Source organism: Bacillus benzoevorans (assembly GCF_014207535.1).
GTDB classification, from domain to species: domain Bacteria; phylum Bacillota; class Bacilli; order Bacillales; family Cytobacillaceae; genus Bacillus_BD; species Bacillus_BD benzoevorans.
The window spans coordinates 115,344-216,830 of record NZ_JACHGK010000007.1 but is presented as its reverse complement, the minus strand read 5'-3'; the positions used below and the strand labels follow the sequence as shown (position 1 = coordinate 216,830).

87 protein-coding genes, 21 tRNA genes, 2 rRNA genes, 4 pseudogenes, 1 riboswitch and 2 other annotated features (1 of these 117 cut by a window edge) are annotated in these 101,487 nt (G+C 40.5%); of the genes and pseudogenes, 81 read left to right on the top strand and 33 right to left on the bottom strand.

Annotation, left to right across the window (positions count from 1 at the left end):
- The 29 genes and pseudogenes from HNR53_RS12000 to HNR53_RS11860 form a co-directional block, all read left to right on the top strand.
- Nucleotides 1–97 (top strand): 23S ribosomal RNA (locus tag HNR53_RS12000); the annotation flags it as partial.
- 119 nt (nt 98–216) lie between these two features.
- Nucleotides 217–332 (top strand): 5S ribosomal RNA (rrf, locus tag HNR53_RS11995).
- Between the two features lie 8 nt (nt 333–340).
- Nucleotides 341–416: transfer RNA gene (locus tag HNR53_RS11990), tRNA-Val, on the top strand.
- 1 nt (nt 417) lies between these two features.
- Nucleotides 418–490 (top strand) — tRNA-Thr (locus HNR53_RS11985).
- A gap of 155 nt (nt 491–645) precedes the next feature.
- Nucleotides 646–721, top strand: a tRNA-Lys gene (locus HNR53_RS11980).
- 3 nt (nt 722–724) lie between these two features.
- Nucleotides 725–809, top strand: a tRNA-Leu gene (locus HNR53_RS11975).
- 274 nt (nt 810–1,083) lie between these two features.
- A tRNA-Gly gene (locus tag HNR53_RS11970) sits at nt 1,084–1,155 on the top strand.
- Nucleotides 1,156–1,165: 10 nt separating this feature from the next.
- Nucleotides 1,166–1,254, top strand: a tRNA-Leu gene (locus tag HNR53_RS11965).
- 12 nt (nt 1,255–1,266) lie between these two features.
- Nucleotides 1,267–1,343: transfer RNA gene (locus HNR53_RS11960), tRNA-Arg, on the top strand.
- A 6-nt stretch (nt 1,344–1,349) separates the two neighbouring features.
- A tRNA-Pro gene (locus tag HNR53_RS11955) sits at nt 1,350–1,426 on the top strand.
- Between the two features lie 18 nt (nt 1,427–1,444).
- Nucleotides 1,445–1,520: transfer RNA gene (locus HNR53_RS11950), tRNA-Ala, on the top strand.
- An 18-nt stretch (nt 1,521–1,538) separates the two neighbouring features.
- Nucleotides 1,539–1,612 (top strand) — tRNA-Met (locus HNR53_RS11945).
- A gap of 9 nt (nt 1,613–1,621) precedes the next feature.
- Nucleotides 1,622–1,698: transfer RNA gene (locus tag HNR53_RS11940), tRNA-Ile, on the top strand.
- 11 nt (nt 1,699–1,709) lie between these two features.
- Nucleotides 1,710–1,802 (top strand) — tRNA-Ser (locus tag HNR53_RS11935).
- Nucleotides 1,803–1,830: 28 nt separating this feature from the next.
- Nucleotides 1,831–1,904: transfer RNA gene (locus HNR53_RS11930), tRNA-Met, on the top strand.
- Between the two features lie 3 nt (nt 1,905–1,907).
- Nucleotides 1,908–1,984, top strand: a tRNA-Asp gene (locus HNR53_RS11925).
- A 136-nt stretch (nt 1,985–2,120) separates the two neighbouring features.
- Nucleotides 2,121–2,193, top strand: a tRNA-Phe gene (locus HNR53_RS11920).
- Between the two features lie 12 nt (nt 2,194–2,205).
- Nucleotides 2,206–2,281 (top strand) — tRNA-His (locus tag HNR53_RS11915).
- A 6-nt stretch (nt 2,282–2,287) separates the two neighbouring features.
- Nucleotides 2,288–2,361: transfer RNA gene (locus HNR53_RS11910), tRNA-Gly, on the top strand.
- 5 nt (nt 2,362–2,366) lie between these two features.
- Nucleotides 2,367–2,443, top strand: a tRNA-Ile gene (locus tag HNR53_RS11905).
- 134 nt (nt 2,444–2,577) lie between these two features.
- Nucleotides 2,578–2,652 (top strand) — tRNA-Asn (locus HNR53_RS11900).
- Between the two features lie 2 nt (nt 2,653–2,654).
- A tRNA-Ser gene (locus tag HNR53_RS11895) sits at nt 2,655–2,745 on the top strand.
- 3 nt (nt 2,746–2,748) lie between these two features.
- A tRNA-Glu gene (locus HNR53_RS11890) sits at nt 2,749–2,820 on the top strand.
- Between the two features lie 183 nt (nt 2,821–3,003).
- Nucleotides 3,004–3,501 carry a DUF4825 domain-containing protein gene (locus tag HNR53_RS11885; protein ID WP_184526192.1) on the top strand — a complete coding sequence of 166 codons (498 nt, stop codon included), beginning with the start codon at nt 3,004–3,006 and terminating at the stop codon, nt 3,499–3,501.
- Nucleotides 3,502–3,863: 362 nt separating this feature from the next.
- Nucleotides 3,864–5,798, top strand: a pseudogene (gene glgB / locus HNR53_RS11880) (1,4-alpha-glucan branching enzyme); the annotation flags it as partial.
- Nucleotides 5,749–6,888 carry a glucose-1-phosphate adenylyltransferase gene (locus tag HNR53_RS11875; protein WP_221452308.1) on the top strand — a complete coding sequence of 380 codons (1,140 nt, stop codon included), beginning with the start codon at nt 5,749–5,751 and terminating at the stop codon, nt 6,886–6,888. The pseudogene glgB and the gene HNR53_RS11875, both read left to right, overlap by 50 nt.
- Nucleotides 6,889–6,926: 38 nt before the next feature.
- Nucleotides 6,927–7,973: a GlgC family sugar phosphate nucleotidyltransferase gene (locus HNR53_RS11870; RefSeq protein WP_184526185.1), complete on the top strand. Its 1,047-nt coding sequence runs from the start codon at nt 6,927–6,929 to the stop codon at nt 7,971–7,973.
- Nucleotides 7,948–9,402, top strand: coding sequence for a glycogen synthase GlgA (gene glgA / locus HNR53_RS11865; protein WP_184526183.1), 1,455 nt, complete (start codon nt 7,948–7,950; stop codon nt 9,400–9,402). Before HNR53_RS11870 ends, glgA begins: the two co-directional genes overlap by 26 nt.
- Nucleotides 9,389–11,779: a glycogen/starch/alpha-glucan phosphorylase gene (locus HNR53_RS11860; protein WP_184526181.1), complete on the top strand. Its 2,391-nt coding sequence runs from the start codon at nt 9,389–9,391 to the stop codon at nt 11,777–11,779. The genes glgA and HNR53_RS11860 overlap by 14 nt, the downstream gene beginning before the upstream one ends.
- A gap of 69 nt (nt 11,780–11,848) precedes the next feature.
- On the opposite strand, the gene HNR53_RS11855 is transcribed toward HNR53_RS11860, so the two are convergent.
- Complete coding sequence (locus HNR53_RS11855) at nt 11,849–12,733, bottom strand: TraR/DksA C4-type zinc finger protein (RefSeq protein WP_246439546.1); 885 nt, start codon at nt 12,731–12,733, stop codon at nt 11,849–11,851.
- Nucleotides 12,734–12,790: 57 nt separating this feature from the next.
- Complete coding sequence (locus HNR53_RS11850) at nt 12,791–13,729, bottom strand: 1,4-dihydroxy-2-naphthoate polyprenyltransferase (protein WP_184526179.1); 939 nt, start codon at nt 13,727–13,729, stop codon at nt 12,791–12,793.
- A 265-nt stretch (nt 13,730–13,994) separates the two neighbouring features.
- Between HNR53_RS11850 and HNR53_RS11845 the strand changes: the two genes are divergently transcribed.
- The 5 genes from HNR53_RS11845 (at nt 13,995) to HNR53_RS11825 (ending at nt 20,431) form a co-directional block, all read left to right on the top strand.
- Complete coding sequence (locus HNR53_RS11845) at nt 13,995–15,401, top strand: isochorismate synthase (RefSeq protein ID WP_246439545.1); 1,407 nt, start codon at nt 13,995–13,997, stop codon at nt 15,399–15,401.
- Entirely contained in the window at nt 15,398–17,146 is a 1,749-nt protein-coding gene (menD, locus tag HNR53_RS11840; RefSeq protein ID WP_184526177.1) for a 2-succinyl-5-enolpyruvyl-6-hydroxy-3-cyclohexene-1-carboxylic-acid synthase, read from the top strand. Before HNR53_RS11845 ends, menD begins: the two co-directional genes overlap by 4 nt.
- Nucleotides 17,128–17,961, top strand: a complete 834-nt coding sequence (gene menH, locus HNR53_RS11835) for a 2-succinyl-6-hydroxy-2,4-cyclohexadiene-1-carboxylate synthase (RefSeq protein ID WP_377802080.1) — start codon at nt 17,128–17,130, stop codon at nt 17,959–17,961. Before menD ends, menH begins: the two co-directional genes overlap by 19 nt.
- Before the next feature lie 94 nt (nt 17,962–18,055).
- The gene (gene menB, locus HNR53_RS11830; RefSeq protein ID WP_184526175.1) at nt 18,056–18,874 is read left to right on the top strand and encodes a 1,4-dihydroxy-2-naphthoyl-CoA synthase; all 819 of its coding nucleotides are present in this window, start codon (nt 18,056–18,058) and stop codon (nt 18,872–18,874) included.
- A gap of 84 nt (nt 18,875–18,958) precedes the next feature.
- On the top strand, nt 18,959–20,431 hold the full coding sequence (locus tag HNR53_RS11825) for an o-succinylbenzoate--CoA ligase (protein ID WP_246439551.1): 1,473 nt from the start codon (nt 18,959–18,961) through the stop codon (nt 20,429–20,431).
- A gap of 78 nt (nt 20,432–20,509) precedes the next feature.
- Here HNR53_RS11825 and HNR53_RS11820 read toward each other — a convergent pair whose 3' ends face one another.
- On the bottom strand, nt 20,510–21,532 hold the full coding sequence (locus tag HNR53_RS11820) for a metal ABC transporter solute-binding protein, Zn/Mn family (protein WP_184526171.1): 1,023 nt from the start codon (nt 21,530–21,532) through the stop codon (nt 20,510–20,512).
- Nucleotides 21,533–21,742: 210 nt separating this feature from the next.
- Here HNR53_RS11820 and HNR53_RS11815 point away from each other — a divergent pair, with 210 nt between their 5' ends.
- On the top strand, nt 21,743–22,306 hold the full coding sequence (locus HNR53_RS11815; protein WP_184526168.1) for a beta-class carbonic anhydrase: 564 nt from the start codon (nt 21,743–21,745) through the stop codon (nt 22,304–22,306).
- Nucleotides 22,307–22,338: 32 nt separating this feature from the next.
- On the opposite strand, the gene yidD is transcribed toward HNR53_RS11815, so the two are convergent.
- Nucleotides 22,339–22,587 (bottom strand): membrane protein insertion efficiency factor YidD, encoded by a 249-nt coding sequence (gene yidD, locus HNR53_RS11810; protein ID WP_184526166.1) that lies wholly within the window; start codon nt 22,585–22,587, stop codon nt 22,339–22,341.
- Between the two features lie 247 nt (nt 22,588–22,834).
- Here yidD and HNR53_RS11805 point away from each other — a divergent pair, with 247 nt between their 5' ends.
- On the top strand, nt 22,835–23,305 hold the full coding sequence (locus HNR53_RS11805; RefSeq protein ID WP_184526164.1) for an S-ribosylhomocysteine lyase: 471 nt from the start codon (nt 22,835–22,837) through the stop codon (nt 23,303–23,305).
- A 109-nt stretch (nt 23,306–23,414) separates the two neighbouring features.
- Here HNR53_RS11805 and cls read toward each other — a convergent pair whose 3' ends face one another.
- From cls to HNR53_RS11790, 3 genes are all read right to left on the bottom strand, one after another.
- Nucleotides 23,415–24,863, bottom strand: a complete 1,449-nt coding sequence (gene cls, locus HNR53_RS11800; RefSeq protein ID WP_184526222.1) for a cardiolipin synthase — start codon at nt 24,861–24,863, stop codon at nt 23,415–23,417.
- A gap of 18 nt (nt 24,864–24,881) precedes the next feature.
- The gene (ytzI, locus tag HNR53_RS11795; protein WP_184526162.1) at nt 24,882–25,061 is read right to left on the bottom strand and encodes a YtzI protein; all 180 of its coding nucleotides are present in this window, start codon (nt 25,059–25,061) and stop codon (nt 24,882–24,884) included.
- Nucleotides 25,062–25,270: 209 nt separating this feature from the next.
- A complete protein-coding gene (locus HNR53_RS11790) occupies nt 25,271–25,528 on the bottom strand; it encodes a DUF6154 family protein (protein WP_184526160.1) in 258 nt (85 codons plus the stop codon).
- Between the two features lie 164 nt (nt 25,529–25,692).
- Between HNR53_RS11790 and HNR53_RS11785 the strand changes: the two genes are divergently transcribed.
- Together HNR53_RS11785 and ytkD are read left to right on the top strand one after the other, a co-directional pair.
- Nucleotides 25,693–26,028 (top strand): hydrolase, encoded by a 336-nt coding sequence (locus tag HNR53_RS11785; RefSeq protein ID WP_184526157.1) that lies wholly within the window; start codon nt 25,693–25,695, stop codon nt 26,026–26,028.
- A gap of 59 nt (nt 26,029–26,087) precedes the next feature.
- Complete coding sequence (gene ytkD, locus HNR53_RS11780; protein WP_184526155.1) at nt 26,088–26,576, top strand: RNA deprotection pyrophosphohydrolase; 489 nt, start codon at nt 26,088–26,090, stop codon at nt 26,574–26,576.
- A 2-nt stretch (nt 26,577–26,578) separates the two neighbouring features.
- Here the strand turns inward: ytkD and HNR53_RS11775 are convergent, their stop codons facing one another.
- From HNR53_RS11775 to HNR53_RS11765, 3 genes and pseudogenes are all read right to left on the bottom strand, one after another.
- Nucleotides 26,579–27,394 (bottom strand): ABC transporter permease, encoded by an 816-nt coding sequence (locus HNR53_RS11775; protein WP_184526153.1) that lies wholly within the window; start codon nt 27,392–27,394, stop codon nt 26,579–26,581.
- Nucleotides 27,372–28,154 carry an ABC transporter ATP-binding protein gene (locus tag HNR53_RS11770; RefSeq protein WP_184526151.1) on the bottom strand — a complete coding sequence of 261 codons (783 nt, stop codon included), beginning with the start codon at nt 28,152–28,154 and terminating at the stop codon, nt 27,372–27,374. The genes HNR53_RS11775 and HNR53_RS11770 overlap by 23 nt, the downstream gene beginning before the upstream one ends.
- 97 nt (nt 28,155–28,251) lie before the next feature.
- A pseudogene (locus HNR53_RS11765) lies at nt 28,252–28,713 on the bottom strand (ABC transporter substrate-binding protein); the annotation flags it as partial.
- 167 nt (nt 28,714–28,880) lie between these two features.
- Between HNR53_RS11765 and HNR53_RS11760 the strand changes: the two are divergent.
- The 5 genes from HNR53_RS11760 (at nt 28,881) to HNR53_RS11745 (ending at nt 33,647) form a co-directional block, all read left to right on the top strand.
- Nucleotides 28,881–30,149 carry a phospholipase D-like domain-containing protein gene (locus HNR53_RS11760; RefSeq protein WP_184526149.1) on the top strand — a complete coding sequence of 423 codons (1,269 nt, stop codon included), beginning with the start codon at nt 28,881–28,883 and terminating at the stop codon, nt 30,147–30,149.
- On the top strand, nt 30,142–30,264 hold the full coding sequence (locus HNR53_RS23420) for a hypothetical protein (RefSeq protein WP_281391831.1): 123 nt from the start codon (nt 30,142–30,144) through the stop codon (nt 30,262–30,264). Before HNR53_RS11760 ends, HNR53_RS23420 begins: the two co-directional genes overlap by 8 nt.
- 50 nt (nt 30,265–30,314) lie before the next feature.
- Nucleotides 30,315–31,586 carry a DNA cytosine methyltransferase gene (locus tag HNR53_RS11755; RefSeq protein ID WP_246439544.1) on the top strand — a complete coding sequence of 424 codons (1,272 nt, stop codon included), beginning with the start codon at nt 30,315–30,317 and terminating at the stop codon, nt 31,584–31,586.
- 187 nt (nt 31,587–31,773) lie between these two features.
- Nucleotides 31,774–31,977 carry a hypothetical protein gene (locus HNR53_RS11750; protein WP_184526147.1) on the top strand — a complete coding sequence of 68 codons (204 nt, stop codon included), beginning with the start codon at nt 31,774–31,776 and terminating at the stop codon, nt 31,975–31,977.
- Between the two features lie 62 nt (nt 31,978–32,039).
- A complete protein-coding gene (locus HNR53_RS11745) occupies nt 32,040–33,647 on the top strand; it encodes a recombinase family protein (RefSeq protein ID WP_246439543.1) in 1,608 nt (535 codons plus the stop codon).
- Nucleotides 33,648–33,746: 99 nt separating this feature from the next.
- Here the strand turns inward: HNR53_RS11745 and HNR53_RS11740 are convergent.
- Nucleotides 33,747–34,310: pseudogene (locus HNR53_RS11740) on the bottom strand (ABC transporter substrate-binding protein); the annotation flags it as partial.
- Nucleotides 34,311–34,647: 337 nt separating this feature from the next.
- Here HNR53_RS11740 and HNR53_RS11735 point away from each other — a divergent pair.
- From HNR53_RS11735 to HNR53_RS11715, 5 genes are all read left to right on the top strand, one after another.
- The gene (locus HNR53_RS11735) at nt 34,648–35,778 is read left to right on the top strand and encodes a PTS transporter subunit EIIC (protein WP_246439541.1); all 1,131 of its coding nucleotides are present in this window, start codon (nt 34,648–34,650) and stop codon (nt 35,776–35,778) included.
- Between the two features lie 212 nt (nt 35,779–35,990).
- A complete protein-coding gene (locus HNR53_RS11730; RefSeq protein WP_343065319.1) occupies nt 35,991–37,064 on the top strand; it encodes a CAP domain-containing protein in 1,074 nt (357 codons plus the stop codon).
- 155 nt (nt 37,065–37,219) lie between these two features.
- Nucleotides 37,220–37,963 carry a type I methionyl aminopeptidase gene (map, locus tag HNR53_RS11725; RefSeq protein WP_184526145.1) on the top strand — a complete coding sequence of 248 codons (744 nt, stop codon included), beginning with the start codon at nt 37,220–37,222 and terminating at the stop codon, nt 37,961–37,963.
- A 146-nt stretch (nt 37,964–38,109) separates the two neighbouring features.
- Nucleotides 38,110–38,892 carry an alpha/beta hydrolase family protein gene (locus HNR53_RS11720; protein WP_184526143.1) on the top strand — a complete coding sequence of 261 codons (783 nt, stop codon included), beginning with the start codon at nt 38,110–38,112 and terminating at the stop codon, nt 38,890–38,892.
- 49 nt (nt 38,893–38,941) lie between these two features.
- A complete protein-coding gene (locus HNR53_RS11715; RefSeq protein ID WP_184526140.1) occupies nt 38,942–39,184 on the top strand; it encodes a DUF2584 domain-containing protein in 243 nt (80 codons plus the stop codon).
- A gap of 48 nt (nt 39,185–39,232) precedes the next feature.
- Here HNR53_RS11715 and HNR53_RS11710 read toward each other — a convergent pair whose 3' ends face one another.
- Nucleotides 39,233–39,550, bottom strand: a complete 318-nt coding sequence (locus HNR53_RS11710) for a BC1872 family protein (RefSeq protein WP_184526138.1) — start codon at nt 39,548–39,550, stop codon at nt 39,233–39,235.
- A 148-nt stretch (nt 39,551–39,698) separates the two neighbouring features.
- On the opposite strand from HNR53_RS11710, the gene HNR53_RS11705 reads away from it, so the two are divergent.
- On the top strand, nt 39,699–40,190 hold the full coding sequence (locus tag HNR53_RS11705) for a GNAT family N-acetyltransferase (RefSeq protein ID WP_184526136.1): 492 nt from the start codon (nt 39,699–39,701) through the stop codon (nt 40,188–40,190).
- Between the two features lie 65 nt (nt 40,191–40,255).
- On the opposite strand, the gene HNR53_RS11700 is transcribed toward HNR53_RS11705, so the two are convergent.
- Nucleotides 40,256–41,032 (bottom strand): class I SAM-dependent methyltransferase, encoded by a 777-nt coding sequence (locus HNR53_RS11700; protein ID WP_184526135.1) that lies wholly within the window; start codon nt 41,030–41,032, stop codon nt 40,256–40,258.
- A 137-nt stretch (nt 41,033–41,169) separates the two neighbouring features.
- On the opposite strand from HNR53_RS11700, the gene HNR53_RS11695 reads away from it, so the two are divergent.
- Complete coding sequence (locus tag HNR53_RS11695; RefSeq protein WP_184526133.1) at nt 41,170–42,057, top strand: LysR family transcriptional regulator; 888 nt, start codon at nt 41,170–41,172, stop codon at nt 42,055–42,057.
- Nucleotides 42,058–42,216: 159 nt separating this feature from the next.
- Here the strand turns inward: HNR53_RS11695 and pckA are convergent, their stop codons facing one another.
- On the bottom strand, nt 42,217–43,803 hold the full coding sequence (pckA, locus tag HNR53_RS11690) for a phosphoenolpyruvate carboxykinase (ATP) (RefSeq protein ID WP_184526132.1): 1,587 nt from the start codon (nt 43,801–43,803) through the stop codon (nt 42,217–42,219).
- Between the two features lie 228 nt (nt 43,804–44,031).
- Nucleotides 44,032–44,243, top strand: a riboswitch (SAM riboswitch).
- 338 nt (nt 44,244–44,581) lie between these two features.
- Between pckA and metK the strand changes: the two genes are divergently transcribed.
- Together metK and asnB are read left to right on the top strand one after the other, a co-directional pair.
- Entirely contained in the window at nt 44,582–45,787 is a 1,206-nt protein-coding gene (metK, locus tag HNR53_RS11685) for a methionine adenosyltransferase (RefSeq protein ID WP_246439539.1), read from the top strand.
- A 473-nt stretch (nt 45,788–46,260) separates the two neighbouring features.
- Nucleotides 46,261–48,165 (top strand): asparagine synthase (glutamine-hydrolyzing), encoded by a 1,905-nt coding sequence (gene asnB, locus HNR53_RS11680; RefSeq protein WP_184526130.1) that lies wholly within the window; start codon nt 46,261–46,263, stop codon nt 48,163–48,165.
- On the opposite strand, the gene HNR53_RS11675 is transcribed toward asnB, so the two are convergent.
- Both HNR53_RS11675 and HNR53_RS11670 read right to left on the bottom strand, forming a co-directional pair.
- Entirely contained in the window at nt 48,132–49,037 is a 906-nt protein-coding gene (locus HNR53_RS11675; protein ID WP_184526129.1) for a C39 family peptidase, read from the bottom strand. The two genes, asnB and HNR53_RS11675, sit on opposite strands and share 34 nt — an antisense overlap.
- 95 nt (nt 49,038–49,132) lie before the next feature.
- Entirely contained in the window at nt 49,133–49,657 is a 525-nt protein-coding gene (locus HNR53_RS11670) for a gamma carbonic anhydrase (RefSeq protein WP_184526128.1), read from the bottom strand.
- A gap of 144 nt (nt 49,658–49,801) precedes the next feature.
- Between HNR53_RS11670 and HNR53_RS11665 the strand changes: the two genes are divergently transcribed.
- Together HNR53_RS11665 and HNR53_RS11660 are read left to right on the top strand one after the other, a co-directional pair.
- The gene (locus HNR53_RS11665) at nt 49,802–50,605 is read left to right on the top strand and encodes an alpha/beta hydrolase (RefSeq protein WP_184526127.1); all 804 of its coding nucleotides are present in this window, start codon (nt 49,802–49,804) and stop codon (nt 50,603–50,605) included.
- Nucleotides 50,606–50,618: 13 nt separating this feature from the next.
- On the top strand, nt 50,619–51,698 hold the full coding sequence (locus HNR53_RS11660; RefSeq protein WP_184526126.1) for a tetraprenyl-beta-curcumene synthase family protein: 1,080 nt from the start codon (nt 50,619–50,621) through the stop codon (nt 51,696–51,698).
- Nucleotides 51,699–51,749: 51 nt separating this feature from the next.
- On the opposite strand, the gene mnmM is transcribed toward HNR53_RS11660, so the two are convergent.
- Together mnmM and mnmL are read right to left on the bottom strand one after the other, a co-directional pair.
- Nucleotides 51,750–52,334, bottom strand: coding sequence for a tRNA 5-(aminomethyl)-2-thiouridylate-methyltransferase MnmM (gene mnmM, locus HNR53_RS11655; protein WP_184526125.1), 585 nt, complete (start codon nt 52,332–52,334; stop codon nt 51,750–51,752).
- Complete coding sequence (gene mnmL, locus HNR53_RS11650) at nt 52,331–53,299, bottom strand: tRNA modification radical SAM protein MnmL/YtqA (RefSeq protein ID WP_184526124.1); 969 nt, start codon at nt 53,297–53,299, stop codon at nt 52,331–52,333. The genes mnmM and mnmL overlap by 4 nt, the downstream gene beginning before the upstream one ends.
- A 165-nt stretch (nt 53,300–53,464) precedes the next feature.
- Between mnmL and HNR53_RS11645 the strand changes: the two genes are divergently transcribed.
- From HNR53_RS11645 to leuS, 5 genes are all read left to right on the top strand, one after another.
- A complete protein-coding gene (locus HNR53_RS11645; RefSeq protein ID WP_184526123.1) occupies nt 53,465–53,728 on the top strand; it encodes a DUF2524 family protein in 264 nt (87 codons plus the stop codon).
- Nucleotides 53,729–53,739: 11 nt separating this feature from the next.
- The gene (locus HNR53_RS11640; protein WP_184526211.1) at nt 53,740–53,904 is read left to right on the top strand and encodes a glycogen biosynthesis protein GlgD; all 165 of its coding nucleotides are present in this window, start codon (nt 53,740–53,742) and stop codon (nt 53,902–53,904) included.
- Nucleotides 53,905–54,053: 149 nt separating this feature from the next.
- Entirely contained in the window at nt 54,054–54,410 is a 357-nt protein-coding gene (locus HNR53_RS11635; RefSeq protein ID WP_377802081.1) for a DUF485 domain-containing protein, read from the top strand.
- Complete coding sequence (locus HNR53_RS11630) at nt 54,407–55,933, top strand: solute symporter family protein (protein WP_184526121.1); 1,527 nt, start codon at nt 54,407–54,409, stop codon at nt 55,931–55,933. The genes HNR53_RS11635 and HNR53_RS11630 overlap by 4 nt, the downstream gene beginning before the upstream one ends.
- 115 nt (nt 55,934–56,048) lie before the next feature.
- Nucleotides 56,049–56,275, top strand: a binding site (T-box leader).
- Between the two features lie 93 nt (nt 56,276–56,368).
- On the top strand, nt 56,369–58,786 hold the full coding sequence (leuS, locus tag HNR53_RS11625) for a leucine--tRNA ligase (RefSeq protein WP_184526120.1): 2,418 nt from the start codon (nt 56,369–56,371) through the stop codon (nt 58,784–58,786).
- A gap of 134 nt (nt 58,787–58,920) precedes the next feature.
- Here the strand turns inward: leuS and HNR53_RS11620 are convergent, their stop codons facing one another.
- The 5 genes and pseudogenes from HNR53_RS11620 to HNR53_RS11600 all read right to left on the bottom strand — a co-directional run bounded on the left by HNR53_RS11620 (nt 58,921) and on the right by HNR53_RS11600 (nt 63,604).
- Nucleotides 58,921–59,634, bottom strand: coding sequence for an ABC transporter ATP-binding protein (locus HNR53_RS11620; protein WP_184526119.1), 714 nt, complete (start codon nt 59,632–59,634; stop codon nt 58,921–58,923).
- Nucleotides 59,634–60,413 (bottom strand): ABC transporter ATP-binding protein, encoded by a 780-nt coding sequence (locus HNR53_RS11615; protein WP_184526118.1) that lies wholly within the window; start codon nt 60,411–60,413, stop codon nt 59,634–59,636. The genes HNR53_RS11620 and HNR53_RS11615 overlap by 1 nt, the downstream gene beginning before the upstream one ends.
- Nucleotides 60,388–61,361 (bottom strand): annotated as a pseudogene (locus HNR53_RS11610) (branched-chain amino acid ABC transporter permease). The gene HNR53_RS11615 and the pseudogene HNR53_RS11610 overlap by 26 nt, the downstream one beginning before the upstream one ends.
- Nucleotides 61,362–61,371: 10 nt before the next feature.
- Nucleotides 61,372–62,250: a branched-chain amino acid ABC transporter permease gene (locus tag HNR53_RS11605; protein ID WP_184526117.1), complete on the bottom strand. Its 879-nt coding sequence runs from the start codon at nt 62,248–62,250 to the stop codon at nt 61,372–61,374.
- 166 nt (nt 62,251–62,416) lie between these two features.
- Nucleotides 62,417–63,604, bottom strand: coding sequence for an ABC transporter substrate-binding protein (locus HNR53_RS11600; RefSeq protein ID WP_184526116.1), 1,188 nt, complete (start codon nt 63,602–63,604; stop codon nt 62,417–62,419).
- A 289-nt stretch (nt 63,605–63,893) separates the two neighbouring features.
- Here HNR53_RS11600 and HNR53_RS11595 point away from each other — a divergent pair, with 289 nt between their 5' ends.
- Nucleotides 63,894–64,079, top strand: coding sequence for a sporulation protein Cse60 (locus HNR53_RS11595; protein ID WP_184526115.1), 186 nt, complete (start codon nt 63,894–63,896; stop codon nt 64,077–64,079).
- Nucleotides 64,080–64,124: 45 nt separating this feature from the next.
- On the opposite strand, the gene HNR53_RS11590 is transcribed toward HNR53_RS11595, so the two are convergent.
- A complete protein-coding gene (locus tag HNR53_RS11590) occupies nt 64,125–65,390 on the bottom strand; it encodes a BaiN/RdsA family NAD(P)/FAD-dependent oxidoreductase (RefSeq protein ID WP_184526114.1) in 1,266 nt (421 codons plus the stop codon).
- Nucleotides 65,391–65,590: 200 nt separating this feature from the next.
- Between HNR53_RS11590 and HNR53_RS11585 the strand changes: the two genes are divergently transcribed.
- A complete protein-coding gene (locus HNR53_RS11585) occupies nt 65,591–67,207 on the top strand; it encodes a putative polysaccharide biosynthesis protein (RefSeq protein WP_184526112.1) in 1,617 nt (538 codons plus the stop codon).
- Between the two features lie 80 nt (nt 67,208–67,287).
- Here the strand turns inward: HNR53_RS11585 and HNR53_RS11580 are convergent, their stop codons facing one another.
- A complete protein-coding gene (locus HNR53_RS11580) occupies nt 67,288–67,527 on the bottom strand; it encodes a hypothetical protein (RefSeq protein ID WP_221452306.1) in 240 nt (79 codons plus the stop codon).
- A gap of 206 nt (nt 67,528–67,733) precedes the next feature.
- Between HNR53_RS11580 and HNR53_RS11575 the strand changes: the two genes are divergently transcribed.
- Nucleotides 67,734–68,447 carry a pseudouridine synthase gene (locus tag HNR53_RS11575; RefSeq protein ID WP_184526110.1) on the top strand — a complete coding sequence of 238 codons (714 nt, stop codon included), beginning with the start codon at nt 67,734–67,736 and terminating at the stop codon, nt 68,445–68,447.
- 71 nt (nt 68,448–68,518) lie between these two features.
- On the opposite strand, the gene HNR53_RS11570 is transcribed toward HNR53_RS11575, so the two are convergent.
- The gene (locus tag HNR53_RS11570; RefSeq protein WP_184526108.1) at nt 68,519–68,740 is read right to left on the bottom strand and encodes a DeoR family transcriptional regulator; all 222 of its coding nucleotides are present in this window, start codon (nt 68,738–68,740) and stop codon (nt 68,519–68,521) included.
- Between the two features lie 483 nt (nt 68,741–69,223).
- On the opposite strand from HNR53_RS11570, the gene pepV reads away from it, so the two are divergent.
- From pepV to HNR53_RS11545, 5 genes are all read left to right on the top strand, one after another.
- A complete protein-coding gene (gene pepV / locus HNR53_RS11565; protein WP_184526106.1) occupies nt 69,224–70,657 on the top strand; it encodes a dipeptidase PepV in 1,434 nt (477 codons plus the stop codon).
- A gap of 84 nt (nt 70,658–70,741) precedes the next feature.
- Complete coding sequence (gene thpR / locus HNR53_RS11560; protein ID WP_184526104.1) at nt 70,742–71,305, top strand: RNA 2',3'-cyclic phosphodiesterase; 564 nt, start codon at nt 70,742–70,744, stop codon at nt 71,303–71,305.
- Nucleotides 71,306–71,370: 65 nt separating this feature from the next.
- Nucleotides 71,371–72,354, top strand: coding sequence for an NERD domain-containing protein (locus tag HNR53_RS11555; RefSeq protein ID WP_184526101.1), 984 nt, complete (start codon nt 71,371–71,373; stop codon nt 72,352–72,354).
- 107 nt (nt 72,355–72,461) lie between these two features.
- A complete protein-coding gene (gene pulA, locus HNR53_RS11550) occupies nt 72,462–74,636 on the top strand; it encodes a type I pullulanase (protein WP_184526205.1) in 2,175 nt (724 codons plus the stop codon).
- Between the two features lie 110 nt (nt 74,637–74,746).
- Nucleotides 74,747–75,526, top strand: coding sequence for a phosphotransferase family protein (locus HNR53_RS11545; protein WP_184526099.1), 780 nt, complete (start codon nt 74,747–74,749; stop codon nt 75,524–75,526).
- On the opposite strand, the gene HNR53_RS11540 is transcribed toward HNR53_RS11545, so the two are convergent.
- The gene (locus tag HNR53_RS11540) at nt 75,521–75,799 is read right to left on the bottom strand and encodes a YtzH-like family protein (RefSeq protein WP_184526097.1); all 279 of its coding nucleotides are present in this window, start codon (nt 75,797–75,799) and stop codon (nt 75,521–75,523) included. The genes HNR53_RS11545 and HNR53_RS11540 overlap by 6 nt on opposite strands.
- Before the next feature lie 172 nt (nt 75,800–75,971).
- Here HNR53_RS11540 and trmB point away from each other — a divergent pair, with 172 nt between their 5' ends.
- Nucleotides 75,972–76,613 carry a tRNA (guanosine(46)-N7)-methyltransferase TrmB gene (trmB, locus tag HNR53_RS11535; RefSeq protein WP_184526095.1) on the top strand — a complete coding sequence of 214 codons (642 nt, stop codon included), beginning with the start codon at nt 75,972–75,974 and terminating at the stop codon, nt 76,611–76,613.
- A gap of 111 nt (nt 76,614–76,724) precedes the next feature.
- Nucleotides 76,725–77,561: a YtnP family quorum-quenching lactonase gene (locus HNR53_RS11530; protein ID WP_184526093.1), complete on the top strand. Its 837-nt coding sequence runs from the start codon at nt 76,725–76,727 to the stop codon at nt 77,559–77,561.
- Between the two features lie 24 nt (nt 77,562–77,585).
- Here the strand turns inward: HNR53_RS11530 and HNR53_RS11525 are convergent, their stop codons facing one another.
- The gene (locus tag HNR53_RS11525; protein ID WP_184526091.1) at nt 77,586–77,900 is read right to left on the bottom strand and encodes a PepSY domain-containing protein; all 315 of its coding nucleotides are present in this window, start codon (nt 77,898–77,900) and stop codon (nt 77,586–77,588) included.
- Nucleotides 77,901–78,096: 196 nt separating this feature from the next.
- Here HNR53_RS11525 and HNR53_RS11520 point away from each other — a divergent pair, with 196 nt between their 5' ends.
- From HNR53_RS11520 to ytxJ, 7 genes are all read left to right on the top strand, one after another.
- A complete protein-coding gene (locus HNR53_RS11520) occupies nt 78,097–79,170 on the top strand; it encodes a M42 family metallopeptidase (protein WP_184526089.1) in 1,074 nt (357 codons plus the stop codon).
- 36 nt (nt 79,171–79,206) lie between these two features.
- A complete protein-coding gene (locus HNR53_RS11515; protein WP_184526086.1) occupies nt 79,207–80,001 on the top strand; it encodes a DUF1444 domain-containing protein in 795 nt (264 codons plus the stop codon).
- Between the two features lie 171 nt (nt 80,002–80,172).
- Nucleotides 80,173–82,995: a DNA translocase FtsK gene (locus tag HNR53_RS11510; RefSeq protein ID WP_246439549.1), complete on the top strand. Its 2,823-nt coding sequence runs from the start codon at nt 80,173–80,175 to the stop codon at nt 82,993–82,995.
- Nucleotides 82,996–83,324: 329 nt separating this feature from the next.
- Nucleotides 83,325–84,632 (top strand): UDP-N-acetylmuramate--L-alanine ligase, encoded by a 1,308-nt coding sequence (gene murC, locus HNR53_RS11505; protein ID WP_184526082.1) that lies wholly within the window; start codon nt 83,325–83,327, stop codon nt 84,630–84,632.
- A 239-nt stretch (nt 84,633–84,871) separates the two neighbouring features.
- Entirely contained in the window at nt 84,872–85,348 is a 477-nt protein-coding gene (locus HNR53_RS11500; RefSeq protein ID WP_184526080.1) for a DUF948 domain-containing protein, read from the top strand.
- A gap of 21 nt (nt 85,349–85,369) precedes the next feature.
- Nucleotides 85,370–85,840 carry a YtxH domain-containing protein gene (locus HNR53_RS11495; RefSeq protein WP_184526078.1) on the top strand — a complete coding sequence of 157 codons (471 nt, stop codon included), beginning with the start codon at nt 85,370–85,372 and terminating at the stop codon, nt 85,838–85,840.
- 30 nt (nt 85,841–85,870) lie between these two features.
- Nucleotides 85,871–86,200, top strand: coding sequence for a bacillithiol system redox-active protein YtxJ (ytxJ, locus tag HNR53_RS11490; protein ID WP_184526076.1), 330 nt, complete (start codon nt 85,871–85,873; stop codon nt 86,198–86,200).
- A 54-nt stretch (nt 86,201–86,254) separates the two neighbouring features.
- On the opposite strand, the gene HNR53_RS11485 is transcribed toward ytxJ, so the two are convergent.
- Nucleotides 86,255–88,408: a cell division protein FtsA gene (locus tag HNR53_RS11485; RefSeq protein WP_184526074.1), complete on the bottom strand. Its 2,154-nt coding sequence runs from the start codon at nt 88,406–88,408 to the stop codon at nt 86,255–86,257.
- Between the two features lie 208 nt (nt 88,409–88,616).
- On the opposite strand from HNR53_RS11485, the gene HNR53_RS11480 reads away from it, so the two are divergent.
- Both HNR53_RS11480 and ccpA read left to right on the top strand, forming a co-directional pair.
- Nucleotides 88,617–89,693: a bifunctional 3-deoxy-7-phosphoheptulonate synthase/chorismate mutase gene (locus HNR53_RS11480; protein ID WP_184526072.1), complete on the top strand. Its 1,077-nt coding sequence runs from the start codon at nt 88,617–88,619 to the stop codon at nt 89,691–89,693.
- Between the two features lie 293 nt (nt 89,694–89,986).
- The gene (gene ccpA, locus HNR53_RS11475) at nt 89,987–90,994 is read left to right on the top strand and encodes a catabolite control protein A (protein ID WP_184526070.1); all 1,008 of its coding nucleotides are present in this window, start codon (nt 89,987–89,989) and stop codon (nt 90,992–90,994) included.
- Nucleotides 90,995–91,060: 66 nt separating this feature from the next.
- On the opposite strand, the gene HNR53_RS11470 is transcribed toward ccpA, so the two are convergent.
- From HNR53_RS11470 to HNR53_RS11460, 3 genes are read right to left on the bottom strand one after another with little or no spacing between them, the layout of a single operon-like run.
- The gene (locus HNR53_RS11470; RefSeq protein WP_184526068.1) at nt 91,061–92,242 is read right to left on the bottom strand and encodes an acetoin utilization protein AcuC; all 1,182 of its coding nucleotides are present in this window, start codon (nt 92,240–92,242) and stop codon (nt 91,061–91,063) included.
- Nucleotides 92,239–92,889 carry an acetoin utilization AcuB family protein gene (locus tag HNR53_RS11465; RefSeq protein WP_184526066.1) on the bottom strand — a complete coding sequence of 217 codons (651 nt, stop codon included), beginning with the start codon at nt 92,887–92,889 and terminating at the stop codon, nt 92,239–92,241. Before HNR53_RS11465 ends, HNR53_RS11470 begins: the two co-directional genes overlap by 4 nt.
- Before the next feature lie 56 nt (nt 92,890–92,945).
- Nucleotides 92,946–93,578 carry a GNAT family N-acetyltransferase gene (locus tag HNR53_RS11460; protein ID WP_184526064.1) on the bottom strand — a complete coding sequence of 211 codons (633 nt, stop codon included), beginning with the start codon at nt 93,576–93,578 and terminating at the stop codon, nt 92,946–92,948.
- A 387-nt stretch (nt 93,579–93,965) separates the two neighbouring features.
- Here HNR53_RS11460 and acsA point away from each other — a divergent pair, with 387 nt between their 5' ends.
- Nucleotides 93,966–95,684 carry an acetate--CoA ligase gene (gene acsA, locus HNR53_RS11455; protein WP_184526062.1) on the top strand — a complete coding sequence of 573 codons (1,719 nt, stop codon included), beginning with the start codon at nt 93,966–93,968 and terminating at the stop codon, nt 95,682–95,684.
- 102 nt (nt 95,685–95,786) lie between these two features.
- Here the strand turns inward: acsA and HNR53_RS11450 are convergent, their stop codons facing one another.
- Nucleotides 95,787–98,708 (bottom strand): transglycosylase domain-containing protein, encoded by a 2,922-nt coding sequence (locus tag HNR53_RS11450; RefSeq protein ID WP_184526060.1) that lies wholly within the window; start codon nt 98,706–98,708, stop codon nt 95,787–95,789.
- A gap of 144 nt (nt 98,709–98,852) precedes the next feature.
- Nucleotides 98,853–99,072, top strand: a binding site (T-box leader).
- A 43-nt stretch (nt 99,073–99,115) separates the two neighbouring features.
- On the opposite strand from HNR53_RS11450, the gene tyrS reads away from it, so the two are divergent.
- Complete coding sequence (tyrS, locus tag HNR53_RS11445) at nt 99,116–100,375, top strand: tyrosine--tRNA ligase (RefSeq protein WP_184526058.1); 1,260 nt, start codon at nt 99,116–99,118, stop codon at nt 100,373–100,375.
- A 214-nt stretch (nt 100,376–100,589) separates the two neighbouring features.
- Nucleotides 100,590–101,487, top strand: the 5' portion of a protein-coding gene (locus HNR53_RS11440) for a PucR family transcriptional regulator (RefSeq protein ID WP_184526056.1). It continues 725 nt past the right edge of the window; only the first 898 of its 1,623 coding nucleotides appear in the window; it begins with the start codon at nt 100,590–100,592; its stop codon lies beyond the right edge, outside the window.

Genomic DNA, 101,487 nt, shown 5'->3' with positions numbered 1-101,487 from the left:
GTAAGAACCCTGAAAGATGATCAGGTTGATAGGTCTGGGGTGGACGCGTGGTGACACGTGGAGCTGACAGATACTAATCGTTCGAGGACTTAACCAAAATTAGGCATTATCGTGTTATTCACTTCTTCCTATTATCTAGTTTTGAGAGAATAATTTTGAAAAATTCTCTTGAAAAAATTATAAAAGATATTATAATAATATATGTCTTTATAATAATTTGGTGGCGATAGCGAGAAGGTCACACCCGTTCCCATCCCGAACACGGAAGTTAAGCTTCTCAGCGCCGATGGTAGTTGGGGCTTTGTCCCTGTGAGAGTAGGACGCCGCCAAGTTGTTAAATGGAGGATTAGCTCAGCTGGGAGAGCATCTGCCTTACAAGCAGAGGGTCGGCGGTTCGAGCCCGTCATCCTCCACCATGCCGGCCTAGCTCAATTGGTAGAGCAACTGACTTGTAATCAGTAGGTTGGGGGTTCAAGTCCTCTGGCCGGCACCTTTTATTTTCATACTAAATATGTATGAGTCATTAGCTCAGTTGGTAGAGCAGATTGCAGCGTCCTGAAGAGGATGCAATCTGTTCGCAAAAACATAAAGTTTTTGCGAACATCTGACTGACTGCTATCTAGTTGTAGGGTACTTACTTAGTATGAGTCATTAGCTCAGTTGGTAGAGCATCTGACTTTTAATCAGAGGGTCGCAGGTTCGAATCCTGCATGACTCACCATTTGCGGGTGTGGCGGAATTGGCAGACGCACTAGACTTAGGATCTAGCGCCGCAAGGCGTGGGGGTTCGACTCCCTTCACCCGCACCATTTTAATACGCGGAAGTAGTTCAGTGAATCGCATGTCTCGAAGAGACGCGATTTGCGATAAAAGCCATGAAGGCTTTTAAAGCATCAGAAGCTAAATTTTCACTCTGTACTTTATTCAAGGAACAATAATTAATTACCTACGCGGGAGTAGTTCAGTGAATCGCATGTCTCGAAGAGACGCGATTTGCGATAAAAGCCATGAAGGCTTTTAAAGCACCAAGAAGCTAAATTTTCACTCTGTACTTTATTCAAAGAACAATAATTAATTACCTACGCGGAAGTAGTTCAGTGGTAGAACATCACCTTGCCAAGGTGAGGGTCGCGGGTTCGAACCCCGTCTTCCGCTCTACTGAATTGCCGGGGTGGCGGAACTGGCAGACGCACAGGACTTAAAATCCTGCGGTAGGTGACTACCGTACCGGTTCGATTCCGGTCCTCGGCACCATTAAATTTATTTGCGCCCTTAGCTCAGCTGGATAGAGCGTTTGACTACGAATCAAAAGGTCGGGAGTTCGAATCTCTCAGGGCGCACCATTAATACGGGAAATAGCTCAGCTTGGTAGAGCACTTGGTTTGGGACCAAGGGGTCGCAGGTTCGAATCCTGTTTTCCCGACCATTTTCATTATATTGTTTTGGGGGCTTAGCTCAGCTGGGAGAGCGCCTGCTTTGCACGCAGGAGGTCAGCGGTTCGATCCCGCTAGTCTCCACCAAATTATTATTTTGAATACGGCGGCGTAGCTCAGCTGGCTAGAGCGTTCGGTTCATACCCGAAAGGTCGGGGGTTCGATCCCCTCTGCCGCCATTTTATACTGGACCTTTAGCTCAGTTGGTTAGAGCAGACGGCTCATAACCGTCCGGTCGTAGGTTCGAGTCCTACAAGGTCCACCATCTATTTTTGCGGAGGTATACCCAAGTTCGGCTGAAGGGATCGGTCTTGAAAACCGACAGGCGGGTCAAACCGCGCGGGGGTTCGAATCCCTCTACCTCCTCCATTTAATTTTCTATTATCCTTTTTACTATCGCGGGGTGGAGCAGTCCGGTAGCTCGTCGGGCTCATAACCCGAAGGTCGCAGGTTCAAATCCTGCCCCCGCAATATGGTCCGGTAGTTCAGCTGGTTAGAATGCCTGCCTGTCACGCAGGAGGTCGCGGGTTCGAGTCCCGTCCGGACCGCCATTTTTAAAAATAGTATAATACGGCTCAGTAGCTCAGTCAGCCGCAGCGTCCTGAAGAGGATGCGGCTTGCAACAAAAACCTCCGGTTTTTGAAGCACAACGATCTCAAGCTGCTTGTAGGGTTCTTAATTTAATACGGCTCAGTAGCTCAGTCGGTAGAGCAATGGACTGAAAATCCATGTGTCGGCGGTTCGATTCCGTCCTGAGCCATCTGTTAATATGGCGGCTGTGGTGAAGTGGTTAACACATCGGATTGTGGTTCCGACATTCGTGGGTTCGATCCCCATCAGCCGCCCCATGATTTGCGGGTGTAGTTTAGTGGTAAAACCACAGCCTTCCAAGCTGTTGTCGAGGGTTCGATTCCCTTCACCCGCTCCATATATGGGCCTATAGCTCAGCTGGTTAGAGCGCACGCCTGATAAGCGTGAGGTCGATGGTTCGAGTCCATTTAGGCCCACCATATTTTCCGCAGTAGCTCAGTGAGCCGAATCGTCCTGAAGAGGATGCGGCTTGCTTTAAAAGCCAAAGGCTTTTAAAGCACAAATCACTATTCTATTTTGTGCACTATCTATATCGATAGAAATTATTCTATTTTCCGCAGTAGCTCAGTGGTAGAGCATTCGGCTGTTAACCGAACGGTCGTAGGTTCGAATCCTACCTGCGGAGCCAATGGAGAAGTACTCAAGTGGCTGAAGAGGCGCCCCTGCTAAGGGTGTAGGTCGGGTAACTGGCGCGAGGGTTCAAATCCCTCCTTCTCCGCCATCTGGCCCCTTGGTCAAGCGGTTAAGACACCGCCCTTTCACGGCGGTAACACGGGTTCGAATCCCGTAGGGGTCATCTATTAATAAGCAGAAAAAGGGTATGAAACTATTAACGGTTTCATACCCTTTTTCTATTCTCTAACTTCCTTGAATGTCACAGAAACTCCATAAATCCCTTCTTATCAATACTTATTAACTAGGTAAATACAGAATCGATTATGATAAAATGAGAGGATAAGCAGGGGGAGGGAACCATAATATGAGAGGGAAAGCAGTCTATTTTTGTTTCACTATATTTTTGCTGCTCATTATAGCAGCAGGGTGCAGTAATAACAATGATTCGAGTAAGGATGTTTTTCGATATAAAGATTCTGTTGTGGGTGATAATAGTGCAGTAGGAGCTATTATTACACAGTTGCCATTTAATGAATATTATCAGGAATTTGCGCTTGAAACAAAGGAAGAACCTTATGGTATCGTATTGAAATATGATACTGAGGCAGAATCTCCTGCACTGAATGATGAGAATATGAAAGAATTAGCTCTATGCAACTCAGCCTATTTATTCTCGTTGGTGAAAAATGTGGAATGGGTTCAATATGATTTTGGAAAACAAAAACTTAGAGTGGACAAAAAGGAATTGCAAGAATGGTATGGTGAAGAATTAAGCAGTATGACAAACGAAACAGACCTGAAAAAATTATTACAAGAGCGCTTGTCAGATAAAAACCAAATCACCCAGTATTTTGAAAAATAATATATGAGTAATAGCTCCAAAGAACTTTAATATGGCAGTATTTCCGGGAACTCTCAATTGGAAATCTGTTATATTAAAGGTCTTTTTTTATTCTTTTAATATAATAAAAATATTTAGCTAATCATTGTGAAGGAATGTCGATCTCACTTTTAAAAGTATGAAAGATAGTGTGGATTTGATGAGCAATATTTGTCTATTTTCTTGCTGCGATTGAATCTGAGATGCGAAAATTGTAAGAACATTTACATTGCGGTCGTTAAATTTAACGTCATCTTAACAAGGATATTTTAAAATAAAACAGAATAATATATAAGATAAGCAAATTTGCGTGAAAACTATTTTAGTATAGGAGGGGGAGAAGCTTGGTTATTTCTGACGCTCTGCCATCTGACTACCAGTTACATCTCTTTCACGAAGGGAATTTGTTTGAAAGTCATGAATTACTGGGGGCACATATTATTACACTGGAGCAAAAACAGTATACGAAGTTTTCTGTCTGGGCTCCGCACGCTTTGGAAGTCAGAGTAGTCGGTGACTTTAATGGATGGAAAGGTGAAGGATATTCTTTACATAAAGTGAATGATGAAGGCATATGGATGATTACAATAGGGCAAAACCTTGAAGGAGAGCTGTACAAGTATGAAATCATGACAACTGACGGTGAAAGAATCTTAAAGTCAGACCCGTATGCCTTTTATTCGGAATTGCGCCCCCATACGGCTTCGATTGTCTATTCGCTGGATGGCTTCCAATGGGAAGACAAAAGCTGGCACAATCGAAAATTAAAACGCAATATCCTCCTTGACCCCATTGCAATTTACGAAATGCACCTAGGTTCCTGGAAGAAAAAAGATGACGGCGGTCTTTTAACTTACCGGGAGTTGGCCGATGAATTAATTCCCTATGTAATGGAACTGGGCTTTACCCATATCGAGTTACTTCCAATCGTTGAACATCCTCTCGATATTTCATGGGGATATCAGGGAACAGGTTATTTTTCACCAACAAGCCGGTATGGAACGCCGCACGATCTGATGTATTTTATTAATGAATGTCATAAAAATGGGTTAGGCGTCATTCTCGACTGGGTGCCGGGACATTTTTGCAAGGATGCACATGGATTGTACAGATTTGACGGTAGTTATCTTTATGAATATCCATATGCAAATGATCGAGAAAATCCTGTTTGGGGAACAGCAAACTTTCATTTAGGGAAAACGGAAGTACAAAGTTTTTTAATCTCCAGTGCCTTATTTTGGCTGCAATATTATCATATAGATGGCTTTAGGCTGGATGCAGTCGCCAATTTAATTTATTGGCCCAATCAGGAAGGTAAAATTGAAAACCGGGATGGAATTGAATTTTTGAAAAAGTTGAACCATGTACTCTTCTCCTATGACCGGACGATATTAATGATGGCTGAAGATTCTACAGATTGGCCCCAAGTAACGGCACCGGTTGATTGCGGCGGATTAGGATTTAACTATAAATGGAATATGGGCTGGATGAATGACGTTTTGACCTATATGGAAACTCCCCCTTACTCCAGGTCTAATGTTCATGAGAAAATGACATTCTCCCTGCTTTATGCCTTCAATGAAAATTTTATTCTACCTTTTTCACATGATGAGGTTGTTCATGGAAAAAAATCCCTCCTCGATAAGATGCCGGGAGATTATTGGCAGAAATTTGCCCAACTGCGACTGCTGCTTGGATATATGATCGGACATCCTGGTAAAAAACTATTATTTATGGGATTTGAGCTTGGACATTTTTCAGAATGGAAGGATAAGGAACAATTAGATTGGAATTTACTTGACTATGATATGCATCGAAAAATAAATGAATACGTTAAGGAATTATTAAAAATCTATAAAAAATCTAAACCTTTATTTGAACTAGACCACGATGTTCACGGGTTTGAATGGATTGATGTAGACAATAAACAGCAATCTATTTTCTCCTTTATGAGAAAAGGCAAAAGTGGTGATCTGCTCGTTTTTGTATGTAATTTTACACCAACGGTTTACCATGACTACATGGTCGGCGTTCCTCAGGACGGCTCCTATCGTGAAATCCTAAATAGTGACGCTGGGAGTTTTGGCGGTTCAGGAGTTCTCAATAAAAAGGTCCTTCATACAACAGATATCGGCTTTCATGGAAAACCATATTCGATTACAATGTCCATTCCCCCATTTGGGGTTTCAATATTGAGACCAGTAAAACACCGGAAGGAGAGAAAAGGTGATGGTAAAGAAAAAGTGCGTAGCCATGCTGTTGGCAGGAGGAAAAGGAAGTAGATTATATGCATTAACGGAGGATTTGGCGAAACCAGCAGTTCCATTTGGAGGGAAATATCGGATTATTGATTTTCCTTTAAGTAATTGTACAAATTCCGGTATTGATACTGTAGGGGTGTTAACACAATATCAACCGCTTGTCTTAAACTCCTATATCGGAATTGGAAGCGCCTGGGACCTCGATATCATGGATGGAGGAGTGACAGTACTTCCGCCTTATAGTGCTTCAACTGAGGTAAAATGGTATACCGGTACGGCCAGCGCCATCTATCAAAATATTAATTATTTAGAACAATATCATCCGGAACATGTCCTGATTCTCTCCGGTGATCATATATACAAAATGAACTATGAGGAAATGCTGGAGTTCCATATGGAAAAAGGGGCAGATACGACCATTTCTGTCATTGAGGTACCATGGGATGAAGCAAGCCGTTTCGGGATTATGAATGCCGATAAAGAACTAGCCATTACTGAATTTGAAGAAAAACCGCAGGAGCCAAAAAGTAATCTTGCCTCGATGGGGATATATATTTTCACATGGGAAGTCCTGAAAGAATATTTACTGCGTGACGCGTCTAATGAAAAATCCAGCCATGATTTTGGAAAAGACATTATCCCCAAATTAATAGAAGAAAATAAAAGGCTGTTTGCCTATCCCTTTAAAGGTTATTGGAAGGATGTAGGAACGGTAAAAAGCCTTTGGGAAGCGAATATGGATCTGCTTGATGAAAATTGTGAGCTTGATTTGTTTGACCATAGCTGGAGAATATATTCCGTCAACCCTCATCTCAAACCGCAATACATCTCTCCCGACGCGGAGGTAAGTGATTCTTTAGTAAATGAAGGCTGCACAGTCGAGGGAAATGTGAATAAATCCGTATTGTTTCAAGGTGTTAGAGTGAAAAAGGGCGCAGTGATCAAAGAATCTGTCATTATGCCTGATGCTGTTGTTGGTGAAAATGTATTCATTGAAAAGGCGATTGTCCCTTCACACATGTATATTCCAGATAATACTGTCATTAAATGTAATCCAGATAAAGAAGATGTTATTTTAGTAACAAAAGAAATGCTGCTAAGCCGTTAAAAGTCATTGTTAATTTAATCTATCAAGGAGGAATTCTGATGAGCAAAAAATTATTAGGTGTGATAGATGCAACGATAAAATACGATGATTTAGACGGCTTGACTGCTCATCGGTCGTTAGTAGCCATCCCCATTGCCGGTCGTTATAGAATGATAGATTTTGTTTTATCATCTATGGTGAATTCCGGAATTCAGAGTATGGCTTTATTTACGACCTATCCATACAGTTCTTTACTGGACCATTTAGAGTCAGGTAAAAATTGGAATTTAAGTAGGAAGAGAGACGGACTTTTCTTTTTCCCATCACCGCATTTGGATGTACCAAGAGCAGGAATCGGATCATTCACTCATTTTGCCGCCAATATGGATTACTTTAAAAGAGCTTCGCAGGAATATAGTCTTATCGCCAATTGTTATACCATTATGAATATGGATTTTCGGCCGGCACTTGAAAAACATATGGAAAAGGGCTGCGATATAACGGAAATTTATCACAATGGGCGTCCATTGGATATGTATCTTGTGAAAACCAGCCTTCTCATTGATTTAGTAGAAACTAGATCTGAAACCGGATATACATGCATGAAGGATGTTGTGAACGGTAATCATTCATTTACACGATGCATCTATGAATATCCCAATCACGCATTTGTCATCAATTCGGTTGAATCGTATTATGCTGTGAGCATGGAATTATTAAAGCATTCTGTTCGCAGAGATTTATTTTTAATCACTCAGCCTATCTATACGAAGGTAAAAGATGAACCTCCTACACGGTATAGAAAAGGAGCCGTTGTAAACAACGCGCTGATTGCCAATGGCTGCATCCTTGAAGGAACCGTTGAAAACAGCATTATTTCCAGGGCAGTGAAAATTGGCAAAGGATCAGTGGTGAAAAATAGCGTCATCATGCAGAAATGTCAGATCGGAGAGAATTGTGTCATTGATTCAGCGATCCTTGATAAAGATGTTAGAATAGAGCCAGGGACAGTGTTAATCGGTTCTGAAAAACACCCATTTGTTGTTCCAAAGGGTACAGTACAAGGAGCGTTGATGAATTGTGAAAGTATTATTCGCTGTAAGTGAATGTGTACCATTTATAAAATCGGGGGGACTTGCAGATGTTGCAGGCTCCCTTCCGAAAGAAATAAAACGACTGGGAACTGACGTGCGGGTCATAATGCCTAAATATGGAACCATTTCTGATACTTATAAACAAGGGATGAAGAAAATTTCGGAGTTTACAGTTCAGGTTGGATGGCGGAATCAATATTGCGCAATAGAAGAGTATACGCTGGATCATGTGACTTTCTATTTTGTTGATAATGAGCAATATTTCAGCCGCGGCAGAATGTATGGATATGATGATGATGGAGAGAGATTTGCCTATTTTAGTCAAGCCGTATTAGAAAGCTTACCCCGCTTATCTTTTTACCCGGATGTGATTCATTGTCACGATTGGCATACGGGAATGATTCCGTTCCTGTTAACCAGAAAATATTCCTGGAGAAAGGAATATGCTTCGATAAAAACGGTATTCACGATTCATAATTTGCAGTTTCAAGGAATTATGCCCAGGGAAGCGCTGCATGACCTATTTTCTCTAGAGGATAAATATTTCAATATAGAGGAGCTTGAATTTTACGGTAACATTAATTTTATGAAAGGGGCCTTGGTGGCCGCAGATAAAATTACGACCGTTAGTCCTACATATATGAATGAAATCCAAACGGATTACTTTGGCGAGAGGCTGAATGGGGTGTTAAACAAAAGGAAAGCTGATTTGAGTGGAATTGTAAATGGAATTGATGGTGAAATCTACAACCCGGAAAATAATGAATGTTTAGTACAGAATTTTCGCGTTTCGGATGCGGAACATCTTAAACTCAAAAATAAGCGTTTCATACAGGAAAAATTTGCCTTGCCGAAAACGGATGCTCCTTTAATGACCATGATTACACGATTAACGAAGCAAAAAGGATTGGAATTAGTCCGTGGAGTATTTCATGAACTGATGCATGAGGATATCCAACTGATTGTCCTTGGCACGGGGGATCCGGAATTTGAGGATTTTTTCCGCAGCATGGAACACCAATACGGAGGTAAGTTTAAAGCCTATATCGGATTTGACGAAAGTCTTGCCCACCAGCTTTATGCCGGCGCTGACTTGTTTTTAATGCCGTCTAAGTTTGAACCATGCGGTCTCGGTCAGTTAATTGCTCTCGCCTACGGTGCGATTCCGATTGTCAGGGAAACAGGAGGATTAAATGATACGGTACTTTCCTATAATGAAGTGACAGATGAAGGCAATGGGTTCAGCTTTACGAATTTTAATGCCCATGACATGCTGGCTACCATAAGAAGGGCCTTATTTTTCTATAAACAGAAAGATGTTTGGAGTACATTAATCAAACGCGCTATGCTGATGAATAATAGCTGGTCACAATCCGCATACAAGTATCATCAGCTATATTCGGAGCTTCAATTAAGGAGTGATGCACATGTTCTCAAATAAAGAGGAATTTAAGAAGCACTTCTTACAGAAGCTTGAAATGATGTGTGGAAAAAGCTTCGCTGAAAGTACAAAGGAGGACCAGTTTGATACGCTTGGACATATGATTCGTGAATATGTGAGCACAAACTGGATTAAAACAAACGAGAGATATCGTTCAGAAGACCAAAGACAGGTTTATTATCTTTCGATTGAATTTCTTCTTGGCAGATTATTGCTTCATAATTTAATCAATCTTGGGATTGATCAGGTTGTAGAGGAAGGGTTATGCGAGCTGGGGATTGATTTGGATTGCATGACTGAAGTCGAAACAGATGCGGGGCTTGGCAATGGAGGACTGGGTCGATTGGCAGCCTGTTTTCTTGATTCATTGGCTTCGCTGGGGCTTCCGGGACACGGCTGCGGCATCCGCTACAAGCACGGGTTATTTGAACAAAAAATTGTGGAAGGCTATCAGGTAGAACTGCCTGAGCTTTGGTTAAGACATGGCCAGGTTTGGGAAGTAAGAAAGGCAGACTTTGCAGTAGAAGTTCCGTTTTGGGGGCATGTTCAAGCTGCTTCAGATCACGAGCGGCTAAGCTTTCATCATATGGACGCGGAAACGATAACAGCTGTGCCTTATGATGTGCCAATGGTAGGCTATCATAATGATACAGTCAATACATTGAGACTGTGGAATGCAGAACCTTCTCTCTTTCCGATTCATAAAGATATATTAAAATATAAACGAGAAACAGAAATTGTATCAGAATTTTTATATCCGGACGATACCCATGATGAAGGAAAAATCCTTCGTTTAAAACAGCAGTATTTCTTAGTCTGTGCCAGTATTAATTCGATTGTGAAAAGATATCACGTGAAACACAAGGACCTGCGGAATTTGCACCGGCATGTTTGTATTCATATTAATGATACACATCCCGTGTTAGCGATACCGGAGCTGATGCGCGTCTTAATGGATTTAGGCGGTTTAGGCTGGGATGAAGCGTGGGAAATCACGACCCAGACGATTTCCTATACGAATCACACGACATTGTCAGAAGCATTGGAGAAATGGCCGATTCGCATTTTTCAGCCGCTGCTGCCAAGAATCTATATGATTGTAACGGAGATCAATGAACGCTTTTGTCATCTACTGTGGGAGCGCTATCCCGGTGATTGGAACAGAATTGAACGCATGGCCATTATTGCCCATGATCAGGTGAAAATGGCTCATCTGGCATTAGTCGGCAGTTTCAGTGTCAATGGAGTGGCAGCATTGCATACGGAAATATTGAAGCATCGTGAAATGAAGGATTTTTATGAAGTATTTCCGCAGAAGTTTAACAATAAAACCAATGGAATTACCCATAGAAGATGGCTGTTAAAGTCCAATCCTGAACTTACCAGTCTCATTACTGAAGTAATCGGGGATTCCTGGGTGAATAAACCTGAAAAGCTTAAGGAACTGTTGAAATTTCACAATGATGCAGCCTTTCTCACTCAATTGCAACGGATTAAACAGGAAAATAAGCAGCATCTGGCGCAGATCATCAAGGACCAATCCGGCATGATCGTTGATCCTTCTAGTATTTTTGATGTGCAGGTAAAACGGCTGCATGCCTACAAAAGGCAGCTGCTGAATGTATTTCATATTATGCATATCTATAACCGCTTGAAAGAAGATCCGCACTATTTATTTTATCCTCGTACCTTTATTTTTGGCGCAAAAGCTTCACCGGGCTATTATTATGCGAAGAAAATCATAAAGTTGATCAACTCGGTTGCAGACAAGGTGAATGATGATCCCGATGTTCGTGATAAATTGAAGGTGGTTTTCCTGGAAAACTACCGGGTTTCTCTCGCGGAAAGAATCTTCCCTGCAGCGGACATCAGTGAACAAATATCAACTGCCAGCAAGGAAGCTTCGGGCACTGGAAACATGAAATTTATGATGAACGGTGCGTTGACAGTCGGGACATTAGATGGCGCCAATATTGAAATTCGCGATTTGGTAGGGGATGATAATATATTTATTTTCGGCTTAAATGCTGACGAAGTGCTGAATTATAAAGGTTATCATTCCATCGAGTATTTTCACTATGATAAAAGAATCAGGAGAATTGTGGAGCAGTTAACAAATGGATTCTTTTCGGGCGTTGACGATGAATTTGAAGCCATCTATGATTCATTGCTAATTGAAAATGATCAGTATTTTGTTCTTCGTGATTTTGACTCCTATGTTCAAACACAAATCGCTGTCGGACAAACATATGAGGATCGGAATAAATGGCTGAAAATGAGCTTAACCAATATAGCCCATTCAGGATACTTTTCCAGCGATCGGACAATAAATGAATATGCAAGGGATATTTGGAAAATAAAAGGTGCCGCCCACTAAAAAAGGATGTCCTCATAAAGCGAGGTACAAATCGCTTTATGGGGGCATCCTTTTGCTAAAGAAATCGTGCTATTTAAAGGGGAAGTGTTCCCAAGTATTTTTTTCGGATTCATCTCCGCCTTCATCCACATATCCGTCAGTCTCATGGTAATGGACATCGCCCCATAGGGTTTCCAGTCCCTCATCATCCAGTGCCGCTTCATACTGCTCATGCTTTTTCGAATGGAAAATCTGTATTTCCTTACCCGTAATATCGGTGGCAATAAAGGTTTCAATGTCTTCGGTAAAGCCTTCATCATCATGACCGACGTTATACAGGCTGTTAATGTCTTCGTAATCTCCTCTTAAATCAGAAGGGGACTCAGAAGTACCATAACGGGCCACTTCCTGGAAACTGTCTTCGTTATCGATCACCTCACGAAACTGATGGTGCTGGAAATGGTTTCCGTGGGCAAATTCAAGTACATCCTCTTCCACTGGCCGATCAGTTGGGCGCTCCTGATCCGGACTGTGTTTAACGCAGAACAGCGTAGAGGGAATAACCTCAAGACGTTCATATGGGATCTCTTCACCGCAGGTCTGACATTTCCCGTATGTTCCATTTTTCATTGCCTCTAGTGCGGCATTTACTTTATTCAACTGGGAATCAGTATGTTCCTCAAGAGCGAAATCCTTTTCCCTTTCATACAGTTCTGTTCCCATATCTGCAGGGTGATTATCATATAGCGATAGCTCACCGACTGTGTTCCGGTGCGACCTGCCTTCAAGGCTCCCTTGTTTATTTCCTTCAAGCTGATGGTCCATCTCTTTTTGATCATCTAATAACATTTGTTTTAAAGTACTACGTTGTTGGCTTGTCAGCATGTTTATCTCCATTCCCATCTGCATCAAAATTGTTTGCTTATCCTTAGTATGAACGATTACTTTTAAAACATTACGAAACCTCATTGCCATAATAACCCCCTAAAAAGAAAAAAGCCCCTGCTGTATCAGCAGAAGCTTTTTCGTAACTTATAGTAAATATCCGATAAAAATGCCGAGAGACAATAATACACCGAAAATCGTATTTGTTTGTGAAGCAGCCTTCATTGCTGGCATCATTTGCGGCGGTGTCGAATTCTTGAAAAATTCTTTAATGGCTCTAACAGGTTTTGGAATACTAAGAACGATTAGGATGATCCATGGTGAAATAATGCCTAAGCCAATGAGCGTAAACGCCCATAGATAGGAAATAACAAACATCACAGCCATAAAGATAACGGCATTTCTTTTGCCAAAAAGAACGGCAAGTGTTTTACGCCCATGCGCTTTATCCCCTTCTAAATCGCGGATATTATTGGCGAGATTAATCAATCCAACCAAAATCATGATTGGTGTTGCAATGAGAATGCTGTCAATTGAAACAGTCTCCGTTTGGATGAAAAAGGATATTAAGACGATGAACATTCCCATTAACAAGCCGGATGCCAGTTCACCAAACGGCGTATAGGAAAGCGGCATTGGACCGCCTGTGTATAAATAGCCCATGGCCATACAGAATAAACCAACTGCTGCAATCCACCAACTGCTGTATATACAGATATAAACACCAAACAAAAGCGAAACCGCATAAAGACTAAGTGCTGCTTTCATAATCGTTTTCGGCTTAACGCCATCACGGACAATTCCGCCGCCAATCCCTACCGATTCTTCATTGTCCAGTCCCCTTTTGAAGTCATAATATTCATTGAATAAATTTGTCGCAATTTGAATAAAAAGACTGGCAATCAGCATGGTAATAAAAAGTCCAAAATGAATCTCTGTCTCAGTCATCGCAATGACGGTTCCCAAAGTAACCGGAACAAATGCAGCGGTTAAAGTATGCGGACGTGTTAAACGCCACCAGACCTTCCAGCTTTTATCTTTCTTTTTGAAAGCTGGAGAGGTCTTGGCATGAATTTGTGATTGCATAGCAAAAAATCCCCCATATTTTTTCTATATAAGTAGTTAGGTTAAGTACATGTCTGACAAATAAAGTTTAGACAATGTTCATTATTTCTTTACAGATTTAGTTTAGGAAAAGATGAAGAGGGTGTCAATGTGTTTTTGATGGGAAACTGGATTCATACCATTTCTAATAATAAGGAAAAGAAACGGATAATGGCAAAGAGATAGCTGTTATGTTATGATAGTAAAGATTACTTCATTGTAGAGCGATTTGTTTGGAGGGGTTTTTTTGGTTACCATTCAACAGACGGAACTAAAAGATGGAATTCACAGGGCGATTGAGATGGCAAAAAAAGAATCTGCCTCCATTTTAGTTAGTGAGATCCATAACATTGGTTTCATCGATCCTTTCTTGTTTTTTATACATGGAAAAGATAAATATGCCGGGGAACGATTTTTTTGGAAAGAATCAGCAGGCGATAAATATATGGTTGGGCTCGGAGCAGCCAAACAAATTAAATCAGAGCAGGAAACTGGTCGCTTTTTTCATGTTGAGAAAGAATGGAAACAATTCTTAGAAAAAGCGATCATTTTTGATCATTATCATAAATCTGGTACCGGTCCTGTTGCTTTTGGCGGTTTTTCTTTTGATCCGCTAAAAAAGAAAACAAAGCTTTGGGCTAAATTTGCCAACTCTCTTTTTCATTTACCAAAGTTTATGTTAAGTGTGATGGAAGGAGAGGCCTATTTAACAACAAATATTGTTTGTACTGCACAAGATGATCTGTCCATTTATGATAAATTGGAGCAGGAGAGACAAGACTTAATTAAAGCAGTAAAACAGCATTTTGCACTCAAGCCATTCGATCTTAGTGAAAAGATTGAAATAAAGCCGGAAGAATGGAAACAAGCCGTTACGCAGGTTGTAAAAGATATTAAAAACGGTCCCCAGAAAAAAGTGGTATTAGCAAGAGAATTACGGCTGATATTTAATGCGGAAGTCCAGGTTGAAAGTGTCCTGCAAAATTTGTTAACAGAGCAAAGCGACAGCTATGTTTTCGCTTTTGAAGCAAATGGGGACTGCTTTATCGGTGCTTCTCCGGAACGGTTAGTTAAAAAAGAAAATGATCGGGTTTATTCTACTTGTTTAGCAGGTTCGATTGCCAGAGGAACAAATAGACGAGAGGATGAACAGCTGGGCAGACAGCTGTTAAATGATGCTAAAAACCTGGGTGAGCATCAATATGTTGTAGATATGATCAAGGAAGCGATGGAGGATACTTGTTCTGAAGTGAGCATTCCAAACCAGCCAAGCCTTTTAAAGCTAAGGCATATTCAGCATTTATTCACTCCTGTAAAAGGAAAGGCCAGCCCGGGAACATCACTCCTGATGATGGCCCAAAGGCTGCATCCGACTCCTGCGTTAGGAGGGCTGCCTAAAGTAGCTGCCTTGCTGAAAATCAGGGAAGTAGAGGATTTGGATCGGGGCCTATATGGCGGACCGATCGGCTGGTTTGACTATCAAGGTAACGGTGAGTTTGCAGTAGCGATTCGTTCCGGATTGATTCAAGAAAATGAAGCATCTATTTTTGCCGGCTGCGGAGTGGTCGGAAATTCTGAAGCAGAATTAGAATATCAGGAAACGAAGATTAAGTTCAAACCGATGTTATCAGCACTTGGGGGAATAAAGTCATGAGTCATCAGCTAGCATTAACTACTTATATTGCCGCCTTTGTATCCGAGCTTGTTTCTTCTGGAGTAGAGGATGTTGTCATAAGTCCAGGTTCTCGTTCGACACCGATTGCGATGGTGATGGCAGAACACCCGGGGCTTCGAATTCATATTCATGTCGATGAAAGGTCGGCTGCATTTTTTGCCCTGGGAATTGCGAAGGCTGCGCAAAAACCAACTGTATTGTTATGTACATCCGGTACAGCGGCTGCAAATTATTATCCAGCGATTACAGAGGCTAAAATCTCACGCGTGCCTTTAGTGGTATTAACAGCAGACCGTCCGCATGAATTAAGAGATGTCGGTGCACCGCAAACAATCGATCAAATCCATCTGTATGGTCAACATGTAAAATGGTTTGTCGAAATGGCTCCTCCGGAACATTCAGAGGAATTAATCCGTTATGCGCGCACGGTTTGTGCGAGGGCCGTTGCGACAGCGGCACAAGTGCCGGCAGGACCTGTGCATATAAACTTTCCTTTGCGTGAACCGTTAATCCCTGTATTGGAAAATGATCAAGTTTTTATTCAGGCAGAACGGACATCAGGTTATGTAAAAATCAATCTTCCGACTATTTCATTAAAAGAAGCTGAATTTAATCATTATGCGGAACTGATACAGACGGCACAAAAAGGAATTATTGTTTGCGGACAGATTGAGGATGGGGATTTTTCCTCGGCAGTAACAGCCTTTGCTGAAAAACTACAATTTCCAATTTTAGCCGATCCTTTATCGCAGCTGCGCAGCGGAGAGCATAGCGGGAAATGGATTATTGATACGTATGATGCTTTTTTACGTTTTGATGAGATCAAACAAAGACTAAAACCTGATTTGATTATTCGCTTTGGTTCTATGCCCGTATCTAAAGCGTTGTCATTTTTCTTAAAAGAAAATCGTTCGGCACAGCAGATTGTCGTGGATGGCGGCGTAGGCTGGCGTGATCCGTCGATGCTGTCAACGGAAATGGTCTATTGTCAGGAGACGATTTTTTGCCAGGAAACAGGCAGGAGACTTTCTGTAACGTCTGTTTCCCAGTATGCTAAAGAATGGCAGCAATTGAATGCTCACACGAAGCAGGCGCTGGCGGCAATTAACGAGACAAAGGAATTAAGTGAAGGGAAGCTCTTTTATCAGCTGGCAGAACTGCTCCCGGAGGATGCGGCCTTATTTGTCGGAAACAGTATGCCAATCCGCGATCTGGATTCTTTCTTCCACTATAATCAAAAACGGATTAAGGTGATGGGAAACAGAGGGGCCAACGGGATTGACGGAACGATTTCCACTGCCCTTGGAGCAGCAGTCATTTCCCAGCCGCTGTATTTAATTGTCGGCGATTTGACCTTTTTCCATGATCTGAATGGTTTGATTGCCGCTAAAATGCAGCAGTTAAATATCACGATTCTTTTAATTAATAATAATGGCGGGGGCATTTTTTCTTTTCTGCCACAATCCAATCATCCAAAGCATTTTGAACTGTTGTTTGGAACACCACTAGATTTGGACTTTAGTCAAGCGGTACAGATGTATGGCGGTGAATTCACTTCAATCACTGATTGGGAGCATTTTAGAACTGCTGTCATGCAGGATAGGGAGAAAAAAGGCTTGAGGGTTTTACAGATTGTGACAGACCGCAACGAAAATGTAAAAGAACATCGTGAATTGTGGAATGTTGTTTCCCAGGAAATAAACGAATGGAAGAATTTAGACTGATGCATTGTGAAATTAATGGTCTAAATTATTATATAGAAGAAAGAGGGAGTGGATTTCCACTTATCCTCCTGCATGGATTTACCGGTGATTGTAGTACATGGGAGCCTTTTTATCAGGAATGGAGCGGGCACAGCCGGCTGATCGCGATCGATATTATCGGTCATGGAAAATCGGATTCTCCCGAACAAATTGAACGTTATGATATGCTATCGGTCACGAACGATATAAAGAAAATTCTTGAACAGCAGCTGCATATTGAAAAAGCAGATCTATTAGGTTATTCAATGGGTGGACGTCTGGCCTTGAGTTTCGCAATCCTGTTTCCGCAAATGGTGCGTAAATTGATTCTTGAAAGCTCTTCTCCAGGGTTAGAATCTGAAACGGAGAGAGAAAATAGAAGAAAGCAGGACGAGAAACTGGGTCTATTTATTTTAGAGCAGGGCATGGAAAAGTTTGTTGATTACTGGGAGAATATCTCCCTCTTTGCCACGCAAAAAAAACTTCCGTCACCAAAGCAGGAAAGAGTACGGAAACAGCGTCTGAAGAATTCAGATATTGGACTGCACAATAGCTTAACGGGTATGGGGACAGGGGCACAGCCATCATGGTGGCAGCAATTACATAAAATTGAAGCAGAAACACTGCTTGTGACCGGCAGTCTGGATGAAAAATTTTGCTTAATCGCCAAGAAAATGATGAAGAAAATCAAACAATGCAAGTGGCTGGAGGTTGACGGCAGCGGTCATGCAATTCATGTGGAAAATCCGGATAAATTTGGTACAATAATGAAGAGGTTTTTGTCGAACTCGAATTAAGAGCAACAGAGGGGCAAAAAGTGGACATTCTATTGAAATTGGTGCTGTTCAATTTGATTAGGATGTTGTCATTTTAATAAAGGAGGAATTTTAAATGGCAGTAGAATGGGTTGCGGGACGTCAATATGAAGACATCCTGTATGAAACTTATAATGGAATCGCGAAGATTACCATTAATCGTCCAGAAGTGCGAAATGCGTTTCGTCCGAAAACAGTGATGGAATTAATTGACGCATTTGCTTATGCACGCGATGACGAAAACGTAGGTGTGATTGTTTTAACTGGTGCAGGAGATATGGCCTTTTGTTCAGGCGGCGACCAAAAAGTACGCGGTCATGGCGGCTATGTGGGAGAAGACCAAATTCCGCGTTTAAATGTCCTTGATTTGCAGCGCTTAATTCGTGTGATTCCGAAACCAGTTATTGCGATGGTGAAGGGATTTGCCATTGGCGGAGGGCATGTTTTACATATCGTATGTGATTTAACCATTGCAGCGGACAATGCGATCTTTGGCCAGACAGGACCAAAAGTGGGCAGCTTTGACGGAGGGTACGGTGCCGGCTATTTAGCAAGAATGGTTGGCCATAAAAAGGCCCGCGAAATTTGGTACTTATGCCGCCAGTATAATGCCCAGGAAGCATTGGATATGGGACTTGTTAATACAGTGGTTCCGCTTGATAAAATCGAAGAAGAGACGATTCAATGGTGTGAAGAGATCTTAGCCAAAAGTCCGATGGCCTTACGTTTCTTAAAAGCAGCATTTAATGCGGATACAGATGGCTTAGCTGGTATCCAGCAATTAGCCGGAGATGCAACACTGCTTTATTACACATCTGATGAAGCAAAAGAAGGCCGCGATGCCTTTAAAGAAAAACGTCAGCCAAATTTCGGACAGTTCCCAAGATTTCCTTAATGATTGAATGTGAAAAACTTGCAGCTTGGTGGATAACCATCAGGCTGTTTTTCTATGGAGAAGGTGAGAAGATTGAAACAAGCAATGCCAAATTGGCTGAAAAAACGTGCATTTTTAACACCGAATCGTCCGGCTGTTTCCTTTGAAGGAAGGACGATAACCTTTGCGGAATTGTATCAGAGTGTCTTCAATATGGCCGGAAAATTAGCCGCCAGCGGTTTAAAAAGAAAGCAATTTGCGGGGGTACTGCTGCGTAATCATCCGGATTCTGCCGTCATGTTACTAGCGTTACAGCTGCTGGGAGTCCGGGCGGTTATCTTAAATAACCGCTTAAGTGCTGAAGAACTCATCTGGCAGTTGGAGGACTCGCAAGCTGCTTTTCTCATTAGTGAAGAGCTATTTGCGGAAAAGCGAGAAAGAATAGGCCGCATGCTGCCGGAATTGCCTCAATTAACGAAAGAAAGACTGTCCGAAGTGAATTTTGTTGAGCCGGATGAATGCACCGAAATCGATATGGATGAAATCTGTACGATTATGTATACTTCCGGTACAACCGGTCATCCAAAAGGAGTCATCCAAACCTACGGGAATCATTGGTGGAGTGCAACAGGTTCCGTCTTGAATCTTGGTCTGCATGAGAATGACTGCTGGCTTTGTACCGTTCCCCTTTTTCATATCAGCGGCTATTCTATTTTAATGAAGTCAATCATATATGGCATGAAAATGGTCCTCCATGAAAAATTTGATCCTGGAAAAACAGTACAGGACATAGAATCCGAACATGTCACGATTATGTCAGTTGTTAGTACAACTTTGACACGTATTTTGGAACACCTGCAGGGAGATAAACTTCCCGACTATTTCCGCTGCATGCTGCTCGGCGGGGGACCAGCATCACTGCCGCTGCTCGAGGAATGTGTCGCGAAAGATATTCCTGTTTATCAAACATACGGGATGACCGAAACTTCGTCGCAAATCGTGACATTGGCTCCGGAAGACAGCATTAGAAAACTGGGTTCAGCAGGGAAAACACTTTTTCCGTCCCAGCTTAAAGTAATTGCCGAAGGAAATAGAGAGGCTGCTGTGCATGAAGCCGGTGAAATCGTTGTTAAGGGTCCGAATGTAACAACGGGATATTTGAACAGGGAAGAGACTTCCAAGCAGGATATTCGTGACGGGTGGCTGCATACGGGGGATATCGGTTATGTGGACGAAGAGGGTTTTTTATTTGTTCTCGATAGAAGGTCTGATCTCATCATTTCCGGCGGTGAAAATATTTATCCGGCTGAAATTGAAGGGGTGCTCACTTCCCATCCATCGATTATGGATGCAGGCATTATCGGACGCAAAGATGAAAAATGGGGGGAAGTCCCCGCTGCTTTTATTGTGCAAAAAAGCCCTGTTACGGAAAGTGAACTGCTGGAGTATTGCTCGCAGAGACTGGCGAAATATAAAATTCCAAAGTATTTTTATTTTATTGATGAAATCCCAAGAAATGCATCCAAGAAAATATTGCGCAGGGAATTAAGAACATGGTTCAGCAGTAAAAATAAATAAATGAAGCAAAAGCAAAAAAAATCAGAGCTTCTCGGGGAAGGGAAGCTCTGATTTTTTCATAAAAGCCGTGAAATCTCATTATTTCAGTAAGGCTTTTTTCAAGACGTCGATATTATGCTGCATTAAAGTATAATAATCTTCGTTGTTTTTCAGGTCTTTAGCTGTTAAGGTGGATAAATTATGCAGGGTCAATGCATCGGCACCGATTTCCTTTTGCACGGTTTCAGTCAGCTTTGAACTGACATTTTGCTCAAAAAAGATGTATTTTAAATGATGCGCTTTTGCCGTATCAATAACACCAGCTAAATCCTTTTGTGATGGCTCGCTTGATGTAGACAGACCGGCGATACTGATTTGTTCAATTCCGTACCGTTTTTCCCAATAGCCGAATGCCGCGTGCGAGACGAGAATCTTTTTATCTTTCGCGTTTTTGCCAATGTCGGCAAACTTGTCATCAATTTGCGCAAGCTTAAGTGATAATGTATTGTAATTTTTAATAAATTGCTCTTCTTTTTCCGGCATTTGTTTAATTAATTCATCTTTAATCATTTCAGCCATTTGCATGGAATAAACCGGGTCGAGCCATACATGTGGGTCAATGTCTCCATGTGCATGAACGTGTTCCTCATCAGCAGACTTGCCAGTTTCATCATGGGCAAGTTCTTCTTCTGTATGTCCTTTCGTTTCATCAGCAGCATGTTCTGATCCAACTGCTTTATTTTCCTTTGCGTTCTCCTCAAATTGAATAGCGTCACCTGCTGCAAGGAAAGTGACCTTTTCATTTTTTAATGATTCTTTCGTCTTTTCCACAAAGCCTTCAAGACCAAGACCTACATAAATAAATAGATCGGCATCAGCCAGTTTCATCATATCCTGTTGAGTCGGTTCAAAGGTATGTTCATCTGCTCCCGGTGGATAAATCGTTTCCACTTTTACAGCATCCCCGCCAATTTGCTGCGTGAAAAATTGCAGCGGATAAACAGTTGTATAGACGGTGAGCTTGCCCCCTGTTTTTGTTTCTTGAGTTTTCTTTTCTCCACAGCCGCTTAAAAATAAGCTGACAGACAGAAGAAGGCTCAAGAATAGTAGTAGCTTCTTCATTTTTTTCCCCTCTCATCCCATAAAACAAATTCATTCCGATTTAATATATAAAAGAAGCAATGATTACTACTTTTTAAAATAATTCGTAATCATTCCGATTTTCTAATCTTACAAAAAAAATAAAAAAAAATCAAGGTAAAAATGTGTCATATTTTGTCTTAATTCTGTATGCTAATACTTAGATGAATTTACATGAAAGGTGCTCAAAATATGAAAGCATTAGGAGAAATACTTACATTCAATGAAAAATTCGTTGCTGAAAAAAAATATGAGGAATTTTCAACCAGCAAACTCCCTAATAAAAGAATGGTCATCTTAACCTGTATGGATACCCGGCTTTTGGAATTGCTTCCACGTGCCATGAATGTTAGAAACGGTGATATTAAGCTGATAAAAAATGGCGGTGCCGTGATTAACCATCCCTTCGGAAGTGTAATGAGAAGTATTTTAGTCGCCGTATACCAGCTTCATGCAGATGAAGTCCTTGTCATCGGTCATTATGACTGCGGCATGGGCGGTTTAAAGGCTGATGAAATGATTGAAAATATGAAGGAACGCGGTGTAAAGGAAGAAACACTCGAAACCATTGAGTATTCCGGCATTGATGTGAAAAAGTGGCTGAGAGGATTTAGCAAGGTAGAGGATAGTGTTGCCAATAGTGTGAAGATCATTAAAAATCATCCGTTATTACCGGAAAATGTTCCTGTACACGGTTTATTGATCAATCCGGAAACGGGTAAATTAGACTTGGTGATTAATGGGTATGAAGAATAGAAGAGACGCTGTACAGGTATGTACAGCTTTCTCTATTTGTGCGGCTTTGACCTTAGACCTTCCCATGTATTCGGAACAGGGTCAACCCCGCCTGGATGAAAGGGGTGGCATTTGAGGATTCTTTTAATGGTGAGCCACCCGCCTTTTAATGCCCCAAACCGTTTAACAGATTCGAGTCCGTAATGGGAACAAGTCGGGTAAAAGCGGCAAGTGGGTGGCTTTAGGGGTGATATCACCATTTGATAAAATTTTATCATGCCGATAAAAATAGATTTTAACATGAATATTAAGCCTTCTTTTTAAATAAATTTTCACAGGGATCGATTTGAATATCATTTCACGCTGGCTTTACAGCATAAAAATAACATATATCGCATCATTAGTCTAAAAGAAAGATGAATCCGTTGATGAAACAATGGAGCATTTGCGATATAATCAATTTTAGTGTGCAGACTTCGTTCTGCCGGTAAAGGATCCTGCAGCCATGTATAGTAAGTTAGTGATCAAAAATGTTTAGGAGTGATGAAAATGCCTTCAGTAGAAAGCTTTGAATTAGATCATAATGCCGTGAAAGCTCCATATGTGAGACATTGTGGTGTTCATCAGGTTGGAACAGATGGTGTGGTCAATAAATTTGATATTCGTTTTTCCCAGCCGAATAAGGAGAATATGCAGCCGGATGCCATCCATTCGCTGGAGCATTTGCTGGCGTATAATATTAGAGGATGCGCTGAGAAATACGATTTTGATATTATCGATATTTCGCCTATGGGCTGCCAGACTGGCTTTTATTTAGTAGTCAGCGGTGAACCGACCGTTGATGAAGTGATTGATTTGCTGGAAGCAACCATGAAGGTTTGCTTAGAGGCAACTGAAGTACCAGCAGCTACTGTATTACAGTGCGGTCAGGCAAAGATGCATACGCTTGAAGGAGCAAAACGATTAATGCGTTATTGGCTGCAGCATAGCAAGGATGAACTTAAGCAGGTAATGGCCTAAGTAACAAGGCGGAAGCTATAAAAACACATCGTGTCTAGAAAAAGAAATCGGTAGTTCCGCCGATTTCTTTTTTTAATGCAGTGATGTTCAAGTTGGAAGCGAAAGCAGATTACAGGATTGGTGATAAAAGACGGGAAATGGATTCTTTGAAGCGGATATAAAGCGGGCGCTTTTTATATTCGTCGATTGTGAGCACCTTTGACACTTCTAAATCCCGGCAAAAGATCTCTGTCAGCTGTTTCGCAATCCCTTCATCATAGATAAAGGAATTGACCTCAAAGTTTAGTCTGAAACTGCGGACATCGATATTGGCGGTGCCTACGGAAGAGAGCTTTTCATCTACGACTAATGTTTTAGCATGAATAAAACCATTATTATAAATATAAACCTTGGCACCAGTTTTTAAAATTTCTCCAATATGCGACATCGTGGCCCAATAAATAAAAGGATGGTCTGGCTTATTCGGGATCATGATCCTGACATCTTTGCCAGTAAGAGAGGCAATCTTTAAGGCATCCATCACACTCGCGTCCGGAATAAAGTAAGGAGTTTGAATCCAAATCGATTTTTTGGCTGATGAAATTAATTTAATAAAGCCGTATTTAATTTGTTCCAGTTCTGAGTCCGGTCCGCTGGATACAATTTGCATGCCAATATTTCCTATCGTTTCGACGCTTGGAAAAAGGTTGGGCGAATAGGAAATGTCATAACGGTGTGAAGCCTGGTTCCAATCTAATATAAACCGGGTTTGAATTGCATAAACCGCGCTTCCTGTAATGCGAAGATGAGTATCCCTCCAATACCCGAATTTTTCTTTTAACCCGAGATATTCATCCCCCACATTAAAGCCGCCTAAGTAGCCGATTTTCCCATCAATGATTACGAGCTTTCTGTGATTGCGAAAATTGATCCGAAAATTAATTAAAGGCAGTTTTGAAGGGAAGAAAGCCTCCACTTCACCTCCGGCTGCTTTCAGTTCTTTTAAGGACTTTTTTTGTAATGATTTCGATCCAAGGTCATCGTAAAGGATGCGTACCTTTACACCTTGTTTGACCTTTTGCGTTAGTAGATTGATTAATTTTGTTCCTAAATCATCATTTTTAAATATATAATATTGCAAATGAATAAAATCCTCCGCACTGCGGATGTCTTTAAATAGGGAGTTGAATTTTTCCTTTCCGTCTGTAAAAATTTTTACCGTATTATCGGCTGTTAAAATGGCATCATTGTTGTCAAGGAGCATATAAATAAGCCCCTTATTGTTCTCGATAATTTCATTTGCATAAGGCAGATTACCTGTGCGGAAATTGATCGTCTGCTCGGCGATTAACTGTGAAATGCCGATTTTCTTTCGATCTTCCCAAAGAAATAGATGCTGCCGATTAAGGTTTTGTCCTAGGAGTAAGTATAGAATAAATCCAAGAATGGGAATAAAGGTAAGGACCATCAGCCATGCCCATGTTGTACCCGGATCTTTATTTTCCAAAAAGATGACGATAATCGCTAAAATGATGTTTAACAAAAGAATCAGACTGACAATTATAGTATAAAGATCCATCATTTTAAAAACCTTTCTCTATTTTTGCTCATTTTTTTGCTCATGATTTTGTTCATCCAGTTCACTTGCTATATGCGGGTTTTCTTCCAGAGGATCAATGGTATGTTTATATTGATAAGCCTTGTTGGTGGTGATAACACTTAGAAGCAATATAACGAAAACGATGATGACCGATAAGATAATAATGGTGGTAAGCAAACGTAAATCCCTCCTTTACATAATGATTCTATTTTACCATGAAATGAAATTTTTTCCTGTTAAAAACGATTATTAGCATGAACATCGGGGTTTTCTTAAAGTTATAAGAGTCCGCGGGACAGCAAGGAGAGCCTTTATAGAAATAAAAACCGCTTCACCTCTGGTGAAGCAGTTTTTGAATTATGCTGAAATATATGTACTAATTTGATTTAGTGAAGGTTACGCTGGTTAGGAAAAGGATGGCGCCGCTGGCCGTAATCCTCTTGGGCAAATTTCACTTTGAGGTTTTCGATTAAGTATAATCCCATTAAATTATATAATTCTTGTTCGTCCATCTCATAAATAAGATGTAATAAGTCATCGCGTGTCATTTCTTCAAGGAATGCGAACGCTAACATATCGATATCTTCTTCATCCCCGGTCAACTTGTCTCTATACAATTCGTAAAGCTCATCTACAAGTTTCATAATCATACACCTCCACCTTTAGTATATAATGTCTTTGCAATTTTTACATTATATTTAATTTGACCTCTAATTATGAAAAAATGCAATATTCTTTTAAAAAATTCACATAAGATGGGGGAGAAATAGGGGACGATAAGGAAAAAACAGATTAGGAGCTGCAGAGTATGGAACAAAAGAAAACCTATTATATTGAGATTGGCAGTGGTGAAATTACACAAAGTGCCACAGACTCGACATGGAACTACAAAATTGAAGCAACTGATGAGGAAATTAGAAAGCTCCGTGAGCAATTTGATTTCATTGATCAGAATGAACCGGCAGATTTTTTGCGGGCCCATATCCCGTTTAAAGAATATCATTTCGATAAGGAAAATGATGTTTATGATGAGGCATTAAAAAAGATATATGGTATGGTCTATAAGCTGGGAGATCATGAAGCTCGAAAAACCATCAATGAAATGGGGATTTTACAACAGGGATCGGAAACATTCGATTGCTAAAGGTTCATTTCCACCTATAATAAAGGTATGAGATGTGCTGAAAGATAGAGGTGGAAACTATGGAAGTATTTCAGGATCACAATGGCGGACAAGTTAAGATTTCCAGTACCCGGGATTCCTTTTCTCAAGCTGCAAAGCATGTGCTGGTGATATGCCGTTTTTATGGGCAATGGTTATTAACAAAGCACAAAACAAGAGGCTGGGAATTTCCCGGCGGCAAGAAGGAAGCGGGGGAAACGCTGGAACAAGCTGCGGTGCGCGAGATAGAAGAGGAAACGGGAGCTCAGGTCAAATCCTTGCAATGGATTGGAGAGTATGAGGTAACCCATACAGAGGGCACATTTGTAAAAGCCATATTCTTTGCTGAAGTTGACGCGCTGCTTCCGAAAAATAACTATTTTGAAACGAATGGACCGGTTTTAATCAACGGAGATATTTTATCCTTGCGCTGGCAGGAGCAGTTTAGTTTTATTATGAAGGATCAAGTTGTGGAACAAGCTGTAACACAGATTATGGAGGTCTGCAAGGCAGGGAAAAACGGCAACTGAGGCTAGTTGCCGTTTTTGATTAATTTCCTCTCTAAGTATTCAACAAGCTGATACATAATGGTAGCAAAAACAGCAATGACGAGCAGAGAGAGGAATACGAGGGTGAAATTAAAGACTTGGAATCCGTATATAATCATATAACCGAGCCCTTTTGATGACACTAAGAATTCGCCGACAATGACCCCAACCCAGGAGAGACCGACATTTACCTTTAAGGTGGAAATGATAACAGGGAAGGATGCTGGGAGAATGGCCTCTTTAAAAGATTGCAGCCGGGTGGCTCCGAAGGTTTGCAGTACCTTCAAATAGTTGGGGTCTACTTCACGAAATGAGGTGTAGACCACGATCGTAGTGATGATGATGGAGATCATAGCCCCCATCGTCATGATCGATGTAAAATTTGGTCCGAGAGCGACAATCAGGATGGGGCCAAGTGCCACTTTTGGCATCGCATTTAGAATGACTAAATAAGGATCCAATACCTTTGACAGCATGGGAGACCACCACAAAAGAGCTGCTAACAGAGTGCCGAGAATAGTACCCAGTAGAAAGCCAAAAACCGTCTCAGATAAAGTAATACCTAAATGGACCATTAAGGACCCATCCTGAATTTTTTCGAAAAGTAATTGAACGATTTTCGCAGGCGAACTGAAGATGAGCGGATCGATCCATTGCTTTTGACTGGACAGCTCCCAGCTGCTGAAAAAGACAAGAAAGATAATAAGCTGGTAAAAACGGACTTTGCCCTTTTCTCTTTTCAGCGTGTAGAGATACTGTTGATGGAGAAGGCTGATATTATGGGACGGTTTCGGTTTCAAGGGATTTCAACTCCTTCCAAATCATCTGAAACAGCTCCTGGAAGACTTTATGGTTGTTGCGTGCTTGAAATGGAGGCAGCTTCCTTAATTCTTCCGGTACAAGAAAGGTTTTGTAAAGCTTGCCGGGACGGGCGGAAAGAAGAAAAATCCGATCGCTCATGGCAATGGCTTCGCCAATATCATGTGTAACGAGAATAGCTGTCTTGCGAAACTGTTTTAATGTTTCAAAGACGAGATCCTCTAAATTGAGCTTTGTTTGATAATCCAAGGCGGAAAATGGCTCGTCAAGCATTAATAGCTTTGGCTCAGTTGACAATGTCCGTACAAGGGCGGCTCTTTGTCTCATTCCTCCTGATAACTGTTTTGGATACTGGTGCTCAACATTTTGCAGCCCCATTTTCTTTAATAAGTTTAATGTGTACTGTTTCGTCTCCTCATTTAAACGTTTATTTAATTTAAGGCCAAGCTGAATATTCTGTTCAATCGTTTTCCAAGGGAATAAATAGTCCTGCTGCAGCATGTAGCCAATGTCATTTTCAGCCGCCGAGACAGGTTTGCCCTCTAACTTAACCGTTCCTTCCGTTGGCTGGAGCAGACCGGCGATAATGGAGAGCAAGGTCGTTTTTCCGCAACCGCTTGGTCCAAGCAGTGAGACAAATTCTCCCTCTTCCACTTCGATGGAAATATCATACAGGGCCGTAACGGCCGATTTCTTTGTAAAATACGTGTGATGAACATTAGAGATGCGCAAAAAGTCCATTTTCAGCTCTCCTAAAAAGAGGGGTCTGACCCCGAGTGTATTCATGTGTGCATGCTTAAGTGCCTTAAGCAAGCGGGAGCGGTCCCCGCTTACAGCACTATTTTATTACTTTCTCCGCTATTTCTGTATTGACAAGTTTAGTATGTTCAATCCGTTTTGGCAGTTCACCTGCTTCATCCATAATGTTTTGCAGGTTATTCCACTCTTCCTCGTCTAAAATCGGGTTCAAAGCAAAGGAACCTTGCGTTTTATAACGGTCAACAGAAGATTCAATAATCTCCATATCAGTATCGGCAAAATATTTTTCAATTAGTTTTGCTGTTTCCGCTGCACTATGTTCGTTCACCCAAACTTGAGCTTTATAAATAGCACGGGTAAATTTCTCCACTAAGTCTTTATGCTCAGTGATATAGCTTTCTTTACTCATAAATGTGGTGTAGGGTACATGACCGGATTCCATTCCAAAGGAGGCAACGACAAATCCTCTGCCTTCTTTTTCAAACATGCTTGCCTGCGGTTCAAATAACTGCACAAAATCACCTGTACCTGAAATGAAAGCATAAGGGTACTAAATGCACTGCCTATATAACCATTGCCTCGTGCTGGGATGGTTTCCATTAAGATTAGTTTAGCTATCTAATGATTGTTACAACATCATTGATACATGTAAAATAATTTATAAACACCTGTATAAATGGATAAAAACTAAATAGTGGAGGGGAAATTTTGAATACATATTATCGGACTTATAATGATGTTCCTAAACAGTTGTGGAAAAGGCATGTGAGAGGTAGTTCACTAGTGCTATTAGAAAAACTAATGGATGAATTAACTGGTGCAAAAAGGATATTCATTTCCTTCTTTCTATATAATAATCCTTTTTTACATAAGTTTTTAGAAGATATGAGCGAACAGGGGTGTGAAATATATATTTATAGCATTCCTTTAGATGGATATGATGCAGCAGTTAAGCAATTATATAAGAGAGATTATTCTGAAGAAAACAGTGTAAACTTTTCAAAATTTGATTATGCTCAGAGAACTTATAATAGAATAAGCAATAATAATCAAAACATTTCACTGAAAATATTTCCACATACTTATATTTGGTACAAAGTAAAATTTAATAGGGGTAAAAATTTATTTAGCCTGCACAATAAATCAATTATGGCCGAATTTGAAAATAGCGTAAAGTGTATTTCAAGTTCGTGCAATTTTGCCTTTGGAGACCCTCCCCATAGTGATAGTTTCATAGTTATTGAGGGGAAGAATACGGATGCAGAAAAAATGTTTAAAAAGTATTTTTCAATTTTAGACAAATTATCTTATTCAATTAATGAGTATATAGATTTTAGAAAGACATATTATGATTTTGATTATATTGTAAATCCTGTAAACCTTGAAGATACATATTCTTTGGATTATTTTACAGCGCCATTTATTAAATACAATGGAATAGGAAGCAATCATTATGTTCAGGAACAAATTATAAAATTTATTAAATCGGCACAAAATCAAATATATATCTGTGCGCAGCATATCAATGACATTGAATCTTTTGATGAAAACGCAGCAAGTATCGTACAATGTTTGATCGATATGGATAAAAATGTAGTTATTAAGGTGCTGAAACAAACACGTCCAGAAAATCAAAAACAAGGGGACAGAACGGTCAGTACTGAGGAAGCGCTAAAAAAATGTTCAAATGTGTCCCAAAAATATTGGACTCCTACTATTCATGATAAATTTATTATTGTTGACGATAAGAAAATGTTGTTTACTACCGCAAATTTTACACCGACTGCATTTGCGTGGGAGGAAAATCATTTAATGTCATATGAGGTAGTGAGGAAAGATGGAAGAAAAGAAACTGTTAAAAGAAGAAATACATTTTCTGAGGTAAACTCCTTCCATTTTATTGAAGATAAAAATCTTGTAGAAAAATACATAAAACATTTTGAAAACTTATGGAATAAGAGTGCATTTATTGAATAAGCAGAAACGATTTATCCCATACGTAAAAGAGTGGTTTTTCGGTATCTATTATTTTGGCTGGCGGAAGGAAAACATTTGTTTGTTCTGGGATATTATTATCATTGAAAAAACCTAATATAATCAGTAAACTTAAGGTTAGGATTTCCTGAAAGGAGGAGCAGATATTTGAGTATTAAATTAAATGAACGGGGAAGAGGGAAATTCAAGCCTGCTCCAGATTACAAGCCTGAAGAAGTAAAACAACTATTAATGGAAAAAATCAATGATGAGCTTGAATCGATCATTGAAGCTGATAGTGATTTTTCACATGATGATATTTCCTATCGAAAAGAGAAAATGAATTTAGTTTCGCTTTTCTCAGGAGCTGGGGGATTGGACCTTGGATTGGAATTAGCCGGTCTTGCTGCGGTAATAGGAGAAGAAGCAGCGCTGGAGGCTTTTAGAGATAAAGAAACATACAACAAAGTCCGACATCAAAGCATCTTTCATACGGTCTATGTCAATGACATCTTTCCAGAAGCTTTACAAACCTATGAAATGAATCATGATAAAGAGATTTACATTCATCAAAAGGATATTCGAAAAGTAAAAGAATTTCCAATGGGGGATATTGTATTAGGTGGATTCCCTTGTCCTGGATTTTCAGAAGCCGGGCCTCGGTTAATTGATGATGAAAGAAATTTTCTTTATTTGCACTATATACGCTGTCTAATGCAGACACAGCCAGCCATTTTTATCGGTGAAAATGTCAAAGGGATGATGACATTAGGTAAAGGCGAGGTGTTCAAGCAGATTGTCGAAGATTTTGCTGCTGCGGGTTACACTTTATATACAAGATTAGTCAATGCAAGAGACTATGGGGTGGGGCAGATAAGGGAACGGGTGATCCTTGTCGGAGTAAGGAATGACTTAGATTTTGAATACGCATTTCCGAATCCTACTCATGGTAAAGAAAAAGGATTAAAACCTTTTGTAACTTTAGAAGAAATTATTGGGGATTTAAGAGAGAACCCAGGACCGTATTTTACTGGTTCTTATTCAACTATTTTTATGAGCCGAAACCGTAAAAAGCGTTGGGATGAGCAGAGTTTTACGATTCAAGCATCGGGGCGTCAGGCGCCTATCCACCCAGGCGGGCTGCCGATGGAAAAAGTGGAAACAAACAAATGGATTTTTCCTGATGGAGAAGAGAACAATCGAAGACTGTCAGTAAAAGAAATAAAAAGAATTCAAACATTCCCAGATTGGTACGAGTTTTCAATGGGAGACAGCCAAAAACTTCAATATAACAGCAAATTGGACAAGATTTACAAACAAGTCGGAAACGCTGTTCCTGTTCTTTTAGCCAAAAGTATTGCGCAGCCTATTGCAGATTGGGCGGTTCAGTATGCAAAAGAGAAAGCAGTACAATCAAACCAATTAAGGCTGCCTGTATAATTACTGGCAATTAATATGAAACAAAAAACCAAAAGGAAGCTTTGTGATTTTAAGCTTCCTTTTGTTTTTTTATCCCTAAATTCTCACATTCTTCAAATCGATTTTATTTGTGCATGTACATAAAGAATAAGACAAATTTTAAACTTCATATATTGAAGGGAAAAATACCAACTGGGTGGGTGACACGATGATTAGAAATAAAATGGGAGAACAACAAAATGAAGTTATCTTTGGAGGAATAAAATATATCTATAAGACGGATAAGGAATTTGATTACTTAATCGATCATTCGAACAATAAAGTGAAAGTAAATTTAAAATTTTCAAAGGATAAGGAAAAAAATCTAGTGGCGAAAAATGGATTAAAGACCTTTTTTTCACGAATATCTTGATGATATTCTTTTTTTTCGCGCTACAATCTGGGAAATGAAACAGGTGAAAAGGGGCAGGGAAAATGATGAAACGAGTATGGTGTCTATATCGCGTATCATCAAAGAAACAAGTTAGTGCAGAAAATGATATTCCAATGCAAAAACAAGTGTGTCGAGCATTTGTCAAAAAACAAATGGATTGGGAGATAACAAAAGAATTATCAGAAAATGGTGTTTCGGGTTGGAAGTTAAAAACAAAGGATAGAGATGAATTGACCACTATCAAAGAGGCGGCGATTCATAATGAATTTGATATATTACTAGTGTATATGTTAGATAGAATTGGAAGAAGAGAAGATGAATCACCTTATGTTGTAAATTTCTTGAACCAGCACAACATTGAGGTTTGGTCTACAGTGGAAGGGCAAAGAAAAACGGATACGCACATTGATAAACTTTTAAACTATATTAGTTTTTGGCAAGCAGACGGTGAAAGCCAGAAAACATCTCAGCGGGTAAAGGATGCTAAAAGACAGCGCAGTCAACTGGGATATTATCAAGGCGGGGTTATTCCAACTGGATATAAGCTTGTTGAAACAGATGAAGCACACTGGAAGAGTAAGGATAAAAAAATGAAAGAGCTTGTTATTGACGAAAAGGAAGCAGATATGGTTAAACTGATTTTTAGTTTATACATTGATAAACATATGGGGTATCGTAAAATTGTTGATTACTTAAATAGTAAGGGATATCGTAATCAAGATGGTCAAATATTTGGAGTTAGTACGATTCAAAGGATATTAGCCAATCCGGTTTATATTGGCAGGAAACGATATAAAGAAACTGATGTTGGCAAAGATGGAGGAACACAACCATATAACGAAAAATTGAGAATTGTTTCAGATGATCTATTCAACCAAGCCGAAAAAATTCGGATTACAAGGAGCGAAAAGTTAAAAGACCAGGATAAAACAGGAATACCACTAGCGGGAAAATTGATGTTTTCAGGATTAGCCTATTGTAAATATTGTGATGCCAAGCTAAGTGGCCACTATTTATACAGGAAGCAGAAATACGCGTATAGAAACGATTATTACAAAAATATTGTTTATCGTTATCGCTGTCCTTTAAACAAGGGGAGACTTCACTGCGAACATGCTCAAAATATATGGGGCGCTAAAAAGTATGATGCCATTATGATTAATCAGATAAAAGAGGTCATTTCGCAATTAGATTTAACATCCTTTATTGACAGTTCAATCAATCAAAAAGAAGCGATGATCAAACTCAAGGAAAGTAATATAAAGAATTTGGAAAGTGAAATTCGTTCACACCGTAATCATCTAAAAAAGCTAAATGCAGAAATCTCCAAATCATTAATGGAGGAAAGTGACTTTACACCAAAACAATTATCGACCGCAATCACAAGTATAGAAGATAAGATAAAACATATAACAGATACATTAAGCACTTTGAAATCTGAAGTAGAAAGAGAAAAAGAACATTATTCAGATGTAAACTTTATAGCCAATGAGCTAAAAAATTGGGAAATAAGGTTCGATCATGCAGATGAAAATTTAAAAAAGGCTATGCTTTCAAGAATTATTGACAGAGTCTCTCTAGGTAAAAATGAAGTTGACATCACTTTTAATTTAGCACTGGAAGAATGTATGCAACACGTGAAATGCTAAAAACGCCAGGAAATGTTAATTGGCGTTTTTTTTATGTCTCTCCATTATTAACATAGTTATTGTACATGAGCCTTTGACCTAAAAGCAGTGTATTTTGTTACCGTATGATAAGGCATTTGCGATGTTCGCGAAATCGATGTTTTGAATTAAATTGAGATCATTTTGCGGGTTAATTCCATGACCTTTCAGTACGAATTCCCCAACCATTTGCGGCATTCCGCCTTTCCTTTGACCTAAAAAGTCACTGCCCTTAAGCATATCCCATGTGAAATGATCGATTTTCTCACGTGAAACGAGAAAGGTTCCGTCTGTTTGAGTCAACTGGGCGAAATTAATCACGGGATCAGTGGAACCCTGAGCAGAAACATAGATCGATGTTTCTGAACCGACAAGAGCAATATCGGCACCGCCAGAGACAAGGGTAGTCATCGTTTTATCCCCGCCCCAAGTAGTGGTTAATTCAATATCGAGCCCCTCTTCGGCAAAAAAGCCTTTTTCAATTGCTGCATATAGCGGGGCATAAAAAATCGAACGGGTTACTTCAGCTACTCTTACCTTTTCTGTTTTTTCTGTCGTATCTTTCTTTCCCGTTCCACATGCTGTAAGAACAATGACGAGCAAACTTAGGAGCAGTAAAAAGGCAGATTTACACCACTTTTTCATACGAAAAGTCCCCCTTTTTTTTTGAAAATTAGGAATCATGAGCCTAAATTATCGTATGAAAAATAAAAAAATGTGTGAATGCCTATAAGCAGGACTATAAAGCCATTGGTAAGGGTTACAAAAGTCTGGTGGTAATAAATAGACAATGGACAAAAGGAGTGGTTTTCGCATAACATGGAGATTGTGTTTGTACTAGCTGGATTTGAAAATAATAAAAAATAATGAAAAGGTTTTTTTATCGTTATGAGGCAAAAGCAGGAATTTTTCAAAGGAAATTTTTCGAGCAAGCGCGCTAGTATAGGGCGCATTTGATAATAAGGCAAAGGAGAATTCTATAATGGAAGCAGGGATATACGGAATGAATGATTCAAAGGATAAGGAGGAAAGTACAGCAAAAAAGGATTCGGTTCTTTCAAAGGTCCTTGGGGTTATCTCAGGAAGTTTTGCTCCGATACTGGGTGTTTTAGCGGGCTCTGGACTATTATCTGCATTATTAGCTGTATTAACCATGCTGGGATGGTTATCTAAAGATAGCGGTACATACGCCATATTGTCCGCAGCAGGACACGCCATCTTTTATTTTTTTCCTGTTTTTCTTGGGGTCACTTTAGCCACTAAGCTGGGGGCAAATCCATATGTCGGGGGGACCATCGGTGCCGCACTTTTGGAACCGCATTATACTGATTTGGTGGGCGGCGGAGCCGGCAATGTTGAGTTTCTTGGAATTCCGGTACTTTTAATGAGTTATTCTTCTACCGTTTTCCCCATCTTAATTGCTGTTTCGATTTATGCCGTTTTAGATAAACTGTTAAAAAAGATCATTTATAAAGATCTGCAGATGTTCATTAATCCGTTGATTTCATTGGTCATTATCGTTCCATTAACCATTCTCCTTTTCGGTCCTTTTGGGACGTATGCGGGTGAGGGAATTGGAGCAGGAATTGAATTTTTAAGCGCAAAAAGCGGATGGATTACGGGGGCAGTCTTAGGCGCAGGCTGGACGTTTTTAACGATCCTCGGTTTGCATTGGGCCGTTATTCCCCTTGCTATTGCTAATTTGGCAACGGGCGGTGATTCAATTATTCCTATGGCAGCGGCAGCCCCGTTTGCACAGATTGGAATGGCAATTGGCGTTTTATTAAAAACGAAAAACAAGGATTTAAAGACTTTAGCGGGTTCAGGAATTGTCCCGGGAGCGTTAGCCGGAACAACAGAGCTCATCACATACGGAATTCTTGTCCGTTATAAAAAAACAATGGTGATTGTTGCTGCAGCAGGAGCAGCAGGCGGTGCGATTAATGGGATGCTTGGCTTAAAAATGACCACTTTTGTTCTGCCGAGTTTCTTGTCCATCCCGGCCTTTGCCCCAATGGGGTTATACGTCATTGGTATTTTTGTTGCTTTAGTGACAGCGCTTATCCTTACGCTATTATTTGGCTATGAAGATAAGAAGAGCCAAAAGGGATAGAAAAATCGCAGGGAAATGATAAAGAGACTGACTAAGATGAAGTCAGCCTCTTTTATTTTTGACCTATTTACCTCTATAGATGCCACCTTCCGTTTTTACCTTCAATTTTGCAACAGAACACTCCCATAAAATACGGTTATTACCACCTATACTTTTTGCTCCTTCTGCAAGACTAAGAAGGTAACACAGCATTTCCAAAGGAGGTTATTGAATTGATAAAGAAAAAGTTAGGGTTGTTTATTGCACCGGCTTTGGTGCTAGGGCTGGCCGCTTGTAATAAGGACAACGATAATGCGATGGATCATACAGATGGAAACCGAATAAATACATCGACAACCACAAATGTTGATAACAATTTATATCGTGTGAATAATCGTTATCCTTTTGATCATCAGGGACCGCTTACCGAGGATTATAACAATGATAATGACAGACGATATAATCGTAATGGTACACGGCTGATCAATACTACTGACAATAACAGGGATAACGGAGACAGAACATCATTCAGAAATCGCGTACAAAATAATGTGAATGTAAATAATTGGAGAAACAATGATCGCAACCCGAACATTTCCAGTTATCAGACAACTAAAAACAGCACAAACTATCCGCAAACTAGGGCTGTTTTAGTGCAAGAGGCAAGATACCAATTTGTTCCTGTAGATCCGAATCAAAATTCACAAAAACAATTAAATCTTCGCCAGGGTTACGAACTGGTTCAGACTCCAGAATTGCAGCAGAGGATGATGCAGCAGGCACAGGCGCTATTGCAGCAACAGCAGGCACAAAGACAGCAAGCACAAGCGCCACAGCAGCAAGCACCGCAGCAGCAAGCACAAGCACCGCAGCAGCAAACGCAAAATAAGCCGGCACCTGCTGCTCAGCAAACTCAGACACCGGCAAATGTAAGCCAGGCTGTCCAGCAAGTGATTGATTTAACCAATCAGCAGCGGAAGCAAAATGGTCTGCCAGCGCTGCAGGCTGATACCAAGCTAAATAGCGTCGCACAAAAAAAATCAGAGGATATGCAGCAAAAGGGATATTTCTCGCATACAAGCCCAACCTACGGCTCTCCATTTGATATGATGCGTGATTTTGGTGTAACGTATCGCTCGGCAGGGGAAAATATTGCCCAAGGTCAACGGACACCACAGGAAGTGGTTCAGGCATGGATGAATAGTGAAGGACACCGCAAAAATATTTTAAGCCGTGATTTCACTCATATTGGTGTCGGTTATGATCCTGCCGGTCACCATTGGACACAAATGTTTATCGGAAAATAAGCACAAAAAAAGAGACTGACCTATATCAAGGTCAGTCTCTTTTACGTTTTTCGAATCGTCGATTCATTTAATTTTAATTAACACTGTGTTAATATGGAGGATGATTAATAAAAGGTATATTTATGTTAAGTTTTTATTGAAAGAAGGAATGTATAGTGATTGCAAAAACAGAAGCGGATTTTCAAGGTCTTAAAGAGGCCGGTAAAATAATAGGAACCATTCGGGATGAAATGGTGAAGAAAACAAAGCCAGGAATCACGACAAAGGAACTGGATGATTTTGCCGGAGAACTGTTTGAACAATACGGCGCCATTTCCGGTCCTAAAGGTGAATATGATTTTCCAGGGTTTACATGCATTAGTGTGAATGATGAAGTGGCCCACGGTATTCCAGGAAAACGGGTGATCCAAGAAGGGGATTTGGTCAATATCGATGTATCCGGTTCAAAAAATGGTTATTTTGCCGATACCGGCATATCCTTTGTCGTCGGTGAAGGGGATCCGATCTTGACAAAGCTGTGTGAAACAGCAAAGAAGGCGTTTGAAGCAGGGTTAACAAAATTTAAAGTCGGCGGCAAGAAAAATGCTATCGGCAAAATGGTTTATCAAACAGCAAGGCAGAATGGATTCACGGTGATAATGAATTTAACCGGGCATGGAGTCGGCAGAGCTCTGCATGAAGAGCCTGACCATATTTTAAACTACTATGATTCATGGGATAAAGAATTGCTTCGTGAAGGAATGGTTATCGCTTTTGAACCATTTATTTCAACCGGTGCGCAAGAAGTATATCAAAAGAACGACGGATGGACGTATGCAACAGAAGATAAGAGCTTTGTGGCACAGATTGAACATACTGTTATTGTGACAAAGGAAGGACCCGTTATTATTACGCAATAATCAGGTACTCATCTAATTTCCTGGAGGAACTCAACCTTCAGGATTTTTTTCATCATCACCATGCTGTGCAAGCGGCAAGGAAAATGATGATTTCCTAAATTAAAGGCATAATAAGCTTGAGAAGATGAAAGCATAAGGTGGCGACAATGAATAATCGAATGGTATTGAAGCAGAGATTTCCATCACCCAATCCCGCCATTGAATTATCGATCATTACTTATTTATCTAACGATGGATTAAAGGTCAAAGGTTTGCTGGCAGAACCGAAAGATGATAGAAATTATGACGGGTTTCTATATTTGCGCGGGGGCATTAAAAATGTAGGAAAGGTCAGACCGTCACGAATTATCCAATTTGCTGCAGAGGGGTTCATTGTTTTTGCCCCTTTTTACCGCGGAAATCAAGGCGGAGAAGGGCATGAAGATTTTGCCGGCGCTGACAGGGAAGATGCATTTTCCGGATTTGAGCTTTTGGACTCTCTGGAGAGGGTCAGAAGGGTACATATTTTTGGCTTTTCGCGCGGCGGTGTCATGGCGTTATTAACGGCGATTCATTATCAGCAGGCTGCATCTATTGTAACATGGGGCGGGGTCAGCGACATGTTCCTCACGTATGAGGAGCGAATGGATTTACGGAGAATGATGAAACGGGTTATAGGGGGAACACCGGCCAAAGTTCCGGAACAGTACCGGGAACGAACTCCTATCTATATGCTGGAAAAATTAACCCTGCCGGTGTTGATTATTCATGGGCGAAAAGACAAAAACGTCTCCGTAGAGCATGCCTACCGGCTGGAAAAAAGGTTAAAAGAACTGAACAAAAGGGGAGAAACTTGGTACTTTGATGAGTTTACCCATTACTTCCCGCCAGCCATCAATCGACAGATCGTTTCAGATTTAACGGCATGGATGAAAAGGCAAGTCAATTAAGGTAGAATACAGTTATCAAAGGTCGATGGTATAAAGGAGGAAAAACAATATGGGGATGCCTTTAGAATTAAATACAATGATTGTCACAAAAGGAAAAGAAAAGCGGGTGAATGAAAATTATTTCACTTTGGTGAAAAATGAATACCGGCTTTATCCCATGGAAATTCCAATTGAAGTTCGGAAAACAAAAGACAGTGAACCAGATGCAATCGCTAAAATTAAAAAGCTGGAATGGGAAAATGAGAAAACAACCATTTACTATGAACTCGTTTCGTTAAATACAACAAATTAATCGAGAAAATAGGAAAAGGTGTGAAGAATAATCCACACCTTTTTACTATTATAGCCATTCATCTGCCGGCGAACTCTGATCGGCAATTAAATGGGCTGCATTTGTAATGGCTTCTGCTAACGTATTACCTGCTGCACATGAGTGATGAAATTGATTATCGAAACAAACTTCAGAATCTCCCTTGAGGGTATACTGATAGCCATAGTCCTCTAATCTTTTCACAATCAGCATGGCATGATCAAGATTCGATTGTGGTTGAAACTCTTGTTCGTTGATAAATACGCCTTTTTCATGATTGTACCATTTACCAGTGCTATATAATTTCCAGCCTAGTATTCTACGTGCTATTGAATCTGTCTTGTTCATCTCCCTAAGGCCCCTTTTTCTTTTAATCTTAACACTATTTGTGTAGTAATAAACATATTTAGATTATTCCAATTTTTCATGATAAAATCAAGTGAACTGCTTTCCTTTTTTTGCTGTGTTAAAATGGATCGGGAGGGAGGCTTGTCTTATGTTACATATACGCAATGTGAAAATGGGGGATTTAGCTGCAGTAACGGCCGTAGAGCAGCAATGTTTTCCAATTGAGGAGGCGGCAACGGGAGGAGCCTTTGAAAAACGGATCAGACTTATTCCGGATAGCTTTTTTGTCGCGGAAGAAGAAGGGGAAATCATTGGTTTAGTGAATGGACCGATCATTCATACAGCATTTATCACCGACGATTTGTTTACGGAAATTAAAGAGAATCCCGCAACAGGAGGGCACCAAAGTGTGTTAGGCTTAGCTGTGTCCCCTGCATTTCAAAAGCGGGGAGTTGCTCAAGCGCTGCTCAGTGCTCTGGAAAAAGAGGCGAGAGCGCGCAAATGTGAAACGATTACACTCACCTGCAAAGAGAACTTGATCCGCTTTTATGAGAACTTTGGCTTTAATAACCATGGTGTTTCCAACTCCGAGCATGGCGGAGTTACCTGGTATAATATGATTAAACCACTACTAACGTAACCATGCTGTTATATGATTGAACGTTATGAAGGCCCCATAAGATTTTATGAGGCCTTGGCAGGCAATTATTCTTTTACTCCTATTACACGGATTCTTTTATAATCAGCTGTCCAGCGGCCATCAGCATATAATTTTTCCCTTACTTGTTCCTCAACATTCAGGATGATCCGATTCTGCTTGTCGGTCTCGACCCTATTTAACAGCTGGCTGCCAAACATTTTAATCCAGTTTCTTAATCCATCCTCACCATCCAATGGGGTCGGACGATCGAAATGCTGGGCAAAGGTTACCCGGAATCCAGCCTCTTCCATCAATGAAGTATATTCGGCAATACTTGGATAGTACCAAGGGAATTGTTCCTGTTGGTAAGTGATTCCTGCTATTTTTAAATGAGCAATAATGGCATCGGTAATGGTTTGCACATTTCCTTTCCCGCCAAATTCGGCAACAAATCTTCCGCCTTGTTTTAGGCTATGATAAATGCTGTGCAAAGCCTCTTGAGCTTGTTTAACCCAATGAAGGGTTGCATTGGAGAATACGGCATCAAATTCGCCTTGATAATTTAATTTTGCTGCATCCTCTACCTTAAATGGGATATGAGGATATTTTTCCTTCGCTTGTTGAATCATATTTTCTGACTGATCAACACCGATTACATCTATTTTACGGTCGAACAGTTTTTTTGCCAAATCCCCGGTACCGCAGCCAAGGTCAAGGATTTTCTCGCCTTCAAGAGGTGCTAATAATTCCATGATCCCACTTCCGTATTTCGATACAAAAGAATGCTTCCCATCATATAAACCGGCATTCCAAATGTCTTTCGCGCTATTCATCTTTTCCATCGCTGCTTTCTCTCCCTTTTTATATAATTTATAATACTGTAAAATTTTGTTAACTTGAGTATAATCGTTTAGATGGATAATGAAAATTAACAAAAAATAAGGAAATTAATAACGATGTGTTATTAGAAGGGAACCATATGGACATTAAATGGCTAAAAACATTTATCACTGCAGCTAAATACGAAAATTTTCGCAAGGCCTCAGAAGAATTGTTTCTCACACAGCCGGCCATTACGAAGCATATTCATAGGCTTGAAGAACATCTGCATATTCAGTTATTTGACAGAAATGGAAAGAGTATTTCCTTAACTTCAGCTGGAATCCATTTTCTTCCTTATGCAAAGGATATCATAGAGAAATATGAGCAGGGTTTAGAACAGTTTGAATTATGGAAACAAGGCTATGAGCGAAAACTTATTATTGCCGCTGCTCCGCAGATTGCTTCCTCTATTCTGCCATCCATCCTAAGGGGTTTTATGGACTGTCATCCGTCTATTGAAGTACTTATTAATGTTCTTAATTCTTATGAAATCGGGGAAGAACTCAGTGCAGGACGAGCGCATTTAGGATTAACAAGAATAAAGCCTATTCAGACAAATATTAACTGCCAGATTATCCACGAAGAGCCTGTGATCTTTACCGGACCTTATCCCGCTGATACAGATCATATGGATGATGAAAAGGCGGTTTTGCAAAAATACAAATTAATCACCCATAACCATCCGGATTATTGGGAGCAGTTATTGAATGAGATTAAAAGATCTTACCCGGCAGTCCGCACGATGAAGGTCAATCAAATAGAAGTAACGAAGCGGTTTATTGAACAGGGACTGGGGGTTTCCTGCTTACCCTATACCATGGTCAGGGATGAACTGAATCAGAAAAGATTGCGGAAGATCGAAACGGAGAATATAAATCTTCCGACGTCTTCCACATATATCATCACAAAAGCTGTAACAAACGAAGTTCATTTATTTATTGATTATTTAAAGACAGCTATGGAGAATATGTATTTTATGCACTGATAAGGTAGTTTGTTTGCAGTTTCACAATTATTATTGTAAAATTAAAATAAATCTGATAATTATTGTTATGGCAAAGTTCAATCATACAAAAAAGAAATCGGATATGCATCCGATTTCTTTTAATCTATCAAACCATTAAGCTAACAGTCTAGTATTTAATTAAGCAACAGGGCCGCCCTTTTCAATAATTTCAGGTGCCACATTTTTGAATTTATTAAAGTTTTCACGGAATTTATTGGCCAGTTCTTTTGCTTTCGCATAGTATTCTTCTTGATTTTCCCATGTTTGATTTGGCTGAAGAACGTGATCAGGAACACCGGGAACATGTAAAGGAATATCAAGACCAAACACTTCATCTTTTTTCGTTTCTATGTTATTTAGTTCTCCATCTAATGCCGCGTGCACCATGGAACGGGTATAGCTTAGTTTCATCCGGCTGCCGACTCCGTATTCTCCGCCGGTCCAACCTGTGTTGACAAGGAATACACTTGCATTATGCTGACTGATTTTTTCACCGAGCATAGCAGCATATCGTGTAGCAGGAAGCGGTAAGAACGGTGAACCGAAGCATGTAGAGAAAGTTGCTTCAGGAGTTGTAACCCCGCGTTCTGTTCCGGCTAACTTTGATGTATAACCGCTTAAGAAGTGGTACATAGCCTGTTCTTTTGAAAGTTTAGCGATCGGAGGCAATACCCCGGATGCATCAGCAGTTAGGAAAACAATAGCTTGCGGATGACCGGCAACGCTTGGATCCACAATATTATCAATGGCTTGAAGCGGGTATGCCGCACGGGTATTTTCAGTTAATGAACCATCATCATAATCTGCAATCCGTGAATCATTATCGAGAATAACATTTTCTAATACTGAACCGAAACGGATAGCATCAAAGATTTGCGGTTCTTTTTCACGGGATAGGTTGATACATTTTGCGTAGCAGCCGCCTTCAATGTTAAATACGCCATTGTTAGACCATCCGTGTTCATCGTCCCCGATTAAACGGCGGTTAGGGTCTGCAGATAGGGTTGTTTTTCCTGTACCTGATAAACCGAAGAAAAGGGCAACATCTCCTTCACGGCCAACGTTTGCGGAACAATGCATAGACAAGATACCGCTTTCAGGGAGCAGATAATTCATAAGAGAGAATACAGATTTTTTAATTTCACCTGCATATTCAGTTCCGCCTATTAATACAATTCGTTTTTCAAAAGATATAATGATAAATGTTTCTGATGTCGTTCCATCAATCGCAGGATCTGCTTTAAAGTTTGGTGCAGAAATGATGGTGAAACCAGCTTCGTGACTAGCTAACTCTTCCTGAGTTGGACGAATAAATAATTGATGAGCGAATAAATTATGCCATGCATATTCATTGATTACCTGGATCGGTAAACGGTATTTTGTATCAGCACCGGCAAAACCTCTGAAAACAAATACTTCTTCTTTCGCTTTAAGAAAATCTAATACTTTATTCAAAAGGTTTGCAAAAATCTGTTCAGAAATTGGCTGATTTACTGCACCCCAATCAATTTTATCCTTTACAGATTCTTCCTCTACAATATATTTATCTTTCGGAGAGCGGCCTGTATATTTACCTGTTGTCGCACGAACAGCACCAGTAGATGTTAAAACACCTTCGTTTCTTTCAATGACTTTTTCCACAAGCTGAGAAACAGATAGCTGATTCAAAACATTACTGCCCTTAAGTAATTCGTTCACTTCATTCGTCTTACTTACAGAATTCATCCGATGAGTACCTTCCTTTTATTCAAAATATTTGAGTTGTAAAACATTTTTTAAAAAGTATAACACAATACATCTAATTAATCACACTATTAAATAAAAAATATTTATTTTTTCTAAAGAAATAAAAATAAGGAAATGGTTTGAATAATTTAATAATATAATAGGAAAAGGTAAAAGGATTGACTTTATTCATATTTGTACGGTAAGATTTTAATTTGAACGGATACTCTCTTATCCCGAGCTGGTGGAGGGACAGACCCTATGAAACCCAGCAACCTGCTTAAAGAATTACGCCCTGGCAAAATCATCTTGCTGCTTTAGGTTTTTTCTAAGAAACTACTGAAAAAGCCTGTTATATAAACAGCGAGTCGAGCCATTGTCGTTCTTCAAAGAAAAGGTGCTTAACTGAGGCAAGGACATCATTCCTTGAACGATAAGAGTGAAAAGTGCGAATCGATTGCTTTCAACCTTTTCACATGATGGAAAGGTTTTTTATTTTGCCATAAGGCTAAGATCGGCTTTCGATGCATGAAACATGATAAAGGGATTTATTTAAAAAGCTATGATGTCCATGTTTACAAAGGATAAAACCCGCTTATTTTTCCATACTACTTAGGGAATGAGTTCCGTATCAATAGGGGTTCTTTAAACATATTTGAAGCACCTCCAAATCATTAACGTATATACTAGTAAAAGGCTGGAAAGTTCATTCATTTCATCATAGAGGAAAAGGAATATGAATGGAACAAGCTTTCCCTTTTCAAGGAGGAGAAAAAGATTGTCAACAAAAAAACATCGTTTGTTTACTTCTGAATCTGTTACAGAAGGCCATCCGGATAAAATTTGTGACCAGATTTCTGATGCTATTTTAGACGCCATTCTGGCACAGGATCCTAATGCTCGTGTTGCTGCAGAAACATCAGTTAATACTGGCTTAGTGTTAGTAACTGGTGAAATTTCAACTTCTACTTATGTCGATATTCCGAAAATCGTACGCGGAACGATTAAAGAAATTGGTTACGTAAGAGCAAAATATGGCTTTGATTATAAAACATGTGCCGTTTTGACTTCTATTGATGAACAATCTCCAGATATTGCGATGGGCGTTGACAAAGCATTAGAAGCGCGTGAAGGAAGCATGTCAGAGGAAGAAATCGATGCTATCGGAGCAGGAGATCAAGGATTAATGTTTGGTTTTGCGTCCAATGAAACAAAAGAATTAATGCCGCTTCCGATTTCCTTAGCTCACAATCTAGCGCGCCGCTTAGCTGATGTTCGAAAACAGGAGATTATCCCATATCTCCGTCCTGATGGTAAAACACAGGTAACAGTAGAATACGATGAAAATAACAAACCTGTTCGTGTTGATACGATTGTCATCTCTACTCAGCATCATCCTGAAATTACGCTGGAACAAATTAAAAGTGATTTAAAGGAATTTGTGATCGCGCCAATAGTGCCTCAGGAACTTCTTGATGAGCAAACAAAATATTTTATTAATCCAACCGGGCGTTTTGTCATTGGCGGACCTCAGGGGGATGCCGGATTAACAGGCCGTAAAATTATCGTTGATACTTATGGCGGCTATGCTCGTCACGGCGGTGGTGCATTCTCCGGTAAAGATCCAACGAAAGTGGACCGTTCTGCTGCCTATGCTGCTCGATATGTAGCGAAAAATATTGTTGCTGCCGGATTAGCTGATAAAGTAGAAGTCCAGCTGGCATATGCCATCGGAGTTGCGCGGCCTGTTTCGATTTCGATTGATACATTTGGAACGGGACAAGTAGAGGAAGATGTACTGGTGAACCTTGTAAGCCAACACTTCGATCTTCGCCCAGCAGGAATTATCCGGATGCTGGATCTTCGCCGTCCGATTTATAAACAAACGGCGGCATACGGACATTTTGGCCGTACAGATGTGGATCTTCCGTGGGAACGTACAGATAAGGCTGAATTGTTAAAACAGCTGGCACAAGGTAAATAATAACAAAGAATAAAATGGGGATGCATCGGTGAATGCACCCCTTTTTTCGCCTCTCTTCCACCCATATTCACTTCTTACAAAGAATATGATGTTTTCACATTGATTTTTTATTTCCAGCATGCCATTATAAAAAAATTAGTGGTAGTATAAGAGAGTATGTTTTTTTACTTTATTCAGCAGAAGTCTACAGTTCTGTAAGCGTCGAGATGGATGTATATGAGTTGTGCATTCAATGAGGTCAAACCCTGGCTGAATAAAGGTAAAGCCTCCGGCGGATGCCTCGATTTTTTAAAGGAATTTTTTCGAGCGAGCTCGACGACGGACAGGACGTCCTAGTCAGGCTAGACATAAGGACGTGGCGCTTTGAGTGAGAAAAAAATCGGGCGCAAATACGCCAAGGCGCATTTGATTAGATAAATTCAGGCTTTAGTACCCATCAGGGGTGTAAGCTTTATTAAGGAGTGACGTACATAATGTGTGGTTTTATTGGTTGTGTACATGAAAAAGCACAAATCTTTCAAGAAACCGATAAACAGCTTTTCAAAAATATGAATAACCTGATTACCCATCGGGGACCTGATGATGAAGGCTATTACACCGATGAACATATCCAATTTGGCTTCCGCCGCTTGAGTATTATTGATATTGAGAGCGGACATCAGCCATTAACCTATGAAAATGAGCGTTATTGGATTATTTTTAATGGTGAAGTGTATAACTATGTGGAATTGCGTGAAGAACTTCTCAAAGAAGGCTTAAGTTTTGCAACCAGTTCAGATACCGAGGTTATTATTGCTCTATACAGTCATGTGAAGGAAAAAGCGGTTGAGCGATTGCGCGGCATGTTTGCCTTTGTCATTTGGGACAAACAGGAGCAGACGCTGTACGGTGCAAGGGATCCTTTCGGCATTAAGCCATTTTTCTATTGCGAGAGTGAGGAGCAAACTTATTTTGCTTCCGAGAAAAAGAGTATTTTATTGGCATTAAAAAATGAAGTATTAAATTACGAATCATTACAGCATTATTTAACTTACCAATTTGTTCCGGAACCTGAAACGTTAACCGAGGGAATTCATAAATTAGAACCGGGGCATTATTTTACAAAAAAAATTGGCTCGCCGCTGGAAATTAAGCGTTATTGGAAGGCTCATTTCCATCCGGTACAGAAATCAGAAGCAGATTTTGTCAAAGAAATAAAAGATGTTCTATTTGATTCGGTTAAAGTGCATATGCGCAGCGATGTACCGGTGGGGTCTTTCCTCTCAGGCGGCATTGATTCATCGATCATTGCGTCGATTGCTAAGGAATTTCATCCTGCGATTAAGACGTTTTCTGTTGGCTTTGATCATAATGGCTTCAGTGAAATTGATGTGGCGAAGGAAACAGCTGAAAAGCTTGGTGTAGATAATATCAGCTATATTATTTCTCCTGAAGAATATATGAATGAAGTGCCAAAAATTATGTGGCATATGGACGACCCATTAGCTGATCCGGCTTGTGTACCGCTTTATTTTGTTGCCCGCGAAGCACGAAAGCACGTTACCGTTGTGTTGTCCGGTGAGGGAGCCGATGAATTATTCGGCGGGTATAATATCTATCGTGAGCCGCAGTCGCTTGAAGTCTTTAACAAGATGCCACAATTTGGCAAAGTTTTCCTCAAATGGATTGCTGCATTGATGCCTGAGGGTATGAAAGGAAAAAGCTTCATTGAACGAGGAGTAACCCCAATGGAAGAACGGTATATTGGGAATGCGAAAATGTTTACCGAAGCAGAAAAACGTCAGTTATTAAATGTCTACAGAAACGATTTGAATTATACCGATATTACGAGACCACTATATGAAGAGAGCCGCGGGTTTGATCCGGTAGATCGGATGCAGTATATTGATATTCATACATGGATGCGCGGCGATATCTTATTAAAAGCAGACAGAGTCACAATGGCTCATTCGTTGGAGCTTCGGGTTCCGTTTCTTGATAAAGAGGTATTTAAAGTGGCATCGCAAATCCCAACGTCGTTAAAAACAGCAAACGGCACAACAAAATACGTGCTGCGTAAAGCAGCAGAAGGGATTGTCCCTGACCATGTGTTAAATCGGAAAAAATTAGGCTTCCCTGTACCGATTCGACATTGGCTTAAGGACGAAATGAACGATTGGGCAAAAAAAATAATCCGCGAAAGCAGCACGGATCATTTAATTAATAAAGATTATGTGTTAAAGCTTCTTGATGCCCATTGCCAGGGCAAGGCAGACAACAGCCGTAAAATTTGGACAGTCCTGATGTTTATGGTCTGGCACCAAATTTATGTTGAAAAAGTCTATAACTTTGAAGCGGACTATGTTCAGACCTCTGAAGCATTGTCTGCAAGAGGATAATCGGGAAGATAGGTGATTGCCTGTTTTCCCATTTGCACCCAGGATTCTTCAAAATCTTTTATGGGTGCTTTTTTATTTTTCGCACCTGTTAAAGGATCGTTAAAATAGACGTAATTTGCATCATATCCGGTTATAAGGACTGAATGCTCTTTGTAGGTAATATCTATTGGTCCATTTGGTGTCTGCCATGTTTGAAAATAATTTGGCTCAAGATGCCTGTACGCTGTATTTGTAATGACCCAAACCGGGCGCCCGTCTGAAAGATGTTTTTTAATCTCCTCAAAGTCTGAGCCTGTAAAGTCGTGGATCGAGCCGGGTAAATACTTTTCCGCCAATTCTGCAATGGGACGATGATACACACCCAGTCCCGGGTTTTGATACGAATACATATCCCCGACAAAGCCGTTATTCGGGTGACCGAAATAGACGATTCCATGTTCTTTGCGATAGGCCGTTGGATCTCGTTTGATTTGCTCAGCCAGCATCATTTTATCCGCATGAATACCTGCATACTGGAGCATCATCGCCAGGCTTGTCACTTCACAGCCGCGCGGCAATTCCGGTTTCTGATTGATGACAGGTGCATCGAGGAGTACGCTGTCTTTTACTTCAATCAAGTCTAAGATAAAATTTTCCTCGATAAAAGCATTCGTTTTGGCTATCGGTGTTTGCAGCAGATTTTTAAAGCGGGTCATAGCATTGACAGCATTTTCCTGCTTTAATGTATCAAGCAAAATACCTGCCGTGATCATGGAAACACTAAAAACGAAAACGATTATCGATGAAACAAGCCTTTTACCCGTTACAAATTTAGCGATAAGCAGTATCAAAATACAAAACAGGAGGAGAATAACCATATATAGTAAATTCATGTGCTTCACCCTAAATCAATAATCAAAATCCTTATGGGATTATTATCGGATGAAATCGCGGTTTTTTAATGTGGTGATAAATGGTAAAGTGCTGGTTACTGATTTTGATTTTGCTGCAGTGCCCGGTAGTACTGGCCTTTCTCGACATATTCCCGTCTAACTCGTTCCATATCGGCAAGATCTTCCGGTCCTAATTCACGGATTACTTTTACAGGTCTGCCAAATGCAAGCGTATTTGGCGGGATTTTCTTCCCTTTAGGGACAAGACTGCCTGCACCGATAAATGCTCCTTCACCAATTTCAGCGCTGTCTAGTATGGTTGAGCCCATGCCAATAAATGCCTTTTTTCGCAAAATACAGCTGTGCAGAATCACTTGATGGCCCACCGTTACATCGTCTTCAAGAATAAGCGGGTTATTGGGGCTTTGATGTAATACAGAGTTATCCTGAATATTGACTCTTTTTCCGATAATTGTTGGTGCAACGTCACCGCGGATAACAGTATTGAACCAAATGCTGGATTCATCGCCAATTTCTACATCACCTGTGATGGTGACATAATCGGCAATAAATGCGGTGTCAGAAATTTTGGGGATTTTCCCCTTATATGGATAGATCATTTTGCAGCTCTCCTTTAAAACCATCATAATAATAAATTGATATGCTTTGATTATTTTCTGATAAGGGTATTGATTTGTCAAAGCTTTTGTTTTTGCGTCATAATAGAAGGATAGCGAAAAAGTGTGTAACAGGAGGAAGGAACAATGTGGAAGTGGGAAGCGGAAGGAGAAGCAAAAGCAGTGATTGTGATGGTCCACGGAGCCATGGAACATCACCGCCGCTACGGCTGGTTAATTGAAATGTGGCGGTTATCAGGCTTTCATGTCATCATGGGTGATCTGCCCGGACAAGGGATGACAACGAGGTCAAGAAGGGGCCATATTGATTCTTTCGATGAATATATATTTGAAGTAAAGGATTGGATTCAGGCAGCGTATCAGTTTAATTTACCGGTATTTCTTATCGGTCATAGCATGGGCGGCTTAATTTCCATCCGCTTGCTGCAGGAAGAAAAAATGAATTTGGCAGGAGTAGTGCTCTCTTCTCCATGTTTAGGTTTAGTGAATTACCCGGCGAAAATGACGAATCTATTTTCTTCCGTCCTAAATGTAGTTGCCCCAAGCTTTAGAGTGAATTCTGGTTTAACCGTTGATATGGCAACCCGTAATCCAGATGTAAGGGAGGCTGATGTCAATGATACTTTGTATATCACCAAGGTATCCGTCAGATGGTATCACGAGCTCATTCAGGCGATAAAGTTTGCTTTTGAAAATAATGATAAAATTCAGGACCTTCCATTTCTGGTGATGCAGGGCGGCGATGACAAAATAGTTAATAAACATACTGTAAGAGACTGGTTTAACGATGTTCCGCTATCAGAAAAAAGATTTAAGGAATGGCCTAAATGCTATCATGAAATTTTCAATGAGCCTGAACGGGAAGAAGTATTTGAGTATGCCAAGGATTTTTTTAACAGCCAATTAAAAGCAATTGGCTATATTGTGTAAGTGAGGTTTTGTTATGTCAGTTCCATCAATGCCGTTTAGTTTAATGGCAAAAGCATACCGCAAAATTTTTCCAACTGTCCACCGGGAGCTCTCCTTTTGGAAAGAGCGTGCTGAGCAGATACCGGATCCGGAATTGCGCAGTCAGGCCTTAGCAAGTATCGAATATAAAACTTTTCATTGTGAAGGCGGAGCGATATTAGCTTTAACAGCGAATGAACATTACGCGGAAGTGATTCGTTTTATCGTTGCTTATCAAACGATCAGTGATTATTTAGATAATCTATGTGATCGAAGTACATCACTGGATCCGAAGGATTTTTCCGCACTGCATGAAGCAATGAAGGATGCGCTGTCGATGGAGGGAAAACAGCAACAGTCAGGGGACTATTACCGTTTTCGCAATGAACGGGAGGATGGGCGGTATTTGTATGATTTAGCTGCAACCTGCCGGGATGTCTTGTCCAGGTGCAGCCATTATCCAGAGATTAGGGAGTATTTATTAGAGCTTTGTCACTATTATTGCGACCTGCAGGTACATAAACATGTGATCCCTGAGCAGAGGGTGCCGCGTCTCAGAAATTGGTTTAATAATAATAAAGAAGCGATTCCTGAGATGTCATGGTATGAATTTTCCGCATGCTCCGGGTCTACTTTAGGGATTTTCTGTCTTGTATCTTATGCTTTTCGCGACGATTTTGTCGTCGGACATGCTGAGCATATCCGTCAGGGTTATTTCCCGTATATTCAAGGACTTCATATTTTACTGGATTATTTTATTGATCAAGAGGAGGATCGCCAGGGGGGCGATTTAAACTTTTGTTTTTATTATAAAAATGATCAGGAGCTGTTTCACCGTTTACAGCATTTTGTCAAAGAGGCTGACCGCCATACAAAACTGCTGCCGCATAAACGGTTTCATCAATTGATTAACCGGGGATTGCTCGGTCTTTATCTCTCTGATGACAAAGTAAGGAAACAGCAAAATATCTGGAAGCTGGCAAAGGAAATATTAAAAACAGCAGGTCCTGCAAGTGCCTTCTTCTATTTTAATGCAGTCATATACCGGAAATTGCAAAAATCTTCTCCGGCCTAATCAAACACGAGAGAGTATATCATTCACGCAGAAAAAGAGCACAGGTTTGAATTATTCAACCTGTGCTCTTTTTTCAATGGCCATAATAAAAGGCGGGTTATTTATTTGGTTGATAAAGCGGTACTGTAAAACATGCGCCTTTTTTTGGTCAATACTTCCGGCATATTGCAACAGGATGTCCCGTTCGACTGCGCCTTCAGGATGACCATGGTAAATAACCAGGACGATCATTCCTTCCGGTGCCATGATAGAAAGGAGCTGTTCAATAGCTGAAATCGTTGTTTCCGGTTGCGTTACCAATGTTTTATCACCGCCGGGCAAGTAACCAAGGTTAAAAATGGCGGCAGTGATTTTTCCATGATATTGAGGTGGAATGGATTCTTTAATATGTTCATGACCTCTTTGATAAAACGTAACGCGATCCGTAAAATCTCTTTTTTCGATTCGTTTTAAACTGTTTCTGAGGGCGGTTTCTTGAATATCAAAGCCGAAAACCTGTCCGGAATCACCAACCAATTCACATAGCAGTTCCGCATCATGTCCGTTTCCAAGCGTTCCGTCAACGACTGCATCACCGGGCTTTATTGCCTTAGCTAAAAGCGTTTTTGCAAAAGGAAGGATTCGTTCCAGCTTCATCCTTTCACCCCACTATCCTGTGGTACATAGAACTTGCCCTGCCAACTGTTGCGGCGGACGAGTTCTGCATCGATGGCATTCAATACTTCCCATTTATTAACACTCCACATCGGACCAATCATTAAATCAATCGGACCATCACCTGTGATTCGATGGATAATCATTTCAGGAGGAAGGATTTCTAATTGATCACATACTAATTGGACATAGTCTGCAAATGATAAAAACTGCAGCATCCCTTTTTCATATTGTTTGACCATTGGTGTACCCTTTAATAAATGGAGAAGATGGATTTTAATTCCCTGCACATCCAAGCTGGCTGCCGCTTTTGCTGTTTCCATCATCATATCGGTTGTTTCAAGCGGAAGACCATTGATAATGTGAGAACATACACGAATGCCGCGCTGGCGCAGTTTCTCTACCCCGCTGACATAGGTGGGAAAATCATGGGCACGGTTAATCAGATTCGCTGTTTGTTCATGAATCGTTTGCAGTCCGAGCTCTACCCATAAATAGGTTCGTTCATTTAACTCCGCTAAATAATCAACGACATCATCGGGGAGGCAGTCCGGTCTCGTTGCAATAGACAGACCGACTACACCTTCAAGGTTTAATACCGTTTCATATTTTTCCCGTAATACATCGACGGGAGCATGCGTATTGGTAAATGCCTGAAAATAGGCCATATATTTGCCATCTTTCCATTTTGTGTGCATTTTACTTTTTATTTCATTGAACTGTTTAATAAGGTCATCGGCGCGGTTGCCGGCATAATCTCCTGAGCCGGAAGCACTGCAAAATGTGCAGCCTCCGTGTGCCACGGTGCCGTCGCGGTTCGGACAATCAAAACCTCCATCTAAGGCAATTTTAAACACCTTTTCCCCAAATGTATTTCGTAAATGGTAATTCCATGTATGGTAACGCTTCTGATCTGCTGCATATGGAAAAGGGTTATTCTGATTCAACTCAGATTCCTCCTTTTATACTCGAATTTATCCATTTTATCATGAAGTGAATGAGTTATCCACTGTAAATAGAACGAAGCATGGCAGGGTAAAAAGAGAAATCTTGCACAAAATAAAAGCGTAAGCTCGGTTAGAGCTTTCTCAAAGAATAGGAGGGGTTTTCCGATGGCAACGCGTGAGTCGGTTGAACAGTTGATTCAAGAATGTGAAGATGCATTACGCTTCGCAAATGACCAATGTACGATAAGCAGTACACAACAACACTACAATGATAATGAACATGTTCAGGCTTTGCAGCAATTAGAAGCTGCCTATAATGATTTAGCGAAACTGGCTCAGAGTGCAAATGGGCAGCAGCGGGAACAATTACACCGGATGCGGCTGCAGCTCCAGCAAATGCAGAATCAGATGATCTTACTCGGACGGTAGGAGGAAAAATGATGAAAAAACGATCAAAACAGCAGAATCCTGAACAAAAAACGCGAAATGGTGTTAATAGTCAGGATGTCGAATTTGGCGAAGAAAAGGATCTTGTAAAACTGGCAAAAAAGAAATATGAACAAAGCGGAGCGCAGCCGACAAGGGCAAAAATTCATCCAAAATAATGATTTGGCATAAAAGAGCTGATTCCTTCAATGGATCAGCTCTTTTCAACGTTATTACGGGACTATTATCCTGACTTTTATAATTATATTGCTATTTTTATCTACATTTTTTAGAATATAAATATAATTCAGAAAATTACAAAAAAGGAGTGGTTTATTTGGAGAATTATGCAAAAACTGATGTTGTACAACAAAAAGAGCCAAATTACGATTTTGAAAAAATTGCAGGCAGTCAAGATTTTAAGCATTTACTCAACACCAAGAAGAAATTCCTCATTCCATCTACGATTATCTTCTTAAGTCTTTATTTTTTATTACCAATCCTTACTTCCTACACTACGATTTTAAATGAGCCTGCTATTGGCTCCATATCCTGGACATGGATTTATTCCATGGGCTTATTTGTGATGACATGGGTATTATGCATGACTTATGTAAAGAAAGCGGCAAAATTTGATTCTATGGCCGAAGAAATCGTTGAAAATCAAGGAGAACAAAAACTATGAGTATGGTAGCCTTTGTTTTATTTGTTCTGATTGTCGGAATGACGCTCGTGATTACCTATTGGGCTGCCAAACGGACCAAAACGGCAAGTGAATTTTACACTGCCGGCGGCGGTTTAACTGGCTGGCAGAATGGACTAGCTATTGCCGGGGATTATTTATCCGCTGCTTCGTTTTTAGGAATTGCCGGTGCTATTGCCTTAAATGGATTTGATGGATTTTTCTTTTCCATCGGTTATTTAGTGGCTTACCTGGTTGTTTTATATATCGTGGCCGAACCGCTGCGCAACTTAGGCCGTTATACAATCGCCGATATGATCAATGCCCGTTTTGATGAAAAGAAGATCCGCGGAACAGCGGCATTAAGTACGATTACCATTGTGATTTTTTACATGATTGCCCAGTTAGTTGGAGCCGGCGCACTTATTCAGCTGTTATTAGGAATTGATTATTGGGTGGCCGTCTTAATCGTGGGCGTGATGATGACGATTTATGTATTATTTGGCGGAATGACAGCTACAAGCTGGGTGCAAATTATTAAAGCCTGCCTGCTTATGCTGGGAACAGTGGTCATTTCTTTTCTCGTACTGGCAAAATTCGACTTTAATATTTTTAACATGTTTAAAGAAATGAAAACGTTAACACCACATGGGGAAAATTATTTAAACCCCGGCATCAAGTATCAGAATCCGCTCGATACGATTTCGATGATGGCAGCGCTTGTTCTTGGAACTGCAGGTCTGCCGCATATTTTAATGCGTTTCTTTACGGTAAAAGATGCGAAAACAGCCCGCAGCTCTGTGGTAACCGCCACATGGGTGGTCGGAATCTTCTATATTTTAACGATTTTCCTTGGTTTTGGCGCCGCAGCCTTTGTTGGCTCTCAGGATATTATCAGTGCTAATGCAGCCGGTAATATGGCCGCACCATTATTAGCAAAAGCATTAGGCGGGGACTTCCTGATGTCCTTTGTATCAGCTGTAGCCTTTGCAACCATTTTAGCGGTTGTAGCAGGTCTTGTATTGTCAGGTGCGTCCGCATTCGCCCATGATATTTATGGACAAATTATTAAAAAGGGCAAAGTGACGGAAAAACAGCAAATGCTGGCAGCCCGCTATGCGTCGATTGGGGTTTCCATTTTTTCCATTATTCTTGCTTTGTTTGCGCAAAAAATGAATGTGGCATTTCTGGTTTCACTGGCTTTCTGTGTCGCAGCAAGTGCGAACCTGCCGGTCATTATCTATACCATCTATTGGAAAAGATTTAATACAACAGGGGCCGTTACCGGTATGCTGACTGGTCTGATCTCAGCATTAGTGCTAGTGGCGGTGAGCCCGAATGTGTTAAACCCTGAACCAGGGGTGGCTATCTTCGTTGGGGAACCGCTGTTGGCCTTAACGAATCCAGCGATTATTTCGATACCAGCCGGATTTATCGGCGGGATTATCGGAACACTAGTTTCCCATAAACGGGATGAGAAAAGATATGCAGAAGTCATGGTGAAGGCAAATACAGGCGTAAAATAAAACAAAGGGCTGTTCCAAGGTGCTTACCCGTTGGAGCAGCCATTATTATTTCACCTTTAGTGTGAACTTGCATCGTAACATAAAATGGTATAGAATAGCACTATATATTCATAAATCAATGACATTGAAAAGGAATAGTAATGATTTGATTTCCTGAACTAATAGAGAACTGACGGGTGGTGCAAGTCAGTCAGGAACGTCATGAACTCGCCTTAGAGTTGCGATCACGAAGCCCAGTAATGATTGCCGTTTACCGCGTTAAGGTTGAATGAAGCGAGTGACTTGTGCACTAATGTGGGTGGTACCGCGGGAAGATTCGTATATAATCCTCTCGTCCCAATTTGGGATGAGGGGTTTTTTATATTTTTCTCTAAATACAAGTGTCAGAAAATGTGTGAAGGTAATTGTCAATTTTATTTTTGGGAGGAAAAAGAAATGAGTTTCAATCATCTTGAGATTGAAAAAAAATGGCAAAAATTCTGGGAAGAAAATAAAACTTTTAAAACAAGTGAAGCTAAAAATAAACGTAAATTTTACGCTCTTGATATGTTCCCATACCCATCTGGTGCAGGATTGCACGTAGGCCACCCGGAGGGTTATACTGCAACGGATATTTTATCCAGATTAAAAAGAATGCAGGGCTATAATGTTCTTCATCCAATGGGCTGGGATGCTTTTGGTCTTCCGGCTGAGCAGTATGCATTGGATACAGGAAATGATCCCGCTGATTTTACGCTTCAAAACATCAATAATTTCCGCCGCCAAATTAAATCATTAGGTTTTTCCTATGACTGGGATCGGGAAGTGAATACAACAGATCCTCATTATTACAAATGGACGCAATGGATCTTTTTAAAGCTTTATGAAAAAGGCCTGGCATACATTGATGAAGTAGCCGTGAACTGGTGCCCGGCGCTTGGGACCGTGCTGGCCAATGAAGAAGTCATTGACGGAAAGAGTGAACGGGGCGGACATCCTGTAGAACGCCGTCCAATGAAACAATGGATGCTGAAAATCACTGCCTATGCCGATCGTTTGCTTGAAGACTTGGAAGAATTAGATTGGCCGGAAAGCATTAAAGATATGCAGCGCAACTGGATTGGCCGTTCCGAAGGTGCAGAGGTCAATTTCAAAATTGAACAGCATGATGCAGCCTTTACTGTATTTACTACTCGTCCTGATACCTTGTTCGGCGCTACGTATTGCGTTCTTGCACCTGAACATGCATTAGTAAAGGAAATCACAACCGACGAACAGCGTCCTGCAGTGGATGCCTATTTAGAGCAAATCAAAAGTAAAAGTGATCTGGAAAGAACCGATTTAGCAAAAGACAAAACCGGTGTCTTTACCGGAGCTTACGCGATTAATCCGGTGAATGGAGAAAAGACACCGATCTGGATTGCCGACTATGTATTAGTCAGCTATGGTACCGGAGCTATTATGGCCGTACCGGCACATGATGAGCGTGACTATGAATTTGCGAAAAAATTCAACCTTGAAATAAAAGAGGTTGTTGCCGGCGGAGATATTGAAAAGGAAGCCTATGCCGGTGATGGAAAGCATGTTAATTCAGACTTTTTAAATGGATTAAATAAGGAAGATGCCATCAGTAAAATGATCGCTTGGCTTGAAGAAAAGGGGATTGGGACGAAAAAAGTAACCTACCGTCTTCGCGACTGGCTGTTCAGCCGCCAGCGCTATTGGGGCGAACCGATTCCGGTTATTCACTGGGAAGACGGAACAATGACGGCTGTTCCTGAAGCTGAATTGCCGTTAGTGCTTCCAGTGACAAAAGAAATCAAACCATCTGGAACAGGTGAGTCGCCGCTGGCTAATATTACGGATTGGGTCAATGTTGTCGATCCGGAAACAGGTAAAAAAGGACGCCGGGAAACAAATACGATGCCGCAATGGGCAGGCAGCTGCTGGTACTACCTGCGTTTTATCGATCCGCATAATGAGGAAGCTTTTGCCGATTTTGAAAAATTAAAAGAATGGCTTCCAGTTGATATTTATATCGGCGGAGCAGAGCATGCCGTTCTGCACTTATTGTACGCCCGCTTCTGGCATAAATTCTTGTATGATCTTGGTGTTGTTACAACAAAAGAGCCATTCCAAAAGTTATTTAACCAAGGAATGATTCTTGGGGAAAATAATGAAAAAATGAGTAAATCAAAAGGCAATGTCGTCAATCCGGACGAAATTGTCGAAAGCCATGGTGCTGATACACTGCGTCTTTACGAAATGTTTATGGGACCTCTTGAAGGTTCGATTGCCTGGTCAACAAATGGAGTGGACGGAGCAAGACGCTTTCTTGACCGAATTTGGCGTTTATTCATAGAAGAAAATGAAACGTTGAACGCGAAAATTCAGGACAATGAACAAGGCAGCAGTCTGGAGAAGGTTTACCATCAAACGGTGAAAAAAGTAACCGAGGACTATGAACATTTACGCTTTAATACGGCGATTTCACAATTAATGGTGTTTATCAATGATGCGTATAAAGCGGATGTCCTGCCAATCAGCTATATGGAGGGCTTTGTCAAATTGCTTGCACCAATGTGCCCGCATATTGCGGAAGAGCTGTGGGAAAAGCTTGGTCATAGCGGCAGCATTTCATATGAGGCGTGGCCGGCATATGATGAGGGAAAATTAAAGGATGATGAAGTAGAAATTGTGATTCAAATCAACGGGAAAGTAAAAGCAAAGCTGATGGTACCGGCAGATACCAATAAGGATGCGTTAGAACAAATCGCCATGGGCGATGATAAAGTCAAAACGCAAATTGATGGAAAAACGGTTCGTAAAGTGATTGCTGTACCGGGAAAACTCGTTAATATCGTGGCCAATTAAGAGAGGAAAACAGCACTTGAGTTCAGGTGCTGTTTTTCAATGAATCTATTCGAATAAGATAAATGAAAAGAGACCTTATCAGAAGATAAAGGTCTCTTTGTCTAGATAACCAAAGGATTGAATGATTTGTTTGTTCATTCATGTCCCCCGCCAAGGTAGGCAGCTTTAATTTGTTCACTGGAACGCAGCTCCTCGGCACTGCCGCTTAAGACAACGCGTCCAGTCTCGATAACATATGCACGATGAGCAATAGAAAGCGCCATATTTGCATTTTGTTCCACTAACATGACAGTGGTTCCTGATGCGTTTATTTCTTTAATAATATCGAAGATGGTTTTAACGAAAATGGGGGCAAGACCCATCGATGGCTCATCCAATAATAGTAATTTTGGCCGGGCCATTAATGCTCTGCCCATAGCAAGCATTTGCTGCTCGCCGCCGGATAATGTACCGGATTGCTGCTTGCGGCGTTCATACAAACGCGGGAATAAATCGTATACCTTTTGATAATCTTGTTTTATTCCGTCCTTATCCTTGCGAAGATAGGCTCCTAATTCAAGATTTTCCTCAACACTCATATTAGCAAAAATACGTCTTCCCTCAGGAACCTGCGAAATTCCCCGTTTCACAATCCACTGCGCCGGTTTGCCGTCAATGGTAATACCTTCAAATGTGATTCCGCCTTTTTTAGGCTTTAACAGTCCTGAAATGGTTTTTAGCAGCGTGCTTTTTCCTGCTCCGTTAGCCCCGATTAAGGTGACAATTTCTCCTTGATTTACCTGAAGCTTAATATCCTTTAAGGCGTGGATATTTCCGTAATATACATTAATCTCATTTATGTGAAGCATTAGACTACCTCCTCGCCAAGATACGCTTCAATTACTTTAGGATTATTTCTGATTTCTTTAGGAGTACCTTGTGCGATTAATTGTCCATGATCAAGAACATAAATCCGTTCACAAACCCCCATAACGAGGGACATATCGTGTTCAATTAAGATGACGGTTAAATTAAAGCGTTCACGGATAAAGGAAATTAGTTCCATCAAATCCTTTGTTTCATGCGGATTCATACCTGCTGCCGGCTCATCAAGCAAAAGAAGCTTTGGATACGCTGCAAGGGCACGGGCAATTTCTAACCGGCGCTGTTGTCCATATGGAAGATTTTTTGCTAAGTCATCTTTATAGCCTTCCAGGTTAAATATTTTTAAGAATTCGATTGCCTTTTCTTCCATCTCTTTTTCGCCTGAAAAATGGTTAGGAAGACGAAAAACTGATGAAAACATAGAGTGTTTTGCCAGTGAATGGTATGCTACTTTAACATTATCAATCACAGAAAGCTCTCCGAAAAGTCGAATATTCTGGAATGTCCGGCTGATTCCTTTACGAGTGATTTTAAAAGGAGGCATGCCATTTAATTTCCCGCCATTTAGGGAGATGCTTCCTTCTGTTGGAACATATACACCCGTCAAGAGGTTGAAAAAGGTTGTTTTACCGGCACCGTTTGGACCAATCAGCCCAATTAATTCACCTGGATTAATTTCCATATTGATATCTGAAACAGCCTTAAGTCCGCCAAATTGGATGCCTGCATGGTCTACTTTAAGCAACGGATTGTTTGTTGTCATGATGCTCCCCCCTTACACCGTTTTCCGTTTTTTGAAGAATGATGTAATTTCTTTTGTACCCATTAGTCCTTGCGGGCGGAATATCATCATCACGATGAGTACAAGACTATAAATAATCATTCGGGTTTCAGGATAATCCTGAAGGAAAGTTGAAATGATGGTAAGCAGAATGGCTGCTAATACAGAACCAGACAGGCTTCCAAGTCCGCCAAGAACGACAAATATTAAAATATCAAAGGATTTTAAAAATCCAAAGGTTGATGGCTGAATGACGTAGAAATTGTGTGCATAAAGAGAACCGGCAATTCCCGCAAAAAAGGCTCCGATTGTAAAAGCGGCCACTTTATAATAGGTTGTATTGATCCCCATCGCATCTGCTGCAATTTCATCTTCTCTAACTGAAATGAGCGCGCGCCCATGAGTAGAATTGGTAAGATTCCTAATCGCTAAGATGGTAACTAACAAAGCAAAAAATACCCATGGCCAAGTAGTCAAATGGGTAACCATCATCCCTCTTGCGCCTCCGACATATTCAATGTTTAACAAAACAATCCGAACAATTTCACCAAAGCCAAGAGTAGCGATAGCTAAATAATCTCCCCGGAGCCGGAGTGTTGGTATACCGATAATTAACCCGGCAACTGCAGCGGCTAACCCGCTTGCGAGCATGGCTAATCCAAATGGTAAACCTAGTTTCATCGTTATAATAGCCGAAGCAAATGCACCTACAGCAAGAAATCCCGCATGCCCGATAGAAAACTGTCCCGTAATTCCAATAATAAGATGTAAACTAACGGCTAGAATAATATTAATGGAAATAGAAAAAATCATATTTTGGTAAAAGGCATTCAGCTGTCCGTTTGTAATAAGTGTTTGTATAACGAAAAATACAACAAAGGATAACAAAAGCGAAAGCCAAAAACCCATATTGCGTTTCATCATAAGAATTAAGCCTCCCTTACACTTTTTCCTTTGTGTTTTTTCCAAACAAGCCTGATGGACGGAAAATGAGAATAAGAATAAGAACTATGAATGCTACGGCATCACGCCATAAAGAAAATCCTGCAGCACTAACAATAGATTCGATAATTCCAAGTAACAGACCGCCAACCATGGCGCCAGGGATGATTCCGATCCCGCCTAAAACCGCAGCGATGAATGCCTTTAGGCCGGGAATGACTCCCATCAAAGGTTCAATTTTTATATAGTAAATACCAAAGATAACTCCGGCTGCTCCTGCTAATGCTGAACCGATAGCAAAGGTAGCAGAAATAGTATTGTTTACATTAATACCCATTAACTGGGCGGCATCGGTATCATAAGAAACAGCCCGCATGGCTTTACCGATTTTTGTTTTATGCACGATGAATTGTAAGAGAATCATAAGTGCGACTGAAATACCCAAAATGAATAAGGATTGTGTATTAATCCCAATACCGAAAATATCAATAGTTTTAGATGGAAGAGAATTACCAGGGTAAGCTACAGGCTGGGCCCCTCTAAGGTAAACCATTCCATATTCAATAAAAAGGGATACCCCGATTGCGGTAATGAGGGCGGCTATTCTTGTTGCATTTCTTAATGGTTTATAGGCGATTCTCTCAATCAAAACTCCTAGTATCGCACACACGGCCATTGAGAGTATGAGAGAGGGGAAAAATCCAAGACCTAATATGGTGATGGAGTAAAAGCCTATAAAGGAACCAATCATAAAGACATCGCCATGTGCGAAGTTAATCAACTTAACGATTCCGTAAACCATGGTGTAGCCGAGTGCAATCAGTGCATATATACTGCCTAGCGATATCCCGTTAACTAATTGTTGTACAAGTTCCATTTTTGCACTCTCCTAGAAAAATCTAATTCCGAAAATTCAAATAATATACAGAAATAGGAAATAGGGGGAAGCCCCCCTATTCTAAGTGGTTTAAATATTCTAACAATTAAACGTGACAACCTCATAAAGGTAAAATAATGATAATTCTTTCGTTAGTGTTTTATTTTTATGATTCAGGATTAATCTTTGTTTTGAAAACTTCTTTTCCATTTTCATATGAAAGAATAACAGCTGATTTTATTGGATTATGTTGTTTGTCAAATTTAAAGTTATCACTAGTAACAAGTGACAAACCTTCTGTTTCCTCTAATGCTTTTTTGATTTTTTCAGGGTCACCGCCGCCGGCACGTTTGATTGCATCTGCAAGCAAGTAGCCAGTATCGTAACCTAAAGCATTAAATGCATCCGGAGTTTTCTTGTATTTTGCTTCAAATGCTTTTACAAAATTTTGTACGATTTCAGCTGTGTCTGAAGATGAGTAGTGATTTGTAAAATAAACGTTGTTAACAGCGTCTGTACCAGCAATATCAACAAGTGTTGGAGAAGCTAATCCATCACCGCCGACAAATGGAACATTAAGTCCAATTTCTTTAGCTTGTTTTAAAATTAAACCAACTTCTTCGTAATATCCTGGAACATAAATGAATTCAGGATTTTTCGCTTTAATATTCGTTAAAATAGAACGGAAGTCTGTATCCTTTGCCATGTAAGCTTCTTGAGCAACTACTTTTCCGCCGTTTTTGCTTAAGGTGTCCTTGAAAGCTTTCGTAAGACCAAGTGAATAGTCACTGGAATTGTCGACAAGAATAGCAGCATTTTTAAGACCTAAATCTTTTGTTGCGTATTCTGCACCAATTTTCCCTTGATAAGGGTCAATAAAACAAGTTCTGAAAATAAAGTCATTTAATTTTCCGTCTTTGTAAGTCAGTTCTGGTGCAGTAGATGGGGGAGCAATAACCGGAATTTTGTTTTCTTGAGCAAGTTGTACTTGAGCCATAGAGTTCGCCGTTACAGATGCTCCAAGAATGACAGATACCTGATCCTGGCTGATTAACTTAAGTGCGGCATTTGTTGATTCAGCAGCATCTGACTTGTTATCAACAGTGATAAGTTTAATCTTTTTCCCGTCGATACCCTCTTTATTAATCTCATCAACAGCCAGCTTAATCCCATCATTAATAGCCGAGCCGTATGAGGCAACATTCCCTGACAATTCAAGGTTTACCCCAACTTTAATTGTGTCGCCATCCGCTTTACCGCCTGCAGCAGAATCATCTTTTGTGCCGCATGCTGCTAAAAGACCTGCAGAAAGCATCAATGACATAAAGATGGCATTTAGTTTTCTTTTCCTCATTTCTTTCCCTCCTATTATTTTATAATAATATTTAGTCTCGTTTCATTTTGAGATTACGGAGACATTGTATTCCTAAGTTTCTCCAAGGTATATAGGAATATTCTGAAATATTGTACATGATAATCTGATTTTAGTCTACTAGTAATTAAAGAACTTTGATGTTTTTATTTTTTTAATATAATTATAATAATTATATTAAAAAGATAATTACGAAAACAATTTGTGTAAATGGATATTATTTGAAAAATATGACAATAATAAGTAGAAAATTAAGTGAGGGGAAAGCAGCATGATCCAGGTTAAGTTATTTGATCAGGAACATGAAAAAGATTTAGAATTTGAAATGAATCGTTTTTTAGAGCGTTTGGATGAACAAAAATTAGTAGACATTAAATATAATGTAGCAGCCATGCCTGAAGAGGAAGAAGAAGAGCAGATTTATTGCTTTACAGCTATGATTATTTATAGAGCCTGATTCCAGGCTCTATCTTTTTGGGAAAAGTGCAGCCTTGCCAATAAATTAATTTATTTTTGCGTATTGTGCAGCATTCAGTCCGGCGAGCCGCCCTGTAACAAATGCAGCTGTTATATTATATCCGCCTGTATAACCGTGAATATCAAGAATTTCCCCGCAAAAATATAACCCGGGCATCATTTTTGAGGACATCGTTTTCGGTTCAACTTCTTTTATGGAAATGCCTCCGCCAGTGACAAATGCTTTTTCGAGCGAAAGCGTTCCATGAACGGCAAAACGGAGCTTTTTACAGCTTTCCACAAAATTTCTCAGCTTTTCGTTTGAAAGGGAGGAAGCCTGCATCGTTGGATCAATGCCGTTTTTTTCGAGCAAAAACAGCGCATATCGCTCAGGAAGGAAGCCTTTCAGAATATTTTTTAAACTCTTTTTTGGTTCGTCTTTTAGCAGTTTCGTCAATTCCTGGGATAACTGTTGTTCATTTTTATTTGGAAATACATCAAGGCTGACTTGTACCTCCTGAGCAGGCGATTTCCGCAATTCTTTTACGATAAATTGGCTGCATCTGAGTACTGCCGGGCCGCTAATGCCAAAATGGGTAAAGATCATATCCATTTGGTGGGTGACAATCGCTCTTCCCTTTGCATTTAATACGCTTAAAGCAACATTACGCAGGGAGATCCCCTGAAGTTTCTTTTCTTTAATGAAGGGCTCATTCGATAGGACAGGTACTTCAGTTGGAAATAATTCAGTAATGGTGTGCCCGCACTTTTTTGCCCATGAATAGCCATCACCAGTCGATCCTGTCTGGGGCACAGATTTTCCTCCAACAGCGATGATAACAGCCTTTGTTTTATAGCTTTCCCCGCTCTGAAGCCGGACAGTTTTCTCATTGCCAGGATGAAAATCAATGGTTTTAACAGGGGCATTCTGTTTAACTGTGATATGAAGCTCAGAAATTCTTTTTAACAGGGCATTAATAACGGACTGGGAACTATTACTGACAGGAAACATCCGTCCATGATCCTCTTCTTTTAAGGGAACTCCGAGTTTTTCAAAAAAGGAAATGATATCTTCGTTGTTGAACAGGGCAAAAGCACTGTATAGAAATCGTCCATTTCCAGGAATATGTTTAATTATTTCATCAATTGGGAGGCGGTTGGTCACATTGCAGCGTCCGCCGCCTGAAATCCCCAGTTTGCGTCCAAGCTTGTCTCCTTTTTCGATCAGAAGAACCTTTTGCGATTTTTCACCTGCTGAGATGGCAGCCATCAGCCCGGATGAGCCGCCGCCAATCACGATAACATCATACATATTTTGACACCTTTCATATTTATATTAAAATTCTCTGAGGGCCCTTTGGAAATGAGCCTTCATTTCTGCGTTTTTTAGAAAAAACATCAATGTATCTCTTCTCTATTAAAACAAGAAGGGTTACAATTAACTATTGTTCGGCTTTTTATTTTTCTAGTTCAGGAACAGTCCATTCCTGATGGATAAGGAGAAACGGGTTTATGTCGTCAAAGCTATTAAGAGGTACATTTATTTTAACATTAGGTACGCTCATTTCTAAAGTACTGGGATTGTTTTATGTCATTCCTTTTGATGCGATTGTTGGTCAGAAAGGGACAACTTTGTATCAATATTCGTATGTACCATATACGATTTTTATTAGTATTGCAACTGCAGGGATTCCGCTGGCTATTTCTAAGTTTATTTCGAAATACAATGCCCTGGAAGAATATGCCGTCGGCCGGAAATTGTTTAAATCAGGATTAGTGGTCATGCTGACTACCGGGATAGTCTCGTTCCTTATTCTTTATGCCTCGGCACCGTTATTAGCGGATTTGATTATCCGTGATAATGATCAAACGACTAGCAAAGCGGATGTCATAACAGTAACACGTGCTGTCAGCTTTGCTTTAATCGTAGTCCCGTTTATGAGTTTAATAAGAGGATTTTTTCAGGGTCATCAATCGATGGGACCCTCTGCTGTCTCACAGGTTGTAGAACAAATTGTCCGGATTGTTTTTCTTTTGGCCGGGGCCTATGTTGTTTTACATATTTTTCATGGTGAAATGGCAACAGCTGTCAGTTTGGCAACTTTTGCCGCATTTATAGGGGCGATCGGCAGTCTGCTAGTCCTTTTTTGGTATTGGTATAAACGAAAGCCTTATTTAGATGAGCTGCTGTTAGAGGACAAGGGAACGGCTGATATTTCACTAAGAGATATGTATAAAGAAATTCTGCTATATGCCGCACCCTTTGTTTTTGTCGGTATTGCCAATCCATTGTTTCAGTTTATTGACCAGATTACATTTAATCGTGCCATGGTTGAAATTGGTCTGGCTAAAGAATCGGATTTTGCCTTCAGTGCATTGAACTTTTATTCTCATAAATTGGTCATTATTCCGGTTTCATTAGCAACAGCTTTTTCCTTAACGTTAGTTCCAAATATTACAAAGTCTTACATAGAACAGGATTTTAAAGGGATGTACAAAATGTTAAATCAGACCTTTCAAGTCCTGCTGTTCCTGACTGTCCCTGCTGTTGTTGGGATGTCCCTTTTGGCTGAACCGATTTATACGGCATTTTACGGTCATGATTTATCCGGCACGGAAGTATTAAGGGCTTACTCCCCGGTTGCGATTCTGTTTGCTTTGTATTCTGTAACAGCAGCTATTATGCAGGGAATTAATGAACAGAGATTCACGATATTAAGTCTGCTTGTCGGGCTTTTAATTAAATTAAGTCTAAATATTCCTTTAATCAAATTGATGGAAACAAAGGGGGCTATTTTAGCAACAGCTCTTGGATATGGGGCAGCCATACTCATCAATTTGGTTGTCATTAAAATTTATGCTCAATATAATTATAAATTAGTTTGGCGCAGAACGTTATTAATCGGTATTTTCTCCCTGTTGATGTTTTTAGGAGCCGGAGCAGTTTATCAAATTTTCACTTTGTTTTTAACGACTGAGTCTGTTTGGGAGTCTCTCATCATCATCCTAGTTTGTGCTTTAGTTGGTTTGCTGATCTATAGCTATTTAGGGCTGCGGTCAAAACTCGTCAATCTCTTATTTGGGGACAAAGTGGACAGGCTGAAGAAAAAATTACATTTAAGGCTCTAAATAAAGAGGGTGACTTAAGGGGCAGGACCCCGCGGAACATTGTGGGGGCCAAACCTTGAAAAGTCATCCTCTTTTAATTATTAATATCCTTCTTGGTGATATACGTCTGGACGGAAACCAAGCCTTCTTTCAATTCTGTCTATACGGCGTTCTAATTGATCCATGCGGCGGTCTAATCTTTCAATTTGACGTTCCAGACGATTGATTTGCTGATTGAATCCGCCCCCGCCTCCTGGAAAGAATTGTCCTTGCTGGCGGTAATCTACAGCAGGTTCTTGCTGTGGAAATTGATGAAAAGGTATTTGCTGATAATAATCCATTGTTACTGACATCTCCTCTTTATTGTATTTGTATTTAACAGCACAGCACAATTGAAGGGAACCGGCCATGCCAAAAATAAGAAACAGCAAACTAAATGGACTATAGGTCTGGTGATTTAGCCTGCATGATAACATTCTATGGATGATGATTCATTTGGTAATGGATAATAGCCTAGAAGGGCTGAAAATAAAAAGGAGGGATCACTTTGCGGATCGATAAAATGCTGGCGAATTTAGGATACGGAAGCAGGAAAGAAGTAAAAAAACTTTTAAAAGATGGGGCCGTTACTATCAATGAGAGAGTCGTAAAGGATGCAAAGGAGCAGGTGGATCCGAACGCAGATCATGTTACCTTATATGGTGAGGTCATTGAGTATAAAGAATATATCTATTTGCTGATGAATAAACCTCCCGGTGTCATTTCAGCCACGGAAGATGGGTATGATGAGACAGTGATCGACCTGCTGGAACCGGAGGATGTGATTTTTTCTCCCTTTCCCGTGGGCAGGCTTGACAAAGATACAGAGGGACTGTTACTTTTGACCAATGATGGGCAATTAGCCCACCGGCTTTTATCGCCAAAGAAACATGTTCCGAAAACGTATTTTGCTGTTATTGATCAGGAAGTAACGGAAGACGATGTTGCTGCATTTCGATTAGGAGTAACCTTAGATGATGGTTATGTAACAAAACCGGGAGAATTGAAGATTTTAAAGTCTGGTATCACTTCAGATATTGAATTGACGATAACGGAAGGAAAGTTTCACCAAGTGAAAAGAATGTTTGAGGCAGTCGGGAAGCGAGTCATTTATTTACAAAGAATTTCAATGGGACCGCTGCAATTGGATGAAAATCTTGAGTTAGGTGAATACCGCGAGTTAACAGAGGAAGAAGTAAATCAATTAAAGGAACTTCCGTGAAAGCTGTGGAACAAAAAAAGTCGCCCAGGATAAAAGGCGGCTTTCGCGTTCTGTGCAAACGCTGAGGTTTTTTACGATGTCCTTTTTACTCTCTTTTTAGTTGTTGTCCATTTTCCACGACTCGGACTAATCACTAGGTCGTTATACGCTAAAACATTCAAATCTCTTTGTATTGTACGAGGCGTGATGCCAAATTCCTCTACAAGCTCTTGAGTTGTTACAGTTCCTTTCTTACTAATAAACATGTAGATGGATTTGATACGGTTTAACATCCGGTTAGTTGAAGGTTTCAATAAACCACTCCCTATCCTTTTTTCAAACCTATGACAAATTCCTGCATCCGACGTTTTAGTGAAGAAATTAATCTTCGAAAATTTTAGCTTCTTTTCCCCGGACAACCCCTTTTCATACAACTTATGACTATTTAGTCATATCTTTATTTATATAATATCCATAATAACATAAACTTTCCACTATAAACGTGGAATTTACAAAATATTAATTAACTTTACTGCCTATTTCACCTTATGTGAGATAGTCGCCGAATATGATGGTTTTTCACAAATTCTTCGCAAAATTGTTCATTTCACCTTAACGATATAATGAAATATGTGATTGATATAATAAGTAAAGGTTAAAAGGACACATTTGAGTAATAGGTAAATAGTGGTATTATGGAATTAATAACGAATATTATATTACTGACAAAATCATACTTCAGCGGCGCGAGCGTGCCATTATGAGGGTGTGAGAATGTTTGCATAGGAGTGTTAAAGATGGAACAGCCTAATTGGTTTGAAGAAGTAAGCAAAAGAAAAGAAGAGTTAATAAATGAAACGAAAAGGCTGCTGCAAATTAAAAGTGTATTAGATGAAGAGAACATTTCAGCGGATGCACCTCTTGGACTTGGGGTAAAGGAAGCGCTGAATTATATGCTGGCATTAGGAGAAAAGGATGGATTCATCACGAAAAATGTCGATCATTTAGCTGGTCACATAGAATTTGGACAGGGGGATGAGCTTGTCGGAATTTTATGCCATGTTGATGTTGTCCCAGAGGGAGACGGCTGGTCAAGTGATCCATTTGCTGCAGAAATTCGTGAGGGGAAAATCTTTGCCAGAGGTGCCATTGATGATAAAGGTCCTACTATGGGAGCCTATTTCGCGATGAAAATAGTAAAGGAATTAGGGCTGCCGCTGCAAAAGAGAGTCAGGATGATTATTGGAACAGATGAAGAAAGTGGATGGCGCTGTGTAACGCACTATTTTAAACACGAGGAAATGCCGTCGATCGGATTTGCGCCGGATGCCGATTTTCCGATTATTTATGCCGAAAAAGGGATCGCAGATTTCGACCTAGTGACGCATACTCCTGAGGGAGCAAGTGAAGAAATGCCAAGTGCAGAGAAATTGGAAGTATTGTGTTTTCAATCAGGAAGAAGATACAATATGGTCCCGGATTATGCTAACGCCGTGCTGCATGTGGCCGAGGCCCAGTCTGAACTAGTGCAAAAATTTGAAGAGTTTATCGCGAAGAACGGTTTGCAGGGTGACTATCATGTGGACAATGGAGATTTAATTCTGGAACTGAAAGGAATATCTGCCCATGGGATGGAGCCTGAAAATGGAAAAAACGCCGGCTTATATTTAGCGCAATTTATTAATGAAAATAAACCAGACGCAAAGGCGCAAAACTTTTTCACTTTTGCAGCCAATTATTTCTATCACGATTCAAGAGGAAAAGGACTGGGAATCGCCTATTCTGATGATATATCCGGAGAACTAACGATTAATGTCGGTAAATTATCATATGAGCCTGTGGCGGGGGGAAGGTTTGGCATCAATCTGCGCTATCCCGTAACGCATAATATAGAAGAAACGAAGGAAAGATTGGAAGCATTTATCGAGGAAAAAAACTTGAATTATACCATCAGCAATTTCTCTGATTCTAAGCCGCATCATGTTGACGAGGACCATATTTTAATCCAAACGCTAAAGAAGGTCTATGAAGAACAAACAGGTGAAAAGGCAGAACTCTTGGCAATTGGCGGGGGCACCTATGCAAGGTCACTAGAGAGCGGTGTGGCTTTTGGACCGTTATTCCCAGACAGAGAAGATATTGCCCATCAAAAAGATGAGTATATCTATATTGAGGATTTACTGAAGGCCACAGCGATTTATGCCCAAGCGATCTACGAGTTGGCTAAATAACGATCGTTTATTTCACCCTATCAGCATAGCTGCTTTAAGCAAAATGTAAGCCTGAATGAGCGAGAACCAGGACAGAGGTGTGTAATGGAAACAAAATCTCATTATTTTTGGGCGGCACGGCTGCCGGATGAAGCGAAACATGCTATTCATGCCAGGCTGGGGCCGAAACAAAGTGATTTTCAATTTAAACGCTGGGTACATGAGGATGATTACCACATTACCCTAGCCTTTCTCGGATATGCCGAGCCACAGCAGCTTGATGTTTCTGCAGAGATAATTGGACAAGCTATCAGGGATGAAACGTCGTTTCCGTTAGCTATAAATCATATAGGTGTTTTTGGCAGAGGGGATAACCCCCGCATTTTTTGGGGTGGTATGGCAAGAGAGGAGCGTTTATTTCAACTGCAAACGCTTGTCTTTAAAGCATGCCTGCAAGCGGGCTTTAAACTTGACAAGAGACCGTTTACGCCGCATATTACACTGGCCCGGAACTGGAGCGGAGAAAGCTTTGAAAGACAGTGGCTTGCGGAACATAACCCGTTTAAGGATGAAATCCCTTTTAGCGTGAATGAAGTGGTTTTATATCGGACTAAAATGGGGAGTGCACCGAAATATGAAACGGTTACAAACCTTTTACTAAATAGATGAATAAACTATTAGAAGCAGTTAACGAGGCTGTAAAATGCCAATGTTGTTAAGCGGGGGAATCGGAAATGGCCCAGTTAATTAAATTACAGAATTATACATCGCGGTATGAACAGAATATATTTCATTATCCATCCCGTTTTGTGATGCTAAAGAAACAGCAGTGGGAAAAGTGGCAGGAAATTTGGCGGAGTTCAACAGAACTAGTCATTTTAACTCAGCCCGCACAAGAAAAGAATGAGTGGGAAGAGGAAAAAAAACGGGCATTCTTGAGGAAAATCAAAACTCTATTTTGGCGGAAACAAGAAGGCGGGGGAGATACCGCCGCAGCAGATGAATCTGTATCGGATCATCCAGATGAAGGGGAGAAAGAGGAGTTTTCTGAATTCCCTCCCTTTTTTCAACGCCCGGAAACGATTGAGGAATTAAAGCATCTCTTTCTCAATCATTTATTTAACTTTCAATTAAAATGGGCGGCCGCAACACTTACTGAAAAGTCGAACCTAAATAAAAAATATTTATTTGATGAACGTCTTAAATACTTTTTAACTAGGTTTCCTGATACGTATTTGCTTATGTACCGGCCAGTTTTTTTGCTGAAAAGGGCACCTGTTGAAGGGGAGTGTATTTTAATTGGTCCGACAGATATATGGTGTATAACATTCATTGAAGATCAAGAACTCTCCGTATTTACTGGTTCGAAGGAGAAATTTTGGGAAGTACGAAACCGCAAAAAGGTAAAAAAAGTTCTAAACCCGCATATAGCCCTGAATCGAACCGAGAAAATCGTAAAAAACATCCTCCAGCTGAATGGGATTGAGTTCCCTATTCATAAGGTGCTATTGTCTAGGAATGGTTATATTGATTATTCATCATTTCCATTTGATTTGAAACTAATTGACAAAAGCAAATATGATGATTGGTTTCAGTCCATGCGCTCCTTACGTACTCCGTTAAAGTCGACACAATTAAAAGCAGCAAAAGCTTTACTGGAATTTTGTCAGACGATTTCGATAAAACGACAGGAGTGGGAAGAAAACACTGAGGAATAACGTTCTCTCTGCTAAACCAGCAACTCTGCCAGCGGATGTTTAAAGAGATACAGTTTATACGCCCCGTTCATGATTTTCTAAGAAGGGAGCTAAGGGGATAAATGGAAATAACGGCTTTCGAAAGACCGTTTCATGCATACCTGGATGAGATAAGGTCAATCACAATGATTATTCCTGTTCCTAATCAATGGAATGACCGGGACTCTTTTACCCTTATAACCGCTGACGAAGAGATCCCGCTTAACATTGTGGAGAAGATTTATTTTCAAGAGTTTATTAAATACGTATGCATCCTTCAGGAGGATATAGAAATAGGCAGACAATACTGGGTCTTGGATTCAGCCAAAAGAAAATCAGATTTACAGATCGGTGCCATAACAAGAACAGCAGAATTTGATGATTTATTTTACTACAGCGGCAGCCTGGGGGTTGAATACAGCCGGAATGAGTCGGCATTTAAGCTCTGGGCTCCAACGGCATCAGAAGTAAAACTCAAGCTCCGTTCTCCATCCGGCGATGAAACCCGATACACGATGCAACGAGGGGATAAAGGGGTTTGGAGCGTCACCATCCATGGGAATCTTGAATATTTTTGCTACACCTATTTAGTATGTGTCAATTTAAGCTGGAAGGAAGCAGTAGATCCTTATGCAACTGCCGCAACCGCAAATGGAACGGAAGGGGTTATTGTTGATCTGGCTAAAACGAGACTTCCAATCAGTCCTCCGCCCCCGCTAGAACACAGCGTAGACAGTATCATATATGAAACACATCTTCGTGATTTTACGATTCATCCGGACAGCGGCGTTTTAGCAAAAGGGACTTATATAGGGGCAGCAGAAATGGACACGAAAGGCACTGACGGAAAAGAGACCTGTCTCTCTTATGTGAAAAACTTAGGGATAACCCATTTGGAAATACTCCCTATAAATGATTTTGCCGGAGTGGACGAATGCGGGGAGAAAATCGAATACAATTGGGGGTACAATCCCATTCATTTTAATGTTCCAGATGGGAGCTACAGCCTTGATCCTAGAGATCCTTATAAACGAATTCAGGAGCTGAAGATCCTCATTAACAGCATCCATCAAAACGGGTTAAGAGTCATCCTTGATGTGGTTTATAACCATGTTTATGTTCGGGAAACCTCTTCTTTTGAAAAAATTGTACCAGGTTATTATTTCCGCCACGACACATTCGGAATGCCTGCAAATGGAACGGGAGTCGGGAATGATATTGCCTCCGAAAGGAAAATGGTGCGAAAATTCATCGTCGATTCTGTCCTTTTTTGGCTGAATGAATATCATGTAGACGGATTTCGTTTTGATTTAATGGGGATTTTAGATGTTGAAACGATGCAGGAAGTGAGGATGGCAGTGGATGAAACAGATCCTTCTGTCATCATCATTGGCGAAGGCTGGGATTTGAATACTCCATTGTCTCCGGAAAAATTAGCAAATATGCGGAATCAAAAAAGTCTTCCTGGAATCGGGCAGTTTAATGATGCTTTTCGTGATTGTTTGAAAGGGAACACGTTTAATCTATATGATAAAGGATATGCACTTGGAAACGTCCATTATTACGAAATGGCCAAACAAGTGATTTCGGGCAGCATCGGCCTGGAAACGACTGGATTCGGCTTGTTTGGGCAGCCCGGACAAAGTGTTAATTATGTCGAGGCACATGATAATCATACCTTATGGGATAAATATGCCGTATGCCTGGCGGATGAAGACAAAGAAACGCGCAGAAGGTATCACAGGCTTACAACGGTGTTAGTCCTTCTCTCTCAAGGAATTCCTTTTCTTCACAGCGGTCAGGAATTCTTTCGAACGAAAAATGGGGATGGAAACAGTTATCGTTCAGCAACAGAAATCAACCAGCTGGATTGGAACCGAAAAATCATCTATCAGGACGATGTTGAATACATCAAGGGAATTATTAAGATGCGAAAAGCGCATCGGGCTTTTCGCTTTCCCTCTGCGGAGCTTATCCGAAAGTATATGAAGTTTTTGCCTGTACAAAGACCCATTTTGGCATGGATTCTTGAAGATGTAAAAGAATATGGCCCTTGGCAGTCGATAGTTGTTTTGGTTAATCCGTTAAAATCAGCGGAGGAAGTGAAGCTGCCTAAAGGAAAATGGCATATTCTGGCGGATCATTGCCTGAGTGGAACGGTCCCAAGCCAGTGGTCTGTTGAAGAGAAAATCACAATGAAGCCATTAAGTACCTATGTCATCATTACGAATGAAACAAAATCAATGAGAAATTATTCCGGATAGTCTTGACGGTTGCGTGTTGTGGAGCTAAAATTTACAAGATGGCTATTGTAAAATATTATCGTTCAATAGCTATCTTTTTTATTCTATGGAATTAATGCAGGTGAACAACATTGGAAAGCTTTTTTGGACATGATTGGGAGATTGTTCCCGCAGGTGGGGCAACCGGGGAAGCCTTTTTTGCACAACATGAAGAAAACAAATATTTTCTTAAACGGAATACTTCTCCATTTCTGGCGAGCCTGTCTGCAGAAGGAATTGTCCCCAAACTCGTATGGACAAAAAGACTGGAAACCGGTGATGTTTTTACCGCACAGCAATGGCTGAATGGAAGAGAACTGCAGCCTGCAGAAATGAATTCAGTAAAAGTCGCTAGGCTGTTGAAAAAAATTCATACATCTGATGTATTATTAAGTATGTTAAAGCGCCTGGGGAAAACACCTTTAAAGGTAAGCTATGCGCTTCAAACCTTATTATCAGAGCTGGATGCTGAAGTTTTGCTGCATAAAAATGTTCAAGACTCACTTCGGTTTCTTGAAAAAAATATTAATCGTGTTCATTATGAGGATAAGGTTGTCTGTCACTGCGATGTGAATCATAACAACTGGCTGCTTGGCGAAAACAACCAGTTGTATTTGATCGACTGGGATGGTGCCGTCGTAGGGGACCCGGCGATTGATATCGGTGAACTGCTTTACTGGTACATTCCGCGTGAAGATTGGGGAAAATGGCTCCATCTTTACGGCGTTGAACTGAATGACAGTCTGTTTCTAAGAATGAAGTGGTATGTGATTAGAGAAACGCTGTACACCGTTCAGCGGAGTAAAGATAAAGGCCGGCTTGACGAAGTGAACAAATGGCTTCATTGCCTGCCGCTTTATCTCACTTTATGAAAACTGATCCATATGATCCACCCATTGAGACAGTTGCTGCTGGTGTGATTCGATATGCTGATCGAGATTAGCCGAGTTTTTTCCATTTTGACTATAGGAATAGATTTGTTCGAGAACAGATTTATTGCTTTGATCAATGTTTGCATTGGTTAATAATGATTTAATCAATCGTTCCATTTGTTCACATTCAGATACAGAGCCACAGCAATCTGTTTGGTGATTCATTAATATATCTTTTAGTATATTTACTTGATCATTATACTGAAGCGGCATTATTTACACCCTTTCTGCTCTATCTCCTTAAAACTTGATAAGGGAGAATTCACAACTTATTTTGTGAGTTCTTTTTTAATTTATTCATAAGGGGAAGAATGAATTTGTGGTGTGAAATGATCATAATAGGTGTATGCTGCAGTTGGATGAAAATTTTTTTAGGGGTGTCAATATGCGTTTGCGAAATAAACCATGGGCAAAGGAAAAGATTGAACAATATCCGCAATATGTCGTTGCTCTTCCTGAGCAGCATAAAGGGAAATGGAGTACAGTCTTTGAAAAAAATCAGCCCTTGCATATCGAGATAGGAACGGGAAAAGGCCGTTTTGTAACAGAAATGGCTAGAGCTAATCCAGAGATCAATTATTTGGGGCTTGAATTGCAGCAAAGTGTCGTCGTTTCTGCACTTGATCGTTTAATTGAAGCGGAGCTTCCAAATGTGAAATTATTGAATGTAAATGCAGTTGATCTGCCAAAGATTTTTGCTAAAGGCGAAGTGGAGCGTGTTTATTTAAACTTTTCCGATCCATGGCCGAAAACAAGACATGAAAAACGACGTTTAACTTATAAAAGTTTCTTAAACCTCTATGAGGAAATTTTGCCTCCTCAAGGTGAGGTACATTTCAAAACGGATAATCAGGGCTTGTTTGAATATTCTCTTACCAGCTTCTCCGCTTATGGGATGTTGCTGAAATATATCAGTCTGGACTTGCATAAGAGCGACTTTGAAGGCAATATCATGACAGAATATGAAGAAAAGTTTTCCGAAAAAGGAAACCGTATTTATCGCTGTGAAGTACAATTTAGAAAATAGAAAAAACTGACTCTTTGGGTGCCTGCCAAAGAGTTTTTTATAATTATGAATTCGGAATTTTTAAACAATACTGGAAAAGTGGTAAAATGGACAGAAAGAGGAGGGATGAATATGGATATTTTGCCATTGCCGAACATTCGCTTCACATGGCTGGATGGCGGTGTGACCAATTTGGATGGCGGGGCAATGTTTGGTGTTGTGCCCAAGCCATTATGGGAGAAAAGGTACCCTTGTAATGAAAAAAACCAAATTGAATGTCCAACAGATCCGATTTTAATGCAAATGGACGGAAAAAATATCTTGGTAGAATCGGGGATCGGAAAGGGCAAGTTAACAGAGAAACAAAAACGTAATTTTGGCGTCACGAAAGAATCCAGACTGGAAGAGTCACTTCAGGAGAACGGACTGACAACAAAAGATATTGATTATGTCTTGATGACGCATTTGCATTTTGATCATGCCTGTGGATTGACCAAATACAATGGGGAGAACTATATAAGTGTTTTTCCCAATGCGAAAATTATTGTATCCGCGATTGAATGGAATGAAATGAGAAATCCCAATATCCGTTCGAAAAGTACATACTGGAAGGAAAACTGGGAAGGCATAGCGGATCAGGTAGAAACTTTTACGAATGAATGGTCATGGAGAGGAATTAAACTGATTCATACCGGCGGGCATAGTGATGGACACTCCATTTTAGTTGTGGAAGATGGCGAAGAAACGGTTGTTCATATGGCTGACATTATGCCGACGCATGCCCATCAAAACGTTTTATGGGTCATGGCCTATGACGATTATCCAATGAATTCGATTGCGGCAAAGCAGAAATGGATGCAGTATGGAGTGGAAAAGAAGGCATGGTTTACTTTTTACCATGATGCATATTATCGTGCAGTGAAATGGGATTTGGAAGGAACACTGACCGCTGCATTAGAACGGAAATAAAAATCCCCGCATGGGGATTTTTATTCATGTAAGCAAATAAGCATCGAGTATCGCACCGGTTTTACTATCGGCAATAAATTCATATTGAACAGTTTGATTGTCTTCTTTGCGGGAAATGCCGCCCATATAAACTTCATATTCCAGGAAAGACTTTGTATATGGCTGTTTTTCCATTTGAATCCAAGAACCCTGTATGGGTCCGTGCTTTTTAAAAGCCGCTTTTGCATTGGCTAATGCTGTTTCGGCTGAGACCGATTTGTTTCTTACCATTATTTCGCGCAACGCAATGCCGGCAGCCGCTCCGGTGCCGATACCGATAAGAAAGGTTTTCCAATTCAAGTGTACTCCCCCTTTTTGAAAAATAAATACTTGTCCTTCTTATCATACTAACAGAAAGTGCTTTAAAGCTTAAATTTTTAGACAAGATCGGCTGCAGCTTCATTTTCTTTTACCGGCTAAAAGTGGTAAGACACTAGAAAAATCTATAGAATAAAGGATAAGGACTTATGACGTAGACAAAAGGAGTTTTTCTTTTATGAACGAAAAAACACTGCAGATGTTTAAAACGTTGACAGAGCTTCCAGCTATTTCAGGCAATGAACATGCCGTTCGCAAATATATGCGCGAACAGTTAAGCAAGTACAGTGATGAAATTATCCAGGACAAACTAGGGAGTATTTTCGGAGTGAGAAGAGGAGTAGAACAGGGACCTAAAGTTATGGTGGCTGGTCATATGGATGAGGTTGGTTTTATGGTAACGGCCATTACGGATAACGGAATGATCCGTTTTCAAACCATCGGCGGCTGGTGGAGCCAGGTTCTTCTGGCACAGCGGGTGGAAATTATGACGCAAAATGGACCGGTACCGGGTGTCATCAGCTCAACACCGCCTCATCTTCTGGAGGAATCCCAGCGCAGTAAGCCAATGGAAATCAAGAATATGATGATTGATATCGGCGCTGATGATAAAGAGGACGCGAAGAAGATTGGGATTAAACCTGGGCAGATGATCGTACCGGTTTGTCCGTTCACGCCAATGGCGAACAGCAAGAAAATCATGGCTAAGGCATGGGATAATCGCTATGGCTGCGGTCTGGCTCTTGAACTGCTTGAAGAACTGCAAGGGGAACGTCTGCCGAATATTCTTTATTCCGGTGCTACCGTTCAGGAGGAGGTCGGTTTAAGAGGTGCGCAAACAGCAGCCAATTTAATTAAGCCTGATCTTTATTTTGCCCTTGATGCCAGTGCAGCTAATGATGCGGCAGGAAATAAAGAGGAGTTCGGACAGCTTGGAAAAGGCACATTATTAAGAATTTATGATCCAACAATGGTCACACACCGCGGAATGAGAGAATTTGTCCTCGATACAGCTGAGCAGTACAAGATCCCTTATCAATATTTTGTTTCCCGCGGCGGTACGGATGCAGGAAAGGTACATGTCGCCAATGAAGGTATTCCAAGTACGGTAATTGGGATTTGTTCCCGTTATATTCACACATCAGCAAGCATTATCCACGTAGATGATTATCTAGCGGCGAAAGAATTGCTGATTAAATTAGTGAAGGCATCTGATCAAACAACACTAAATAGCATTCATGGGAATGTGTAAGCCCCCGCAAGGAAAAAGAATGGAGTAAAGATGAATATGGATAGTATGAAAATGAGGAACGAGCTGCAGCAAAGGCTTGCTCATCCAAAGCGTAAATTTGAATATGATCGCAAAAAGGATACCCTAAGGATTGAACATACGGAAACAGGAAAAGGGATTACGATTTCATTGCCTGGTATTATCGTCAAATGGCAGGAGCAAAAAGAAAAAGCGATTGATGAAGTAGTATACTTTGTCGAAGAGGGCCTGCAGGCAATGGAAACAGATCATGAATTAATTGGGAAAGAGAAGCATATTTTCCCTGTTATTCGATCGACATCCTTTCCTGTTTCATCTAACGAGGATATTCCTTTTATCTATGATGATCATACTGCGGAAACGAGGATTTATTATGCTCTTGACCTTGGTACAACCTATCGTCTGATTGATGAAAAATTACTTGAGAAGGAACAATGGGATCGAAACCGCATGAAAGAGATGGCTTTGTTTAATGTTCGCTCTCTTTCAACGGAAATGAAGACTGATCGTGTGGCTGGCAACACCTTTTATTTTCTCAATCAAAATGACGGCTATGATGCGAGCCGGATATTAAATGAATCCTTTTTAAAAGAAATGAAGCAGAAAATAAAGGGAACAATGGCGGTCGCTGTGCCGCACCAGGATGTTCTGATTATTGCGGATATTGAAAATAATACAGGCTATGATATTCTTGCCCAATTAACGATGAGCTTCTTTGCTTCAGGTCGTGTTCCGATTACAGCATTATCCTTTTTGTATGAGGACAGAGAATTGGAACCCATTTTTATTTTAGGGAAAAATAAGAAAAAGTAAACCTAGCTCAGGACCTTAATAAAAGGTCCTTTTTATTTTGCCAAATAACGAAAATGGTTAATGCTGAACCAATCTTTATACAATTAATTTTAATCAAGTCTCCTATTTTAGGAAATTACTGCTAAAATAAGAAAGATAGAAGGATAGAAAGAGTGATAAACATTGAATTGGATGAAAAAATTACTGCAATTATTAAAAAATGATGAAGAAAAACAAGCAGATATAGATAACGATAGCTATTATGAAGAGCAGAGTTCAAAAACGATTTCCTCCTCCAGGATGAAAATGGAAAATACAAAAAATATAGAGGCAAAAATAGCCTACCAGTACCCAAAGGGGAAATTTCGTTTTCCGCTTATCCCTGATGAGAAGGCTAAGGAAGAGGAAGTAAAGAGACCGTCCTCGCATCCTATACAGGAATGGCGCCATAGTGAGCCTAAAATAGAGAGCAGCAGGGAAAGAAAGCATCAGCAACAGCAGCATCAGCAGCAGCATCAGCATCAGGCGGCACCTTTTTCCGCTGTGAATCATGTGGAAAGGGAAGAACCTGTACATAAAGAAAAAAAACCAGAAAAGTTCAAGAGGAGCAATCGCCCCTTTAAACCAACAGAAGTTCCGTCGCCCATCTACGGATACAAGAGACCGGAAACACCTGTACACCGGGGCCGGGTAGAATACGAATTATCATCATTTGAATCAGAGAACAGCCAGCTCCACATGCAAGTTGAAGACAGTACGGTCATTAACACAGTTCATGTATCGGAAGTGCCAGTCCGTGCTGCAGCCGTTGAAGAAAGTTCAATGATGCCGGCAAAAGCTGAGGAGAAATTAGAAAATGAATCAGAAACAATAATCGCTATTCAACCGTCCGCAAAATATACTGATGATACCACTGTGATAGAAACAGCAAATGAGATACAAGAACCCTATGTGGAAAATCAACATATAAGGGAAATTGAAAGAACGAAGTATGAACCGTTAGAAAATGATTCATTACCTATCCTGGAAATTCATGAAACGGCAGCTGCAGTAGAACTTGAGCTGGAGCAGGAAGAACCGGCTGCTGTTCGGGAAATAAGCGATATGGTAATAGAAGTAGAACTTGAGCCAGAGCAGAAAGAACAGGCAGTCGTTCAGGAAATAAGCGATATGGTAATAGAAGTAGAACTTGAGCCAGAGCAGAAAGAACAGGCAGTCGTTCGGGAAATAAGCGATACGGTAATAGAAGCGGAACTTGAACCGGAACAGGAAAAGTCAGCATCTGTCGAGAAAATTCATGAAACGGTCCCAGCAGAAGTTGTCCTTGTGAAAGAAGAGTCAGTACCAGCCCAAGAGATTCAAGAAGCGGCAAAAACAGATGTAGAACAAGAGTCTGCGCAGGAAGAACCAGCAGCTGTTCCTGTGGCAGGTACAAAGGAAAAGACAGTGTCACATCTTCCTTTTAATGTGATTATGTTGAAACAAGATAAGCATAGATTAGAGACTAGCAGAAAAACTTCATCTTTTGTGCAAAAGAAGGAAACACCTGAGCATAAGGTTTTGCCGTTAAAAGAACCGGAAAAGCGTGAGTTGTATCAGTTTCCTGCCATTGATTTATTATCACCGCCGCTCGTTGTCGAAGAAAATGGTGCGTGGATTGAAGAACAAAGAGAGCTTCTAAACAATACTTTAAAAAATTTTAATGTTGGGGCACAAGTAGTGAATGTAACACAGGGCCCATCAGTGACACGGTTTGAGGTGCAGCCGGAGCCGGGGGTAAAAGTTAATAAAGTCACAAATTTATCTGATGATATTAAATTAAGCCTGGCAGCACGTGATATCAGAATTGAAGCACCCATACCGGGCAAGCATACAATCGGTATTGAAGTTCCTAATCAAAAAAGCAGACCGGTTCTATTAAGTGAAATTATCAATAGTCCGGAATTTATTGAGCACGGCTCCTCTCTTACAGCAGCATTGGGCTTGGATATTTCAGGGAAACCGATTGTCACAGATTTGCGCAAAATGCCGCATGGATTAATTGCCGGGGCAACCGGTTCAGGAAAAAGTGTGTGTATTAATACGATATTAGTAAGTCTTTTATACAAAGCAAAACCGGAGGAACTAAAGCTTCTGCTCATCGATCCGAAAATGGTTGAATTAGCTCCTTATAATCAGATTCCCCATCTTGTTAGTCCAGTCATTACGGATGTAAAGGCAGCAACAGCTTCACTAAAATGGGCTGTTGATGAGATGGAACGGCGCTATGAGCTGTTTGCTCATACCGGTGTCAGGGATATTCACCGGTTTAATGAACAGGCAGAGGAGTATAAGCGCTATGCGGATAAACTGCCATATATTGTGATTATCATTGACGAGCTGGCCGATTTAATGATGATGTCGCCTGCCGATGTAGAGGAAGCAATCTGCCGTATCGCACAGAAGGCTCGTGCCTGCGGAATTCATTTAATCATTGCCACGCAAAGACCGTCAGTAGACGTCATTACCGGTTTAATTAAGGCCAATATTCCGACTAGAATTGCCTTTTCTGTATCCTCTCAAATTGATTCCCGGACCATTATTGATATGAGCGGGGCTGAGAAATTGCTGGGTCGAGGAGATATGTTATTTTTAGAAAATGGTTCTTCGAAACCTGTGCGATTGCAGGGAACATTCGTCTCGGATCAGGAGATTGACGAAGTGGTGGCACATGCAAGAAAACAGGGAGAGCCCAACTATTTATTCGAGCAAGAGGAATTATTAAAAAAAACACAAATCAGTGATGAAGAAGATGAACTTTTTTATGAGGCATGTGAATTTGTTATTGATCATGGAGGAGCTTCGACCTCATCCTTGCAAAGAAAATTTAAAATTGGCTACAATCGGGCGGCAAGGCTAATTGACATGATGGAGGAGCAAGGATTTATCTCAGAATCCAGAGGCAGTAAACCGCGAGATGTGTTAATTACGGAAGAAGATCTGGAAACGATCCAAGAATCTAGTATAATGAACTAAAGAAAATGAATGATTGGGAAATATAGGAAGTGTAGAGAAGCAATTTTTTGCTGCTGCACTGAATTTGCAGGAATATGGTTATTCCAGTAATAACCATATACCTCGCAAAGTAATAGGAATAGTTAAAAATTTAATTCGCTAAACAAAAAAGTGCCATAGTTTTTACCGGACAAAGGTGCTATAATGTTTTAATGATCCTTAGGGTGCAATAGGTTGACAAATTTGCCTTATTACTACTTTAAAGCAAAAATAAGGTGAATGAGCAATTTTAGATTAATATCATATACTGTTATTACATACAGATAGACAATGGTTGGAGGTTCTTTATTATGACTATTTACCATTTCGTAGGTATCAAGGGGTCCGGGATGAGTGCGCTGGCACAAATTCTTCATGATATGAACTTTCAGGTTCAGGGATCCGATGTGGAAAAACACTTTTTTACGCAAAATGCTCTGGAACAAGCAGGAATAAAGATCCTTCCTTTTCAAAAAGAAAATATACAACCTGGAATGACGATTATTGCTGGAAATGCCTTTCCAGATACTCACGAGGAAATTCAAGAAGCGATGAAGCTAGGGCTTCCGATTATACGATATCACCGTTTTTTAGGCGATTTTATGAAACGTTTCTCAAGCATTGCTGTTTCCGGGGCGCATGGAAAAACATCCACCACAGGACTTTTGTCCCGTGTGATGGGAGGCGCTAAACCGACTGCTTTTCTTATCGGTGACGGGACAGGTAAAGGGAATGAAGATGCCCAGTATTTTGTGTTTGAAGCATGTGAATACCGCCGGCACTTTTTATCCTATTTCCCTGATTACGCAATCATGACCAATATAGATTTTGATCACCCTGATTACTTTGCCAACATTGATGATGTTTTCTCAGCATTTCAAGAAATGGCATGGCAAGTAGGAAAGGGCATTTTTGCATGCGGTGATGATGAACAGTTGCAAAAAATCCAGGCAAAAGTACCAGTGCTTTTTTATGGCTTTGGAGATGAAAATGATTTTCAAGCACGTAATGTCGTAAAAACGACGGAAGGCACTACCTTTGATGTCTTTATCCGCAATACATTTTATGATACCTTTTCAATTCCAAGCTTCGGCGATCATAATGTCTTAAACGCATTAGCTGTCATCGCCATTTGCCAATATGAAGAAATGAATCCGGAAATCGTACGTGCTCAGTTAATGACTTTTGAGGGAGTAAAAAGACGGTTTTCAGAAAAGAAATTAGACTCACAAATTTTAATTGATGACTATGCACACCATCCAACAGAAATTAAGGCAACGATCAGTGCGGCAAGACAAAAATATCCCGACCGTGAAATTGTGGCTGTATTCCAGCCCCACACCTACTCTCGAACACAGGCTTTTTTAGCTGATTTTGCCGAGAGCTTAAATCTTGCCGATAAAACCTATTTATGTGAAATATTCGGTTCAGCGCGTGAAAATCATGGCAAACTATCGATAAAGGATTTACAAGCAAAAATTCCGGATTCTGAAATTATCATGGAAGAGGATACCACCCCGCTTAAAAATCATGAAAACAGTGTCATTCTTTTTATGGGAGCAGGGGACGTACAAAAGTTTCAAACAGCATATGAAAAGATTGCCTGTGAAATAAAATAAAAGGGAATACAGTTATAGAAAGAAGTACTTAATTGCCAGTGACTTTTAAGTACTTCTTTTTTATTTGGAAATGATTCGTTTCTGACAGATCCGTTACAATCATATTGAAGTATGGTAACATTTTCTTATATACCTTGAAAAATTATGGAATGGAACAGCTCCTAATTTAAAGGTATAAAGCTGTTTTGTGTCGAAGATAAAAGGATAAGATAATAATGCACATTGGAGGTGAGTATTATTTGAGTTTAATCTTATATTTGAGTGTTGCAGTCATAGCAGCGGCTTTTTTGATTCTCGTTATCTATTTGTCACGGACATTAAACTCCATGGGGAAAACCCTTGATAGTGTTTCGAAAACATTAGAGAACCTTGAAAAGCAGCTCGATGGTGTAACATCGGAAACAACGATGCTTTTACATACAACAAATGATTTGGCCAGTGATATTCAACAAAAAACAGAAAGTTTAAATAGTGTGGTGGACGCAGTGAAGGGTGTCGGCGATTCAGTTAGAAAATTTAATGCATCCTTACGGTCGATTACGAATGAGGTTGAACTGAAAACGGAAGAAAATAAAGATAAAATTGCCCAAGTTGTACAATGGAGCAATATTATGCTTGAATTAAAGGATAAATGGCAGACAAAAAAGGAAAAGAAGCAAGCTGTGGATTCTCTTGAACAAGGTTATCGACGACAAAAAGCGCGAGCAAGGCATTAAAAAATATAAGGAGGAATCAGAATGGTTGGAAATGAACGCAATAGCTATGAATCTTCACAAAATAAAGGGGATGGAAGCATTAATGCAAAAGACTTCATCATTGGTACTCTTATTGGAGGGATTGTCGGTTCATTGACAGCCTTACTGCTGGCACCGAAATCAGGGAAAGAGCTCCGCGGTGATATCAATAATCAGGCCAATCTGCTAAAGGAAAAGTCAGGGCAGCTCCGTGATTCAGCCGTTGTCAAAGGAAATGAAATCGCCACCACAGTAAAGGATAAAACATCTTCTATTTCCAAAACGGTATCTAAGCAATCAACAGAACTAGTCAGCAAAGTTAAAAATTTGAAAAATAGTGTTAGAGGGATACAGGAGGAGGAGAATCCCGTCGATACTCTTTTTGAACCCGACGTCGAATCCGATATCCAGCAAAGGCTTGAAGAAACAAAAAAGGCGTTCGATGAAACTGAAAGTAAAATTAATCAATCATGATGCAGGGAGAGGCAAAGGAGAATGGGAGCAATGATTCTACTGAATACCGTTGAAGAATTTGAACAAGCAGTTACAAACCATGATTCTTGTTTTTTACTAAAACACAGTTCTACATGTCCCATTAGCCGTGCCGCCTTTCAAGAATATGAAAAGTTTGTTCAGGAACATGATGAAATTCCTGCTTATTATTTAATTGTGCAAGAATCACGCCCCTTGTCAAATTATATTGCAGAAAAATATCAAATCAAACATGAATCTCCGCAGGCGATTCTCTTGAAAGAAAGCGGATCTGTCTGGAATGCCTCGCATTGGAAAATTACAGAATCAACTCTAACCGAATCACTGACATCTAATCAATAAAGCAAAAGGCTGTCCCCTTTAAGTGTAAGTTGCATTTAAAGGGGACAGTCCTTTTTAATTTGGCCACACGATTTTCAGGTCATCCCCAGGTTCTATTTTGCCCATGAAAGTAGTTTGCTGGTCATTCTTTAATAAGGTAAAGCCGCCTGAAGGCTTATCGGGCAGATGAATCTGAACAATTCTTAACAGATCCTGAAACAGAAAAGGTTCCAGCTTTTTCTGCTGATATTGAATTTCGTCCCCCTCAAAAATGAAATCATCCACGCCTAAAAGCTCATTCCCCCGGTAAAATTCCGTTACTTTTTTTGTAACCGTCATTTCTTTTCCGTTAAAGATAACCGGTATGCTTTGGGAAAGAATAACCTGCTTTGTTTCTGCTAATTGTCTTACCGTCAACGGTCTTTTATCTTCAATGATCAGTTCATCTAAATGACTGTAGCCGCTTGCTAATTTAACTTCCAGCCCATTGCGGAATAGTTTTCCTGAAAAAAGCGGGAAAAAGGTGTCTTTGCCGTTTAGTTGAATCTGGAATGGACGTAATTTTACCAACTCCTGCTGCATTCCTAATCCCACGAGTAAATCTTCAATGGTCCTTGGAAAAATACATTCAATCTGATCGCGATCGCAAATGACTTGTTCAGAATCAGCAGGAAGCCCGTTACATATTATGCTGGCCTGAATAGTATGGGAGTGACCGTTAATCTTTACTGTTCTCAGCGGGAAGCCGTCAAGCAGCTCCTTTAGCTCCACGTAAGGCTCTCGTCCGTTTTCTCCTTTAATCACAGTAATATGATCCCCTGTTTCAACTAAGTCATCCAAGCTGCAGGAAAAACCATTTTTTATGAGCGTCGGCTCTCCGCCAAGTCCCCCCGGGATGGTTATCGTCTTCCCGTTTAAGGTGATAATCAAGGCCAATCCTGGTCTGCCGTAGAGCTCGCTCACTTGTATTCCTGAGGTAAGAAGACAATCTCCGACCGTTAATTCCTTTACCTCGAAAAGACGGACTGGCTGTTCGTTAACAAAGACAGTATGGTATTGAATCGGCGCTTTTTTTGCCGCAAGGGCAATACCAATAGGTGTAACCAGCTCCGGGCCTTTCGTGATATGCTCAGCGATCACAACGCTTGTTATGGCATCGATCCCTCTTATCGCCACTCTGTTTTCCGGAAGTTCCAATCTCTTAGCGATCTTCTTTGGTATTTTAGGTGTCAAGCTGCCGCCGCCAACGAGGATAACAGCTTGCGGCGATTTATGATTATTTAAACGAAGAATTTCATTACAGATTGATTTTGCCAGCTTATTAATGGCGGGAGTGATTTGTTGTATCAATTCTTCCGTCGGAACTTCCGTTTCAAAACCGAGGATATCGGTTAGGGTAACGGTTGCGTCAGCTTCCAGCTGCCGCTTTACTTTTTCAGCAAAAGGAAAGTCAAGTAAGTATTCATCACTGATTGATTCCGTTATTTCATCTCCGGCAACCGGTACCATGCCAAAGGCTGTAACAGTGCCAGAGTTTGTAATGGCGATATCAGATGTACCTGCCCCGATGTCGACAAGCGCTACATTTAATCGTCGCATCGATGGAGGAATTAAAACATTGATTGCCGCAATCGGCTCCAGTGTTAAGGCATCCATTTCCAAATCAGCTCGATTCAGCGCGGCAATAAGTGATTCAATCACCACTCTAGGTAAAAAGGTAGCAATAATTTCTACGGTGGCTGTATCGCCCTGTTGGTCGATTAGGCTGCCTATTTCCTCCCCATCAAGACGGTAGTATAGGACCGAGTATCCTACACAATAGTAATAGTGCTGGCTATCGCCCCTTTGATGCTTAGAAGCAACAGAGGCCTGCGCCTGCTGCACGGCACTTAACTCAAGGTGCAGGATATCCTGTTTCTGTATCATGGGTTTGCCGCTGATTTCCACGGTGAATTCTGCTCTTTCTGTTTTCAATGCTCTTCCGGCAGCTGCAACATTCACTTTTTTCAGTGGTCCGTGCTGCTTTTCCATCTCTGTTTTTATTCGGGTAATAATGTTAGAAACTGCTAGGACATCATGGATCTGCCCATCGAGCATCGATCGTTCGGCATGTTCAATTGTTAAAATATCGGTGACTGCATATTTTTCCTCGTCCTGCTCTTCCAAAATGATGCCAACACAAGAGCGGGTACCGATATCCAATGCAAAAAGCTTATTCTCATCATTCAAAAGATACACCTTCTTTACCAGTTAGGGTCCATTGTATACTTTAGTGCTTAAAAGCTTAAAAGCGTTTAATTATTAAAGAAAAAATGCGTGACACTGTCGGATAATTCATATATAATAACCGTAATCATAAAAAATGTATCATATTTAAGAGGCCTGATAAAGAAGATACCTTGACAATTATTTATCGGCATAAAAAGGGGCTGAAAAAATGGGAAATACTGAATTGGATCAATTAAGACAAAAGGTCGAACAACTTAATTTACAATTACTTTCACTTATTAATGATCGGGCACGTGCAGTACAAGAGATCGGGCGTGTGAAAGAATCACAGGGTGTTAACCGTTATGACCCGGTACGTGAGCGTCATATGCTGGATTTAATAAAGGAAAATAATGATGGTCCATTTGACGATACTACTATTTTACACCTTTTCAAACAAATTTTTAAAGCTGGCTTAGATCTGCAAAAAGAAGATCACAAAAAAGAGCTGCTTGTTTCCAGAAAGAAAAAGTCTGAAGATACCGTCGTTAATATTAAAGGCGAATTAATTGGTGCCGGAAAACCGCAATTTGTTTTCGGACCTTGCTCTGTAGAATCCTATGAACAAGTTGCCGCTGTTGCCGCCTCTGTAAAAGCGAAAGGTCTTAAGTTCCTTCGCGGCGGTGCCTATAAACCGAGAACCTCACCTTATGATTTCCAAGGACTTGGAGTAGAAGGATTGAAAATTTTAAAAAGAATTGCCGATGAATTTGATTTAGCCGTTATAAGTGAAATTGTTACTCCGGCTGATATTGAAACGGCACTTGATTACATTGATGTGATTCAAATTGGCGCCCGCAATATGCAAAACTTTGAATTACTGAAAGCAGCAGGAGCAGTTAAAAAACCAGTCCTTTTAAAACGCGGACTTTCTGCAACGATTGAAGAATTCATTAACGCCGCTGAATACATTATGGCTCAAGGCAATGGGCAAATCATTCTATGTGAGCGTGGAATCCGTACTTATGAAAAAGCAACAAGAAATACACTGGATATCTCTGCTGTTCCGATTCTTAAACAAGAAACGCATTTACCGGTTATGGTTGATGTGACCCACTCTACAGGAAGAAAGGATATTCTTCTTCCGTGTGCAAAAGCAGCGCTTGCTGTCGGCGCTGACGGTGTTATGGCAGAAGTGCATCCGGATCCTGCCGTGGCATTATCTGACTCTGCACAGCAAATGGATTTAGATCAATTTGAAGCTTTCTATCGTGAATTAGCGGCTTCATCATTTGTAAAAGCATAAGACTATCTAATCGGCCCTTTCACAGTTTTGTGAGAGGGTTTTAACTTTTCGTTTTTCCACGACAGTTTCTTTCATTTTTTTTCAAAAAAGATAAAGGAATAGTTGACATTGCAGCCAATTATTTCTATCGTATGATTAAGTACCTTTATATAAAAAACTGATCTGCTGCTTGAAAATAAATAATGGAATCAAGTCATTTTGAAAAGAATAGAACTGAAACATATGATTATAATGAATGTTTAGATATTTATACATAACTGTTCTTTTCAAAAATAGTGAAAAGGAGTGTTAACATGAACATCACGATATATGATGTAGCAAGAGAAGCAAATGTATCCATGGCGACTGTATCACGGGTAGTGAATGGAAACCCGAATGTGAAACCTACCACAAGGAAGAAAGTACTAGAAGTAATTGAGCGGCTTGGTTATCGTCCAAATGCGGTGGCTAGAGGGCTGGCAAGTAAAAAGACAACGACTGTCGGGGTGATCATCCCGGATATTTCCAATACGGTATTTGCAGAGCTGGCACGGGGTATTGAAGATATTGCAACGATGTATAAATACAATATCATTTTAAGCAACTCTGATCAAAATAAAGACAAGGAACTGCACTTATTAAACACAATGCTTGGCAAGCAGGTAGACGGACTTGTCTTCATGGGCGGAAATATAACAAAGGAACATGTTGAAGAGTTTCAAAAGTCACCTGTGCCAATTGTATTAGCAGGTTCGATTGAGAAAACAGGTAAAATTCCAGCCGTAAATATTGATTATGAGCAGGCAGCCTATGATGCAGTGAACACATTCATTGTGCATGGTCATAAACAAATTGCGATTGTCATTGGTCCATTAGCAGAACCGATCAACTCAGAGAAATGGATCGCCGGCTATAAACGTGCATTAAGTGAAGCCGGTATTGAGTATAACGAAGATTTAGTGGCTGAAGGTGACTATACTTATGACTCAGGTATAGAAGCTTTCGAGAAACTGCTGGAGGCTGAAAATAAACCGACCGCTATTTTCGTCGGCTCCGATGAAATGGCACTTGGCGTTGTTCATGGTGCCGAGGATAAAGGATATTCAATTCCAACCGACTTTGAAGTGATTACGTCTGACAATACCAAATTAGCTTTAATGGTACGCCCGCAATTAACAACAGTGGTCCAGCCTTTATATGATATTGGTGCAGTGGCAATGCGCCTGTTGACGAAATTGATGAACAAGGAAGAAGTAGAGGAGCAAACCGTCATTCTTCCGCATCGGATCGAAACGAGAAATTCAACAAAAGCTGCTCAGTAAAAGTCATAAGCCTGCATGGTACAAATGATCAATGTGCCGTGCAGGCTTTATCTACTTGTCTTGTTTTCATTGATTTTGCAGCTTACTAGTGTTATTTTTCCTGATTGGGTACAACGCTTTATCAAGAGTTTGTTTATTTTTTTCTGTTATTTCTTCTTTTCTTGGGATAGGGGGATAGATTGATTCCTGATCCATCCATGTTTGCGGCAATGATAGTGGTGCTTTATCCTGCCATTTGTCAATCCAATCCTGCGGAAGTTCGTTGAATGAAGCTTTATTTTCTGTCATTTCCAGCCATATATAGGACCAGGCACGGGGAACGACACGCCAAATATCGTAGCCGCCGCCTCCAACGGCAATCCATTTGCCATCACAGTATTGATGGGCTATTTCATGTGCCACCTTAGGAATCTCTTTATAAATGTTCATCGTTGCCGAAAGGTGTGTTAATGGATCCCAATAGTGTGAATCAGCTCCGTTTTGGGTAAAAATGACATCGGGTTTGAAAAATGCCGCCACTTCTGTTACAGCAGCACGGTAGCACTCCAGCCAGGATTCATCCTCAGTAAAGGCATCGACAGGTATATTAAAGGAAAAGCCATACCCTTCCCCTTGTCCCCGTTCATTAATATTCCCGGTCCCCGGGAATAAATAACGTCCTGTTTCATGGATAGATAAGGTACAAACATGCGGATCATCGTAAAATGCCCACTGCACCCCGTCACCGTGATGGGCATCCGTATCAATATAAAGCACCTTTGTCCCCGGATACTTTTCCTGAATATATTTAATGGCGATCGCGCTATCGTTATAAATGCAGAAGCCGGATGCTTTGCCGCGGAATCCATGATGAAGTCCGCCGCCCAAATTAATGGCATGTTTCGCTTTACCGCTCATCACATAGTCAACAGCAGTCAGGCTGCCGCCAACGAGCAAGGAACTGGCTTCATGCATATTGGCGAAAATGGGTACGTCTTCCGTTGCAAGACCGTAGCTTTCAGCAAGCTCATCCGTCAGTTTACCATGTCCTGCTAATTCAACTGCTTCAACATACTGCGGATCATGGAATAGAAGCAGTTCTTCTTTTGCTGCGGCTCTTGGGGGAACGATATTCCTTTTTTCAATCGCTTGGCTTTTCACTAACAGGTCAAGGGTTAATTGCAACCGGGCTTGGTTAAAGGGATGGTTCGGGCTGAATTTATACTTTAATTGGTCGGGTGAAAAAATAAAAATAGATTCTTCCTTCATTGTTCTATCCCCGGTAAGTTTGGCCAAAGTACATGGTAGCCTGAAGTTTCGAGATCCTCAATTAGCCGGATTGGATTCATCGTTTGCACCCTGATCACAATAATTTTATTCTGATCATCATGTTTATCCGGATAAATAAGAACGCTTAAAATATTTGCTCTTCTTTTGCGGAAGGTGTTCGTAATCTCATTGAGTACCCCCGCACGGTTTGGTGCGATAATCTCCATTTGTGAACCGGGCTGATTGGCTCCTGTTAATTGAATTAATGTGTATAATAAATCCGTTTCCGTAATAATCCCTACAAGCTTCCCGTGATTTTCAATGGGCAGGCAGCTGATATGATGCTCATAGAAAATAGCTCCGATCTCCTCAACGAAATCAAGCGGATGTCCAGTTATCACATCTGTGATCATGATCGTTTTGATTGGTTTATTCAGTAAATCCTTTTGTTCGATTGTATCACTTAATATAGATGGAGTGGCATCACGTATATTTCTGTCAGATACGATCCCGAGTAATTCATACTCATCGTTGACAATTGGTAAATGTCTGAAGTGATGCCGCTGCATGAGCTGATGGGCCGCTAGTATGGTATCCTCCGGTGATAAAGTAATGATATTCTTCTGCATGATTTCTTCAACAATCATGAAAATCTCCCTTTCTTAATTCTTCTCATCTAGCTTTTCCTTAGGGCGCAGCAGATTTAATACATGAAACGATTCATGAATCGAATGCGGTCAAATTTTTGGATTGATTCCGAATTGACCCGGCTGCCGATGCGAACCATGAGACAGTTTGCCGGATGAGAACAAATCTCAGGGTCATCGGTTGCATACCATTGCAAGCCGCCGGCGTTCATCATCTTTTCCATGATTTTTCTGTATTCCCACACATTTAATCCGGTTCCTTTCAGATCCCAATGCCAGTAGTATTCAGTTGTAATGATAATATAGTCTTCCATGGCATCATCCATCATCGAAACAGTCAAAATACATTTTCCAACTCCGAAGCCTCTAAAATGGGGAATGATTTCAATCGCTCCTAATTCAATCATATTTTCAATTTTTCCTTCTGACCACCGCTCAAGCGGGTCAGGGTACAAAAAGGTTGCATAGCCGACAATGGTTTGACCGTCTCTTGCGATAATAATCCTTCCCTCAGGCAATTCAGCTATTTCAAGTAATGCCTGATGCTGCTTCTCGGAAGGGCGGAACGCAATTAAATCTTCATGAAATTTATATTCCGCTAGCTGTTTGGAAGGAATAGGACCTTCAATAATCAGGTCACCGGCAGGAGTTACAAGATCTTTAGAATAATAGGTTTTTATGTGTTCCAAGGATATATTCACCGCCTACATCATTCTCCTTTGCTGGTACGTTGGAAATTTTTGCTGTTTAATGGGTGTTTCTAGTCATATTATACACAATATTGAAACAATAAAGCGTTCTCTTTATTAATAATTTGGGTCAATTAAAATTTTTTTGGAAAGATAATATTTTAAAAATTGAGAAAATTATCAATATATACTATAATAGATTGTAAGATGTCGGCCCTGTTATACTAAAATGTTGAAAATTGCGCTTGAACTAGCAAATCTGCATACTTAGACAGTTTTAAGAAAAATAGGATATGCGTATTTTTATAGATAAATAGAATTTGTGCACACTCTTCAACATCAAAGTTTAACAATGCCGGATTAATCTACATGGGGAGGAATAAATAGATGGAATCGAAAACGTTATTACCTTCAACTGGAGAATTCAACTTAAGAGATTATGATGAGGCTTACCGCAATTTTGACTGGAAAGAAACAGAGAAAGCTTTTTCCTGGTATGAAACAGGAAAAGTGAATGTGGCTTATGAAGCAATCGACAGACATGCTGAAAGCTATCGGAAAAACAAAATAGCGTTATATTACCAAGATGGTGAACGCAAAGAAAAATACACGTTTAAAGAAATGAAGGAATTATCAAATAAGGCTGGGAATATGTTAAAAGAATACGGAAATGTTGTGAAAGGAGACCGGGTATTTATTTTTATGCCCCGCTCGCCTGAATTATATTTTTCCGTATTAGGTGCTGTTAAATTAGGCGCCATTGTAGGACCGCTCTTTGAGGCCTTCATGGAAGGGGCTGTGCGTGACCGTCTGGAGGATAGTGAAGCAAAGGTGATCATTACAACAAAGGAATTATTAAACCGAATTCCTGTTGCTGAACTTCCTGCATTAAAGCATGTTTTTGTCATCGGTGATAATATTGAAGAAACTGATAAATTTATAGATTTTAATAAGAGATTTAATGAAGCAAGCAATAAACTCGATATTGAATGGGTAGAACGGACTGATGGCTTACTTCTTCACTATACTTCCGGTTCCACAGGAAAGCCAAAAGGAGTATTACATATTCATAATGCGATGATTCAGCAATATCAAACGGCTAAATGGGTACTGGATTTGAAAGATGATGATATTTATTGGTGCACAGCAGATCCTGGCTGGGTTACAGGAACAGCATATGGTATTTTCGGTCCATGGTTAACGGGTACGTCCAATGTCATTATTGGAGGCCGCTTCAGTCCTGAGCTCTGGTATGGGATGCTTGAAGAATATGGCGTAACCGTATGGTATAGTGCCCCGACTGCTTTCCGTATGTTAATGGGTGCGGGTAATGAAGTGGTAAAACGCTATGATCTCAGCAGTCTGCGTCATATTCTAAGTGTCGGAGAACCATTGAATCCGGAAGTGGTTAGATGGGGGAAAGAAGTATTTGATTTAAGAATTCATGATACATGGTGGATGACAGAGACAGGTGCTCAAGTGATCTGCAACTACCCGTCTATGGAATTAAAACCAGGTTCTATGGGTAAGCCGATCCCGGGTGTAGGAGCGGCCATTGTCGATGACCAAGGAAATGAACTGCCGCCATATCGTATGGGGAACTTGGCTATACGTAAGGGCTGGCCTTCTATGATGAATGCCATTTGGAATAATCCAGAAAAGTATGAATCCTATTTCATGCCTGGTGATTGGTATGTGTCAGGTGATTCCGCTTATATGGATGAAGATGGATATTTCTGGTTCCAGGGAAGAGTGGATGATGTGATTATGACCGCCGGTGAACGGGTTGGACCATTTGAAGTTGAAAGCAAGCTCTTAGAGCATCCGGCAGTAGCAGAGGCTGGGGTTATCGGTAAACCGGATCCGGTACGCGGAGAAATTATTAAAGCATTTATTGCGTTAGTAGATGGACATACCGCTTCTGACCAATTAATTGAAGACATCCGCCAATTTGTTAGAACTGGACTTGCCGCCCACGCAGCACCAAGGGAAATTGAGTTCCGTGATAAGCTTCCAAAAACACGAAGCGGTAAAATTATGCGCCGCGTCTTAAAAGCCTGGGAATTGAACCTTCCGGCAGGCGATCTATCAACGATGGAGGATTAATAGAAACTCGGATATGAATAGAAGAAAACAGACCCCCTGGTTACCAAATCAGGGGGTCTGTTTTTCATTTCCGTTTTATTGATTTCTGAGCTATTTACATTGTTAGGATGGCTGTTTTTGACTTGAGTTTATTTCTTGATTATTCATCTGTGAATCTGGTATGTCAGCAGGCGAACCGTTATTACCATTCTGTGAATTCGAGTCTCCAGTTTGATTATTCGTATTTCCTGCCGGCTGATCTGGTTCATTTGGTGTTGTCTGGACAGGCTGTTCAGTTTCAGCAGGTGTTTGTTCAGGCTGACCCATAACTAGTGTATTGGACGGCGCTGATTCCTGCCCTGCGACATCAACTGCTGTGACATAGTAGGAACCATCTCCAATTGGGTAGGAAAGAGAAGCGCCCGCTTTGACACTGCCAACCTTACTGCCGCCTTTGTAAATACGGTAACCAACAATATCATGTTCTCCATTGCTGCTCCAGAGCAGCGTATTCCCAGATTGGGAAACGGAAACAGAGGAAGGCACTTTTCCGTTTTCACTAAGTTTAGCGGCTGGAACTAAAGCGCTGGCCAGCTTGCTGTTCTTTGCTGTTAAAATACTCATGTCGATGTGAACACCAAATATTTTTTTCATATAATCAGGGTCTAAGATTAATCCTGTATCGGCAAATTCGTCTGGTGTCGAATCTAAGGCCATGTATTTTGTATCCCCGATGGTTACATACTTACCGGACATTAGACTATCGTCACCACTCCCAGGGACAAATTTTGCATTAAATAAATCAGTTTTTACGAGTCCTGCCTGTGCACATGCATCGGATGGCAAAAGACCAGATATACCACAAAATGAACGAGTTACGATGCCTGGCGGTCTTTGAACTGTTTCAGGCGGATCAACCAATCCTGGTGCCAGATCATAAACGGCGTTCATTAAGTCAGCCCATAAATAAATATTTCTGACCCCATAGCTTAATCCTTTGTAGCGGTTGTCCAGCGGTTTTGGTGTATCATATCCATTCCACACACCAAACGAAACATTTGGATTAGTGGCAACAAACCATGAATCTTTGTAATCCTGACTTGTTCCTGTCTTGCCGGCCCAGTCTGAGCTGAATTTCAATCGTCCGTTTACGGAGACTGCTGTTCCACTAGAGATAACATCTCTTAGCATGTCATAGGTTAAATAAGCAGTCTGCGGACTAAAGACTGCAACAGGTTTAATTTCATGCTGATAAACAATGTTGCCTTCTTTATCCGTAATGCTATCAATCATGTAAGCGTCAATAAATTGACCGCCATTGGCAAATGTACCATACGCATTCGTATTTTCTTCAACAGTTACTCCGTTTGTCAAACCGCCTAATGCAGTGGAGCGGTTCGTATAATCATCTTCAGTTAAAGAGGTAAAGCCCATTTTCTTTAAGTATTCCGCCGGTCTTTGATTCAAAATATCAACATAAGCTTTAACAGCAGGGATGTTGGCTGATTTTGTCAATGCCTCACGTGCCGTTAACAGCCCGCTGTAGCCGCCGCCGTAATTTTGCGGCCATGGGCGGCTGGATCCAGGGTTTAATCTTAAAGGAACATCAGGCAGAACGCTTCCGGGAGCAATAGAGCCAAGCTCCATAGCTGGACCGTAAACAAGAAGCGGCTTCATGGTTGAACCGTTTGAGCGTTTGGCGCTGGTAGCATGATTCAACTGTTCACGGTTATAATCCCTTCCGCCGACAAAACTGATGATTTTGCCCGTTTTATTTTCTATCAATATGGCACCGGCTTCAACAGGTTCAATTTCTGTTTTTGTTTCGCCGGTTTCCGGGTCTGTCACTGATTTCTGCCGATCAGTGCCGTAATATGCAAAGTTAACGGCAACTTCCTGCATCCGGTCATAAATCTCTTTATTGATGGTACTGTGAATTTTGTAACCTCCCTGACGGATATCCCGGTCGGCCAGAGTCAAATATTTTTCCTTCATTATATCATCATTATCTAAATCCTCTTCGGTAAAACCATCTTGTTTAGCGAGAACAACGGACATGACTTCTGCAGCCCGTTTCTCAATTTCAAATGTGACCCATGGATATTGTTCTACCGGGTTTTCATGAACAGTGATAAAGTCTTTTGTTACATCATAAGCACGGGCCTCATCATATTCCTTTTTGCTGATTTTTCCATCGGTATACATTCTATTTAAAACGGTTTTCATGCGCAAAAGTCCGGGCTCAAGATTTTGCTTGATTTCTCCTTTATTGGTATATGGAGTATAGCCAAACGGACTTTGAGGAAGTCCGGCGATAAATGCTGCCTGCGGCAAGTTGACCTCACTCGCATTCAAACCGAAAATACCTTGCGCAGCAGCCTGAACTCCGGCGATATTTCGACCGGATGAATTACGTCCGAATGTGGATACGTTTAAATAAGCTTCAAGAATTTCTTCCTTCTTAAAGAATTTTTCCAGCCGAAGAGCCAGTAAGATTTCTTTCGCTTTTCTTTCAAATGAAACTTCATTCGTTAAAATCTGATTTTTGATGAGCTGCTGGGTAAGTGTACTTCCTCCGGACTGTACATTAGCGTTTGTTACCTCCTGATAGAGAGCCCGAATAATTGATTTTGGAACAATTCCTTTATGCTCGTAAAAATACTTATCTTCCGTGGCGATGACCGCGTTAACGAGATATGGGGAAACATCTTTCAGGGCAATTTCTTCTCTTTCAAGGTCCGTGTAAAGTTTGCCTAAATACACTTCATTGGCAAAATATAATTCCGATGTTTCTTCATAATTGTAAACATCCTTTTTCATACTTTCATAGGTACGGACAGGCTCATCCTTGACTAATGAAGCAAAATAGCCTGCACCCAGTCCGCCTGCAAAGGATATTCCAAGAATAATTAAAATAATGAAGAGAAGGCTAAGATTCCAGATAACCTGCAAAGTAATACGGGTTTTTTTTGTATCTTTTTTCGTTTTAAGATTATGAATAAATGATTTTATCTTATTATTCCGTGTTCCTTTTTCTAATTTCATAAATCCTCCCTTCTGAAATCTCCATACATTATAGCATAAACGAGGGAAGGAATTGATAAGTCTGTCGAATTTTCACACATTTCCCTGCTTTAGTTTGACAAGTTTTGTTGAATATGATAAAAATGCAGTATTAACACGAAAAGAATAAAAGCCTTGATGGGAATTTAGTAGTACTTCTATCCCTGCTAAAGAGAGCCGGCGTCTGCTGCGAGCCGGTGCAAATAGAAGTGGCGAATTACCTCCCGGAGCTTTCACTGTGAACAAGTTAATCTTTAGTAATAGTGAACGGATGATCCGTTATCGATTTTGAGTGGAAGACCTTGTCTTCAATTTGGGTGGTACCGCGCATTCCAGCGTCCCTGCATGTTTGCAGGGACGTTTTTTATTTTTTATAGGAGGGAAACAAAATGAATTTACTTGAGGATTTACAATGGAGAGGAATTATTTACCAGCAGACAGATGAGGAAGGGATTAAAGAAACATTAGAGAAAGAAAAAATTTCACTTTACTGCGGTGTCGATCCTACAGCAGACAGTATGCACATCGGCCATTTACTTCCCTATTTGACACTGCGCCGTTTTCAAAAAGCGGGTCATCGCCCAATTGTACTTGTCGGCGGGGCGACAGGGATGATTGGGGATCCAAGTGGAAAAAGTGAGGAACGTAAACTGCAGACAACGGAAGTGATCCAGCATAATGCTGAATGCCTTCAGAAACAATTAAGCCAAATTTTTGATTTTGCAGGCGATAATGGTGCCGTTATGGTGAATAACTATGACTGGGCAGGCAAAATGGACATCGTAACATTCCTGCGTGATTATGGAAAACATGTCGGTGTGAACTATATGCTGGCAAAGGATACAATTGCGAACAGACTTGAAACGGGGATCTCATTCACTGAATTTACTTATACGATTTTACAGGCGATGGATTTCTTACATCTTTATGAGAATTATGATTGTAAAATGCAGGTTGGCGGCAGTGACCAATGGGGAAATATTACAACGGGACTTGAGTTAATCCGCAAAATGGCACCGGAAGGCTCTAAAGCATATGGATTAACGATTCCGCTTGTGACAAAAGCAGACGGAACCAAATTCGGCAAAACCGAAAGCGGGGCGGTATGGCTCGATCCGGAAAAAACATCTCCATATGAATTTTATCAATTCTGGATTAACACAGCGGATGCAGACGTGATCAAGTATTTGAAGTTTTTCACTTTCTTATCAAAGGAAGAAATAGAGGCATTAGAACAATCGGTGCAATCAGAACCGCATGTAAGAAAAGCACAAAAAGCATTAGCAGAAGAAATGACCAGGTTGATTCATGGTCAGTCAGCATTGGATCAGGCTGTTAAAATCACTGAAGCACTATTCAATGGCGATATTCAAAATTTAACCGCTGCTGAAATTAAGCAAGGTTTCAAGGATGTTCCGACCTATGAACATACAACAGGTGAAGATATTGGAATCGTTGATTTGCTTATCGCAGCAAAAATTGTTTCATCCAAGCGGCAGGCAAGAGAAGATACCGCAAATGGAGCCATTTATATTAATGGAAATCGAATCACGGAAACGGATTATATAGTAGATGCAAAAGACAGAATCGAAGGTCAATTCACCGTCATCCGCAGAGGGAAAAAGAAATATTTCTTAATTAAATACTAATTACCATGGTGCCAGGCACCGCAAAAGGACATCTGTCTTTTCGCGGTGCCTGGCACCGCTTTTGCATTAGGCGAGGGAGCAAAGCGCTTTGTCCCGTCCTTTTCTTCACTATGAAATGCTAATCCCTATTTTGTAAACACCTGCCAAAAGGATTCATCCTCCTTATTGTGATATAATTTTCCTATTAGACATTTTATAGAAGGTAGTTGAAAAGATGGGTGTATGTGTTAAAGATATGCTGAAATCGGAAGCCTTTACAAATTATAAATTATTGGCGGGTCACGGTGGAGTGGACAATCAAATACAAGGTTTAGCCGTAATGGATGCTCCAGATGGTTTTGGGTGGTATCAAGGGCGAGAATTGTTGATAACATCAGGTTATGTATTTTATAAAAATCCCGGTTTATTCGAAAAGCTAATCGAATCAGGTGATCTGAAGAGAATATCAGCTTTAGGGATTAAATTAGGAAGGTACATTAATCGTATGCCAGATCATATTGTAAAATTCTTTAATGAAAATAATATCCCCCTAATCAGTATTCCATTCGAGCATTCTTGGATGGATATCATGAATCGACTAAATGTTCTTGTGATGAATACTAGTATTAGGCAATTTAATATCAGAAATATTAATCCTCTCAACTATTCCAACCTGTCCTATCAGGTGAGAAAAATCGATAATATCTTATCTCAGATTGAAAAAGAAATGAATTTTCCAGCCATGCTGTATGACCTAGCAAATGAGAAGGCGTATTATAGTTCGCCAGCCTTTTTAAAGCTCGCAGACAAATTAGAGCTTGAGGACTTTTGGCAGCCTTCATTTGATTTCGCTAAAGAAATACTTTGTAACAATCTGAACATGGTTCGTTATCGTTTTTTTGATGAAAAATATGACAAGCCTTATAGTTGGATTACTGTTCCCATTACTGTTGGTGATAAGATTGAGGCCTACTTTGTAGTAGTTGAAGCCACAGGGCTTATCGATTATTTCGACCAATTCGCTTTACGCATTGGATTTGTATTGCTTCAATCACTATATGAACAAATGCTAATGGCTCAGAATATTGGCGATGCGGGCTTTGAAAAATTTGTTACTGACTATTTATTAGGAA

Bases quoted from the DNA above. Each gene is read 5' to 3' on its own strand.
- trmB (WP_184526095.1), top strand. From the start codon at position 75,972: ATGCGTTTGCGAAATAAACCATGGGCAAAGGAAAAGATTGAACAATAT.
- HNR53_RS11860 (WP_184526181.1), top strand. From the start codon at position 9,389: ATGTTCTCAAATAAAGAGGAATTTAAGAAGCACTTCTTACAGAAGCTT.
- HNR53_RS11480 (WP_184526072.1), top strand. From the start codon at position 88,617: ATGGGAAATACTGAATTGGATCAATTAAGACAAAAGGTCGAACAACTT.
- acsA (WP_184526062.1), top strand. From the start codon at position 93,966: ATGGAATCGAAAACGTTATTACCTTCAACTGGAGAATTCAACTTAAGA.
- cls (WP_184526222.1), bottom strand. From the start codon at position 24,863: ATGGATCTTTATACTATAATTGTCAGTCTGATTCTTTTGTTAAACATC.
- asnB (WP_184526130.1), top strand. From the start codon at position 46,261: ATGTGTGGTTTTATTGGTTGTGTACATGAAAAAGCACAAATCTTTCAA.
- HNR53_RS11580 (WP_221452306.1), bottom strand. From the start codon at position 67,527: ATGGATTATTATCAGCAAATACCTTTTCATCAATTTCCACAGCAAGAA.
- HNR53_RS11710 (WP_184526138.1), bottom strand. From the start codon at position 39,550: ATGAACAAGACAGATTCAATAGCACGTAGAATACTAGGCTGGAAATTA.
- HNR53_RS11785 (WP_184526157.1), top strand. From the start codon at position 25,693: ATGGAACAAAAGAAAACCTATTATATTGAGATTGGCAGTGGTGAAATT.
- HNR53_RS11555 (WP_184526101.1), top strand. From the start codon at position 71,371: ATGGCCCAGTTAATTAAATTACAGAATTATACATCGCGGTATGAACAG.
- HNR53_RS11670 (WP_184526128.1), bottom strand. From the start codon at position 49,657: ATGATCTATCCATATAAGGGGAAAATCCCCAAAATTTCTGACACCGCA.
- HNR53_RS11720 (WP_184526143.1), top strand. From the start codon at position 38,110: ATGAATAATCGAATGGTATTGAAGCAGAGATTTCCATCACCCAATCCC.
- menH (WP_377802080.1), top strand. From the start codon at position 17,128: ATGGAAGAATTTAGACTGATGCATTGTGAAATTAATGGTCTAAATTAT.
- HNR53_RS11815 (WP_184526168.1), top strand. From the start codon at position 21,743: ATGAAAGCATTAGGAGAAATACTTACATTCAATGAAAAATTCGTTGCT.
- HNR53_RS11695 (WP_184526133.1), top strand. From the start codon at position 41,170: ATGGACATTAAATGGCTAAAAACATTTATCACTGCAGCTAAATACGAA.
- HNR53_RS11585 (WP_184526112.1), top strand. From the start codon at position 65,591: ATGTCGTCAAAGCTATTAAGAGGTACATTTATTTTAACATTAGGTACG.
- HNR53_RS11750 (WP_184526147.1), top strand. From the start codon at position 31,774: ATGATTAGAAATAAAATGGGAGAACAACAAAATGAAGTTATCTTTGGA.
- HNR53_RS11850 (WP_184526179.1), bottom strand. From the start codon at position 13,729: ATGCAATCACAAATTCATGCCAAGACCTCTCCAGCTTTCAAAAAGAAA.
- mnmM (WP_184526125.1), bottom strand. From the start codon at position 52,334: ATGAAGCTGGAACGAATCCTTCCTTTTGCAAAAACGCTTTTAGCTAAG.
- HNR53_RS11660 (WP_184526126.1), top strand. From the start codon at position 50,619: ATGTCAGTTCCATCAATGCCGTTTAGTTTAATGGCAAAAGCATACCGC.
- HNR53_RS11885 (WP_184526192.1), top strand. From the start codon at position 3,004: ATGAGAGGGAAAGCAGTCTATTTTTGTTTCACTATATTTTTGCTGCTC.
- yidD (WP_184526166.1), bottom strand. From the start codon at position 22,587: ATGTTAAAATCTATTTTTATCGGCATGATAAAATTTTATCAAATGGTG.
- HNR53_RS11705 (WP_184526136.1), top strand. From the start codon at position 39,699: ATGTTACATATACGCAATGTGAAAATGGGGGATTTAGCTGCAGTAACG.
- HNR53_RS11805 (WP_184526164.1), top strand. From the start codon at position 22,835: ATGCCTTCAGTAGAAAGCTTTGAATTAGATCATAATGCCGTGAAAGCT.
- HNR53_RS11630 (WP_184526121.1), top strand. From the start codon at position 54,407: ATGAGTATGGTAGCCTTTGTTTTATTTGTTCTGATTGTCGGAATGACG.
- ytxJ (WP_184526076.1), top strand. From the start codon at position 85,871: ATGATTCTACTGAATACCGTTGAAGAATTTGAACAAGCAGTTACAAAC.
- HNR53_RS11510 (WP_246439549.1), top strand. From the start codon at position 80,173: ATGAAAAAATTACTGCAATTATTAAAAAATGATGAAGAAAAACAAGCA.
- HNR53_RS11465 (WP_184526066.1), bottom strand. From the start codon at position 92,889: ATGATTGTTGAAGAAATCATGCAGAAGAATATCATTACTTTATCACCG.
- HNR53_RS11615 (WP_184526118.1), bottom strand. From the start codon at position 60,413: ATGACAACAAACAATCCGTTGCTTAAAGTAGACCATGCAGGCATCCAA.
- HNR53_RS11450 (WP_184526060.1), bottom strand. From the start codon at position 98,708: ATGAAATTAGAAAAAGGAACACGGAATAATAAGATAAAATCATTTATT.
- HNR53_RS11595 (WP_184526115.1), top strand. From the start codon at position 63,894: ATGATCCAGGTTAAGTTATTTGATCAGGAACATGAAAAAGATTTAGAA.
- HNR53_RS11515 (WP_184526086.1), top strand. From the start codon at position 79,207: ATGGATAGTATGAAAATGAGGAACGAGCTGCAGCAAAGGCTTGCTCAT.
- pepV (WP_184526106.1), top strand. From the start codon at position 69,224: ATGGAACAGCCTAATTGGTTTGAAGAAGTAAGCAAAAGAAAAGAAGAG.
- thpR (WP_184526104.1), top strand. From the start codon at position 70,742: ATGGAAACAAAATCTCATTATTTTTGGGCGGCACGGCTGCCGGATGAA.
- HNR53_RS11745 (WP_246439543.1), top strand. From the start codon at position 32,040: ATGATGAAACGAGTATGGTGTCTATATCGCGTATCATCAAAGAAACAA.
- HNR53_RS11675 (WP_184526129.1), bottom strand. From the start codon at position 49,037: ATGAATTTACTATATATGGTTATTCTCCTCCTGTTTTGTATTTTGATA.
- HNR53_RS11870 (WP_184526185.1), top strand. From the start codon at position 6,927: ATGAGCAAAAAATTATTAGGTGTGATAGATGCAACGATAAAATACGAT.
- HNR53_RS11825 (WP_246439551.1), top strand. From the start codon at position 18,959: ATGCCAAATTGGCTGAAAAAACGTGCATTTTTAACACCGAATCGTCCG.
- tyrS (WP_184526058.1), top strand. From the start codon at position 99,116: ATGAATTTACTTGAGGATTTACAATGGAGAGGAATTATTTACCAGCAG.
- HNR53_RS11640 (WP_184526211.1), top strand. From the start codon at position 53,740: ATGAAAAAACGATCAAAACAGCAGAATCCTGAACAAAAAACGCGAAAT.
- HNR53_RS11590 (WP_184526114.1), bottom strand. From the start codon at position 65,390: ATGTATGATGTTATCGTGATTGGCGGCGGCTCATCCGGGCTGATGGCT.
- HNR53_RS11820 (WP_184526171.1), bottom strand. From the start codon at position 21,532: ATGAAGAAGCTACTACTATTCTTGAGCCTTCTTCTGTCTGTCAGCTTA.
- HNR53_RS11540 (WP_184526097.1), bottom strand. From the start codon at position 75,799: ATGCCGCTTCAGTATAATGATCAAGTAAATATACTAAAAGATATATTA.
- HNR53_RS11600 (WP_184526116.1), bottom strand. From the start codon at position 63,604: ATGAGGAAAAGAAAACTAAATGCCATCTTTATGTCATTGATGCTTTCT.
- leuS (WP_184526120.1), top strand. From the start codon at position 56,369: ATGAGTTTCAATCATCTTGAGATTGAAAAAAAATGGCAAAAATTCTGG.
- HNR53_RS11875 (WP_221452308.1), top strand. From the start codon at position 5,749: ATGGTAAAGAAAAAGTGCGTAGCCATGCTGTTGGCAGGAGGAAAAGGA.
- HNR53_RS11605 (WP_184526117.1), bottom strand. From the start codon at position 62,250: ATGGAACTTGTACAACAATTAGTTAACGGGATATCGCTAGGCAGTATA.
- HNR53_RS11665 (WP_184526127.1), top strand. From the start codon at position 49,802: ATGTGGAAGTGGGAAGCGGAAGGAGAAGCAAAAGCAGTGATTGTGATG.
- HNR53_RS11470 (WP_184526068.1), bottom strand. From the start codon at position 92,242: ATGAAGGAAGAATCTATTTTTATTTTTTCACCCGACCAATTAAAGTAT.
- menD (WP_184526177.1), top strand. From the start codon at position 15,398: ATGAGTCATCAGCTAGCATTAACTACTTATATTGCCGCCTTTGTATCC.
- menB (WP_184526175.1), top strand. From the start codon at position 18,056: ATGGCAGTAGAATGGGTTGCGGGACGTCAATATGAAGACATCCTGTAT.
- HNR53_RS11715 (WP_184526140.1), top strand. From the start codon at position 38,942: ATGGGGATGCCTTTAGAATTAAATACAATGATTGTCACAAAAGGAAAA.
- pckA (WP_184526132.1), bottom strand. From the start codon at position 43,803: ATGAATTCTGTAAGTAAGACGAATGAAGTGAACGAATTACTTAAGGGC.
- HNR53_RS11530 (WP_184526093.1), top strand. From the start codon at position 76,725: ATGGATATTTTGCCATTGCCGAACATTCGCTTCACATGGCTGGATGGC.
- HNR53_RS11620 (WP_184526119.1), bottom strand. From the start codon at position 59,634: ATGCTTCACATAAATGAGATTAATGTATATTACGGAAATATCCACGCC.
- HNR53_RS11770 (WP_184526151.1), bottom strand. From the start codon at position 28,154: ATGGACTTTTTGCGCATCTCTAATGTTCATCACACGTATTTTACAAAG.
- HNR53_RS11735 (WP_246439541.1), top strand. From the start codon at position 34,648: ATGGAAGCAGGGATATACGGAATGAATGATTCAAAGGATAAGGAGGAA.
- ccpA (WP_184526070.1), top strand. From the start codon at position 89,987: ATGAACATCACGATATATGATGTAGCAAGAGAAGCAAATGTATCCATG.
- murC (WP_184526082.1), top strand. From the start codon at position 83,325: ATGACTATTTACCATTTCGTAGGTATCAAGGGGTCCGGGATGAGTGCG.
- HNR53_RS11855 (WP_246439546.1), bottom strand. From the start codon at position 12,733: ATGGCAATGAGGTTTCGTAATGTTTTAAAAGTAATCGTTCATACTAAG.
- HNR53_RS11790 (WP_184526160.1), bottom strand. From the start codon at position 25,528: ATGAAACTTGTAGATGAGCTTTACGAATTGTATAGAGACAAGTTGACC.
- ytkD (WP_184526155.1), top strand. From the start codon at position 26,088: ATGGAAGTATTTCAGGATCACAATGGCGGACAAGTTAAGATTTCCAGT.
- HNR53_RS11520 (WP_184526089.1), top strand. From the start codon at position 78,097: ATGAACGAAAAAACACTGCAGATGTTTAAAACGTTGACAGAGCTTCCA.
- HNR53_RS11495 (WP_184526078.1), top strand. From the start codon at position 85,370: ATGGTTGGAAATGAACGCAATAGCTATGAATCTTCACAAAATAAAGGG.
- HNR53_RS11645 (WP_184526123.1), top strand. From the start codon at position 53,465: ATGGCAACGCGTGAGTCGGTTGAACAGTTGATTCAAGAATGTGAAGAT.
- HNR53_RS11700 (WP_184526135.1), bottom strand. From the start codon at position 41,032: ATGGAAAAGATGAATAGCGCGAAAGACATTTGGAATGCCGGTTTATAT.